The organism is Falsiroseomonas stagni DSM 19981 (assembly GCF_900114315.1).
GTDB classification, from domain to species: Bacteria; Pseudomonadota; Alphaproteobacteria; order Acetobacterales; family Acetobacteraceae; genus Falsiroseomonas; species Falsiroseomonas stagni.
This window is the reverse complement of record NZ_FOSQ01000001.1, coordinates 474,202-583,703: the sequence shown is the minus strand read 5'-3', so window position 1 is coordinate 583,703 and position 109,502 is coordinate 474,202. Positions and strand designations below refer to the sequence as shown.

The window sequence follows — 109,502 nt, the reverse complement described above, 5'->3', positions numbered from 1 at the left end:
CCGTGGTCGGCCAGATCCGCGGCGGCGGCGAATTCGGCACGGCCTGGCACGAGGCCGGGCGCGGCGCGCGCAAGGCGCAGAGCCATGACGACTTCGCCGCCATCGCCGCCGACCTCGTCGCCCGCGGCGTGACGGTGCCCGGCCGCATCGCGGCGGAGGGCGGATCGAATGGCGGGTTGCTGATCGCCAATATGCTGACCCGCTATCCCGAACGCTTCGGGGCGCTGTTCTGCACCATCCCGCTGATCGACATGCGCCGCTACACGAAGCTGCTGGCCGGCGCGTCCTGGATCGCGGAATATGGCGACCCCGACAAGGCGGAGGACTGGGCCTTCATCCGGCACTTCTCCGCCTATCACGCCGCCGAACCCGGCCGGCCCTACCCGCCGATCCTGCTGGCCACCACGCGGCGCGACGACCGCGTCCATCCCGGCCATGCCCGCAAGATGGCCGCCAAGCTCCAGGCGCTGGGCTACGATGCCCGCTTCTACGAACCCGAGGCCGGCGGCCATGGCTATGGCAAGGACAACAGCGAGGTCGCCCGCTTCGCGGCCCTCGGCGCCGCCTTCCTGCGCCGTTCCATCGGCTGGGATGCCTGAAGCCTGAACCCCCCGCGGCTTGACCCCCGGGCCGCCCCGCGCGACGACGACCCACACGCCTGGAGACCACCGAGATGCCCACCCGCGCCCCCGACCGCCTCGCGCCCTTCACCGCGCAGGAAGCGCTGGTCTGCGCCATGGTGCTGATGTCCGCCGCCGATGGCCCGATGTCCGACGCCGAGCTCGCCATGATGACCCGCCTGGTCCAGGGCCTGCCCGCCTTCTCCGACTTCCACAGCACGGAGATCGAGACGGTGACGGAGGTCGTCTCCAACCTCCTCGGCCGTACCGACGGCCTGGACGATGCCCTGACCATGATCCGGGAGGCGCTGCCCATGCGCTTGCGGGAGACCGCCTACCTCCTGGCCTGCGAGGTCTGCGCCGCGGATGGGGAGGCGACGCAGGAGGAGCTGCGCCTGTTGCAGGACCTCCGCATCGGCCTCGACCTCGATCGCCTGATCGCCGGCGCGATCGAGCGGGCCGCCAAGGCGCGCTACCAGGTCATCTGAACACCGGGGGGCGCGAGGCCCCCCACCTCACGCCAGCAGCACGCCATCGCGCGCGACCACGCGCCCATGGCTGACGACAACACGCTGCGGCGGCGTCGCCACCACCGCCTCCTGCACGGTCTCCGCCTCCAGCAGCACGATGTCGGCGCGAGCCCCCACGCCCAACCCGTAATCGGCGAAGCCGCAGCCCTCCGCCGCCCAGTCGCTGACGGTGGCGAAGGCCAGTTCCACTTCGTCGTCGCGGCGGAACTCGTTCTTCAGCCCGATCAGCATCGCGCGCTGCAGCATGTCCGGCATGTTGTAGGGGGTCCAGGTATCGCGGATGCCGTCATTGCCGCCGAAGATGGAAACCCCCGCCGCCCGCGCCTTCTTCACCGAGGGCACGGGCCGCGACGGTGGCGCGGTGGTGGCCAGCCCGATCCCCGCCTCCCCCAGCGCCGCATAGAGCGCATCGGCCCGCGCGACGTCGCCCAGGCAGAAGGCGTGGCTGACGACCACCTTCCCCTGCATCCCCAGCGCCAGCGTGCGCTCGATGATCAGCTCCATCGCGAAGGCGCCGAGTTCGCCGGGTTCATGCAGGTGGATGTCCACCGGCACGCCATGCTTCGCCGCCAGGGCGAAGATCAGGTCGCAATGCCCCTTGGGGTCGCGGTCGATGCCGGAGGGGTCGAGCCCGCCGATGATATCCGCCCCGTTGCGCAGCGCCTGTTCCAGCAGTTCCGCCGTGCCCGGCCGCACCAGCACGCCGGATTGCGGGAAGGCCACCACCTGGATGTCCATGGTGCCGCGCAGCCTGTCGCGCAGCGCCACCAGCGCGTCATTGTGGGCGGTGCCGATCTCCGTATCCACATCCGCGAAGCTGCGGATGCGCGTGGTGCCGCGCTTGAGAAACTCCTTCGCCAGCCGATCCGATTGCCGCGCGGGGTCGAGGCCGAGCTTCTTCCGCTCCGCCCTCTCGCCATCGATGCGGTCGATCAGCCGCGGCCCGACCTCGTTCTTCCACCACCCCATGCCCCAGAGCGATTTGTCGAGGTGGGTGTGCCCCTCGACGAAGGCCGGCAGCGCCAGCCTGCCGCCGCCATCCTCCACCGCCACGCCATCCGGCGCGGCGAGTCCCGGCGCGATGACAGCGATCCTGCCGCCCTCCACGAGGATGTCCGTCGCCGCGCCGCCCATGGGGCGGCAGTTGCGGATCAGCAGGTTCATCATGCCAGCACCCAGCTCCGGAACAGGTCGAGGTCGATATTGCCGCCGCAGAGGATCGTCGCCACGCGCCTGCCGCGCATCCGGTCGCGTTCCTGCATCAGCGCCGCCAGCGGCGCGGCGCCGGCGCCCTCCGCCAGATTGTGGGTGTCCTGCCAATAGGCGCGGATGGCCTCGGCCACTTCCTCGTCGCTCACCGTCACGATGCGCGCCGCGCCCTTGATGATCATCGCCAGCGCCGCGGGGTCCGGCACCCGCGTCGCCATGCCATCGGCCTTCGTAACGGCGGCTTCCGTCGTCACCACCCGCCCCGCCGCCACGCTCCGCGCATAGGCATCGGCGCCGGTGCTCTGGACGCCGATGATCTCCGTGCGGAGGCCCAGCAGGTCCCGCGCCATGATACAGCCGCAGATGCCCGAGCCCAGCCCGATCGGCACATACAGCGCATCCAGCGGGGGCGCCGCGCGAAACAGCTCCAGCGCATAGGTCGCGACCCCGCACACCAGGTCCGGCGCGAAGGAGGGCGCGAATTCCAGCCCCCGCTCGGCGGCCAGCCGCATCGCCTCCTCCCGCGCCGCGTCGAAATCCGCGCCGTGCTCGACAAGGGTCGCCCCCTGCGCGCGCATCGCCGCGTTCTTCTCCGCGCTGTTGCCGCGCGGCACGACGATGGTGACGGGCACGCCGCTGCGCGCCCCCGCATAGGCCAGGGACTGCCCGTGATTGCCCCTGGTGGCGGAGATTACGCCCGGCACGCCAGGCCGGTCCCGCGCCAGTCGTTCCATGTAGACCAGCCCGCCGCGCACCTTGAAGGCGCCGGTCGGCGTGTGGTTCTCGTGCTTCACCCAGACCTCCGCGCCGGTGCGCGCCGCCAGCAGCGGCCAGGCGTATTGCGGCGTCGGCGGGAAGACGCCGTGCACCAGGCGGGCAGCGGCTTCAAGGGCGGGCAGGTCGAACACGCGGTCACTCCGATCGGAAACGAGGCTGCGCCGGTGGCGTTCAGCCGGGGAACCATAGCGGAGGGCGTGACCATGGCCATCACCGTGGACAGCAGCCAGTGGACAGGCCAGGCCAATGACAAGCACCTGGCAGTCCCGGTTGTCTGGGGAGAATTCGCCGACGAGGCCACCCGCGATGCCGCCATCGCCCGGCTGCGCAATGCCGGCACGCAGGACGAGGTCGGCGGGACGGAGGAAGCGCAGCCGGAAGCGCCGGCGGTGAACGACCATCTCGACCCGCCGGACGAGCATCCCGGGGAATCCAACCGCCGCAACCAGCGCCAGCTCGGCGTCGGCACCGCGATGGCGGCGACCTCCATGGCCGCGGCCGGCCTCGTGATCGCCAGCGGCGGCGCCCTGCTGCCCGCCGTCGCCGCGGCCGCGGCCGCCGGCGCCGGCACGGGCGCGGTGGGGGAGGCGGTGGCCAGTGCCATGACCCTGGCCGAGCCGGACGCCCACGCCCCGCCGCCGGATGCCACGGGGCCCGTCATCGGCCTGCGCGCCCCGGACGACACCGCGCGGCACCAGGCGGAGGCAGCGTTGCGCGCGGCGGGCGCACGGCGCGTCTTCGTGCAGGAAGCCGGCTGAAACGCAATCGGCCAGCCCGGCATGCCGGGCTGGCCGAATCGAAGGGCGCAACCGGCCCGCATCCCGATGGCGCAGGCCGTGTGGTGCCTGCCCCGGGCGTGACGGAACCCGGGCCTGCCGGGTTCCGTCCGGTCAATCCTTCACATGGGTCGGAGGTTGGTGGCAGCCGCCTTGCCGCGTTCCATCGCCACTTCGTAGGACACCTTCTGGCCTTCGTTCAGGCCCTGGAGCCCGGCCTTCTGCACGGCGGTGATGTGGACGAACACGTCCTTCCCGCCATCCGACGGGACGATGAAGCCGAAGCCCTTCGTCGCATTGAACCACTTAACGGTGCCGATCGCCATGCGATCCGCGCTCCTTCTGACTAGCAACGCCCTGACGCCGATCGCCCGGGCGGGGGCGCCATGCGGTGGCGGTACCTGGAGTCGCCCGGGGCATGACCCGGGAGGCACGGTGGGGAGCCAGGACGCAATGACAGATGAAGGATGCTCAACCGCCCATCCAGGTGTCAAAGCCCCGGAGCGGCTGGTCACGCCGTTGTCAACTTTGTGTCAGCGCAACGAAAAAGATGGGGCAACGAAAGAAGGCCGGGACAACGAAAAATGGGCGGACCCGCAGGTCCGCCCCCCTTCCAGACGTCCAGAAATCGGACCGCCGGCCCGGCCGGGTTGCCCCGGCCGGATCGGGATCAGAAGTCCATGCCGCCCATGCCGCCCATGTCGCCACCGCCGGCCGGGGCCGACTTCTTCTCGGGGCGCTCGGCGACCATGGCTTCGGTCGTGATCAGCAGGGACGCGACGGAGGCCGCATCCTGCAGCGCCGTGCGCACGACCTTGGTCGGGTCGATGATGCCGGCGGCGACCAGGTCCTTGTACTCGTCCTTCTGGGCGTCGTAGCCGAAGGTGTAGGTGTCGGTGCGCAGCACCTCACCGGCCACCACGGCGCCGTCCTTGCCGGCGTTCGCCGCGATCTGCTTCGCCGGCGCCTGGATCGCCTTGCGGACGATCTCGATGCCGACCTGCTCGTCGTTGTTCAGGCCCTTGACGGAACCCAGGTTCTGGCTGGCGCGCAGCAGCGCGGTGCCACCACCGGGGACGATGCCTTCCTGCACGGCGGCGCGGGTCGCATGCAGCGCGTCGTCGACGCGGTCCTTGCGCTCCTTCACCTCGACCTCGGTCGAGCCGCCGACGCGGATGACGGCAACGCCACCGGCCAGCTTCGCCAGGCGCTCCTGCAGCTTCTCGCGGTCGTAGTCCGAGGTGGTCTCCTCGATCTGCGCCTTGATCTGCTCGCAACGGCCGGTGATCTCGTCCTTGGAACCCGCACCATCGACGATGGTGGTGTTTTCCTTCTCGATCTTCACCAGCTTGGCGCGGCCGAGCATCGCGAGCGTCACGCTCTCGAGCTTGATGCCGAGGTCCTCGCTGATCACCTGGCCACCGGTCAGGATCGCGATGTCTTCCAGCATCGCCTTGCGGCGGTCACCGAAGCCCGGCGCCTTGACGGCGGCGATCTTCAGGCCACCACGCAGCTTGTTGACGACCAGGGTGGCGAGCGCCTCGCCCTCGACGTCCTCGGCCACGATCACGAGCGGACGGCCCGACTGCACCACCGCTTCGAGCAGCGGCAGCATCGGCTGCAGCTGAGACAGCTTCTTCTCGAAGATCAGGATGTAGGGGTTGTCCATCTCCGCGATCATCTTCTCCGCATTCGTGATGAAATACGGGGAGACATAGCCGCGGTCGAACTGCATGCCCTCGACGACGTCGAGTTCGGTCTGGATGGACTTGGCTTCCTCGACGGTGATCACACCCTCGTTGCCGACCTTCTCCATCGCCTGGGCGATCATCTCGCCAATCTCGGACTCGCCGTTGGCGGAGAGGGTGCCGACCTGCGCCACTTCGGCGGAGGTGGTGATCTTCTTCGTCTTGGCTTCCAGCTCGGCGACGACATGCGTCACGGCCTTGTCGATGCCGCGCTTCAGGTCCATCGGGTTCATGCCGGCGGCAACCGCCTTGGCACCCTCGCGGATGATGGCCTGGGCCAGCACCGTCGCGGTGGTCGTGCCGTCACCGGCCGTGTCGTTGGTCTTCGAGGCCACTTCGCGCACCATCTGCGCGCCCATGTTCTCGAACTTGTCGGCCAGCTCGATCTCCTTGGCGACGGTCACGCCGTCCTTGGTGATGCGAGGGGCGCCGAAGCTCTTGTCGATCACGACGTTGCGGCCCTTGGGGCCCAGCGTGACCTTGACCGCGTCGGCGAGGATGTCCACGCCGCGGATCATGCGCTCGCGCGCCGAGGCGCCGAACTTAACGTCTTTTGCTGCCATGATGATAAATCCCGATCAGTCCGTTGAGGAAACCACGCGAAGATGGGGCCTGGAGGCCAGGGCCGGGGCGCGGTGTCGCGCGCCCCCGCCCGCCGTCGTCAGGCCGCCTTCGCGACGGAAGGGGTGTCGAGGATGCCCATGATGTCGGACTCCTTCATGATGAGGAGCTCCTCGCCATCAAGCTTCACCTCGGTGCCCGACCACTTGCCGAACAGGATGCGGTCGCCGGCCTTGACGTCGAGCGCGCGGAGCTCGCCCTTGTCGTTCAGGGTGCCGGAGCCGACGGCGATGACTTCGCCTTCCTGCGGCTTCTCCTTGGCGGTGTCGGGGATGATGATGCCGCCCTTGCTCTTCTCTTCGGCCGTCACGCGGCGGACGAGAACGCGGTCATGCAGTGGACGAAAGCTCATGGAGCTTCTCCTGTCGCTTCCAGTGATTGGCAAGCTCTTCCGGAGAATTCACGGCCAGCGGACCCGTTGTGGCGCCCGCTAGCACTCCCCCCAGAGGAGTGCCAACGATCTAGGGGAGTCCCCGCCCCGCGTCAAGCGTTGTCAGCACTCCCGGAGTGCGAGTGCTAACAGCCTGATCCCAAAGGTTTTTCTGGACATCCCACCTTGCCCGCATGGCATGCTGCAACGCGATGGTCATGCCGGCAGGTCCGAAGACCCTCCGGCCAGGCCCTCGCGATGCACAACAGGCCCGCTTGCCTGGGCCAGAAAGGAGCACGATGGATCTCTCCGGCCTCGAACGCTTCGCCCGCTTCGCCACCCTGCCCGACTGGCGGCTCACCACCGCCGAGATCCTCTATCACATGCCGGACCATCCGGGCGTCCTGCAGACCTTCATCTGGCAGAAGCACGACCTGGCACCGCGCTTCCCGCGGCTCGGCAACTTTCTCGAGTTCTGGCGGCGGGAGATCGACGGGCCGCTGCATTCCGTCCGCGTCGCCTCCGCCGCGCTGACCCGCCCCGCCGAACTCCGCTACGCCAACGGCCAGTTCACCCTCCATTGAGGGCCTATCCCTCCCCCGCACTGGCGGGGGAGGGTGGGGGTGGGGGTCTGCGCAACCCCGCAGGCCTACCCCTCACCCCTCACCCCTCATCCATCACCCGCCCCGCGCGGTGCCGCCGCAGCAGCCACAGGCCGAGCGCGACCGACACCGCCAGCAGGACCGCCGCCAGGCCCAGCTGCCAGGCGCCCTCCACCCGGATGCCCTTGCCCAGCAGGGCGAAGACCACGGTCTGCGGCAGGTAGCCGATGGCCGATCCCAGCAGGAAGGGGCCGAGCCCGATCCCCGCCATCCCCGCCAGCAGGTTCAGCGCCAGGTTGTTGCCCACCGGCAGCAGCCGCAGTGCCAGCGTCGCGCTGAAGGGGCTGGCCAGCAGCGCGTCCCGCAGCGGCCGCAGCCGCTGGCCGAAACGCCCTTCCATCCGCCGTTCCGCCCAGTCCCGCCCCAGCGCCCGCGCCCAGGCATGGGCGGCCGCGCAGCCGATCACCTGCGCCACCAGGGACAGCGCGGTGCCGAGCACGGTGCCGAAGGCGTAGCCGCCCAGGAAGGCCAGGCTCTGCCGCGGCACGCCGATCGCGGTGATGGTGGCGCCGACGGCCACGAAGACCACCTCGCCCCAGATGCCCTCGTCCCGGATGGTGCTGTCCACCCAGGCCGTGCCGGGCACGCCCCCCATCTCCCGCAGCACCGCGCCGCCGGCCAGCAGCCCCCCGGCCAGCAGCAGCAGCTTGATCAGTGACCGCCAGCGGGCGGGGCCTGGTGCCTTGGTCAGGATCGCTCTTCCACCTGGATGTCTTCCACCTGGATGTTCTCCACCTGGGGCCGCTTCCAGCGGCGCTGCAGCCAGATGACGCCGAGCATGTCGGAGATGCTGACGGCGAGCCGGTCCAGCGTCCCGTAGTTGGACTTGCCCCGGATGCGCGGGCGGTGGTTCACCGGCTCGCTCACCACCCGCCCGCCATGGCGCAGCACCAGCGCGGGCAAATAGCGGTGCATGTGGTCGAATCGCGGCAATTGAAGAAACAGCGCGCGGGGGAAGACCTTCAGCCCACAGCCCGTATCCGGCGTCGCATCCCCCAGCAGCCGGGCGCGCACCGCGTTGGCGATGCGGCTCGACACCTTCTTGATGCCGCTGTCCTGCCGCTTCACGCGATGCCCGGCCACCAGGATGTCCGCGCCCTTCGCCGCCTCGGCCCGCGCCCGCGCCCACATCGCGGGGATGTCCGCCGGGTCATTCTGCCCGTCGCCATCGAGGGTCGCGATCCAGGGCGCCCGCGCGGCGGCGACGCCGGAGACGATGCCGGCGGATTGCCCGCAGGCCGTGCGATGGCGCAGCGCGCGCACCGGGAAGCGGCGCGCGGCCTCCGCCAGCCGGTCGCCGGTATCGTCGTCCGACCCGTCATTGACGCAGATGATCTCGTAGCGCGTGCCGGCCAGCGCGCGCGCGATCTCCTCCACCAGCGGCAGGACGTTGGGTCCCTCGTTCCGCATCGGGATGACGACGGCGATGTCGGGCGCATCGTGCGAAGGGAGCGCCGAAACGGCGCCAGTGGGATCGGGGAAGGGCGCCGAAACGGCGCCAGTGGGATCGGAGAAGGGCGCCGAAACGGCGCCAGTGGGATCGGAGAAGGGCGCCGAAACGGCGCCAGTGGGATCGGAGAAGGGCGCCGAAACGGCGCCCCGGGGCCGGTCCGGCCCCGGGGGAAGCGCGGGGGCCATGGTCGGGCGGGGTAGCAGGGGCGATGAAAGCGGGCAAGCGTGGGGGGTGGGTGCTGCGCAGATCGCCCACCGCTTCTATATTGCGCCCATGCCCTTCGATCTCCGCCCCCAGACCCTGCCCGGCGACGGGACCCAAGCCTCCGCCGATGCCCGCGCGGTCGCCTATTGGCTGCTGGCCGTGGCCGGCCTGGTCTGGGCGATGGTGGCGATCGGCGGCGCCACGCGCCTGACCGGCTCGGGCCTCTCCATCATGGAATGGGCGCCGCTGTCGGGCACCCTGCCACCGATGAGCGAGGCGGAGTGGCAGCGCCTCTACGATCTCTACCGCACCATCCCGCAATACGCGCTGCTGAATGCCGGCTTCGGGATGGAGGGCTTCAAGGAGATCTTCTGGCTGGAATGGATCCACCGCTTCTGGGGCCGGCTGATCGGGCTGGCCTATGCGGGCGGGCTGGCCTGGTTCTGGCTGCGCGGCCGCATCCCGGCCGGCTTCAAGCCGCGGCTGTTCGGCCTGCTGGCGCTGGGCGGGCTGCAGGGCGCGGTCGGCTGGTACATGGTCGCCTCGGGGTTCGAGGCGGATCGCACCGCCGTCGCCCCCTATCGCCTCGTGATCCATCTGGGCCTCGCCTTGCTCATCTTCTCCGCCCTCGTCTGGACGGCGCTCGGCCTGCTGCGGCCGGAGGGCACGGCGACCGCGGAGGCGCGGCCGGTGCGGCGGATGCTGAAGGTGGCGGTCTGGTCGCTGGTCGCGGCCATGCTGGCGGGCGGCTTCGTCGCCGGCACGCGGGCCGGCTTCTCCTACAACACCTTCCCGCTGATGGACGGGCAGTGGGTGCCGGATGGCTACCTGCTGCTGGACCCCTGGTGGCGCAACATGACGGCCAACATCCTGGCGGTGCAGTTCAACCATCGCCTGCTGGCGACCATCGCCGCGGTGATGGCGCTGGGCGCCGTCTGGGCGGCGAAGCGCCGCCTGCCGCCCGGCCCCGCGCGCAACGCGGTCTATGCGCTGGGCGCCACCGTCGCGCTGCAATACGCGCTGGGTGTCGCGACGCTGGTGCATGTGGTGCCCGTCTCGCTCGGCACGCTGCACCAGGCGACGGCCGTGCTGGTGCTGGCCGCGGCGCTGGTGGCGCTGCATGGGTTGCGTCCCGCGCCCGCGCGCCCGGCCCCCACACCGTGACGGTGGCCCCGGCGCCATCGACGGAGACGCTGCACGCGCTGTTCACCGCGCTGCCCATGGCCCTCGTCGTCTATGACGCCGACCACCGCCTCGTCCTCAGCAACGACGCCACCTTCGCCTGGCACGGGCTGGATCCCCGCATCGCGCCCCCCGGCACCCCCTTCCCGGAGATCGTGCGCATCCTGGCCTGGGCCGGCGGCTATGGCCCGGGGGATCCGGAGACGCTGGCCCGCGCCGTCCTCTCCGTGGACCGCACCCGCGCCACCTCCCGCCTGCTGCGCATCGGCGGCGACCGTACCGTGCTCCTCGAAAGCCGCCCCCTGTCCTCCGGCGGGTTCTTCACCTGCGCCGCCGATGTCACCACCCTGGTGCGGGCGGAGGCCGAGGCCTCCGGCCGCGCCCGCCAGCTCGAATCCGTTCTCTCCCGCCTGCATGGCGGCGTCGCGCTGTTCGACCAGGACATGCGCCTCGGCCTGTACAACCCGGCCTATGAGGCGTTGATCGGCCTGCCCCCCGCCAGCATCCGCCCCGGCCACACGCAGTGGGAGGTGATCGACCTCCTCGTCAAGCGGGGCGAGATCGCGGCCGATGAGGGTGCCCTCATCAGCGCCCGCATGGAGGGCGACCGCCACCGCGCCGCCACCCGCCAGCGCCAGCGCCCGGGGGGGGAGGTGCTGCGCTTCGAAACCCAGCCCATGCCCGATGGCGGCTGCCTGATCGAGGTGGACGACATCACCGCCCTGAAGCGGGCGGAGGACGATGCCCGCCGCCGCGCCGCCATGCTGGATGGCGTGCTGGCGGCCCTGCCGCACGGCATCTGCGTCTTCGGCCCCGATCGCCGCGTCTCCCTGTTCAACGAGGCGCATGCCCGCATCATGGCGGGCTCCGCCGTACGGCTCGGGGAATCGCTGGAGGAGCTGGTCGCCCGCCGCGTGGCGGAGGGCGAGTTCACGCCGGCCCAGGCCGACAGCGTGCTCGCCCGGCAATTCGCCCGCGACGGCGTCGACAGCCGCCCCGTCCTGCACCAGCGCCCCAACGGCACGGTGATCGAGGCACGCACCGCCCGCCTGCCCGATGGCGGCCACATCTCCGTCATCACCGACGTCACCGCCCTGCAGAAGGCGGAAGGCGAATCGCGCGCCCGCGCCGCGATGCTGGACGGCATCCTCTCCGCCCTGCCGCATGGCGTCTGCGTCTATGGCCCGGACCGCCGGGTGAAGATGCTCAACGCCGCCTATGAGCGGATCATGCAGGGCGCACCCGTCCGGGTCGGTGACCTGATCGACGATCTGGCCGCCAGCCGCGTCGCCGCCGGCGAATTCTCCGCCGAACACGCCGCCCGCACCCTGGCCCGCAAATTCGTCCGCAGTTCGGACGGGTGGGATGAGATGCTGCGCCGCCGGCCCAATGGCACCGTCATCTCCATCCGCGACGCCATGCTGCCCGATGGCGGCCACATCTCCGTCGTCACCGACGTCACCGCCCAGCATCGGGCGGAGGATGAGGCCCGGAGCCACGCCGCGACGCTGGAGGCGATGATGGGCACCATCCGCCACGGCATCATCATGTACGACCGCGACCGCCGCGTGGTCGCGACCAATGCCAAGACCTCCGCCCTGACGGGCATGCCGGCGGAGCTGCTGGTGCCCGGCCGGCTGATGGATGATTTGATCGACGAACAGGTGATGCGCGGCCAGATCACCCCCGACGGCGCCGTGCGCATGAAGGCGATCGACCGGTCGGTCCCGCAGCGCTACAGCCGTGCCCGGCCCGATGGCCGCGTCATCGACATCGCCTCCGACCCCACGCCGGATGGCGGCTACGTCATCACCTATTCCGACGTCACCGATGACCGCCGCATCCGCGTGGAGCTGGAGAAATCCCGCGCCGCCGCCGAAGCGGGATCGCTCGCGAAATCCCGCTTCCTCGCGACGATGAGCCATGAGCTGCGCACGCCGCTCAACGCCGTCATCGGCTTCTCGGGAGCGCTCGTCGGCGAACGCAACCCCGCGCGGATCGAGGATTATTCCCGCGCCATCAACGATGCCGGCCGCCAGCTGCTGCTGCTGATCGACGATATCCTGGATGTCGCGCGCAGCCAGTCCGGGATGCTGCCCATGGCGCGCCTGCCCGTGGCGCTCGCGCCCCTGCTGCAGGGCGCCGCGCAGGCGGTGGCGGACAGCGCGATCCAGGCCGGCCTCTCCCTCGCCGTCTCGGTCCCCAAGGGGTTGCCGGACCTGGTGGGCGATGCCGCGCGGCTGCACCAGGTGCTGATGAACCTGCTGTCCAACGCCGTGAAGTTCACCCCCCAGGGCGGCCGCATCCGCCTTTCCGCCGCGCTGACCGACGGCGGGCTGCAGATCCAGGTCGCCGACACCGGCATCGGCATCGCGAAGGAGGATCGAGACCGCGTCTTCGAACCCTTCACCCAGGTCGATGCCTCCCTCTCCCGCCGCTTCCAGGGCTCCGGCCTCGGCCTCTACCTCGCCCGCACCCTGGCGGAGTCGATGGGCGGCACCTTGTCGCTGGAAGACCCGGCGGAGGATGCGGAAGGCGCGCCCGGCATCGCCGCCGTGCTCCGCTTTCCCGCCGCCTGCCTGGTCGCCCCCGCCCCACCGCCCGACAGCATTTCGGCCTGAGCGAATTCCGGAAGGACACCCCGTGACCAATCCCCTGGCCGTGACCGACGCCCTGTTCTTCACCACCCTCGACCGCGCCGCGGCCGAACGCCTGACCGCCGCCGCCGCTTCCGGCGCGGAGGATGGGGAGCTGTTCCTGGAACACCGGGAGAGCGAGGCCATCACGCTGGAGGACAGCCGCATCCGCAGCGCCTCCTTCGACGCCACGCGCGGCTTCGGCCTGCGGTCCGTGATGGGTGAGGCCGCGGGCTACGCCCATGCCGCGGAGATCACGGAAGCCGCCCTCTCCCGCGCCGCCGACACCGTGAAGGCCGTGGCGCAGGGCCATTCCGGCACGCTCGATGTCGGCCCGCGCGCCACCAACACGCAGCTCTATTCCGACCTCAACCCGCTTTCCGCCATGGGCTTCGCCGCCAAGACGGACCTCCTCCAGCAGGTCGATGCCTATGCCCGCGCCCGCGATCCCCGCGTGAAGCAGGTCATGGCCTCCATCTTCGGCGAATGGCAGGCGGTGCAGATCCTGCGCCCCGATGGCGGCCGCGTCGCCGACCTCCGCCCCCTGGTGCGCTTCAACGTCTCCGTCGTCGTGGAGGCGAATGGCCGGCGGGAGACGGGCAGCACCGGCATCGGCGGCCGCTTCGCCTATGACCGCGTGCTGGACGAGGCCAGCTGGAAGGCCGCGGTGGAGGAGGCGCTCCGCCAGGCCATCCTGAACCTCGACAGCGTGCCCGCACCGGCCGGGGAGATGGAGGTGGTGCTCGGCCCGGGCTGGCCCGGCATCCTGCTGCACGAAGCCATCGGCCATGGGCTGGAAGGCGACTTCAACCGCAAGAAGACCAGCGCCTTCGCGGGCCTGCTCGGGCAGCGGATCGCCTCCCCCGGCGTGACGGTGGTGGATGACGGCACCATCCCCGATCGCCGCGGATCGCTGACGGTGGACGATGAAGGCACGCCATCCGGCCGCACCACCCTGATCGAGGACGGCATCCTGGTCGGCTTCCTGCAGGACCGGCAGAATGCGCGCCTGATGGGCGTGGCCCCCACCGGCAATGGCCGCCGCCAGTCCCACGCCCATATCCCGATGCCGCGCATGACCAACACCGTGATGCTCGGCGGCCAGCACGACCCCGGGGAGGTCATCGCAAGCGTCAAGCGCGGCCTCTACGCCGTGAATTTCGGCGGCGGCCAGGTGGACATCACCTCCGGCAAATTCGTCTTCTCCGCCAGCGAGGCCTACCTGATCGAGGATGGCCGGATCGGCGCGCCGGTGAAGGGCGCGACGCTGATCGGCAACGGGCCGGATGCGCTGACCAAGGTGGCGATGGTCGGCAACGACCTGGCACTCGATCCGGGGATCGGCACCTGCGGGAAGCAGGGACAGGGCGTGCCGGTCGGCGTCGGGCAGCCGACCCTGAAGATGACGGGGCTGACGGTGGGCGGGACCGCGGTCTGACAAGGCGCCAAGGGGGAGCGCCGCTCCCCCTTGCCCCCACGCCAGGGGCGAACCGCCCCTGGACCGTCACCAGTTGAAAAATCCGGCGGTCCAGGGTCGCCTTCGACCCTGGCGAGGGGGGTCCGGGGGGAGCAGCGCTCCCCCCGCTTCCCATGGCCACCGTTAAGCAGGAACATCGCCCCAGCGCGCGGCCACTCCGCCCCGCGCCGGGGAAACACAGATGAAACCGCGCGGCCGCCACTTCTTCGCCAATCCTGGCCCGACCAACATCCCGGACAGCGTCATGCAGGCCGTCGCCCATGCGACGGTCGATTTCAACGGCCCGGACTTCATGGCGGTCTATGAGGGCTGCGTCGCCGGCCTCAAGCGCGTCCTGCGGACGGAGCAGGAGGTGTTCATGTACACCGGCTCCGGCCACGCCGCCTGGGAAGCGACGCTGACCAACCTGCTCTCCCACGGCGACCGCATCCTGGTGATCGAGACCGGCCATTTCTCCGACAGCTGGGGGAAGATGGCCGCCGACCTCGGCATCGTCGTGGACACGCTGCCGGCCGATTGGCGCAAGGGCGTGGACTACGCCGCGCTGCGCGCCGCCCTGCTGGCCGACACGTCCCATGCGCTGAAGGCCATCGGCGCCGTGCACAACGAGACCTCGACGGGCATGACCCTCGACCTCGCCCGCATCCGCGCCCTGCTGGATGAGACGGGACACCCCGCGCTGCTGATGGCGGATACCATCTCCTCCCTCGGCTCGCTCGATTTCCGCATGGATGAATGGGGCGTCGATGCCGCGGTCGGCGGCAGCCAGAAGGGGCTGATGCTGCCCGTCGGCTTCAGCTTCACCGGCGTCTCCGCCAAGGCGATGCGCGCGCACCACGGATCGACCCTGCCGAAGCACTACTTCTCCTGGACCACCATGCTGGGGCGCAAGCACCGCAGCTTCATCGGCACGGTGCCCATCGCCCTGTTCTACGGCCTGCAGGAATCGCTCCGCCTGATCGAGGAAGAGGGCCTCGGCAACGTCCTCGCCCGCCACCACCGCCTGGCGGAAGCGACACGCCGCTGCGTCCGCCACTGGGCCGGCAACAACGGGCCGCAGCTCTACGGCCTGGAACCCAACCGCCTGTCCGATTCCGTGACCTCCATCCTGATGCCCGACGGCCATGATGCGGAGGCACTGCGAAAGCGCGTGGCCACGATGAACGTGGCGCTGGGCGCCGGCCTCGGGCGCCTCAACGGCAAGGTCTTCCGCATCGGGCATCTCGGCGACCTGAACGAGCCGATGCTGCTCGGCACGCTGGCCGCGACGGAAATCGGGCTGCGGCTGGAAGGCGTGCCGCATACGCCGGGCGGGGTGGACGCGGCGATGGGGTACCTGGCGGACACGGCTGGCTGAAGCCGCGCACTGCGCCCTCCCCCGCGCTTGCGGGGGGTTGCGGCGCTGCCGCAACGCCGAAGGCTGGTCGGGGTGGGGGATCGCCAACCCTGCCAGGTCCAGGAATACGCATTCAGGACGACGCAGCCGGGCCGTCCTGATGGGGAAGGCTCCGCCTTCCCCATACCCCATCCGCCAGGAGGCAGAGCCTCCTGGACCATCGTCAATTGCCCCCCGCGTCAGGACGCTAGTCCAGCTTGATCCCCCGCGCCCGGATGATCCCGCCCCACAGCTCCGTCTCCCCCGCCAGCCATCGCCGCAGGCTCTCCGGCCCCTCCGTCCGCACCTCCGCCCCCAGCCCCGCCAGGCGCTCCTTCACCGCCGGCACCGCCAGCGCCTCCGCGAAGGCCCGGTGCAGCCGTGCCACCACCGGCGCCGGCGTGCGCGCTGGCGCCATCAGCGCCTGCCAGATCCCCGCCTCCGCCGCCGGCCAGCCCAGCTCCGCGAAGGTCGGCGTCTCGGGAAGCTCCGCCAGGCGCCGCGGTCCCGTCACCGCGATGGCGCGCAGCCTTCCATCCACCACGAAGGGCAGGGTGGCGGTGGCGCCATTGACGATCAGCTGGCTCTCCCCCGTCGCGGCCGCCTGGATGCCCAGCATCCCCCCGCGATAGAAGACCTCCGTCACCTCCCCACCCCAATGCTGGACGGCGACCAGCGCGGTCAGGTGGTTCAGCGCACCGACGCCGGAATGCGCGAAATTCACCCGCCCCGGATTGGCCTTCACATAGGCCGCGAGTTCCGCCCCGTTCCGCACCGGCATCCCCGGATGCACCGCCATGATGTAGGGCGCGTAGATCAGCATGGTGACGGGATCGAGGTCGGTGGCCGGGTTGTAGGCCAGCCGCGCGAACAGGCTCGGGCTGGTGGTCAGGATGCCCGGATCGGTCAGCAGCACCGTCGTGCCATCCGGCGCGCTCTTCGCCACATGGTCCGCGCCGAGATTCCCCGCGGCACCCCCCCGGTTGTCCACCACCACCCCCTGCCCCAGCAGCCGCTGCAATTCCGGCTGGATGATGCGGGCGATGAGGTCGGAGGTCCCGCCCGGCGGGAATGGCACGACGATGCGCAAGGGCCGGTCGCTGCCCTGCGCCTGCACGCTGCCGGCCGCCAGCACGCCAGGCATCGCCAGCAGCGCGCGGCGATGGATCATCGTGGTCCTCATGCGGGTCCTCCCGTTGGGTTGCTGCGCAGCGCGCGCAGGATGCCGGCGATATGCCCCGTGGCATGGGCGCGGCCGCGATGCCCCCAGACGGTATCGTCGGTCAGATGCGGCACATGGTCGTCGATGACGAAGCCGTCGAAGCCGGCATCGAGCAGTTCCCGCAGCACCGCCACGGAATCGACATGGCCCTCATCGATGAAGGCCTCCGCGAAGCGCGGCAGCGTGCCGTGCACGCTGCGGAGATGCAGGTAGTGGATGCGCCCCGCCCGCGCGAAACGCCGCAGCGCCCGCATCATCGGATCGGCGCCGATCTCCGCGAAGGTGCCGGTGCAGAAGGCGATCCCGTGCATCGGGCTGTCCGCGAAACCCATCGCGCGGGCAAAGGCGTCCTCGGACCGGAAGATGCGCGCCACGCCATCCAGCACGGGCACCGGCGGGTCATCGGGATGCAGCGACAGCTTCACCCCCGCTTCCTCCGCCACCGGCAGCACCGCGGTGATGAAGCGTTCCCAATTCGCCCACATCCGGGCATCGTCGCGCGCGGGCAGGGTGCCGGTCGCGACTCGCTGGCCGAGCGCATCGTCATACCCCGTCACCAGCGCACCGCCCCGCCCATGCGCGGCCTTGGCCGTGCGCCAGACGCCATCGGGAATCCAGTTGTAGCCAAGCACCTTGATCCCGGCCTGGCCCATGGCGCGGATCGTCGCCTGGAAATCCGCGATCTGCTCCTCCGCCCCCGGCAGGCCGAGCATCGCCTTGTCCAGCCAATTGGCGGGCACGCCCTCGATGCATTCCAGCGCCAGGCCATGCGCCTCCACGGCGGACCGAAGCTGGATCAACTCCATCGCCGACCAGCGCCGCCTCGGCGGGCGTGGGCCCGCGGCGGCCCGGAACTGCGTCAGGAGAAAATCCACCCAGGCGGGGCTGTCGAAATCCGGCTTGTTCACCGTGATGCCCGCGCAGCCGATCTGCCGCGCGAAGGCCAGGTCGCCCTGCGTCAATTCCCGGAACTGCCCGGCGACGATGCGCATGGCCGCCCTCCCTTGTGTTGATTGCATCAAACCTGACGGATTTGATAGAATCAAGCATGACCACCGCCGAAGACGCCGTCACCGCCCAGCTCCGTCGCCTGATCGTGGAAGGCGCCCTGCCGCCGGGGGCGAAGCTGACCGTGGCCGCGCTGTCTGCCCGCCTCGGCGTCAGTGCCACGCCGCTCCGCGCCGCGCTCCGGCTGCTGGAGGGTGAGGGGCTGGTGGAGGCCCATGCGCATCGCGGCGCCCGTGTCCGCGTGCTGGCGCCGCAGGACATCCGCAACCTCTACCGTCTGCGGGGCGCCGTGCTGGGGCTGCTGGTGCCCGATGTGGTGCGCCACGTCTCGGACGCCGATCTGGACGTGCTGGAGGCGATCGACGCCCGCTTCCAGATGGCCGCCCGGGCGGGGGACGGTCCCGCGGCGATGGAAGCCAACCAGGCCTTCCACGCGGCCCTGCTGGCCCTGGCACGCAACCCCGATGCCGCTGCCGTCATGGCGCGAAGCTGGGCGCTGGTGGAGGCGCTGCGCTTCCGCCTGGGCTTCGGCCCCGGCCGCCTGGCGCGATCCGTCGAAAGCCACCGCGCCCTGCTGGCCGCGCTACGGGCGCGGGATGCAGCGGCGGCGACCGCGCTGATGGTGGCGTCGTCCGACAACGCGATGGCGGATCTGCTGGAACGCGCCTTGGCGGGGCCGGTGCCACGCGCGAAGGCCGGCTGAAAAGCCTCGACTTCGGCGTTGCGTTCTTGCTATGTTCGCGCGCCGCCGGCGCAGCCATGCCCGCCGCGCGGCATTCCCGCCCCGAACCACCCCGCGAAAACGGTGCTAAACGCGCCTAAGCGGCTTAATCGGCTAAATCGGGTTAGCGACTAAAAAGCCACACTCGCTCAGGCTTCCGCCTCCGCGAAGATGCGCGACGCATCGCCGCGCCAGGCGGTCTCGTACCGTTGCAGCCAGCGCTGCGCCTGGGTCATCCCGCTCGCCGCGATCTCCTCGAGTGGCGCCAGGTAGACTTCCTCGCCCAGGCCCCGCGCCTTCAGCCCGTCCCGTGCGATGGCGATGGCATCCAGCGCCACGTCCCGCAGGCGGCGGCCGCGGATGGTCGCGTCCAGCGCCTGCACCGGCACCGCCATGCGCAGCGCCCGCATCTCCTCCACCGTCCAGCCGCGGATCAGCGCGGCGGCGGCCTTCTGCGCGGCGTCGTCATAGATCAGCCCGGTCCAGAAGGCGGGCTTGGCCTGGAGCATGGCGGGGCTCCCGGCATCGGCGCCGCGCATCTCCAGGAACCGCTTGAGGCGCACATCGGTGAAGACGGTCGTCACATGGTCCGCCCAGTCGCCCATCGTCGCCTGGTGGCCGGCCAGCTTCTCCGCCCGCCCTTCCAGGAAGGCGCGGAAGGACACGCCGGCGGCGTCGATCCACTTGCCGTCGCGCATGATGAAGTACATCGGCACGTCGAGGACGTAGTCCGCGAAGCGCTCGAAGCCGAACCCATCCTCGAAGGCCACGGGCGGGATGCCGGTGCGGTCGGGGTCGGTATCCGTCCAGACCCGGCCCCGCAGCGTGAGAAAACCGGAGGGCTTCCCCTCCCGGAACGGGGAATTGGCGAAGAGCGCGGTGGCCAGGGGCTGAAGCGCGAGGGAGACGCGCAGCTTCTCCACCATGTCGGCCTCGTCGCCGAAATCGAGGTTCACCTGCACCGTGCAGGTGCGCAGCATCATGTCGAGCCCCATGCCGCCGACGCGCGGCATGTAGTTGCGCATGATCGCGTAGCGCCCCTTGGGCATCCAGGGCATCTGCTCCCTCGTCGCCATCGGGTGGAAGCCGAGCGGCGCGAAGCCGAGGCCGAGCGGCCCCGCCACCTCATGCACGTCGCGCAGGTGGTCGAACAGCTCGACGCGGGTGGCGTGCAGATCGGCCATGGGGGCGCCGGACAGCTCGAACTGCCCGCCCGGCTCCAGGCTGACGGAGCCATCGTCGCGTTTCAGTCCGATGATATTCGCGCCGTCCATGATCGGCGCCCAGCCCTTGGCCTGAAGCCCCTCCAGCATCGCCTTGATGCCCCCAGGTTTACTGGAGGGGGGTTCATAGGCGGGGGCCTCAAGTCCGTCCCTGCGGAAGCCGAACTTCTCGTGCTCCGTCCCGATCTTCCACGCGCTGCGCGGCTTGCTGCCGGCGGCGAACCAGGCCGCGAGCTGGCGCGGGTCGGTGATCGGCGTGAGGTCGGCCTCGCCGGGATTCGACATGGTGCTGCGTTCTCTTCCTGGCGCCAGCCCCGGGCGGAGTGCCCGAGACCGTTTAGACCCAGTCCCCGACGATCGCCTGCAGCGCCGCGAGCCCGGCCACGGCCGCGGTCTCGGCCCGGAGGATCCGGGGACCGAGAGCGGCCGGCACTACAAAGGGCCGCCGGCGCAGGTCGTCAAGCTCCGCCGCCTCGAACCCCCCTTCCGGCCCGACCAGCAGGGCGATGGGCCGGCCGGCCGGAAGGGCGCGAAGGGGCTGCGCCAGGCTCCTTTCCATGGCCACCACGAGCGGCGCGCCGTCCCAGGAATCCAGCACCCGGTGCAGGGGAAGCGCGTCCCGGACGTCCGGCACCGACAGCCGCTCGCACTGCTCGGCGGCACCGCGGGCGACGGCGCCGAGTCGCTCCGCCTTCGTCCGTTCCGCGATGGTCCGCCGCGTCACCACCGGCTGGATGAGGGTCGCGCCGAGCTCCGTCGCCTTCTCCACCACCCAGTCCATGGGGTCCCGCTTCAGCACCGCCAGCAGCAGCCGGACCTCGGGCTCCTCGCCCGGCGCCCGGCAGCGCGGGCCGAGGGCGAAGCGGCCGCGGTCCTTGCGGATGGCCTCGATCCGCGCCTCGAACTCGCCATCCCGGGCATTGAACACCCGCACGGCGTCGCCCGGGCTGCGGCGCAGCACGGTGCCGATGTGGTGCGCCTGGCCGGGCGCGGCATCGACCTCGTTTCCCTCGGCCAGCGGGGCATCCAGGTACAGGCGTGGGATGGACATGCGGGGCCTCCGCGGACAGGTATAGGCGCATGACGGGATACACCGACATCCGGGCCACCGGCTGGGTCGCGAGGCTGCCGGAATCCTGGCGCCCCTACGCCCTGCTCGGCCGCTTCGACCGCCCGATCGGCGCCTGGCTGCTGCTGCTGCCGGGCTTCTGGGCCTTCGCCCTCGCCGCGCCGGGGTGGGCGGAGGGGCTGCGCCTGGCGGTCCTGTTCACCCTAGGCGCCTTCGCCATGCGCGCGGCGGGCTGCGTGGTGAACGACCTCTGGGACCGGGACCTGGACCGGCAGGTGGAGCGCACGCGCGGCCGCCCGCTGGCGGCGGGGACCGTGACGCCGTTCCAGGCGCTGCTGTTCCTGGCCGGGCTCTGCACCATGGGGCTGCTGGTGCTGCTGCAACTGCCCTGGGCGGCGATCCTGTTCGGGGCGTGTTCCCTGCTGCCCATCGCCCTCTACCCGCTGGCCAAGCGCGTGACGGATTGGCCGCAGGCGGTCCTGGGCCTCGTCTTCTCCTGGGCCGCGCCCACGGGCTATGCGGCGGCGACGGGCCTGCTGGACGGGCCGGCGCTCGCGCTCTGGGCGGCGGGCTTCTTCTGGATCCTGGGCTACGACACGATCTACGCGCATCAGGACCGGGAGGATGACGCCACCGTCGGCATCCGCAGCACCGCGCTGAAGTTCCGGGAGACGACGCGCCCCTTCCTCGCCGCCTGCTACGGCGCGACGCTGGCGCTGCTGGTGCTGGCCGGGTGGCTCGCGGGGCTGTCCTGGTTGTTCCTGCCGGCGCTGCTGCTGCCGGCGGCGCTGCTGGCGCGGCAGGTGCTGACGCTCGACATCCACGACCCCGCCCATTGCCTGGTGCTGTTCAAGTCGAACCGGGAAGTGGGCTTCGCCATCGCGCTGGCCTTCCTGGCCGGGCGCCTGTGATGGACGCCGAAGCCTTCATCCGCGCCCACACCGCCATAGCCCGCCCGCCTTTGGTGCCGGAAGTGGCGCTGCACCTCGCGACCGAAATCACGCCGATCTGGCAGGCCAGCGAGGAATGGCTGCGCCAGACCGGGATCGAGCCCCCCTTCTGGGCCTTCGCCTGGCCCGGCGGCCAGGCCCTCGCCCGCCTCGTGCTGGATGGGCCGCAGGCCGTCGCCGGCCGCCGCGTGCTGGATTTCGCCGCGGGATGCGGCATCGCCGCCATCGCCGCCGTCCAGGCGGGCGCCGCGGTGGTGGAGGCGGCGGAGATCGATCCCCTCGCCATCGCCGCCTGCCGCGTGAACGCCGCGCTGAACGGCGTGGCACTGGTGCTGCCCAGGGATGACGTCGTCGGCGCCGCCTGCCGCTGGGACATCATCCTGGCCGGCGATGTCTGCTACGAGGCGCCGATGACCGCCCATATCCTGCCCTGGCTGCGCGCCATGGCGGCTTCGGGGGCGGAGGTCTGGCTGGCCGATCCCGGCCGCGCCTACCTGCCGCGGGATGGGCTTTCACCCCTTGGCAGTTTCCGCGTGCCAACCTCGCTCGAACTGGAAGACCGGACGGAGCGCATCGTCACCATCGCCCGATTGCTGCCTTCCTGAAGCCTCTTTCGCCGACAAGGCTACGACCATGCGCTCGCTCCTCATCCTGCTGCTCCTCGCCGCCCCCGCCGCGGCCCAGACCAAGGCCGATTACGACGCCCAGGGCCGCCAGATCGGCCGGGCGGAAACGCGCGGCGATACCGAACGTCGTTACGACGCGCAGGGCCGCAGCGTCGGCCGCAGCGAAACCCGCGGCGATACAACGCGCGACTACGACGCCCAGGGCCGGTCGGTCGGCCGCAGCGAAACCCGCGGCGACACGACCCGCCATTACGATGCGCAGGGCCGCACCGTCGGCCGCAGCGAACAGCGCGGCGACACCATCCGCCACTACGATGCGCAGGGGCGCAGCACCGGGCGGTCGGAGACCTCCGGCGGCGTCACGCGCCACTACGATGCGCAGGGCCGGCAGGTGGGCCGCACGGAGCAGCGGCGCTGACGCCTATCGCGTCGCCTGCTCGAGGAAACGCAGGAGTGCGGCCAGGTCCTCCGCATTGCCGACCGTCTGCACCGGCATCTTCGTGCCGGGCGTCACCTCATCCGGCCCGCGGGTGAAGAGGTCCGCCACCGTCTCCCGCGTCCAGGTGATGTCGCCGCGCGCCAGGCGCTCTGAGTAGTCGTAGCCGGCGACGCTGCCCATGCGCCGGCCGAACAACCCGTGCAGATGCGGCCCCGCCATGTTGCCGCCCTCCGGCGTCAGGGCATGGCAGGCGCTGCAGGCGCGGAAGACGCGCGCGCCATGCGGATCGAGCCCCGCCACCGGCGCGGCCTCCACCTCCCCCCCCAGGGGGCCGATCGGCCTTCCGGTGGCGACGTCCCAGCGCCGCACGCGCCGATCCGCGCCGCCGGTCCAGAGGGTCCGTCCATCGGGGGCGAAGGCCACGGACCAGACCGGCAGGCCGGGGCCTTCCAGCGTGTGTCGCAACCGGCCCGCGGCCACATCCCACAGCGCCACGCTGCCGCCGATGGACCCGGCCGCCAGCACGGCGCCGTCGGCGGCGGCGGCCAGCGCCACGATCGGCCTCGTGCCCGACTGCAACTCCCGCATCCCGCCATCCGGCGTCACGATGCGTACCACGCCATCCGCGCCGCCCGCCGCCAGCGCGCCGCCCGGCAGCAGGGCCAGGGTGTTCTGCGGCAGGCCGAATTCGGCCAGCGTCCGCGGGGGCTCGCCCTCCGGCCAGGCGCGAATCGTGCCGTCCGCGCCCGCCGTCACCACCACGCCATCGGCGCCGAACACTACCGCGTTCACATTGCCCTGGTGCCCTTGCAGCACCCGCGACGGCGCGCCGCCAAGGTCCCAGACCCGAGCGGTGCCATCCCAGGCGGCGGAGGCGAGACGCGGTCCCGATGCGGCCAGGGACACGACCGGCCCCTCATGCCCCTCCAGCACCCGCAGCGGCTGCGCGCCGGGCCGGGGCGGCCAGAGCGCGATGCGCCCATCCTCCCCGCTGCTGGCCATCATGCCGCCGGGCAGCGCGGCCAGGGCGTTCACGGCCCCCGCATGCCAGCGCACCACCGCCCGCGCCCGGCCGCTGGCGGCGTCCCACAGGATCATCGACTGGTCGAAGCCGGCCGAGGCCAGGGCGCCATCCGCCGCCACCGCCAGGGCCCTCACCGGGCCGCCATGCACCGCTTCCTGCGCCGCGGCGGGGCGGAGGGGGAGCAGCAGGGAGAGGAGGATCAGGGTCGCGCGCATGGTCGAGAATTTGCCCAGCCTCGCCCCCGCCGCAACCACCGCCGTGGCGATTCCGCGCTTGCGTCGCCCCGCCGGGTAAATTAATTGAGAGCAACCCTTCGTCCATGAAGGCTGGCGAGCGCCGGGAGCTCGGCCGGGCCGTGACGCCGGGACACATCGGCGCGTGGCCTTAACCCTCTAGTCCAGGACAGGAACGAAACCCATGGCGACCACCGACATGCGCGCGACCGCGCAGAACACCGAACGCATGACGCTGATGATCGGCATCGGTGCCGCCATCCTCGGCTACGTGATGCCGGCGGTGGTATTCAAGGGCACGGGCAACGCGGTGCATGACCTCTCGATGATCGAGAAGCTGCCCGTCCTCTCCGCCCTCACCCTCGCGGCGCTGGTGGCGGCCATCGCGACGCGCTTCGTGCCGCAGTGGCAGCGCTGGGCGGAACAGGCGACCGTCGTCGCCATCCTGATGATCGTCGCGCCGGCGATCTGGGGCTTCGTGGCGGCCATCGACGTCTTCTCCGGCCTGCGCCCGATGATCGTGGAGATGGCCGGCACCCGCAATGTGCGCATCGACCCGGGCGCGGGCTATGTCCCCATGCTGATCGGCGCGGCGCTGATGGCGTTCTCCCTCCATATCCGCGGCAAGGCCAACGCCAAGGACTGACAGGCGGCCCGCATCCGCCCTACCCTGCCATCCTCGATGAGGGGATGGCAGGCATGGCCGGTTCGCAGGAAGTCTTCTGGGCGCGGTTGACCGCCGCCGAGATCCAGTCGCGGGCCACGCCCGCGACCATCGTCCTGATCCCCGTCGCCTCCATCGAACAGCATGGCCCGCATCTGGCCGTGGGCGTCGACACCGTGCTGGCCACCGCCGTGGCGGAACGTACGGCGCGACGGCTGGTGGATTCGGGCACGCAAGCCCTGGTCACCCCCACCATCTGGAGCGGCCTGGCCGAGCACCACATGGCCTTCGGCGGCACGATGACGCTCGACCTCGCGACCTTCATGGCGCTGGTCGGCGGCATCGCCCGCAGCGTCGCGCGGCACGGCTTCCGGCGCATCGCGCTGGTCAATGGCCATGGCGGCAATACCGAGGCGATCGCAAGCTCGGCGATCGAGCTGACGCGGAATCTCGGCGTGCCTGTCGTGGGCCTGACCTACTGGCTGGCGAATGCGGACACCTTCGGGGCCATCCTCGAATCGCAGCCCAACGTCATGCATGCCTGCGAGGCCGAGACCTCCATGATGATGGCGCTGGCGCCGGATTGCGTGCGGGCGGACCGGATCACGGAGGCCGTGCCGCGGAAATTCGCGCCCCCCGCGCCCCCCGGCTTCAAGCGCAGCCGCGGCTTCGACCAGATGACGGATACGGGCGTGATCGGCGACCCGCGAAGCGCCAGCGCGGCGAAGGGAGAGCGGCTGCTGGACGCCGCCGCCGCCCGCCTGGCGGAGGAATTCGCCAGGCCCGAACTCTGGGCCTGAGGCCGGCCGGCGGGCGGCGGCCGACTCCGGCCCGGAAAGGCGCCGCCCGGCCGACCCGCTCCACCCTGGCGCAGCCTGCTACAGCACCAGATCGGACGCGGACAGCCGCCCCGCCGCCAGCCCCGCCAGCAGCAGCCCGTCCCCACTGCCGAGGTCGATCCACAAGCCATCCGACAGGCTGGCCGCGCTGCTGATCAGCGAGGATGCGCTGCGCTGGAACCCGACCAGCACCAGCAGGTCAGTGCCCGGGGTGAAATCCTCGATCCGGTCCATCCCGTCGCCCCGGCGCAGCACGAAGGTATCGGCGCCCGCGCCACCGACCAGCGTATCGGCGCCGCCGCGCCCTTCCAGCACGTCGTCCCCGCCGCGGCCTTCCAGGCGGTTCGCGCCCGCATGGCCCGTCATCAGGTTGCGCAGCGCATTGCCGATCCCGGTGGTACCGGCCTCCAGCACCAGCGCCTCCACATGGTCGGGCAGGGTGATGGAGCCGGTGATGGCGGCCACGATCGTGTCGTTGCCCTGGCCCGCTTCCTCGGTCACCAGGTCGCCGGCGTCATCGATCCGGTAGCGGTCGTCGCCGATGCCGCCCCGCATCGTATCCGCCCCCGCGCCGCCATCCAGCACGTCACCCCCGCCACGCCCGTCCAGCAGATCCCGCCCGCCGCCGCCGGAGAGCTGGTTGATGGCCTCGTTGCCCAGCAGCGTATCCGCGCCCACGCCACCGACGGCATTCTCGATCAGGGACCCGGTGTTGCCCTGGTAGAGGAGCGCGTTGAAGACATTGCCTCGCGCCTGCGTCACCAACCCTTCCCGGACATCCAGCACCGCGAGCTGGGCTGCGGAGAGCACGCTCCAGCTGCCCGGCGCCAGGTCGGCCGCCACGCCATTCGCATAGGCCGAGAGATCGTAGGTATCGATCCCGCCACCGTCCCAGATCGTCAGGAAGACCCGGTTCGCCGTGCCGCCGGCGCCACCGCCGGGCGCGCCCTGGCCGACGCCGTCGATCACCGTCTCCCCGGTCTCCGGGTTCCAGAAGTAGCGGGTATTGCCGCTGCGCATCGTGTAGTCGGCGCCGTACATCGCCTGCAGGGCCGCGATGTCCAGCATCATCCAGCCCTGCGGATAGTCGAAGGTGCCGTTGGTGTAGCCGGTGCTGGTCGTCAGCCCGCCATGGGACCGGTAGGACATGACGGTGAATTCCAGCATGTCGAATTCGGCGGCCAGGGCGCCGAAGCCGTTCCAGCTTTCATGCGGATGCTTCAGGCCGAGCGAATGGCCGAGTTCATGCACAGCGACCAGGAAGGCGTAGTTGCCGAGTTGCGGCGTCTCGAAGGCGCTGCGCGATCCGAACCAGACATCCCCGCCCTCCCGCCCATTCGGGTAGTAGGCCCAGGCGGTGGAGGGGGCGGAGGAACGGGCGATGCGGATATCGGCGGCCCAATCGGTCGCGTTTTCGACGATGGACAGGTTGGTGAAGCCCGTGACCCAGGGGCCGGGGCTGCCCGGGCCGCCGGCGGCGTCGCCCAGCAGGATCTTGCGGACGGCGTCGCGCATGGTGGCGCTGACCGGCGCATAGCCGCGGATCGGTTCGTTGCTGCCGTAGAAGCTCTCGTAATCCGTGGGACTGTCGGTGAAGGCGAAGCTGACAGGATCACCATCGCCCCAGGCGAAGCCGCTCAGCACGCCATCCACGGCGATATTGCCCGACGTCGTCAGGTGCAACCGCGGCGCGGTCGGCAGTGGCGAATCCGCAGCGAGCCGCACGGCGACGGAGGGTCCGTCGTCGGCGGCCCCGTTGTGGGGCCAGCATAGCCAGCACATGGCCATGTTCCGGATTGGCCGGCGCATCGACACGCCGTGATCGTCCGGGCCGCTTTTGCGGCAGGACTTCACACGCGCGCCCGCCCTCCGCTTGTTGCGGGGCTGGTCACGGGGCCCGCGCCGGCAGGCCCTGTGTCCCCTTTATCGCCGCTGCGGGTGAAGTCTTGGTGAACGACGCGCTCTCGTCATGGGATGGTGCACGCCCGGTGATACCAGCGGGTGTTTTCAGCGACTCCGGGGACAGTCGTTTTCCCTGCCCAGGACACCCATCCCCCCCGTTGTGCGATGCCGCCTTCCGCGCTACCCGAGGCACCGCGACGGGATGGGGCGTCGCCAAGCGGTAAGGCAGCGGTTTTTGGTACCGCCATTCCCAGGTTCGAATCCTGGCGCCCCAACCATCGCGGCTGGCATCCTCCGCGATCCGGCCGCCGCGACGTCATCATTGACCGCGATGCGACGGATCCGCGCAGTGCCCGTGGTCGAAATCGGACAATGTCTCGATGATGCGGCATTGGCCGACGACGCCGCCGGCGCAATTCGCCGCCATCCGGTCCAGTTCCGCCCGCAGCGCCGCGAGGCGTCGCAGACGGGCATCGATCTCCCGGATCTGCCCGATGGCCAGGGAATGCGCCTTGCCGCAATCGGCATCGGGGTGGTCGGCCAGTTCCAGCAGCGCGCGGATTGCCTCGCTCTCGAACCCCAGTTCGCGGGCATGACGGATGAAGCCGAGGCGACGGAGATGGCCCTCCCCGTAGACGCGGTGGCCGCCCTCTGTCCGCGCGGGCGGCGGCAGCCAGCCTTCCTGCTCATACCACCGGATCGTCGTGGGCTTGACCCCGGTGGCGCGCGCCAGGTCGCCGATCGAATAGGCCGCGCTCATCCACCCTCCGCCTCCCGCTTCCCGACGAAGGCTGCCACTGCCCTCGTGCCCGCATGGTGGCCCGGCCCGGTCGCATCCGCCATCGGCTGGATCGCGCCGGGTGGGCCACGGGCCCGAAAAGAGGGCTTGAACCTCCAGTCGCTGGAGGTCCCATAACCACGACCGGAATCACCGGGCGGGAATCATGGGCACAGCAACGAGAGTGACCTGGCGGGTGGAGGGCATGGATTGCGCCGCCTGCGTGGCCAAGGTGACGCGGGCGGTGGAGCGCCTGCCGGGTGTCTCGGCGGTCGAGGTCAACCTGATGGCCGAACGCCTCTCGCTGGACCTCGACGCCGGCGGGCGGACGGAGGCTGTGGAGACGCAGATCGCGGCACTCGGCTACGGCGTGAGTCTGGTCGATGGGGCGCCACCAGCCGCTGCCCCGCCATTGGCCGCAGACGGGCATAGCCACCCGCGTGACACCCAGGATGCGCCGCGCATGCGGCCCTGGTGGGCAACCGGCAAGGCGACGCTGACCTGGCTGCTCGGCGCGCTGGTGATCGGCGCCTATGCGGCGTCACTGGTGCTGCCGGACAGCCTGACCTACCCGCTGTTCCTGGCCGCCACGGCGGTGGCCGTGGTGCCCTTCGGCCGGCGCGCCATCGCGCTGGCCCGCGCCGGCAGCCCCTTCAGCATCGAGACGCTGATGTGCACCGCCGCCATCGGCGCGGCCGTGATCGGCGCCGCGGAGGAAGCGGCTGTCGTCGTGCTGCTCTTTGCTGTGGGCGAACTGCTGGAGAGCGTGGCCGCCGGCCGCGCCCGCGCGGGAATCCAGGCGCTGGCGCAACTGATGCCGCGCGTGGCGCTGCGCCTCCGCCCCGATGGCGGTACGGACGAGGTGGCGCCGGAGTGGCTCTGCATCGGCGACCTGGTGCTGGTACGGCCGGGCGACCGCGTGCCCTGCGATGGCATGATCGAGGAAGGCACCACCGCGCTGGATGAAAGCCCCGTGACCGGGGAGAGCGTGCCGGTCGCGCGCGGCCGGGGCGATGCGGTGATGGCCGGCGCGATCAACGGCGATGGCGCCATCCGCCTGCGTGTCACGCGGACCGCCGCCGACAACACCATCGCCCGCATCATCCGCCTGGTGGAGGAAGCGACAGCGTCCCGTGCGCCGACGCAGCGCTTCATCGAGCGGTTTTCCCGGTGGTGGACGCCGGGCGCGATGATCGTCGCCCTGCTCGTGATCGTGATCCCGCCCTTCGCGCTGGGCTGGGACTGGGCCACCAGCCTCTATCGCGGGCTTGCCGTGCTGCTGATCGCCTGCCCCTGCGCCCTGGTGATCTCCGTGCCGGCGGCCATGGCCTCCGGCCTCTCGGCCGGGGCGCGGCGAGGGCTGCTGGTGAAGGGGGGCGCCGCGCTGGAACGGATCGGCACTGCGCGGACCGTGGCCTTCGACAAGACCGGCACGCTGAGCGAAGGCCGCCCGCGCGTGACGGCGGTGCTGCCCGCGCCGGGCCGATCGGTGGATGAGGTGCTGGCCCTTGCGGCGGGCGCGGAACAGGGTTCGGCCCATCCCCTCGCCAAGGCGATCCTCGCGGCGGCCGCCGAGCGGGGCCTGTCGCCGCCCCCGGGCCGGGGGCAGTCGGCGCTTCCCGGCAAGGCCGTGGTCGCGACCGTCGCCGGGCGGCGCATCAGTGTCGGCAGCCCCCGCCATGCGGCGGAGGCCGGTGCCGTGCTGGGAGACCTGGCCACCGACCTGACGCGGCTGGAGGCCGAGGGCAGGACGGTCGCGGTGGTGCTGATCGACAACGCGCTGCTGGGCCTGGTCGCGCTGCGCGATGAACCAAGGGCCGATGCGCAAGACGGCGTGGCGGCGCTGGCGGCACTCGGCCTGCGATCGGTGATGCTGACCGGCGACAATGCGCGCACCGGCGCAGCCATCGCCGCCTCGATCGGCCTGGAGGCGCGGGCGGAACTGCTGCCGGACGACAAGCTGCGGGAGATCGGGCGCCTGATGCAGGATGGCGCGGTGGTGATGGTGGGCGATGGCATCAACGATGCGCCGGCGCTGGCTGCCGCCACGGTGGGTATCGCCATGGGCGGCGGGACCGATGTGGCGCTGGAGACGGCGGATGCCGCCGTGCTGAAGGACCGCGTGACGGGCGTGGCCGAACTGGTGTCCCTGTCGCGGGCGACCATGGCGAACGTGCATCAGAACGTCGCCGTCGCCATCGGCCTCAAGGCCGTGTTCCTGGCCACCACGCTGGCCGGCATCACGGGGCTGTGGCCGGCGATCCTGGCCGATACGGGGGCAACGGTGCTGGTGACGCTGAACGCGCTGCGCCTGCTGCGCTGGGTGCCGCGATAAGCGCCTCTACTGGCTGGCCCAGACGATGCGATGCATCCAGGCCAGTTCCGACAGGTCGAAGCTGTAGTTGGGGTGGGCCGGGTTCAGGCTGGCCAGTTCGACGCGCCGGGCGGATTGCCGCAGCAACTGCTTGGCCATCACCTCCCCCGCCCGGGTGCGCACCACCACGCGATCGCCGCGGCGGACAGGCGCGCCGGGGGAGACGATGACGACGTCGCCATCCCGGAAGACGGGCTCCATGCTCTCCCCGCTGATCTCGAGGGCATAGGCATTGGGGTCCGGGACATCGGGGACCGAGATCTCGTCCCAGCCGCCGCCGACGGGGTAGCCGCCATCGTCGAAATAGCCCTCCCCCCCCGCCTGGGCCAGGCCGATCAGCGGAATGCGCCGTGCGCTGATGGTGCGGTTGCGCGGCAGGGCGGGCGCACCGGTGACGAGGGAGGCGAAGGCCTCCATCCCCGTTCCCGTGGCGTGCAGGACCTTGGCGACGCTCTCGGTGGAGGGCCAGCGCGCCCTTCCATCGGCGCCGGTGCGCTTGGACGGGTTGAAGGCGGTCGCGTCCAGCCCCGCGCGGCGCGCCAGGCCGGAGGCCGAGAGACCATGCTCGGCCGCCAGGGCGTCGATCGCCCGCCAGATATCCTCGTGCCGCATCGCAGCCGGCCCCTCATGCGAATCGAGGCCCGGATATGGGGACTCGACCTGGGCATCACATCCTAGGTTTCGAGTCGCGAATCAATAGGAACAACATCCTTGCAACCGTGAGTGGAACAGTCTAAGAGGGCTTTGTTCCTGTTTTGTTCGGGAACGGACGAGGAAGGACCCCTTGAGATGGCTTTCATCACCAGCCGCGCCCCTGTCCTGGCCAGCATGAGCCGAGCGGAACCCTTCACCTGCGCCGAGGATGCCTGGTTCTGGACCATGGCGGCGCTGACCGCCCGGCGCGACGGCGCCAGGCTGGGCGCCGGCCGCGGCACGGTGGTGCGGCCTTGCGAACCCGATGACGTCGTGAAGGTGCTGGACCGCCTCTATCGCCAGCGGCGGATCGACCTCGCCCATGCGCGCATCCTGCGCATCTGGGGCGAACGCGGCGACCAGCCGAGCGCCCGCATCCCGCAGGAGGCCGGCGACCTTCGCCTGTGGCGGGAAGCGATGGACCGCCTGGACTACCCCCTGCGCGCCAAGGGGATCGTCGCCGGGCCGGCGCGGGGAATGGACATCGGGCCGGCGCGGGAAATGGACAGCGGGCCGGCGCGCGGCGTGACGCTGCCGGAGGAACCTGCGACGCGTAGCGGAGCGGAGATCCTGCCCTTCCCGTGTGGGCGCCGATGAAGGCCCGCCTGGCGCATCGGCGGGCGCTGGCGGCCGATCCCACCGGGCAGGGCGTCTGGATCGCCTTCGGCGGCGTGGCGGACCAGCCCTGGCTGCGGCTGCTGCGCCCGGGGTTCCGCCACTGCTTCGCCGCACTGTCGGATGAGGCCGGCTGGACGGTGCTGGAACCGCTGTCGGGCCGCCTGGTGGTGGCCAGGCTGCCGGTAGCGGCGGGCTTCGACCTGCCGGGCTTCTACCGGCGGGCGGGGCTGCGCGTGCTGGGCCCCTTCGTGCCCGGTGAACCCGCGGCCAGCATCGGGCCTGTGCTGGCCCCCTTCACCTGCGTGTCGCTCTGCCGGGCGCTGCTGGGGCCCGGCGCGCCCTTCGCCATCACGCCCTTCGGACTGTTCCGCGCGCTGGGTGGGCAGATGGCGGAAACGGCACCGCGCAGAATCTTTGGCGAAATAGGAAATAATTCTTGACACAGCCCTGAAGGGCCGCTACACAGGCCAGGCCACGGGGCGAGTTGCGCCCGATGGCACCTCCCTCCGGTCCCTGCCTCGGGCCCGTCCGGTTCGCCGGGCGGGCCCATTTCTTTGGCGGGCGGCCCGGACCCTTTCACCGATCAAGCCGAAGGAAGCGCGCATGGGTGGCCTGATCAGGGCGCCGAAGCCGGCGGCGCCCGCCGTCGATTCCAGTGCGGCCAACGCCCAGGCGCAGGCCGATGCCAATGCCGCCGCCGCGGCGAACGCCGACAGCGCGGCACGCGAAGCCCGCCAGAAGGCGCTGGAGCGCGCGCGGCGGGGCCTGGCGGGCACGATCACGACCTCCGCGCGGGGCGTGCTGGACCCGGCGCCGGCCTTCGCCGTGCGCAAGAGCCTGCTGGGCGAGTGAGGGCGATGATGACACCCGAGGACATCCTGGCCCGCCACGCCCGCGCCTCCGCCCGCCGCCGGCCGCTGGAGGGGCAGTGGCAGGATTGCTACGACGTGGCGCTGCCCGCGCCCAACGCCGCGCCGCTGTTCGACGCGACCGCAGCCGATGCGGCGGAACAGCTGGCGGCCTCCCTCCTCGCGGAGCTGGTGCCGCCGTGGTCGCGCTGGTTCGGCCTGGCGCCGGCCCGCAAGGTGGCCGACAGCGCCGCGGCGCAGGACGTCGCGAAGACGCTGGAGGAAGCGGCGGAAACGCTGCAGGGGCACCTCGACCGCTCCAACTTCGCGCTGGAGATCCACCAGGCCTTCCTCGACCTGGTCGTGACCGGCACCGGCCTGCTGCTGGTGGAGGAAGCGCCGGTGGGGGAGGCTTCCGCGCTGCGATTCTCCGCCGTGCCGATGCGCGACGCGGTGCTGGAGGAGGGCGTGTCCGGCCGGCTCGATACCGTGTTCCGGTCGCTGCGCCTGACGGCAGCCGAGATCAAGGCGCGCTGGCCCGCGGCGGTGATCGCCGAGCGTCGCCGGAGCGAGGACGAGCCGGCGCCGAAGCTGCGGGTGGTTGAAGCCGCTTGGCCGGACGCCCGGGCCGGCCACCGCCTGGCGGTGGTGGCGGAGGAGGAGGACGGCACGTCCCGCCTGCTGGCCGAGGGCCGCTTCGCGGAGAGTCCCTTCATCGCCTTCCGCTGGCTGAAGGTGCCGGGCGAGGTCTATGGCCGCGGTCCCGTGGCCAAGGCCCTGCCCGACATCCGCACCGCCAACAAGGTGGTGGAGCTGGTGCTGAAGAACGCCTCCATCGCCGCCACCGGCATCTGGCAGGCGGAAGACGATGGCGTGCTGAACCCCGCCACGGTGCGGCTGGTGCCGGGCGCCATCATCCCGAAGGCGCCGGGTTCATCGGGCCTCACGCCGCTCGCTGCGCCCGGGAATTTCGATGTCTCCCAGCTCGTGCTGAACGACCTGCGGACCCGCATCCGCGGCGCGCTGCTGGCCGACCGGATCGGGCAGGCGGAGAAGCCCGGCATGACGGCGACGGAGGTGCTGGAACGCAGCGCGCAGAGCGCGCGGCTGCTCGGCGCCACCTATGGCCGCCTGCAGGCGGAGCTGCTGACGCCGCTGGTGGCGCGCTGCCTGGCCGTGCTGCGGCGGCGGGGCGAGATCCCCGCGCTGCTGCCTGATGGGCGGGAAGCGCGGCTGACCTACGCCTCGCCGCTCGCCCGCGTGCAGGCCCGCGCGGATGCGGCGGACACGCTGCTGTTCCTGCAGGCCGCGGCGGCGCTGGGGCCGGAGGCGCGCGCCACGCTCGATGCCCCTGCGGCCGCGCGCTGGCTGGCCCGAACACTGGGCGCGCCGCCGGAAATCCTGCGGCCCGCCGATGCGACCCCCGCCCAACCCCAGACCCAGGAGTGAGCCCCGGCATGCCCGAGGATCTTCTCGAGACCGCCCTGAAGCCGGACACGGCCGCGGGCCGCACGACCCGACCGGCCGAAATCCCGGAGAAGTTCTGGGACGAGGCCGCCGGCGCGCTGCGCGTCGACGCCCTGCTGAAATCCTACCTGGAACTGGAACGCCGCATGTCCCAGCGCCAGGGCCCGCCGGGCGATGACGCGCCGGAGGAGGAGCGGCTGCGCTGGCGCCGGCTGCTCGGCATTCCCGACAGCCCGGATGGCTACGAGATCACGCCGCTGAACGAGGTGGTATCGCCCGACCCGGTGGTGAACGCGAAGCTGCACGAGGCCGGCTTCACGCCGCGCCAGGTGCAGCTGGTCTATGACCTGGCGGCCGAACGCCTGCTGCCGCTGATCGCGGAAGCGGCCGCGGATTTCGAGGCCGCGCGACAGGTGGAGAAGCTGCAGGCGCATTTCGGCGGGGAGGAACGCTTCCGCCGCATCGCCGCCCAGCTGTCCAGCTGGGGCCGCGCCAACCTGCCGGAAGCGGTCTTCACGGCGCTGTCCAGCACGGCGGAGGGCGTGGTCGCGCTGCATCGCATGATGGAAGGCAAGGAACCGGCCCTTGCGCGCGATGCGCAGGCGGAATCGACGCCGGATGAGGGGGAACTGCGCCGGATGATGCGCGACCCCCGCTACTGGCGGACGCGGGAGCCCGATTTCGTGAAGCGCGTGACGGACGGGTTCCGGCGCCTCGTCGGCGAATAGCCGACGGGTACACCGGCCTCGTCGGCGAATAGCCGACGGGGTGTGTCGCCTACGCGGCGCGTGACAACCCGCTGAGATCCGGCCAGGCGCCCGCTGCGCATCGCAGCGCGTGGCGCCGGCCGGCGTCGCCGCGCCCCTCCCCGGGCGCGGCGCCGGCGGGGCGGATGGCGCGGGCCCAAGGGGTCCCCATCCGCCCCGCCCCCCCCTTCCCGCAAGCAACCCGCGTGAGCGGGCCTGCGGAGCCATGCCGTGGCGCCGGCCCCAGGGGCAAACCCCCCGGGGGCAACCGGTGGCGCGGCGCCTTCCCTGCACCCCATCACGAAGGAGGGCCACGATGCCCGCCAGCACCCAGATCGACGCCGTCTTCGCCGTCCAGTTCCAGGCCGAGGTGAAGGAGGCCTATCAGCGCCAGGGCAGCAAGCTGCGCCCCCTGGTGCGGTCCAAGTCCGGCGTCACCGGATCCAGCACCTTCTTCCCGAAGGTCGGCAAGGGCACCGCCGCGGCGAAGACGCGCAACGGCGCCGTCCCGGTGATGAACCTGGAGCATGCGCAGGTCGAATGCGTGCTCCAGGACTACTATGCCGGCGACTGGATCGACCGGCTGGATGAGCTGAAGACGAACATCGACGAACGCACCGTCGTCGCCAATGCGGGCGCCTATGCGCTGGGCCGCAAGACGGATGAGCTCATCATCGCGGCGCTCGATGCCGGTACGCGGGAAGCGATCGGCACCGCCGCCGGCACGACCGACAGCGACGGCCTGACCAAGGCGAAGGTGCTGCTGGCGTTCGAGATGATGGGCGCCGCGGATGTGCCGGATGATGGTGGCCGCGTCGCCGTCGTCGGCTGGAAGCAGTGGAGCCAGCTGCTGGCGATCGAGGAATTCGCCTCCTCCCAGTATGTCGGCGACGATGCGCTGCCCTGGAAGGGCAGCCAGGCGAAGCGCTGGCTCGGCGCGCTGTGGATGCCGCATTCCGGCCTGACCAAGTCCGGCGCGCTGCGCTACTGCTACTTCTTCCACCGCACCGCCATCGGCCACGCCGCGGCGGCGGAAGTGCAGACCGACGTCACCTGGCACGGCGACCGCGCCGCGCATTTCGTCGCCAACATGATGAGCCAGGGCGCCGTGCTGGTCGATGACATGGGCGTCGTGCGCATGCGCGCGGCGGAATAAGGCGCAAGGGTCAGCCTGTCGCCACCACCCAGGGCGGTCCCCGTGACGGGGGCCGCCCAACCTCCCGCGAACGGACATGACAACCATGGCACTCACCGCGCTCGCGCTGTGCTCGCGCGCCCTGCTGCGCCTGGGCGCGCAGCCCGTCGCCTCGCTCGATGAGGGGACGGCGGAGGCGGAGGTGGCGGCGAATCTCTACGCGCCGGTGCGCGACGCGCTGCTCTCCGCCCATCCCTGGTCCTTCGCCACCGGCCAGGCTTCCCTGCCCCGGCTGGCCGCAGTGCCGCAGGCGGACATGGCGCATGCCTTCCAGCTGCCGCCGGGCTTTCTCCGCGCGCTGTCCGCCGGCAGCGGCGGGCGCGGGCGCGGCACGCCCTACCGTCTGCACGAGGACCGGCTGCACGCCGATGCGGAGCAGGTCGTGCTGACCTACATCTTCCGTGCCGATGAAAGCGCCTTCCCGCCCTTCTTCGCCCAGGCGCTGGTGGCGCGGCTGGCCGCGGAATTCTGCCTGCCGCTGACGGAGTCCGCATCGCGGGCGGAGATGCTGTTCCGCCTGGCGGAGACGGAGTTGCGCGCCGCGCGGCAGATCGACAGCCAGCAGGACACGCCGCGGGCGATCGAGGATTTCCCGCTGGTCTCGGTGCGGGGCTGATCGCATGACCATCGCCACGCGACGCACCAAATCCTCCTTCACCGCCGGGGAACTCGCGCCCAACCTGTTCGGCCGCGCCGATCTGCGGGCCTTCGAGAATGGCGCGCGCCGGCTGCGCAATGTCGTCATCCAGCCCACGGGCGGCGTCGCGCGGCGGCCGGGCCTGCTGCATGTGGCGTCCCTGCCCGGGCCGGCCCGCCTCATTCCCTTCGAGTTCAACACGGAGCAGACCTACCTGCTGGTGCTGACCGAGGGGCAGCTGCATGTCTTCCTGGGCGATGCCGCGGTAGCGAGCCTGCCGGCGCCCTGGTCCACCGGCATGCAGGGCCAGGTCGCTTTCACGCAGAGCGCCGACACGCTGCTGCTGTTCCACCCCGATGTCGCGCCGCAGCGCCTGACGCGGAGCAGCCATACCAGCTGGACGCTGACACCTTTCGTCTTCGATGCCGTGCCCGTCTTCAACTTCCGTCCCGATGTCACGCTGGCGGCCTCCGCCACCACCGGCACCGTGACGCTGACGGCCTCCGCCGACGTCTTCTCCAGCGGCCATGTCACCGCGCCATTCCGCATCGCGGGCCAGACAGTCGCCATCACCGCGGTGGCGAATGCACGGTCGGCGACAGGGATCGTCAACGGCACGCTGCCCGGCACCGCGCCGACCACGGATTGGGCGGAGCCCGCCTTCAGCGGCGTCCGCGGCTATCCCGTCTCCGCCTGCTTCCACCAGGATCGCCTGGTACTGGGCGGGTCGCGGGATCTGCCGAACCGGCTTTGGCTTTCGCGCACCGGCGACATCGGCAATTTCGACAACGGCACCGGCCTCGACGACCAGGCGATCGAATTCGCGCTGGTGTCGGACCAGGTGAATGCGATCCGCGCCGTCTTCTCCGGCCGCCACCTGCAGGTCTTCACCTCCGGTGCCGAGTGGATGGTGACGGGCGATCCGCTGACGCCGTCCTCCATCCAGCTGCATCGCCAGACGCGCGTCGGCAGCCTGGTGGACCGGCAGGTGCCGCCGGTGGATGTGGATGGCGCCACGCTGTTCGTCGCGCGGTCCGGCCAGGCAGTGCATGAATTCGCCTATACCGACGTCGCCGACGTGTACCAGGCGAATGACCTGGCGCTGGTGGCGCGGCACCTGATCCAGCAGCCCGTCTCCATGGCCTATGACCAGACCATGCGGCTGCTGCATGTGGTGATGGCCGATGGGTCGATCGCGACGCTGACGCTCTATCGCGCGGAACAGGTGACGGCCTGGACGCGGCTCGACACCGCAGGCCGCTTCAAGGCGGTGGCGGAGACCGAGGGCCGCGTCTTCGCGGTGGTGGAAAGGAATGGCTGGCATCGGCTGGAACGCTTCGACACGGCGCTCGGCCTCGATGCCGCGCTGTCCGGCACCAGCGCCACGGAACAGGATGTGTGGTCAGGGCTCGGCCACCTCGACGGATCGGTGGTCAGCGTCATGGCGGATGGGGCACCGCGCGGGGCCATGACCGTCGCCGGCGGCGCGGTCACGCTGGACCCGCCGGCGCGCGCCGTGCAGGTCGGCCTGACGTTCCGCCATGTGGTGGAACCGCTGCCGACGGGCCTGTCCGGTGCCGGTGGCGCCGCTTCCGCACCGCTCCGCCTGGTCTCCGCCACCTTCCGGGTGATGGAGACGCCGGCGCTGGAGGTCGACCTCGGCCGCGGCGTGCAGCCCGTGCCGTTCCGGCGGCTGGACACGGCGCTGCTGGATGCCGCGCCCGCGCCCTTCACCGGCGACATCACGCTGCGCGCCCTCGGCTGGCGGCGGGATGCGATGGCGCCGCTGTGGCGGGTGGAGGGTGAGACACCGCTGCCGCTGACCCTGCTTTCCGTCACCACCGACATGAGGATGACCGACTGATGGCGCAACTCGCCCCCATCGCGACCGCCCTCGGCGCGGGCGCCTCGCTGTATTCCACGGTGCGCCAGGCCCAGACGCAGTCCAGCAACGCCAGGGCCCAGGCCGCCGCCGCGCAGCAGCAGGAAGCCGCGCGGCAGCAGCAGCTGGCCGCGCAGCAGGCGGCGGAAACGCGGGCGCGCGAAGCACGGCTGGCAGGCACCACGGCCGCCGCCCGCGCGCGGCTCGCGGCCAGCGGCGTGTCACCGGATGAGGGCTCTGCCGCCGCGCTGACGGCGGGGCTGGAACGCGATGCCGCCGCGGCGCAATCGGACAGCGACCAGGTCTTCGCCGCCCGGCTTTCCGCCGGGCGGCGCAGCCTGCTGAACAATGACGGTTCGCTGACCACCTGGCTGCGCGCCGGCAGCAGCTTCGGCAATTCGCTGCGCAACCTGCTGGATTGATCACCCGTCGCCGCGCGCCCGTCGCGCGGCCCTTCCCTGCCCCCCATTCCTGGAGCCCACGATGGCCGAGCACATCCGCATCGGCGACGTCGCGCCGCGCGTGCAATACGTGGGCGATGGCGCGCGCAGCGACTTCACCTTTCCCTTCCCCATCTTCCTGGCGGAGGAGTTGGAAGTCCGCGTCGACGGCATCGTCCTTGGCAGCGGCTTCACTGTCTCCGGCGCCGGACAATCCGCTGGCGGTACCGTCACGCTGCCATCGCCACCCGGCATCGGCAGCACGGTCACGCTGCGCCGCCGCGTCAAGGTCGAGCGCACGTCCGACTTCCAGGACAATGGCGTGCTCCGTGCGCGCACGCTGAATGATGAGCTGGACCGCGTCGTGGCCGCCCTTCAGGAACAGCGGGAGGAGCTCTCCTCCACCCTGCGGCGGGACCCCGCCGATCTCGGCGGCGACATGACGCTTCCCATGCGGACCGCGCGCGCCAACCGGCTGCTCGGCTTCGACAGCGTGGGCGACATCGTGGTGGTGCCGCGTGATTCCGCCCTGCTGACGGCGCCCTTCCCCGGCGCCGTGCCCCATACGGTGGAGGACAAGCTGGCGGAGACGCTGAGCGCGCGCGACTTCGGTGCGACCGGCGATGGCGTCACGGATGACGGCCCCGCGCTGCAGGCGGCAATGAACGCCGCCGCCGCTTCCGGCAAGGTGCTGACGATCGGCGAGGGTTCCTTCCGCACGCTGCAGCCGCTGACGCTGCCTGGCGCCGCGGCGGGCCTGACCATGCTCGGGCGGATCATCTACGCCGGCCCTGGCGGGCAGACGGCGTTGACCATCGGCAATGGTGGCAGCACGCGCAACGCCAACAAGCACCACATCGGCATTTCCGTGATGCGCGCCACCACCAGCGACTGGCTGGATGAGGGCGATATCGGCGTGGTGATGATCAACCACGATGCATCGCTGATCGAGGTGCGGGAGATCACGGGCTTCACCATCGGCCTGCGTACGCTGGGCGATGAGCGGGGGTTCGAGGATACGACGCTGATCCTCAATCGCTTCGTGAACAACAAGATCGGCCTGGACATCCACACGCTGACCGCCGCGGCGTGGAACACCTCCATCCGCTACTATGGTGGGCACTTCGCCGTGGGTTCCACCGTGCATACCGACAAGGACCGCTTCGGCATCCGCCTGTCGGCCGCGCCGGGTGCCTATGTCGCGCATAACCGCCATCTGTTCGACGGCCCGAATTTCGAGCTGAATTCGCGCGAGATCGCGGCGACGGGCATCCCCTTCCTGTGCGAGGTGAACAGCCGCGCCATCGTCGCGCGCGGCATCCGCATGGAAGGCTGCGACCCGATCGTGGCGCGCCATACCGCCGGCGCGCAGGACCACATGTACGAGGTGGCGTGGGCAAGCCAGGGCTACGCGATCGAGATCGAGCACACCGCGACCGCGACGCGGCTTGGCGGCGTGGTGAAGGCGCTGCACCAGGCACTGCCGAACCGGGAGGCGACGCGGGAGGTGGCCGCCGTCCCGTCGCTGCGGGCCGCCGCCATCCGCTGGAACGCGACGGAGACAGGGTTCGAAAGGCTCGCCTGCCTGTCCACCAATGTCGCCGGCGGCCCGACCTCGCTGCCGCAATTCGCCTTTCCCGCGCTCGATTCCTACACGCTGACCAACCGCGGCGTGGTGCTCACGGGCGGGCGCGGCCTGGGCTTCGTGGTGGATACGTCACGCTGCAAGGACTTCGCCCTGACGGTGGATGCGGATTCGCCGCGCCTGATCGTCATGGCCTTCGACAGCAGCTGGAACCTGCTGACGGAGGCCGCCGGCACGATGGTGATGGCATCGGGCCAGTCGATGACCTGGAACGCCACCGCGCGCTGGTGGCAGGGGTCGGCCGACATGGACGATGCGGGGCTGACGCGGCTGCAGGCCATTCGCCTGGCGCCGCAGGTGGCCACCGCCATCATCGGCGTCGCCCGCATCACGGCCGACTACGAACTGCGCGCCATGCGCCTGCATTGCGATCCGCGCCACGCGCCGCCACTGCTGTTCGGGCTGCCGGATCTGCGCATCGGCGTGCGGGAGTTGATCGCGGAGCAGGCCTGGGATCCGGCCTCCATCGCCGCCGGCGCCAGCGTGCAGACCAGCGTCACCGTCGCCGGCGCCAGGCCCGGGGATTTCGTGCAGGCATCCTTCTCCCTCGCCACCTCCGGCTGCGTCTTCCTGGCGCAGATCGGGGCGCAGGACACGGTGACGGTCACGGTCTGGAACCGGTCAGGCGCGGCGGTGGACCTCAACCCGGGCACGGTACGCGTGCGGGTGGTGAAGGCATGAGGAAGCCCTCCACCTCGCCCCGCAAGACGCCGGGCGTGCCGCGCGCGAAGCTGGCCGCTGTGATCGAGCGCGTCGCGGAGGAATACGCGCATTTCGTCAGCGACCCGCCGCTGGAGGAGGTGCCGCCGGATTCCAAGACCTTCGCGGCCCGGCAATCCGCCGCCCGCGCGGCACTCGCCCATATCAGCGAACTCGCCGCCCTGGCGGCGGAGGATGGAGAGGCAGCGGAGGAGACGGTGGAGGACATCCTCGCCAAGGCGCGCGCCACCATCGCGCAGGAAGGCGAGGCCGATCCGCCGCCGGCAGGCGAGGAGGAGGAGGGTTGAGCCAACGCCCCGCCGACCTCGTCGAATTCGCCTGGATCTGGAACCAGGCCAATGGCCTTGGCACCCCGCCCCTGCACCGGCGCGTCCTGCGCTGGCTGCAGGCACGGGATGCGGCCGGGGACCGACGACTGCTGCTGATGGCCTTCCGCGGCTTCGGCAAATCCACGCTGGTCGGCCTCTACTGCGCCTGGCGGCTCTATTGCGCACCGCAGACGCGGATCCTCGTGGTGGCGGCGGACCACGCGCTGGCGACGAAGATGGTGGCGAATGTGCGCCGCATCCTGGGCCGCCACCCCCTGTGCTCCGCGCTGCTGCCCGGGCATGGGGAGGGGTCCTGGGCATCCGACCGCTTCACGGTGGCGCGCGATGGCGTGCTGCGCGATGCCTCCATGATGGCGGCGGGCATCGGCGGCAACATCACCGGGGCGCGCGCCGACCTGATCATCGGCGACGATGTCGAGGTCGCCGGCAATTGCGACACGCCCGCCAAGCGGGAGGAATTGCGGGAGAGGCTGACGGAAGCGGAATTCGTCCTGGTCCCCGGCGGCACCATCCTGTTCGTCGGCACGCCGCATGCGGAGGACAGCCTCTACGCGGAAGGGGCGGACGCCTTCCTCTCGGGCTACCGGCGGCTCGTGCTGCCGCTGCTGGACGCCGCTGGGCGCAGCGCCTGGCCGGAACGCTTCCCGGATGAGGCCGTGGCGGCGCTGCGCGACCGCGTCGGCCCGCTGGCCTTCCGCCGGCAGATGCTGCTGGAGCCGGTGCCGATGGGGGCCGCGCGGCTCGATCCCGCCGCGATGTCGCGCTACGGCGCGGAGATCGAGTACCGGGAGGCCAATGGGCGCGGCCTGCTGTCCCTGATGGGCACGCGGCTCGTCTCCGGCGGCGGCTGGTGGGACCCGGCCTATGGGCGCCCCGGCAGCGGCGATGCCAGCGTGCTGGCCGCCACCTTCAGCGACGCGGAAGGCCGCCACTACCTCCACCGCGTCGCCTACCTGCTGCATGACCCGGAGGCGGAGGAGGACGCCGCCACCCAGCAATGCCGCGCCGTCGCGGCGCTGGCGCGGGACCTGATGCTGCCGGTGGTGCGGGTGGAGACCAATGGCCTCGGCCGCTTCCTGCCCGGGCTGCTGCGGCGGGAGATGTCGCGGATCGGCGCCGTCTGCACGGTGACGGAAGCCGTCAGCCGCCGCGCCAAGTCGGAGCGCATCCTGGCGGCGCTGGACCCGGTGCTGGCGGCGCGGCGCCTGTCCGCGCATGACAGCGTGCTGCGCGGCCGCTTCGTGCGGGAGATGGCGGAATGGCGCCCGGATACGCCGGGGCTGCACGATGACGCGCTGGATGCCGTCGCGGGCTGCCTGCTGGCGGAGCCGGTGCGGCTGCCCTTCGCCCCGCCGGCGCCGCGGACAGCCCTGCCCTGGCGGGGCTTCTGATCCTCACGCCCGCTTGCGGGCGATCTCCGTCGCATGCCGGTCGAGGCCGGCTTCCGTCGCCTCGAACCGCCCATCCGGGCGGGCGCGGGCCAGGCCCATGCCGGCCAGCCGTTGCAGGCAGGGGCCGTCCTTCAGCCCGTCAGGGCGCCCATGCGGCCGCACCAGCGTCAGCCGGTGCAGCGCCGATCGGCAGCAGGTCTCCAGGTAAGGCTCGTTCCACATCGGTCCGCGCGGCGCATCCCCCGGCGCCGCGCGGCCCTTCCGCGCGGCCACCCCAGGGTGGTTCCGCCGCCGCTTCCCTTCAAGGAGTGCCCCCATGATCCCCGAGATCCCGCCCCAGCTGCTGGCCGCCGCCGCCGACGCGCCGCTGGCCTTGCTGATGCTCTGGATGGTCCATCTGCTGCGCCGGGACCTGACGGCGCGCCCGGAACCGCCGCAGGCCGCGCCCGCGCCTTCCGCCCGCGATGACCTGGTCGAGTTCAAGCTGGAGGTCGCGCGCACCTATGTCCCGCTTTCCCTGATCCGCGACCTCGATTCACGGCTGTCCCTCCACCTCGTCCGCATCGAGGAGAAGCTGGACGAGGTGAGCCGCGCCGCCACCGCCGCCGCCGCCATCTCCGGCCAGGTGGTGACGCAGCGCAAGGTCGGCTTCGCCGCCCGCGCCGAGGGGGAGACCCGGGCATGAGCGCATCGCTTGATCGCGCGGCGACGCCCGCGGGCCTCACGGTGCTGGCGCTGACACTCTGGGGCGAAGCCGCCGGCCGGCCGGTGCGGGGGCTGGAGGGTATTGCCGCAGTGGTGATGAACCGCCTGCGCCTCGCCAGCCTGCCCGACGGGCCGAAGCACCTCGGCACCGGTGTCGACGCCATCTGCCGCGCGCCGTTCCAGTTCGCCTGCTGGCACCCCCGCCATCCCCGGCGGGGCGCCATGGTGGACCCCGCGACGCGGAACGACCCCGCCTTCGCCATCTGCCAACGCATCGCCGGCAGGGCCCTGTCCGGCACCCTGCCCGACCCAACCCGGGGTGCCACCCACTACCATGCCGCCGATACCCTGCCGCGCTGGGCGGTCGGCCAGGTGCCGGTGGCGGAAGCGGGCGGGCTTGTCTTCTATCGGCTGCTCGGCTGATACGCTGCACCCCGAAGCAGGGGCAGGCGCATGGAAGACCGCATCTACACGATGGTGAGGGAAGCCGATTGGCGCGCGGCGGAGGCCGCCGGCGCCTATGGCGGCAGCGCACATGACCAGCGCGACGGCTTCCTCCACTTCTCCACCGCCGCGCAGCTCCGCGCCAGCGCCGCGAAGCACCGGGCGGGCGTGGCGGATCTCTGGCTGGTCGAAGCCGATGCGGCGCGCCTCGGCGACGCCTTGAAGTGGGAGCCGGCCTCCGGCGGCAGCCGGCCCGGGCTGTTCCCCCATCTCTACGCGGCGCTGCCGCTATCCGCCGTGCTTTCCGTCACGCGGCTGCCGCTGGGCGCGGACGGGATGCATCACTTTCCCGCGACCATCCCCTGAGGCATCCGGGGCCGGATCAGCCGCAGCGCGATGTCGCGATCCGGCAGGACACGCCGGCGGCCAGGCGGCCGGAGCAGTCCCGCAGCGCCGCGAATTCGGCCGAGGTCTCATCCTGCCCGGACCCCGTGCCGTAATGGTGGATCGTGAAGGTCCGGGGGTCGGAGGTGATGACCAGGCCGTTGGCCCGGATCCCGAAGGCGACGGCCAGGCAGCGGTCAGCCGTTTCCGCCAGCAGGCGGCAGGGGTTGTTGTTGTTGCGCCGGAAGCATTCCGTTTCCGCGCCCCGATGCGCCGCCATGCGTTCCTGCGGCATGGAAACCGACAGGCCGCGGCCGGGCAGCGGCGCGGCATAGGCGACGATGCTGCGCGATGCGGCCGGCGCCGTGCGCTGCGGCATCGCGTTGGGCACGCCGACTGCCAGGCCCGCGCCCGCGGCGGCGCCGGCCATCACGCCTGCCGCGCCGGGGCCCGTGCTCCCGCGGCCCGTGGCTTCCGGCGTGCCGCGCTGGTTCTGCCGCGACAGATGGCGCTCACCGGCTGCGCAGCGCACCAGGCACGCCTGCACCGGTTGCGGGTTCATCGCCCGGTCAGGCATGCGGGCATCGCACTGGCGGCGGCACGACATGCTGTCCACGGGCTTGTTCGCCTGGCTGGACTGCGCCAGGGCCTGCAGCGGCATCCACGCCGCCGCAATAATCAGCAGAAACACGGAGAGCCGGGCCAGGCCGACTCGTTCCGAAGTAACCATCCCTGGATCGCCTCGAAGAAACCGCGGGCGCGCTTGCCATCTTGTATACACGCCGCTGACGCGAGGGTAGCCCGCTGGCGCGATTCCGACCAGCCCTTCGATGACGATACGGTCCGGTGCCGGCCCGGCTCAATCCGCCTTCGCGCCACTGCGCTGCACCGCATCCGCCCAGCGCCTGCGCTCAGCCGCCAGGAACATGTCGAGGCTTCGATCACCCAGCGCGACGGGCGCCGCGCTGCGGGCCCTCATCAGCGCCTTGTAGCTGTCGGAGGCCGTGACCTCCGCCACCGCCGCCGCCAGGCGCGCGACAACCGGCGCAGGTGTCGCGACGGGCGCGAACAACCCGAACCAGTTCGGCGCATCCAGGCTTGGAAACCCGGCCTCCACCAGGCTCGGCACCTCCGGCAGCTCCGCCGCCCGGCCCCGGGTCGCGATGCCGACGATCCGCGCCTGGCCGCCCTGGTGCAACGGCAGCGCCGTGGTCAGCGCGTCGAACAGCATCGCCACCTGCCCGCCCGCGAGGTCCGCCAGGGCCGGCGGGCTGCCGCGATACGGCACATGCACCATCCGCAGCCCCGCATCGGCGGCGAAGAGTTCCGCCGTCAGATGGGTCAGCGACCCGCTGCCGGATGAGGCGAAGGGCAGTTCCCCCGGCTTGGCGCGCGCGGCCTCCAGCAGCGCGGGCAGCGTCGGCTGCGGCAGCGCGCGCGGGCTGACCAGCAGGACATTGGCCTGCGCGCCCAGCAGGCCGAGGCAGGTGAAGTCGCTGTCCGGATCATAGTTCAGCCGGCTGTAGAGCGGCTTGGCGATGCCCATCACCGCCGGCCCCACCGCCAGCAGCGTGTAGCCATCGGGCGCCGCCTTCGCGACGGCTTCGGACCCCACATTCCCGCCGGCCCCCGCCCGATTCTCCACGACGACAGGCTGGCCCAGCACGCGTGCCATCGCCTCCGCCGCCGCACGGGCCAGGATGTCCGTGATGCCGCCGGGCGCGAAGGGCACGACCACGCGCAGCGGCCGGCTGGGGAAGGGATTGCCCTGCGCCAGCGCCGGCGCGGCCAGGCCAGCGGCGATGCCCGAGAGCATCAGGCGCCGTGCGATCAGGGTCATGGGCGATCTCCGCGCAGGGAAGATTCCAGCATCCTCCGGAGGCGGCGACGCAGCAATGCGAATTGCCGCCCTTTGCCCAACTTGCCGGCACAGCATCGCGGCGATGCGCGCCACGGCATGTTCTTCGCGCCATCTGCCCGTCTTGCGCGCAGCATCGTCCAGGCCGAAGCTCCTGTCCTGCCAATCGCGAAAGCCATCGCCGCATGACCAGGCCGCGCCTCCTCGCCCCCCGGCTGTTCCTGGCAACGCTGCTCGCCGCCGCCATCCCGGCCGTGGCGCCACGCGCGCAAAGCCTGACGCTCGCGCTGGCTTCCACCCCGACCGCGGTGGACCCGCATTTCCACAATCTGGTGCCGAACAACGCCATCGCCGCCCATGTCTTCGACAAGCTGGTGCACCAGGATGAACGGCAGCAGTTGATCCCGGGCCTCGCGGAATCCTGGCGCCCCCTCTCCGACACCGTCTGGGAATTCCGCCTGCGCGCGGGCGTGACCTTCCATGATGGCGCGCCGCTGGAGGCCGAGGACGTTGCCGCCAGCCTGCGGCGCGTGCCCGCCGTGCCGAACAGCCCCGGCCCCTTCACGCAATTCACCCGCGGCATCGCATCGGTGGAGGTGGTGGATGCCCGCACGCTGCGCATCACCACGCGCGGCCCGCAGCCGCTGCTGCCGACCGATCTCTCCGTCATCAACATCATCCCGCGCCGGCTGGAAGCCGCGACCACGGCCGATTTCCGCGCCGGCACCGCCATGGTCGGCACCGGCCCCTTCCGCTTCGAGAGTTTCTCGCCTGGCGACCGCGTGGTGCTGACGCGCAACGATGGCTACTGGGGTGGTGCCGCCCATTGGCAGCGCGTCACGCTGCGCATCATCCCGAATGACAGCGCCCGCGCCGCCGCGCTGCTGGCGGGCGATGTCGATGCGGTGGACGCCGTGCCCATCACGCAGTTGGAAGCGCTGAAGCGCCGGCCGGACCTGCGCCTGTTCCGCGCCACCTCCAACCGCGTGATGTTTCTGTCGTTCGACACCTTCCGGGAGACAACGCCCCACGCGACGCAGCGCGGCGGCGCGGCCATGCCGAACCCGCTGCGCGACCCGCGCGTGCGCGCCGCCATCTCCCGCGCCATCAACCGCCCCGCCATCGTGGACCGGCTGATGGAGGGCGAGGCGATCGCCGCCGGCGGATTGCTCGCCGATGGCTTCTTCGGCGCCAGCCCGCGCCTCACGCCCGAAGCCTTCGACCTCGACGGCGCACGCCGCCTGCTGCGGGAAGCGGGCCTTCCCAACGGCTTCGCGCTGACCATCCATGGCCCGAACGACCGCTTCCCGAATGACGAGAAGATCCTGCAGGCAGTCGCCCAGATGCTGCAGCGCGCCGGGATCGAGACGCGGGCGGAGGCGCTGCCCTTCAACACCATCCTCTCCCAGGGCGGGCCGCCCAACCACGCCTATTCCACCATGCTGCTGGGCTGGGGCAGCAATACCGGGGAGGCATCGTCGCCGCTCCGCGCGCTGCTGGCCACCATGGACCGCGACCGCGGCATGGGTGTGGGCAATCGCGGCCGCTATTCCAACCCGGCGCTCGATGCCGTGATCCAGCAGGCGCTGTCCACCGTGGACGACGCCGCGCGCAGCGCCTTGCTGCAACAGGCCAGCGAGATGGCAATGGCCGATCACGCGCTGGTGCCGATCCTCTACCAGGTGAACATCTGGGCGACGCGCGGCGGCATCGCCTATACGCCGCGCGCGGATGAGTGGACCCTGGCCCGCTTCTTCACCCCCGCGAACTGACGGAATCACCGAGATGACCGAGGCCTGGCGCCTGTCCGCCACCGAACTCGCCGCGCGCTACCGCGCCGGCACGCTGCGGCCGAGCGAGGCGCTGGCCTCCGTGCTCGCCCGCATCGCGCAGGCGAACCCGACGATCAACGCCATCGCGACGCTGGACGAAGCGGGCGCGAAGCAGATGGCCGCCGCCGCCGATGCGCGCTTCTCCGCCGGCACGCCGCTCAGTGCGCTGGATGGCGTGCCCGTCTCCATCAAGGACAACATCACCCAGGCGGGGCTGCGCTGCGCCTGGGGCAGCGAACTCTACCTGGACTACGTGCCCGAACACGATGAGACGCCGGTCGCCCGCCTGCGCGCGGCAGGTGCCGTGCTGATCGGCAAGACCAACGTCTCCGAATTCACGCTCGGCCGCGGCAACATCGACACCAAGGCCTTCGGCGTCACACGCAACCCCTACAACCCGGCCTTGACCTCCGGCGCCTCCACCGGCGGTGGCGCGGCTGGCGTCGCTTCCGGCTTCGGGCCCGTGACGCTCGGCACCGATGGCGGCGGGTCCATCCGTCGCCCCGCCTGCCACAACGGCCTGGTGGGGCTGAAGCCCTCCACCGGCCGAGTCGCGCGCCGCAACGGCCTGCCCATCATCCTCGACGATGCGGAGGTGATCGGCCCCATCGCGCGGACGGTTGACGATCTGGCGGCGACGCTGGCGCTGATCCAGGGCCCGCTGGATGAGGACCGCCTCTCCATCGGCGTGCCCGGCCCGCATGAGGAACCGCCGCCGCCGAAGAACCTCCGCATCCTCTACATCCCGCAATTCGGCGACTGGAAGGTGGATGCGCCCGTCGCCGAAAGCTGCGCGGAAGCGGCGCGGAACCTGGCCGCCCTCGGCCACCGCGTCACCACCGGCCGGCTTCCCGTGGACCTCGCCCTGTTCGAGAAGCATTGGCCGACCTTCACGCAGGGCGGCCTCGCCTGGGTGCTGCGCGGCCAGGATTGGCGCGGCCACATCGGCGCGATCTATGAGGAGATGGCCGATCGCGGCGCCACCCTGACCGCCGCCGACTACATCGACGGCCTGAATGCCTTCCGGGAGGTGCAGGCGCAATTCGCGGTAGCCTTCCGGGACTGGGACGTGCTGGTGACGCCGACCGCCGGCGCACTGCCCTGGCCGGCCGACCAGTTCGGCCCGCCCCACAACCGCGCCTTCACCGGCATCGTCAACGCCGGCGGGTTGCCGGGGATGAACGTGCCCTGCGCACCCTCCGCCGACGGCCTGCCCATCGGCTTCCAGCTCATCGGGCCCTATGGCGCGGACTGGGCGCTGGTGGCGCTGGCACGGCAGTATGAGGCCGCGCATCCCTGGGCGGATCGCTGGCCACCTCTGTAAGGCCGAGGCTCCGCCTCGGGCTCCGCCGGGGGGCGTGGCGCCCCCCGGACCCCGCCTCTAGCCCGTGATGCCGATCTGCCAGGGCGCGAATTCGTGCTTGCCGACACCGAGCTCCTCGCTCTTCGTCTTCTCGCCGGAGGCGATGCGCAGCATCAGGTCGAGGATGCGCTCCCCCATCTCCTCCATGCTCGCCGTGCCGTCCAGGATCTCCCCGCAATTGATGTCCATGTCCTCCTCCAGCCGGCGGAACATGGGCGTGTTGGTGGCAAGCTTGACGCTGGGCACGGGCTTCGCGCCGTACATGGACCCGCGCCCGGTGGTGAAGGCGATCATGTTGGCGCCGCCCGCGACCTGGCCGGTGGCGGAGACCGGGTCGAAGCCCGGCGTGTCCATGAAGACGAAGCCCCTGGTCTTCACCGGCTCCGCATAGCGCAGCACATCCATCAACGGCCCCGTGCCGCCCTTCATCGACGCGCCCAGCGACTTCTCGAAGATGTTGGCCAGGCCGCCGGTCTGGTTGCCCGGGCTGACCGTGCCGTTGATCTGCGTGTCGCGGCCCGGCGTATAGACATCCTTCCACCAGCGGATGCGCTCGATCAGCTTCTCGCCGACCTCCTGGCTGACCGCGCGCCGCGTCAGCGTGTGCTCCACGCCATAGATCTCCGGCGTCTCCGACAGGATCGCGGTGCCGCCATGGCGCACCAGCAGATCCATCGCATTGCCGAGCGCGGGGTTGGCGGTAATGGACGAAAAGCCGTCGGAGCCGCCGCATTGCAGCCCGACCGTCAGATGCTCCGCGGACACCGTGCTGCGGGTCGCCTTGTTAGCCTCCGGCAGCATCTCGCGCACCGCGGCGATGCCGGCATCGATGCTCTTCCGCGTGCCACCGATCTCCTGCATCACCAGCGTCTTCAGCAGCGGCCCCGGCGTCAGGCCCTGCTCGGCCAGCAGGCCCGCGATCTGGTTGCGCTCGCAGCCGAGCCCGATGACGACGACGCCCGCGACATTGGGGTGGCGCATGTAGCCGCCCAGCGTCCGGCGCAGCAGCTGCATCGGCTCCCCGGACAATTCCATGCCGCAGCCCGTGGAATGGGTGAAGGCGGCGACGCCATCCACATTCGGCCATTCCGCCAGCCGCTCCTCCGTGAACCAGTCCGCCACCGCATGGCTGACGGTCGCGGAACAATTCACGGAGGAGACGATGGCGATGTAGTTGCGCGTGCCGACGCGACCATCGGGCCGAACGATGCCCGCGAAAGTCTTGCGCTGGTCCACGGGCACCATCTCGACAGGCCGGTAGTCCCGGCCGATGGCGTAGTCCCGGTCGAACTCCCGGAACTCGATATTGTGGTTGTGCAGCATGGTGCCGGCGGGGATGTCATCCGCCGCGAAGCCGATGGTGACCTGGTACTTCAGCACCGGGTCGCCCTTCCGCAGGTGCTGGGTCGCGATCTTGTAGCCCGCCGGCACCTTGTCCCGCGTCACCAGATTCTCGCCGGGGATGGAGGTGCCGGGTTCGCATTCCGTGCGGGCGACGACGACATTGTCATCGGGATGAAGGCGGATGACGGGGCCGTTCAGGCGCTTGGCGTGAAGGTCGATCATGGGTTCCTCGGGGGTGCCCGGCCGTGCTGCCGTTCCCCCCATATCGCCACAACCCGGCCCGGATGTCAGCGCCCGGGCGCCCCCTCATTCCGCCGGCATCAGGGCGGGGTAGCGGCGGGGGGACCGCGCCACGGCCAGGATCACCAGCCGCACCAGGAACATCGCCACCCCCGCCAGCCAGACCAGCGAGGCCGCGATGGCCAGCGCCGGCGCCTGGTGCTCGATCGAGAGGTAGATGCCGGCGGGGAACAGGAAGGCGCTGCTGGTGGACAGCGCGAACTGCGTCAGCGCGGGCATGTGGCTGGCGTGCAGTTGCGGATAGGCGCGGAAGGTCAGGCCCATCAGCGCCAGTGAGGTCCAGCCCAGCAGGTTGAGATGCGCATGCACCGGCGCCAGGTGGAAATCATGCTGGACGCCCATCAGGACGCCAAGGCAGACGCCGACCAGCAGGCAGGTGGCGGCGGCAATGAGGAAGAACAGCGGAAGCCGGGGCATGAGGCGTGCTCCTTGAACGAGAGCGCGCCTTCTAGTCCAGCCCCGCCATCCCTTCATGTCGCCGGCTGTTTCATCCGTGTCGCCGCTGTTTCACCCAAGCATTTGCCCGCCATCGACGATGATGGTCTGCCCCGTCACCCAGCGCGCCGCGTCGCTCGCCAGGAACAGCGCGACCTCCGCCACCTCCTCCGGCGTGCCGAGCCGGCCGAAGGGGATGGAGCCGAGGATGCGGTTGTAGAGGTCCGGATCGCTGGTCCGCCGCTGTTCCCAGGACCCGCCCGGGAATTCGATGGACCCCGGCGCCACCGCATTCACCCGCACCCCATCCGGCGCGAAGGCGGCCGCCTGGCTCTGCGTGTAGTTCACCAGCAGCGCCTTCACTGCCGCATAGGCCGGTGTGCGCAGCGAAGGCCGGAAGCCGGAGATGGAGGTGACATTCACGATGCTGCCCCGCGACTGCTTCAGGAACGGCGTCGCCGCCCGGCTGGCCCGCACCGTCGCCATCACATCCACATTGAGGCCCTTCGCCCAATCCTCCTCCGTGTCGCGGGACCCGAAGCCGCTGGCATTGTTCACCAGCACGTCGATCCCGCCCAGCGCGGCCGCCGCTTCCTCCACCCAGCCCGTGACCTCCGCCAGCACGCCGAGATCCGCCGAGGCCGCATGCGCCGTCACGCCGAGGGCCGCGATCTCCGCCCGCGTCGCCTCCAGCGCCGCCGCCCCGCGCGCGCAGACCGACACCGCCGCGCCCGCCTTCGCGAAGCCGATCGCGATGGATCGCCCGATCCCCTTGCTGCCGCCCGCCACCAGCACCCGCTTGCCCGCGAAACCCGTCATCACGCCTCTCCCATCCCGGTCCCGCGCAGGAGAGGACGCCGCCCCGGTCTTGGCAAGCCGCGCCGGCGCGGGCAGAGGTAGCCGATCGGGGGAAGGAACGTGGTGATGACGTTGACGGAAGCCTTGCTTGCCGAACTCGCACGGCGCGGCACGCGGCGCATCTGGGGCGTGCCCGGCGGCGGCTCCTCGCTCGACATCATCGAGGCCGCGCCCCGCTTCGGCATCGACTTCATCCTCGCCCGCCAGGAAGCCAATGCCGCCATCGCCGCCATGGCGGATGCGGAGTTGACCGGCGCGCCCGGCGTGGTGCTGACCACCAAGGGCCCGGGAGTCGGCAATGCGGTGAACGGCCTGGCCTGCGCCACGCTGGAACGCGCGCCGCTGCTGCTGCTGGCCGATGGCTTCACCCCGAAGCAGAGAAGCTGGGTCACGCACCAGTATTTCGACCAGCGGGCCATGACCGCGGGCGTCACCAAGGGCTATGCCCGCGCGGATGCGGAGGCCCCCATGGCCGGCATCATCGCGCTGCTGGACGAGGCGGAAGCCGCGCCCCGCGGCGCCGTCCACCTGGACCTGACGGGAGAGGCCGTGCGCCGCCCCGCGCAGCCCGTGGAACCCGTCCAGTCCATGGCGCCGCACCATCAGCCCGAAGGCGATGCCGCGGCCCTGCTGGCCGCCGCCCGGCGCCCCGTGCTGCTGGTGGGCGTGGAGGCCGCCAACGCCACCGACGCCGCCGCCCTGCGCAGGCTGGCGGAGACGCTCGGTTGCCCCGTCCTGGTCACCTACAAGGCCAAGGGCGTGCTGCCCGACGCGCACCCCCTCTACGCCGGCATCTTCACAGGCGGCACGCTGGAAGCCCCCTGCGTCGGCCAGGCGGACCTGCTCATCCAGGTGGGCCTCGATCCGGTGGAGCTGATCCTCCAGCCCTGGCGCTACAGCGCGCCGATCCTCGACATCGCGCTGCGCCCGCATCCCGTGCGCTACGCCACGCCGACGGCCGCGCTGCACGGGCCGCTCGCGGACAGCATGGCGCTGCTGGCGCCACGCGCCTCCACCTGGACCGCCGCCGACATCGCGGCGCTGCGCGACACCGCCCTGGCCGCGCTGGAATGGCAGGGCACCGGCGGCGTCTCGCCCCCCGATATCGTGCGCATCGCGCAGCGGGAGGCACGCGCCGCCGGCGCCACGCCGCGCGTCTCCGTCGATGCCGGCGCGCATATGTTCTCCGCCACGGCCTTCTGGCAGTGCGAGGCACCGCGCGACCTGCTGATCTCGAACGGCCTGGCCTCCATGGGCTTCGCGCTGCCGGCCGGCATCGCCGCGGCGGTGCATGACCCCGCGCGCGGCGCCATCGCCTTCACCGGCGATGGCGGGCTGATGATGTGCATGGGGGAGCTCGCGACCGCCGCGCAGCTCGGCGTGAAGCTCGTCACCATCGTGTTCAACGACAGCGCCCTGTCGCTGATCGACATCAAGCAGCAGCAGCGCCAGCTGCCCCAATCCGGCGTGCGCTTCACGCGGACGGATTTCGCGGCCGTGGCGGAAGGCTTCGGCGTGAAGGGCCTGCGCGCCGAGGATCCCGCGCAATACGCCGCCGCGCTGCGCCAGGGCTTTGCCCATGACGGCCCCGTGCTGATCGACGTCACCGTCAACCCCGCCGGGTATCCCGCGCAGCTCCAGGCGATGCGGGGCTGAGATGGCGCTCTCGGCGCTCCGACTCGGCAATGCCTGGGCCCGCATAGCGGGGCTGATGGATGAGGCCGCGGAGACCTTCGTCCGCACCTCCTTCTCCTCCGTCGTGCGCGACAACTGGGACATGGCCGTCGGGCTGATGGACAGCGGGGGGCGGCAATTCGCGCAATCCTCGCGCTCCGTCCCCAGCTTCGTCGGCACCATGCCGCGCACGCTCTCCGCCATGCTGGCCCGCATCCCGCGCACGCGGCTGCAACAAGGCGATGTGCTGATCAGCAATGACGGCTATCTCGGCACCGGCCACCTGAACGACATCACCATGGTGAAGCCGGTCTTTGCCCGCGGCCACATCATCGCCTGGATCGGCAGCACCTTCCACGCCACCGATATCGGCGGCGCCCCCTCCGTGGAGGCGCGTGACGCCTGGGAGGAAGGCCTCACCATCCCCGTCGCCCGCATCCTGAAGGGCGGCGTGGAGAACGAGGACGTCATCGCCTTCCTGGAGGCCAATCTGCGAATGCCCGGCGAGGTGCTGGGCGACATCCGCGCGCAGTTCGCGATGTATGACCAGGCCGAGCCCCGCCTGCTGCGCATCCTCGCCGAGGAAGGCATTTCGTCCGTCGACGAATTGGCGGCCGAGATCTTCGGGCGGTCGGAGCGCGCGATGCGCGACGCGATCGCCGCCGTGCCGGATGGGGAGGTGACGGACGAAGTCACCTCTGACGGCTTCGAGCATCCCGTCACCATACGGCTGCGCCTCGCCATCAAGGGCGATCAACTGGCCTTGGATTTCACCGGCACCGGCGCGCAGATTCCCCGCCCCGTGAACTCCCCGCTGAACTTCACCCGCGCCTATTCCAACTACGCCGTGAAATGCGCCTTCGACCCGCTGACGCCGAACAATGATGGCAGTTTTCGGCCGATCACCCTGATCGCGCCCGAAGGCAGCATCGTGAACCCGCGCCACCCGGCGCCGGTCTGGGGCCGGCACCTGACCGGCCACTACCTGCCCATGCTGGTGCTGGCGGCGCTGGCGAAGATGATTCCGGATCGTGTAGTCGCGGAATGCGGCAGCCCGCTTTGGAACGTCTACTTCACCGGCGAACAGCACGATGGCCGCCGCTATGTCCGGATGTTCTTCATGAATGGCGGGCATGGCGCGGCGGCGTCGCATGATGGCGCCTCCTGCCTCTCCTTCCCCTCCAACGTCGCGACGCAGCCGGTGGAGCAGTTCGAGAATGCGGTGCCGATGCTGGTGACGGAGAAGTCGCTGATCCCGGGCAGCGGCGGCGATGGTCGCACCCGCGGCGGCCTCGGCCAGCGGCTCGGCTTCCGCGTGATTGGGGAGAAGCCGGTGACCGCCACCTATCGCCACGAACGCGTGCAGCACCCGCCCCGCGGGCTCCTCGGTGGCGAAGCGGGCCGCGCCGGCCGCGATCTTCTGAACGGCACACAGGTCGCCGCCAAGGCGCGCATCACGCTCCAGCCCGGCGATACCCTCACCTTCGAGACTCCCGGCGGCGGCGGCTTCGGCCCTCCCGGCGAACGCAGCGCGGAAGCCCGCGCGGCGGACCAGGCGGAAGGCTACCTGGCATGACGCCCTGGCAGATCGGCGTCGATATCGGCGGCACCTTTACCGATTTCGTGCTGCTGGACAGCCGCGACGGACGGCTCTTCAACGGCAAGCTCCTCACCACGCCACACGCGCCGGAACAGGCGGTGCTGGAGGGTATCCGCCAGCTCATGGCCACCCATGGCGTCGCCCCGGATCAGGTCAGCCACGTCATCCACGGCACCACCCTCGTCGCCAATGCGCTGATCGAGCGCCGTGGCGTCCCCACGGGATTCCTCACCACCGAGGGGTTCCGCGACATCCCGGAAATCGGCACCGAGCTCCGCCACGACACCTACGACCTCTTCATGCGCCGCCCCGAACCGCTGGTGCCGCGGCGCCTGCGGCTCGGCGTGCCGGAACGGCTGCGCGCCGATGGCGCAGTCGTCACGCCACTGGATGAGGACGCGGCCCGCGCCGCGATCCGCGCGCTGCGCGATGGCGGCGCGCAGGCGCTGGCCATCTGCCTGCTGCATGCCTTCCTCAACCCCGTCCATGAACGCCGCCTGGCGGAGTTGGCGCGGGAGGAAGCGCCGGGACTGACGCTGTGCCTGTCCTCGGACCTCGTGCCGGAAATCGGCGAATACGAGCGCGGCACCACGACCATCTGCAACGCCTATGTCCAGCCCGTCTTCGAACGCTACGTGGCAAGGCTGCGCGGCGGCCTCCGCGACGCCGGCCTCACCGGCCCGCTGTTCCTGATGCTGTCGGATGGCGGCACGGTGCGCGACGACGTCGCGGCGAAGCACCCCATCCGCCTCGTGCAATCCGGCCCTGCCGGCGGCGTGCAGGCGACGCGCATCGTGGGCCAGGCCGCCGGCGCGCCCGATGTCCTCTGCTTCGACATGGGCGGCACCACCGCCAAGGCAGCGCTGATCGACCAGGGCGAGCCGCAGCGCAGCCTCGATTTCGAAGTTTCTCGCGTCGATCGCTTCCGCAAGGGCAGCGGGTTTCCGTTGAAGGTGCCGGTGGTCGAGATGATCGAGATCGGTGCCGGCGGCGGCTCCATCGCGCGTGTCGATCGCCTTGGCCTCATCAAGGTCGGCCCCGACAGCGCCAGCAGCGATCCCGGCCCCGCCTGCTACGGCCTCGGCGGCACGCTCCCCACGGTGACGGATTCCGACCTGCTGCTCGGCTACCTGGCGCCGGACAGCTTCCTCGGCGGCGACATGGCGCTGGATGTGGCGGCGGCGGAACGCGCGCTGCTCGACCACATCGGCACGCCGCTCGGCCTGTCCGCGGTGGAGGCCGCCTGGGCGGTGCATGAGACGGTGAACGGCACCATGGCCCAGGCCGCTGCGATCCACGCACTGGAAAAGGCGCGCCGGATCGAGGATTACGCCATGGTGCCGATCGGCGGCGCCGGCCCCGTCCATGCCTGCGCCATCGCGATGAAGCTCGGCCTGGCGAAGCTGGTCTCGCCGCCCGGCGCCGGCGTCGCCTCGGCCTTCGGCTTCCTCGCCGCGCCCATCGCCTTCGCGCATCTGCGCGCCATGGTCGCGCCGCTGGCCACGCTCGACATGGACGCGCTGCGCCTGATGATCGGCGCGATGGAAGCAGAGGGCCGGGCGATGGTCGCAGAAGCCGGCGTGGCGGACAGCGATGTCGGCATCCGCATCCTCGCCGCCCTGCGCTATGCCGGCCAGGGCTACCAGGTGGAAGCGGCCATCGGCGCCGACGCCATCGCACAGGGTGACCGCGACGCCATCCGCACCGCCTTCGAAGCGGAATACCGCCACCTCTACGGCCGGGTCGAAGCCGGGCTGCCCGTCGAAACCGTCGGCTGGCGCGTCATCGTCAGCGGCCCGACGCCGTCGCTGCGCCTGGCCCCCGCTGGCCAGCGCGCCGGCACCGCCCGCAAGGGCACGCGCCGCGCCTGGTTCGGCACCGGCTTCGTCGAGGCCGCGGTGATCGACCGCACCGCGCTCCGCCCCGGCGATACCGTCACCGGCCCCGCTTTGGTGGAGGAGCGGGAAAGCACGCTGGTCCTTCCCCCCGGCGCCGCCGCCACCTGCGACGCCGGGCTCAACCTCGTGGTAGCCTTCAGCTGACGATGGCGCGCCATTCCGGATGGGCGTCGGTGGTGCCGCGCACCACCGCCTCATAGGCCGCCTGGAGACGCTGCGTCATCCCGCCGGGCTTGCCATCGCCCACGGGCAGCCGGTCCACCGAGGTCACCGCCACCAGCTCCTGCCCCGTGCCACACAGGAACACTTCGTCGGCGACATAGAGCTCCGTGCGATCGACCTCCCGCTCCTCCACGGGGATGCCAAGCTCGCGGGCCAGGATGATGACGGTGTCGCGGGTGACGCTTTCCAGGATGTCGCTCGTCCGCCCCGGTGTCACCAGCACGCCGTCCCGCACCAGGAACAGGCAGGCCGCCGCGGCCTCGGATACCTTGCCCCGCGCCGTCAGCAGCAGCGCGCTGTCATAGCCATCCGCCTTCGCCTGCAAGGTCGCCAGCCGGCTGGCGTGATAGTTGGCGGAGGCCTTGACCCGCGGCGGCATGGCATTGTCGGCGATCCGGGTCCAGGAGGAGACGCAGGCCGCCAACCCGCTCGCGAATTTCTTGCTGCGTTCGCGCGGCAGCGCGGCGGCGATCCAGCCGACGGGACCCGTCGTCGCCATCATCCCCATCGTCTCGATCTGCACCTGCACGCGCAGATAGGCATCTTCATCCGGCGCGTTCAGGCGGATCACCTCCAGCACCGCCGCGCGCAGCGTCTCGCTGGTGGGTGGATTGTCGAAGCGCATCACCTTCATGCCCTGCTGCAACCGCGCCAGGTGCTCATCCAGCCGGAACACGCTGAAGCCGCCGGTGACGGGATGGCGATAGGCGCGCAGCCCCTCGAACACCGCCACGCCGAAGGCGACGCCGAGTGCGAGCGGATGGATGCGCGCATCGTTGAAGGGCATCGCCACGCCGTTATGGATGATGGTGTGGGCCTGCCACATCGCGCCGTCTCCCGCTCCTGGTCGCCGCAAGTGTGGGCGGCTGCTACACTGCCGGCAAGCCATCGAGGGAGACGCACCGCATGACCCCCCTGCCCCTGCCGCCCGGCATCCGCAGCCGCATGGTCCCGGGCGTGAACGGGCTCACGATGCATGTGCTGGAAGCCGGGGAGGCAGGACGCCCCTGCCTGCTGCTGCTGCACGGCTTTCCCGAACTCGCCTTCTCCTGGCGCCATGTGATGCCGAGGCTGGCGGAAGCGGGCTACCACGTCGTGGCGCCGGACCAGCGCGGCTATGGCCGCACCACCGGCTGGACCGCCGAATACGACGCGCCGCTCGCCCCCTTCCACATGCTGAATTTCGTCCGGGATGCCCTGGCGCTGCTGGAGGCGATGGGCATCGCCCGCACCCGTGCCGTGATCGGCCATGATTTCGGATCGCCCGTCGCCGCCTGGTGCGCGCTGGTGCGCCCCGACATTTTCTCCAGAGTCGCCCTGATGTCGTCCCCTTTCGCGGGGCCGCCGGCGCGCAACCCCGCGCCGCAGGAGGATGTCCACACAGCGATGGCCGCGCTGACGCCGCCCCGCAAGCACTACCAATGGTACTATGCGACGCGTCCCGCCGCGTCCGACATGAACCACGCGCCGCAGGGGCTGCTCGCCTTCCTGCGCGCCTATTACCACCACAAATCCGCCGAATGGCCCGGCAACAAGCCCTATCCGCTGAAGGGCTGGACGGCGACGGAGCTGGCGCAGATGCCGGACTACTACATCATGCCCCTGCACGCGACGATGCCGGAGGCAGTCGATCCCTTCATGCCGTCACCGGCCGAGATCGCCGCCAATACCTGGCTGCCTGACAGCGATCTTGCCGTCTATGCCGCCGAATACGCGCGCACCGGCTTCCAGGGCGGGCTGCAATCCTATCGCTGCAACACCGGCGGCGCGAATGCCGCCGAACTCACCCTGTTCAGCGGCCGGCGGATCGAGGTGCCGGCCCTCTTCATCAGCGGCGCCAGCGACTGGGGCACCTACCAGTTCCCCGGCGCCTTCACCCGCATGCAGGACACCGCCTGCGCCGATTTCCGCGGCGCCCATCTGGTGCCCGGCGCCGGACACTGGGTGCAGCAGGAACAGCCGGCGATCACCGCCTCCCTGCTGCTGGACTTCCTTCAGTCATAGACGCCATCGGGCAGTGGTGGCGTGCCATGGGTGTGGAAGGACCTGATGGTCTGCAACCCCCAAGCCTGGCCCTTCTTCCGCTCCGTCTCCGTCCAGGTGATGGTCTTCCAGTCCGGCGCCAGCACGAGGCGCGCACCGGCATTCGCGACCTCCACCCGGTTGCCGCCGGGTTCCCAAACATAGAGGAAGAAGGTCTGCTGCACCGCGTGCTTGTGCGGCCCCGTCTCGATGAAGACGCCGTTCTCCAGGAACACGTCGGCGGCCTGGAGGATGGCCTCCCGGCTGTCCAGCGCGAAGGTCACATGGTGGAAGCGGCCATGCACGCCATGCGCTTCCTTGGTGAAGGCGAAGTCGTAGGATTTGTTGGTGGCGGTCAGCCACATTCCCGCTTCCTCGCCGCTATCCAACTCGATGCGTTCGGTGCAGCGGAGGCCGAGATTGCTCTCGAAGAACTCCCGGCATGCGCGGACATCGACAGCCAGGCAGTTGAAGTGATCGAGCCGCCGCACATTGACGCCACGCGCGGGAAAGCGCTGCGCCTGGTTCTTCAGCGCGGGACGCAACGCCACCGGCGCCTCATACCATTCGGTCTCGTAGTAGATCTCGAACACATGCCCATCCGGGTCGCGGAAGCGCCAGCCCGTGCCGTGCCCGAACTCGCCCTCATGCGCTGTGACCTCATGCCCCGCCGCGCGCAGCGCCGCCACGCGCCGCGCCAGCGCCTGCGGGCTGCGCGTGCGGAAGGCGGCATGGCCGAGGCCCGAGGTATGGCTCGCCGTCAGTTGCAGCGAATAGCGTTCGTAATCGTCCCAGCCGCGGAGGTAGACGCTGTCGCCCCGCCGCCCGGCCTCCGTCATGCCCATGACCTCGACGAAGAAGCGCAGGCTCTCCTCCGGCTTCGGCGTCAGCATCTCGACATGGCCGAGATGGGCGATGTCCCAGATCGGCTCCGGCGTTTCCATGGCAGCATGTCCCCGCGATTCGCGGGCACACCCTACCCTCAGCGCATCCGCTCGAAGAAGCCGCTTTCCTCATCGAGGCGCGCATGTTCCCGCGCCCGGAAATCGTAGCGGGAGACGATGCCGACCACGCGCCCATCGTCGCAGACCGGCAGATGCCGGAAACCCCCGTCATCGAGGACGCGCAGCGCCTCCATGGCCCCGTGATGCGGCGGCAGCGTCGTCGGGTTCGCCGTCATCACCTGCGCCAGGGTCGTGGCCCTGGCGTCCAGCGCCTCCGCCAGGCAGCGCAGCGCGTCCCGGCCGGTGAAGATGCCCGCCAGCCGGTCGCCCTCCACCACCAGCACCGCGCCGACGCGGCGCGCACGCATCGCCGCGCAGGCTTCCGCCACGCTCGTCCCCGGCGGCAGCGCCAGCGGCCGCTGGTCCTTCACCAGATCACCCATCGTGCGGTCACGCATCGCAAGGCCTCCTCCCTGGTTCGGCGGCAGCCTGCACGCCCGCGGGTACAGCCGCCTTGATCCACAGCAACGCGGGGCCGCCGCGCCGTTGGCATCGCTCGCTTCCCGATCGGCGAACGGCCTTGCGCCGCCCAGCCCGCGCCCGCAAGCTTGCTGGGATACAGCAGGGACATCGGGCCATGACCAGCATCTCCCGCCGCGCGCTCCTCGGCACGCTGGGCGCCGCCGGCCTGGCGGGCGCCGCCACCGCGCAGCCGGCCTTTCCGGTGCGCCCGATCCGCGTCGTGATCCCCTTCGGCCCGGGCGGCGGCACGGACAATCTGGTCCGCATCCTGGAACCCTACGTCACCCGCGCCCTCGGCCAGCAATTGGTGATCGAGAACCGTCCCGGCGCCGCCAGCGTCGTCGGCACGGAGATCGCGGCGCGGGCGGAGCCGGATGGCTACACGCTTGTCGCGCTCGACAGCACCTTCGTGATCAATCCCGGCCTGCTGCCCAGCCTGCCCTACGACCCCGCACGCGATTTCGCGCCCGTCACCATCCTGGCCTATGCCCCCGTAGTGCTGCTGGCGCATCCCTCCGTCCCCGCCACGACGCTGCCGCAGCTGATCGCGCTGGCGAAGGCGCGGCCCGGCACCCTCGCCTATGCCTCCGGCGGCAATGGCGCGCCGACGCATCTGGTGGGAGAGATGCTGAAGGCCGAGGCCGGGATCGACCTGACGCACCTGCCCTATCGCGGCACCGGCCCGGCGATGAACGACATCATCGCGGGCCATGTGCCGCTCGGCGTCAACGGGCTCAGCGCTTCCGCCGCGCATATCGCCAGTGGCCGGGTGCGTGCGCTGGCCGTCACCGGCGACACCCGCGCCGATGCCTTCCCCGATGTCCCCACCTTCAAGGAACTCGGCCTGCCCGGTGTCGATCTCTACACGCATTGGGGCGTGCTGACGCGCGCCGGCACGCCTCAGCCCGTGATCGATCGCCTCGCCACCGCCTTCAACGAGGCCGTGCTGCGCCCCGACCTCAAGCAGCGCCTCAATGACCTCGGCTTCGTGCCCGCCGGCGCCGGTGCCGCGCGCTATGCCGAGACCATCGCGCGGGAGACGGCGCGCTTCACCGCCGTGATCCGCGCCGCCAATATCCGGCCCGACTGACCAGGAACCTGCCCTCATGATCGAGCCGACTCTGTCGCGCTTCACCAGCAGCGACGGCATCAGCCTCGCCTATCGGGTCGATGACTTCACCGATCCCTGGCGCGACCAGGGCATCCCCGTGCTGATGCTGCACGCCGCCATGGGCCGCTACCGCCGCTGGTATGCCTGGACGCCGATCATCGCGCGCCAGCACGCGACCATCAGCATGGAGTTGCGCGGGCACGGATCGTCGGAAATCCCTGGCCCCGACACACCCTTCAGCCTGGAACGGCTGGTACAGGATGCGCGCGAATTGCTGGACCTGCTGGCGGTGCCGCGCGTGCATGTCGTGGGCCTCTCCGCCGGCGGCTATGTCGGCCAGCGCCTGGCCATGGAAAGCCCGGAGCGTGTCGCCACCCTCAGCCTCTTCGCCTCCACCCCGGGCCTGAAGGGCACCCAGGCCGCCACCTGGCCGGAGCGCATCGGCAAGGTGGGCATCGAGGCCTTCGTCCGTGCCACCGCCAGCGACCGCTTCGGCCCCGACGCCGACCCCGCCCTGGTGGACTGGTTCTGCCGCCAGGTCGGCGCGAATGATCCCGCCTGGATCGGCCGCTTCGTCACGCACATGTCCTCCCGCGACTGGACCGACGACCTGCCCCGCATCGGCTGCCCGACCCTGATCGTCGCCCCGGGCCATGAGCCGATCGGCGAGAACAACACCTATGAGGTCATGGCGAAGGCGATCCCGAACGCAGAACTCGTCGAGTATGACGGCATGCCCCACAACATCGGCGATGCCGCACCGGAACGTTGTGCGCGGGAGGTGCTGCGCTTCCTGGCCGCGCAGGGATGACCATCCTCGTCGTCGGTGCCGGCGCGGTCGGCGGCTACATCGCCGCGCACCTGGCGCGCGCGGGGGAGGCCGTGGCGGTGCTGGAGCCCTGGGCCCCGAACTGCGACGCGATCCGTGCCCAGGGTCTGGCGGTGGAGGAACCCTCCGGCCATTTCCGCATCGACCTGCCGATGATCGGCAGCCCTGCGGAGGTCGCATCGGTTGCGCCGAGCCTGGTCATCCTCTGCACCAAGCTGGCGGATTCGCCGGCGATGGTGGCGGCGCTGGAGGGCCAGCACGCCGCGCCCTACCTCGTCACGCTCAACGCGCTGGCGGATCTCGACCTGGCGGCGCGGATCGGCGCGGATCGCGTGATGGGCTGCATCGTCACGGGTCTATTCGCGAACCTGGTCGCGCCCGGCCGCCTGCACCGCTACCGCCGCCGCCATGATGGCGGCCCGGCCAGCTTCCGCATCGGCGAAGTCACCGGCCCCGCCACGCCGCGCATCGCGGCGATGGTGCAGCGCCTCGCCCAGGTGGACACGGCGGAGGCGGTGGATGACCTGCCCGCCGCGCGCTGGACCAAGCTGGTCTTCAACGCCATGACCTCCCCGCTCTGCGCCCTTCGCCGCACCAACCTGCACGCGCTGTTCACGGAGGCCCCGATGCGGGCGGAGATGCAGGCGGTGGCGCTGGAAGTCGTGGCCGTGGCGGACGCGGCCAGCATTGCGCTGGACACGATCTGCGGCATCCCTGGCGCCACCTGGATTGCGGCCGGCCGCGGCGATGCGGCCGCCGCCTCGGCGGTGGATGCCGGGCTGCTGGCCTACGGGAAGAAGGTCGATCCCGCCGCCACCAGCGGCATGGCGCAGGATCTGGCGCGCGGCCGACGCACCGAGGTGACGCTGATCAACGGCGCGGTGGTCGAACAGGCACACAGGCACGGGCTTGCCGCGCCGGTCAACCAGGGCGTCATCGAACGGCTGGAAGCGCTTACGGGCTGAGCCCCGCACTGCGCACGATGCGGCCGAAGCGCTCCACATCGTCGCGGATGCGCGTGCCGAATGCCTCCGGCGTGCTGCCGACCGGCGTGATGCCGAGTTCGCTGAAGCGCGCCAGCACATCCGGCGCGCGCAGCGCCTGCACCACGGCGGCATTGGTGCGCGCGATCACCTCATCCGGCGTGCCCCTGGGCGCCACCAGCCCCCACCAGGTGCCGATCTCGTAGCCCGCCAGCCCGGCTTCCGCGACGGTGGGGATGGCCGGGTAGATCGGGTTGCGCGCGGGGTCCGTCACCGCCAGCGCCTTCAACCGCCCCGCATCCACCAGCGCCTTCACGGCGGAGAGCGACATGAAGCCGAGGTCCACATGCCCCGCCGCCAGGTCGGTCAGCGCGGGCGTGTCGCCGGCATAGGGCACGTGTTCCATGCGCGTGCCCGTCATCTCCTGGAACAGCACGGCCGCCAGATGCGGCGGCGCGCCGGCGCCGGAGGAGGCGAAGTTGTAGCGCCCCGGCGCCGCCCGCAGCAGGGCAATGAGGGAGGGGACATCGGTCGCCGGCAGATCGGGGCGCGTCACCAGCATGAAGCTCGATGCCGCGACGCGGCTGATGGGGCGGAAATCCGCGGCGATGTCGTAGGTGAGGTTGCGCATCAGCGCCGGCGCCAGCGTGTGCGCGCCCGCCGCCATGAACAGCGTGTAGCCATCCGCCAGCGCCCGCGCCGCCTGCCCCGCGCCCAGCGTGCCCGCCGCGCCGCCCCTGTTCTCGATCACCAGCGGCTGGCCCAGCACCGCCCGCATCGGCTCCGCCACCGATCGCGCGACGATGTCGTTCGCACCCCCCGCGGGATAGGCGACGATCATCGTGATGGGCCGGCGCGGCCAGCGATCCTGCGCGGAAGCCAGGGACGGCATGGCCAGCGCGGCCAGGGCCAGGGTGCGGCGGCGGATCATGGCTCAGGCCCTCTCGGCGGTGGCGTGGAAACTCGTGGCGGCGTCCAGCACCTGCGGCGCATCCGGCTGCACCTCCATCGCGATGATGGAGGAGGCGAGGCAGAGGTAGTAGCCCGCTGTGATGTTCACATCCGTGATCTGCCGGGGCGAGAACGCCGCCTGCATCCGCGCGAAGATCGCGGCCGGCACGCCCTTCAGCGCGGCATAGGCGAAGACATAGGCGGAGAGCGCGCTCTCCGCCTCCTCCAGCCCGTCCGGCACCTGGCCATCACGCAGCGCCTGCAACTGCGCCTCGCTCAGCCCCGCCTTGAGGCCGAGCGGCGCGTGGTGATGCCAGGCATAGGCGACGCCGCGGCCGGTGATGAGGATCACCAGCTCCTTCTGCTTCTCCGTCAGGTCGGTGCCGTAGCGGCAATAGCTGCCGAGATCGACGATCGCCGAAAGCCCCGCCGGCGCATGGGCGAAGGACTTCATGACGTTGGAGACGATGCCCCTCGTGCGGAGGAATTCTTCATAGGCCGCGGCGAGTTCGGGGGATTGCGCGGGATCGGCATCCGGCAGTCGCATGGCGTTGCTCCTCAAGCGGGATAACCGAATCGGTCGCGGTGGAACTGAAGGATGTCAGCGACGCAGCGGTCGGGCATCATGTCCGCGATGTTGTGCGGCATGTGTTCATATTCCGCCATGCGCACATCGGGGATGCGATCGCGCATGAGGTCATAGACATTCGCCTCCCCCACCGTCTCCCCACCCGGGAAGATCACCAGCGTGGGGCAGGCGATGCGGTGCAGCTCGCCGCTCCAATCCTGCGTCGTGTTGTAGCCGATGAAGCGGGCGAGGAAGCCAGCATCATTCTCCGCCGTCTGCTTCAGGAACCATTCGACCAGGCCAGGGTCACTCGTCGCCAGGTCGAAGCGCATGGCGATGGTCTTCGTCAGGAAGGGTGTCAGCCCCTCCTCCGCGATCCGCGTCAGCCAGCCGCGCGCGCTGGGGCTGAGGCCCGGCGTCGATCCCACCAGCGCCAGGCTCCGCACCTTCTCCGGATATTGCAGCGCCAGATTCTGCGCGACATAGCCGCCGGCCGAATTGCCCGTGACATGCGCGACATCGAGGCCGAGCAGCGTCATCAGCTCCGTCACATCGGCCACCAGCCGGGCCATGTCGAAAGGCTTGTCGGCAGCAGGAACGGAGGAGGCGCCATGCCCGCGCAGGTCCATCCGCACCAGCCGGAAATGCCGCGCCAGGCCCGGCGCCCAGGAATAGAAGCGCTGCGAATTGCCCATGGCGGAGTGCAGCAGCAGCATCACGGGCGGCTTGCGCCAGGGATCGGTGAAATCGTCGATGTAGTAGGCGATGCGTTCGCCGTCGCTGGTGGTGAAGTGGGCGCGTTCCGTCATCTCAATAGGCCGATCGCCCGCCATCGGCGGGAATGGTGGCACCCGTGATCATCCGCGCGGCGTCGCTGGCCAGGAACACCGCCGTCGCCGCGATATGCTCGGGATCGCCGATCCAGAAGGGATATTCCTTCATGCGGTTCACGGGGTCCTGCGGATCGCGCCCCGGCACCGCCGCTTCTTCCAGCGTGCCGAAGGTGCGGATGACGCGTTCCGTCATCACGCGGCCCGATGCGATGCAGTTCACCCGCACGCCTTGCTTCGCGTAATGCCCCGCCAGCGCGCGTGTCAGCGACAGGATCGCGCCCTTGGCGGCGCTGTAGCAATGCGCGGGGTTGGCGCCCCGCAGCGCGGCGCCGGAGGACATGTTGATCACCGCGCCGCCGCCGGCGGCGATGATGTGCGGGATGGCATGGCGGCAGCACAGGAAGGTGCCGCGCAGATCGAGGTTGATCGTGCGGTCGAAGGCCTCCAGCGGCACTTCCGTCACCGGCCCGTCCGCGGGGTCCGTGCCACCGGCGGTGTTGTACAGGAAATCGATCCGCCCGAAGCGCGCCACCGCCGCCGCCACCCCGGCCGCGACGCTATCGTCGCTCGTCACATCCATCGTCACGGCCAGCGCCTGGCCGCCGGCCTCGGTCACGGACCGCGCCGCCGCCTCCGCGCGGTCCGCCATCACATCCGCGACCACCACCGCCGCCCCCGCCTGCGCGAAGGCCCGCGCGGCCGCGCTGCCGATCCCGCCGCCACCGCCGGAGATGAAGGCAACCTTCCCCGCCAGCATCACGCGATCCCCGCCTTCACACGATCCCGATATTCCTGCTGCACCTGTTCCAGCGTGCGGAACTCCGCGCCCATCTTCGTGACGCCGTCGATCAACTTCTCCAGCATCATCATCCGATGCCCGCGGCCGATGACGTAGGGGTGGAAGGTGAAGACCAGCATCCCCCATTCATTCGTGCGGGTCATGTATTCGAAATCCGCCAGCCAATTCTCCAGCACCGCATTCGCATTCGCCAGCCCCGGCATCACCGCGCCGCCGACGCGGAAGAATTCGAAATGCGGGTGGTCGTCCAGCGACCAGGAGATCGGGATCTCCACCAGATCCGTCACCTCCCCGAATTGCAGCGGTGCGTCCGCGACGCAGACATCGCCGCGCCGCGCGAAATAGGGCTGGCAGTCATGCCCCATCATGCTGCTGTCGTACTGGCAGCCATGCTCGCGGATCAGGTCGATGGTGCGGTCACTGAGGTCCCAGGAGGGCGAGCGATAGCCCACCGGCCCCTTGCCCTGCAGCTGCTTGATCGCCTCCACCGCCAGCGCGAATTCATCGGCCTCCTTCGTCGCCTCCAGCGCGGCGGGCGGCACATGGCTCCAGCCATGATGGCCGATCTCATGTCCTTCGCGCAGGATGCGCTCGCAGGCCTGCGGATAGGTCTTGATGACGACACCCGGCACATACCAGCTCGCCTTGATACCGCGGCTGCCCAGCAGGTCCAGGATCCGCCCCGCGCCCACCACGCCGAATTCGCCGCGCGATACCGGCGTCGGCGTCGTCATGCCGCGGGATGCGAAGCCCGACCAGGTGTCGAAATCGAAGGAGAGGCAGGCAATGTGGCGCGGCATGGAGGACTCCCGCGCGCGCGGCGGGGTCTTCGCGCCGCACGCATGACGTGACTATCGTGGGCAGCATGAACGCCGCTCCCCCCCGCCGCAAGGCGTTGCCCCCGCAACACGGCGGCCTTGCCTGATGGGCATCCCCGCCTGGGTCGCGGCGCTGTCGGCAACGCTGCTGATGCAGACCGTCGCCTCCTTCCTCACGCAATCGCTGCCGGTCGTCGCGCCGCTGATCACCGCCAGCGCGGGGCTGGCGCCGGAGGCGATCGGCAATCTCGCTGCGCTGGTGGCACTCGGCACCGTACTGTTCCTGCTGCTGGGCGGGCCCTTCCTGGCGCGCTTCGGCCCGGTGCGCACCTTGCAGGCCGGCGCTGCGATGTCGGCGATCGCCATGCTGGTGGCAGCCACGGGATCGGCACCGGCGCTGGTGCTGGCCTCCCTGCTGCTCGGCATCGGCTACGGACCTTCGCCACCCGCGGGCAGCCGCATCCTGGCGGCGACGGCGCCGCCCGGCCACCGCACGCTGATCTTCTCCGTCAAGCAGGCAGGCGCACCGCTGGGTGGCGCGCTGGCGGGCCTCGCTACCGCGCCGCTCGCCGCGCATTTCGGCTGGGTGACGGCGCTGCTGGCGACCATCGCCGTCGCGCTGCTGGCCGCCGCCATTATCCAGCCGCTGGAACGCACGCTCGATGTCGAACGCGATCCGACCCAGCGCATCACGCTGCTCACGCTGTTCCGCCGTTCCACCTGGCTGGCGCCGATCGCCGCACTCGGCCTGCATCGCGCCCTGCCGCCGCTGACCGTGCTGGCGATGAGCTTCGCGACGCTGCAGGGCTGCCTCTTCACCTTCACCGTCACCTGGCTGACGCTGGACCACGGCATCGGCCTGGTGCAGGCGGGCACGGCCTTCGCCTGCATGCAGGGCGCGGGTGTGGTGGCGCGCATCCTGCTGGGCTGGCTGGCAGACCGCACGGGCCAGCCCTCCCTGAACCTGCTGGTACAGGCGGGTGTGGCCTGTGCCGCCGGCATCGCCTTCGCGCTGATGCCGGGCGATGCCGCGCCCTGGCTGATCTACACGCTGTCGGGCCTGGCGGGCTTCGTGGCGGCGAGTTGGAACGGCATCTACATGTCGGAAGTCGCGCGCCTGGTGCAGCCCGCGCAGGTCGCTGCCGCGACATCCGGCTCCACGCTCTTCACCTTCCTCGGCTATCTCGCCGCCCCCGTCTTCTTCGCGCTGATGGTGTCGCTGACGGGAAGCTGGACGCTGGCCTTCCTGGTCGCGGCGGGGCAGCTCGGCGTGGTGGGGCTGGGGGCGGCGCTGCTGTTGCGGCGCGCCATCCGCCGCGGGTAGAGCTTCGCGGCACACGGGAGAAACGGCGATGACGCTCTGGGTCCGCTACGCGCGCAACGGGATGGAAGGCTTCGGCACGCTGGAGGGCGATGCCATCCAGCCCCACACCGGCGACCTCTTCGCCACCGCCGCGCCCGAAGGCGCGCCCTTCCCGCTGGCGGAGGCGACGCTGCTGCCCCCAATCCGCCCCACGATCTTCATCGGCCTCTGGAACAATTTCGCCGAGGCCGCGACGAAGCAGGGGCTTTCCCACCCCGAATCGCCGCTGTTCTTCCTGAAGTCGCCCCGCAGCATCGTCGGCCCCGACGCCACCATCGCGCCGCCACCCGGCTACACCGGCCGCGTCATCTATGAAGGCGAACTCGGCCTGGTGATCGGCAAGCGCGTCTCCAACGCGACGGAGGAGGAAGCCGCCGCCGCCATCTTCGGCCTGACCTGCGTGAATGACGTGACGGCGCTGGATACGCTGACGGCCGATCCGTCCTTCCCGCAATGGGCGCGCGCCAAGGGTGCCGACAGCTTCGGCCCGGTCGGCCCCGCCATCGCCACGGGGCTCGACTGGTCAGCGCTGCGCGTGAAGGTTTCCCTGAATGGCCGCGTGCGCCAGGACTATCCGACGTCGGACATGATCCTCCCGCCGGCGCGCATCGTCTCCCTGCTGTCACGGGACATCACGCTGGAACCCGGCGACCTGATCGCCTGCGGCACGAGCGTCGGCGCGCTGCCGATGCGCCCCGGCATGACCGTCGAGGTCACGATCGAGGGCATCGGCACGCTGCGCAACCTGTTCGGCGGCTGACAAGCCTCCCGGTCCAGGGTCCGGTTGGACCCTGGCGAGGGGGTGCAGGGGGAGCAGCGCTCCCCCTGCAATCACCCGAACAGGTTCCCGCCCGCCTTCACCGCCGCAGCCACCTTGGCGACGTAGTTGCCCTGGAAGCGCGCGCCATCCAGCTCCACCGCGGAAGGCTGCCGGCTGCCATCGCCATCCGTGATGGTGGAGGCGCCATAGGGGCTGCCGCCCTTCACCTCGCCCACGCCCATCTGCCCCTGGAAGGCATAGGGCAGGCCCACGATGATCAGGCCGAGATGCATCAGCGTCGGCAGGAAGGTCAGGATCGTGCTCTCCTGCCCGCCATGCTGCGTGGCGGAGGAGGTGAACACCGACCCCACCTTCCCGTTCAGCGCGCCCTTGGCCCAGAGACCGCCGGTCTGGTCGATGAAGTTCCGCATCTGGGACGTGACGCTGCCATAGCGCGTGCCGCTGCCGAAGATGATGGCGTCATAGTTCGGCAGGTCGTCCACCGTCGCCACCGGCGCGGCCTGGTCCATCTTGTAGTAGGATTTCCGCGCGACATCCTCCGGCACCAGTTCCGGCACGCGCTTGATGTCCACCTCGGCGCCGGCGGCGCGGGCACCTTCGGCCACGGCCTGCGCCATGGTCTCGATGTGGCCATAGGCGGAATAGTAGAGCACGAGCACACGGGTCATCGGGCAGCTCCCATTGGGTTGCGGTCGGGAGCTCTAACGTTCCAGCGTGGCAATCGGCCATCAGCCGATGGTGATGATGATCAGAAGCCCGGCGGATGATCCGCCGGGCCTACCCGTTCAATAGCAGCCTGCCACCCGCGCCCTGGCCCGCACCAGCGCCAGCACCGTGTCGCAAATCGGCACCGGCACCTCCACCAGCGCCGCCAGTTCCACCACGGCGCCGAGCAGCGCATCGATCTCCATCGGCCGGCCCCGTTCCAGATCCTGCAGCATGGAGGTCTTGTGAGCGCCCACTTCCGCGCCGCCGGCGATGCGCTTGTCCACGTCGATCGCGAAGCGCACGCCGAGCTTCTCCGCCACCGCCTGGCCTTCCAGCATCATCGCCCGCGCCACGCCGCGCTGGCCGGGATCGCCGATCAGCACGTCCAGCGTCACGCCCGTCAGCGCGCTGATCGGGTTGAAGGCCATGTTGCCCCAGAGCTTGACCCAGAGCTCGTCCCGGATCTTGGGGCGCACCGGCGCCTTCAGCCCGGCCGCGATCAGCGCCTCGCTCAGCGCGCTGACGCGCGGGCTGCGGCTGCCGTCGGGTTCGCCGAGGGTGAAGCGGTCGCCATAGGTGTGCTCGATGACCCCGGGTTCCGGCACCTCGGCCGCCGGATAGACGATGGCGCCGATGGCCCGCGACGGCGCCAGCAAGTCACTGACGACGCCGCCGGGATCGACGCTCTCCACCCGCCGCCCCTCATGCGGGCCCGCGAGCTTATGGAAATACCACCAGGGAATGCCATTCACCGCGGAGACGATGGCCGTCTCCGGCCCCAGCAGCGGCTGCATCTGCCTGGCCGCCCCCGGCAGCGAATGGGCCTTGAGCGTGACGACGACATAGTCCTGCACGCCCGCTTCCTCGGCGGTCGCGACGGCGCGGACGGGCACGGTGATCTCCGTGCCCTCGCTCCGCAGCACCAGGCCCTTCTGCTGCATGGCGGCCAGATGCGGGCCACGGGCAATCACCGTGACCTCGTGATCCCCGCGGGCGGCGAGCTTCGCCGCCATCAGCCCGCCGATCGCGCCGGCGCCAAACACACAGATTTTCATGGTTTGCGCCACCGATTCAGCTCTCCGGGGCATTCGCCCCTCCGACCATCGGGGGCGTTCACAGCGAAAGCCCCAGCTTCTCCGCCAGCCCGATGCGCATCAGCTTGCCCGTCGCCCCCTTCGGGATTTCCGGCAGGAACACGACCTTCCGCGGCACCTTGAAATCGGCCAGGTGCTTCGATGCGAAGTCGCGCAGCTCCCGCTCCGTCAGTTCCATGCCGTCCCGCAGCACCACCGCCGCGCCCACTTCCTCGCCCAGCTTGGCGTGGGGGATCGCGAAGGTCAGCGCCTGCGCCACCGCCGGGTGGTCGGAGAGGATGCCATCCACCTCCAGCGGGGAGACCTTCTCCCCACCCCGGTTGATCAGTTCCTTCAACCGCCCCGTGAGCATGAGGAACCCGTCCTCATCGAACATCCCCTGGTCCCCGGTCCGGAACCAGCCATTGGTGAAGGCTTTAGCGTTGGCTTCCGGGTTCGCCTCATAGCCCTTGGTCACGTTCGGCCCGCGGATCACGACTTCCCCGATGCCCCCCTTGGCCATGATCGATCCGTCATCATCCATGATCGCCACCTCCGGCCCGGCCGGCAGCCCGACCAGCCCCGGCTTGCGCGGGCCCGCCAGCGGGTTGGAGCACATCTGGTGGCTCGCCTCCGTCATGCCGTAGCTCTCCACCAGCGGCACGCCGAACACGTCTTCCAGTTGCTTCATCACCGGCCCGGGGAGGGAGGCGGAGGAGGATCGGATGAAGCGCAGCGGCGCGCGCTTGATGATCTCCGCGTTGCGCTCGGCCCGCGTCAGGATCGTCTGGTGCATGGTCGGCACGGCCGTGTACCAACTCGGCCGTTCCTCATCCATCCAGCGGAAGAACTTCAGCGCGTCGAAGCCCGGCGTGCAGCACACGGAAGCCCCCGCACCCAGGGATGACAGCACCGCCGCGATCAGCCCATGGATGTGAAACAGCGGCATGATGTTGAGGCAGGCATCCGCCGGCGTCAGCGCCAGCGTCGCGCCGATGTGCCGGGCGGAGGCGCAGATATTGCCCTGCGTCAGCGGCACGATCTTCGGCCGCGCCGTGGTGCCGGAGGTATGCAGCACCAGCGCGACGTCATCCTCTCCCGCCATCCCCGGGGACGCCGCGCTGCCCGAGGGCCCGCCCTCCAGCGTGAAGGCGCCCGCGCCGCCCGCCGCATCCGGCACCAGCTCGATCACCGGCACGCCGAGCTTCGCGGCCGCACCCCGCGCCGGCGTCTCGTTCCCCTTCAGGACGATCAGCGCCTTCGCCTTCAGATCGTCGATGTAGAATTCGAATTCCTCGCCCCGGTAGCTCGGGTTGAGCGGCGCGGTGGTGGCGCCGGCGGCCACGGACACGAAGGCGGTCGCCATTTCCGGCCCGTTCGGCAGCACCATCGCCACCCGGTCGCCGCGCCCGATGCCGCGCGCGTTCAGCGCGGCCACCGTTGCCGCCGCCAGGGCCCGCAGCCCGTCATAGGTCAGGGCGGCCCGCCCCTCCGTCGCGCGGATGGCGGCGGCGTTCCCCTTCCCCTGTTGCAGCAGTTCCACAGTGGTGCGGTAGGCGACCATCTTGAAGTCTCCCCTGTCTTGGCGCCGAGTATGCCGGGCAGGCTTCCCGCGCGGAAGGGAGCCCGAACTGGCCCCGCCCCCTGCCGCGGTGCTAGGCACGGGATGTGACGATCCGCCGATGGATGCTCCCGGCCTGCCTCCTCGCCACGCTGGCTGCCCCGGCCCTGGCGCAGCCTTCCGCGCGCGATGTGCGGGATGCCGAACGCACCGCCACCGAACGCCGCCGCGCTGCCGAAGCCGCCACCGAACGCGCCCGCGCCCTGGCGGAGGAGGAGATCCGCCTGGCGGAGCGCCGGGTGGAAGCCGCCGCCCGCGCCCAGGCCGCCGAAGCCCTGGTGGAGGAAGCGCGCCAGCAGCTGATCGCCGCCCGGCGCGACGGCCAGGCCGCTTCCGCGGAAATGTCCCGCCGCGCCGCCGCGCTGCGTCCCCTGCTGCCCGTCATGCTCCGCCTCTCCCTCTGGCCGGCGGAGACGGTGCTGGCCGTGCCGGGGGAGCCGGATGACGCCCTGCGGGGCGCGCTGGTCCTGCGCGGCCTGGTCCGGCGGCTGGAGGAGGAGGCCGCCGCGCTGCGCCTGGCCGAGCAGGCCGCCCAGGAGGCAGAGCGCCGGGCGGCGCGGGAGGCCGAGTCGCTCGCCACCGCCGAGGCCGCGGCGCGGGAGGCCGAGGCCGTCCTGGAACAGGAGCTGGCCGAGGCCCGCCGCCGCCGCGGCGCGGCGGAGGAGGCCGAGGAACGCGCCGCCACCCGGGCCGCCGAAGCCGCCGCCCGCGCCGGCGACCTGGCCGATGTCCTGGCGCGCCTGGAACGCGAAAGACAGCGGCGGGAGGCCGAGGAACGCGCCAACGCCGCCGCCCGGGCCGCGGAGGCCGCCCGCCGCGCCGCGGAGGAAGCCCGCGAACGCCGCCTGGCGGAGGCCGCGCGCGCCCGTGCCGCGGAACGCGCCGCCGAGGAAGCCCGGGCGGAAGCCCGCAACCGCACCGCCAACCGCGCAGCCCCGCGGGAGGAACCGCCCCCGCGCCAGGCCGCCGCCCCCGTGGTCCCGACCGGTGGCCGCGCCGTGCCCGTGGCCGGGCGGGTGGCGACGCAATGGGGCGAAGCCGTTGCCGGCGGCCCGCATCGGGGCATCACCTATGCGGCGGCCGGGGGCGCCCGGGTGGTGTCCCCCTGCAACGGTCGCGCCGTCTTCGCCGCCCCATTCCGATCCTTCGGGCTTCTGTTGATTGTGGATTGCGGTGCAGGATACCATTTTGTTCTGGCCGGGCTCGATCGGCTTGACGCCTCCGCCGGGCAGCGGCTTCTGGCGGGGGAGCCGATCGGTGTGCTCGGCGGGGCTGGCGCGGCGGGCGGTTCCCTCTATGTGGAGCTTCGGCGCAACGGGCAGCCGGTGGATCCGCGGCCCTGGTTCGCGGCGCGGGGGTAACCCCGGGGTCATAACCCCGGGTCATATTGGTCAGGTCGCGGGCCTTCCGGCCCGGGACCCAAGGATGCGGGTGGTCGCATGAGCGACGTGTCTGGACAGCAGGATGATCGGCGCACCCCCAAGGTCGCGCGGATTCCGAATCTCGGCGCCTCTCCTGCCGGGCCAAGCGTGATGGCCGCCCCACCCGCCTCGAGGCGCCGTCGCCTCGGCACCTTCGGCGCCGTCACCGCGGCCTTCCTGGCCGGCGCCGTCATCGGCCCGGTCATCGCCCTGCCCACCATCCAGGCCTGGGCGCAGGATGGCGGACGGGCGGAGACCTATCGCCTGCTCAACCTGTTCGGCGATGTCTTCGAACGCATCCGCGCCGAATATGTGGAGCCCGTCACCGACCGCGACGTGATCGAGAACGCGATCAACGGCATGCTGCAGGGCCTGGACCCGCACAGCAGCTACATGAACCCGCGCAGCTTCCGCGACATGCAGGTGCAGACGCGCGGCGAATTCGGCGGCCTCGGCATCGAAGTCACGCAGGAGGGGGGGTACGTCAAGGTCATCTCCCCGATCGACGACACCCCCGCCGCCCGTGCCGGCGTGAAGCCCGGCGACCTCATCACCCACCTCAACGGCCAGTCCACCCAGGGCCTGACCTTGCAGGAAGCGGTGGAGCAGATGCGCGGCGAACGCGGCACCGCCATCCGCCTGACCATCCGGCGCGAAGGCGAGTCGCGCCCGGTCGAACTCTCCCTGACGCGCGACGTCATCCGCCCGCAGGTCGCCCGCTTCCGGATGGAAGGCAACGACATCGCCTATGTCCGCCTCTCCTCCTTCAATGAGCAGACGGAAGGCGCGCTGCGCCGCGCCATGACGTCCATGCGCAACCAGGCCGGCACCAACCTGAAGGGCGTCATCCTCGACCTCCGCAACAACCCCGGCGGCCTGCTCGACCAGGCCGTGCAGGTGGCGGATGACTTCCTGGACCAGGGGGAGATCGTCTCCACCCGCGCCCGCCGCGCGGAAGACGCGCAGCGCTGGAACGCCCGCCCCGGCGACATCGCCCAGGGCCTGCCGATGGTCGTGCTGGTCAATGCCGGCTCCGCCAGCGCCTCCGAAATCGTTGCCGGCGCGCTGCAGGATCATCGTCGCGCAATCGTGATGGGCGTGAAGTCCTTCGGCAAGGGCAGCGTCCAGACCGTGATGCCCATCCCCGGCCAGGGCGCCATCCGCCTGACGACGGCGCGCTACTACACGCCCTCAGGCCGCTCCATCCAGGCGACGGGGATCGAGCCGGATATCGAGGTGCTGGCCGCCCGCGTGGACCCCAACGCGCCGGCGCGGGACCGCGAAGCCGACCTGCGTCGCGCGCTGCGCAACGACGGCGAACGCGCCGCCGCCGCGCCGCAGCCCGCGCCGCCCCCCCTGCCGCCGCTGAACCTGCCGGCCGGCGTGCTGGACCGGGTCGTGCGCGCCCCGGCCGAAGGCGCCCCTGCCTTCGACCCGACCAAGCCCGAGACCGACCACCAGCTGCAACAGGCGGCCCAGCTGCTGCGCGCCATCGCCGCCGCCCCCGCCCAGCCGCAGCGCCGCGTCCAGCGCTGAATCCACCGATGCCTGGCGGCCGATGAGGGTGACAAGCCGCCAGGCGCTGGCCGGATTCTGGGCCGGGCTCCTCCTCATCCTCGGCGCCGGCGCCATCACCCTGCAATGGCTGGGCCCGCCGGCCCCGGCCACGGCCGGCGTCGCGGATCCCGCCAGCCCGCCGGATGCCCCCGCCACGGCCACCGCCGCCGGCACTGCCCCGCAAGCCACGCCACAGGCCACGGCGGCAGCGCCCGCGCCGCCCGCAGCGGCACCATCGGCATCCGCGTCGCCCGCGGCAGCGGCGCCCGTGCCGCCCGCCACGGGATCCGCCACCCCGGTGGCAGCGCCGGAACCGCCGCCGCTCTCCACCGCCACCGCCCGCCGCGCCGCGGCCGACCCCGCCATCCCGCCGCCCGACCCGCTGCTGCAGGAAGCCTCCCGCCACGGCGCGCCCATCCCGAAGCTCGGCCCGGACGGCCGCACCGCCATCCGCACCTATGCCCGCCCCTTCGACCGGGAGGATCGCCGCCCCCGCATCGGCCTGATCGTCGGCAACATGGGCGCCTTCGCCCAGCATTCGGAGGAAGCGATCCGCCGCCTGCCCGGCGCCGTCACCCTCGCCTTCAGCCCCTACGCCACCCGCCCCGAACCCCTGCTGGAACGCGCCCGCGCCCGGGGGATGGAGGTGCTGACCGCCCTGCCGCTGGAACCCGCGGGCTATGGGCGGGATGCCGATCCCGGCGACCGCGCCCTGCTGACCACCCTGCCGGTCGGCGAGAATATCGAACGCCTGGAATGGGCCCTGTCCCGCACCCCCGCCCAGGTCGGCGCCATCGGCGCGCTGTCGCGCATGCGGGGCGAACGCTTCGCCCAGAATGCGGAATTGCTGGCGCAGATGCAGCAGGTGCTCACCGCGCGCGGGCTGCTCTACATCGATCCCCGCCCAGGCGCGCCCCAGCCCGCCCGCGCCATCGGCCGCACCGTCGATGTCCTGCTGGACGAACCCTCCGAGACCCGGGGCGAGATCGAACGCCGCCTGGCCGAGCTGGAAGCCCTGGCCCGCGCCAGCACGCCCAGCTCCGCCCTCGGCCTGGTCGGCAACCCCACCCCCGCTGCCGTCGCCGCCATCCTGTCCTGGGCCAGCGGGCTGGAGGAACGCGGCGCGGTCCTCGCCCCCGTCACCACCATGCTCCGCCGCCCCGCCGAACAGGCCGCGACACCAGCCGCCGCGACTCGGTGACGATCCGGGGGCGCGGCGCTACAAGCGGGCCATGAGCCCCCTCCCCTACCGCCCCAATGTCGGCGCCGTCCTGTTCAACCAGGCGGGCCTGGTCCTCATCGCCCGCCGGGCGGACATGCCCAATGCCGAAGGCCATGCCGGCGGCTGGCAACTGCCCCAGGGCGGGGTGGATGAGGGGGAGGACCTTCGCGTCGCCGTCCTGCGCGAACTGGCGGAGGAGATCGGCACGAACAAGGCCGAGATCATCGCCGAACACCCGGAATGGCTGACCTACGACTTCCCGCCGGAACTCCAGCGGATGCGCATGGCGCAGAGATACCGCGGGCAGCGGCAGCGCTGGTTCGCGCTGCGCTTCACGGGGGTGGACGGCGACATCAAGCTCGATGCGGACCCGCACCCGGAATTCGATGCCTGGCGCTGGGCGAGGATCGAGGAACTGCCGGGGCTGGCGGTCAGCTTCAAGCGGGGGATCTATGAGGAGCTGGTGCGGGCATTCGGGCCGCTCGCCCGGTGATTGATGGGGAAGGCGCTGCCTTCCCCATACCCCATCAGCCAGGGGGGAGACCCCCCCTGGACCATCATCAATATCCCCGCGGTCCAGGGTCCCGCTGGACCCTGGCATGGGGGGTACGGGGGGAACGGCGTTCCCCCCGGGCCACTACTCCGCCGTCGCCCCGCTGATCTCCACCAACTGCTTCCACCGATCCTCCTCGGCCCGCCAGAACTCCAGGAACGCCGCCGGCGTCGCATCCGTGACGACCTGGAAGCCCAGCGGCGCCAGGCGCTCTCCGAAATCCGGCGCCCGCGCCACCTGCACGATGGACGCGTGCACCCTCTCCAGCACCGGCGCCGGCAGGCCGGGGGGCGAGACGACGGCATACCACGCCTGGGCATCGATCCCCTGGCCCGGCAGCACCTCATCCATCCCCGGCACATTCTCCAGCCCCGGCACGAAGGTCACGCGGCTGGCGGAGCCCACGGCCAGCGGCCGCACCCGGCCTTCCCGCACATGCGGCATCAGCGCCGGCATCACGTCGAACATCATGTCGATATTGCCGGCGACCAGGTCCTGGATGGCCGGCCCGCCGCCGCGATAGGGCACATGGGTGATGTCCACATTGGCCGCCCGCTTCACCCGTTCGATGAAGAGATGGCTGGTGGTCCCGGTGCCGGAGGACCCCATGGAAACGCGGCCCGGATTGGCGCGGGCGAAGGCGATCAGCTCCGCGAAGCTCCGCCAGGGGCGCTGCGCATTCACCACCATCAGGATGGTGCCGGTGGACACGCGCGTGACGGGGCCGAGGTCCCTCAGCGGGTCGATCGGCATGCGGTTGCCATAGAGGAACTTGTTCGCCGCCAGCGTATTCGCCGCCGCCAGCATCAGCGTGTGGCCGTCGGCCGGCGACTGCGCGACATGCTGGCTGCCGATATTGCCGCCGGCGCCGGCACGGTTCTCCACCACGAAGGGCTGGCCCAGCAGCGCCTGCAACCGCTCCGCCAGCATCCGCGCGGTGATGTCAAGCGCACCGCCGGCGGCGATCGGCACCACGATGCGCGTCGGGCGGTTCGGCCAGGGCGCCTGTGCCAGCGCGGGTGTCGCCAGCAGGGCAAGCGGGGTCATCAGGGCAGAGCGGCGGGTCAACATGGTCCAAGGTCTCCCGGTTTCGGATGGAAGATGGCAAGCGGTGGCCGTTTCGTCATCGTCCTTCGCGGCCCCCGCCCCGGGCGTGACGATTCACCTATCCCGCGGGCTGGCCCAGAAAGGCGCGGGCGAGGGCCCGCCACATCTGCTTGCGGTTCAGTTCCCAATCATAGGGCAGGCCGCGATGCACATCCCCGGCCGCCAGCGCCACCGCCTGTTCCCGGTGCAGCCAGGACCAGCGGTCGCTGATGCCCCAGGTCAGCAGGGACCGCGCACCGCCCTCGAACGCCGCGGAGGCGAAGGCATGGACGCGCTGCGCCACGGCGAAGTCGCGGGCGGGGAAGTCGCCGACCGGCGGGCGAAGCTCCCGCACATCCAGCTCCGTGATCAGCACCTGAAGATCGAGCGCCCGGATCTGCCGCACGAAATCCCGGAACTGGTCCGGCCGGAAGGCATTGCGGAGCTGGAGATGCGCCTGGATGCCCACCGCATCCAGCGGCACGTTCCGCGCGCGCAGCCCGCGCAGCAGCCGCAGCAGCCGCTGGCGCTTCTCCTCGGATGACGGCGTGTCGTCCTCCACCCCGTAATCGTTCAGCGTGATGCGCAGCAGCGGGTCCCTCTCCCGCGCCGCGCGCAGCGCGATGGCGATGTAGTCGGGGCCGAGCGCCCGCAGCCAGGGCGTGTCGCGGAGGTCGGTGGTGTTCCCCGGCGGCTCCGGCACGTCCGATCCCGGCGGGTTGGCGATGGGTTCGTTCACCACGTCCCAGTCCCGGATGCGGGCGCGGGTGTGGGACAGGACGCGGTCGAAATGCGCGTCCATCACGGCGCGGGCGCGGCGCGGGCCCTCCCCGATCGCAGCCACGGCCCAGGGCGGCAGGTCCTGGTGCCAGACCAGCGCATGGCCGCGCACGGTCTTGCGGAAATGGGCCGCCCAGGCGAGCAGCGCATCGAGCGACCCGGTCTCGAACCGCCCTTCCTCCGGCTGCAGCGCCGCGAATTTCCCCTCATATTCCGGCACCAGCACGCTGGCTTCCTGCGCAACCAGGGCCGCGAATTCAGGCTCCTCCGCGATCAGCTTCGCGGTGACGGCGCAGCCATAGGTCAGGCCACGGCTGGCCGCGATTTCCCCGAGCGGCCGGTCCGGCGCGCTTTGCGGGCTGAAGGGCTGCCCGGCGGCGGCCTGCGCCAGGAAGGGCGAGAGCAGGAAGGGCGCCGCCGCGCGGCGGGTCAGGCGCAAGGTCAGGCCGCCATGGCGGGCGACCGCGCGTCATTCGCCGCCGCTTCCTTCGCCAGCGCCTGGCGGAACCGGTCGCGCCGCCATTCCAGCAGCTTCCAGGCGCCCCGCGCCGCGACGGCGGAAAGCCGCCCGCGCGGTTCCAGCCCGATCGACTTGAAGACCATGCCCATGCCCCGCTCGATATGGCGGAAGCGATAATAGCCCATCGCGCGGCTCATATAGCCGGCAATGCAACGGTCATGGCTGTAGGGCGTGTCCTCGGTCTCGTTCCCGCAATGGAAGGCGAAGGCGAGCTCGTCATCCTCGCTCTCCCCGATCCGCCCCGTCGCGACCTTCAGCCGCTGGAGGAAGGACAGGTTCTCCCGCGCCAGGTACCGCTTCATGTGGTCGTAGAAGAGCTTGAAGTGCCGGTATTCATCCGCCGCGATCAGGCGGCAGATCTCCTTCAGCACCGGCTCCTCGGTCGCCTCGCCGAGCGCGGTGTAGTAGCTGCTGGTCCCGGTCTCCACCATGCAGCGGGCGATCAGCTCCCCGGTCCGCGATCCGCGGATGGAGGCATCGGCCTTCACGTCGATCTGGTAGCCCGCGCGGTAACGGGCGAAGGCGGCTTCGAAATCCCAGCCCGGATCGGCCAGCATCCCCCAGCGGCCGAGCGTGTCGCCGTGCTGCGTCTCCTCCACCCCCCAATGCTCGGCAGCCGCCTGGAAGGCGGGATCATCGCCGAAGACGCGGGCGAGGTAGGTGACGTAGTCGGCCGCGTTCCGCTCCACCATCGCCGCCGCCTTGATGAGCGGCACGACCCCCGGATCGAGCTTCGTCCGGTCGAAGCGGTCCCAGCCGACCTGATCGATATGCCAGTGCTTCATCGCCGGAAGGCCATCCCCTTGCTGGCGTCATGCGCCTGCCCGCCAATGTTCGGCGGCGGCGGCACGGATTCAAGCCGCCTTGAAACACGAAGGGCCGCGCCGCATGACGCGGCGCGGCCCTGTCGGGACACGATGTGGAATTCAGGCCGCTTCGGCGACGGAAACGGCGACCCGCGCGGCCAGCAGCTTCGCCATCACGGCGTCGCGGCGTTCCGGCGTCTCGCTGCCGGAAGCGGCATAGGCGGCCTCGGCCTCCTTCAGCCGCGCCTCGGCGCCGGCCTTGGACAGCTGCGCCACCGGCGTCGCCTCATCCGCCAGCACCGTGCAGCGATCCGGCGTCACTTCGGCGAAGCCGCCGGCGACATAGAGGCGTTCGGTGATCTGCCCGCCCTCGGTCACGGCGATCACGCCGCCGCGGAGCGTGACGATCATCGGCGCGTGGCCGGGCAGGACGCCCATCTCGCCCTCGGCGGCGGGCAGCACGGCCATCTCCACCGCGCGGCTCAGCAGCAGCTTCTCCGGGGAGACGAGTTCGAGCTGGAAGGTGGCCATCGGGTGATCCCGTTCTCAGTCATGAAGCCCGCCCGAGGCATGGGCGGGCATGGCGCCCGGCCCATCAGGGCCGGGCGGTCAGTCTCAGGCCGCGGCCTTGAGCGTCTCGGCCTTCTTCACGGCCTCCTCGATGGTCCCCACCATGTAGAAGGCGGCTTCCGGGAGGTGGTCGTATTCGCCCTTGCAGATCGCCGCGAAGCTGCGGACCGTGTCCTCCAGCTTCACGAAGACGCCGGGGGTGCCGGTGAAGACTTCCGCGACGTGGAAGGGCTGGGAGAGGAAGCGCTGGATCTTGCGCGCGCGCGCCACGATCAGCTTGTCCTCTTCCGAGAGCTCGTCCATGCCCAGGATGGCGATGATGTCCTGCAGGGACTTGTAGGTCTGCAGGATCTTCTGCACTTCGCGGGCCGTGTTGTAGTGCTCCTCGCCCACGATCCGCGGATCCATCGCGCGGCTCGTGGAGTCCAGCGGGTCCACCGCCGGGAAGATCGCCATTTCGGCGATGGAGCGGGAGAGCACCGTCGTCGCGTCAAGGTGCGCGAAGGACGTCGCCGGCGCCGGGTCGGTCAGGTCGTCCGCCGGCACGTAGATCGCCTGCACGGAGGTGATCGACCCCTTCTTCGTGGAGGTGATGCGTTCCTGCAGCGCGCCCATGTCGGTGGCCAGCGTCGGCTGATAGCCCACGGCGGAGGGGATGCGGCCCAGCAGCGCGGACACTTCCGCGCCCGCCTGCGTGAAGCGGAAGATGTTGTCGATGAAGAACAGCACGTCCTGGCCCTGCTCGTCGCGGAAGTATTCCGCGACCGAGAGGCCGGAGAGCGCGACGCGCGCGCGGGCACCCGGCGGCTCGTTCATCTGGCCGTACACCAGCGCCACCTTGGAGCCTTCGGTGTTGCCGTCGTTCAGCTTGATGACGCCGGCATCACACATCTCGTGATACAGGTCGTTGCCCTCGCGGGTCCGCTCACCGACGCCGGCGAAGACGGACACGCCGCCATGCGCCTTGGCGATGTTGTTGATGAGTTCCTGGATGGTGACCGTCTTGCCCACGCCGGCGCCGCCGAACAGGCCGATCTTGCCGCCCTTCAGGTAGGGGGCCAGCAGGTCAACCACCTTGATGCCCGTCACCAGGATCTCCGCGCTCGTCGCCTGGTCCTCGAAGGACGGCGCCTCGCGGTGGATGGTATAGGTCTTCTCATGCGGCACCGGGCCACGCTCGTCGATCGGCTCACCGATGACGTTCATGATGCGGCCCAGCGTGCCCGTGCCCACCGGCACGGAGATGCCCGCGCCCGTGTCCACGACTTCGGCGCCGCGGACCAGACCATCGGTCGTGTCCATGGCGATGGTGCGCACCGTGCGCTCACCCAGGTGCTGCGCCACTTCCAGGACCAGCGTGCGGTCGTCGATCTTGACGTGCAGCGAGTTCAGGATGGAGGGCAACTCGGCGGGGAACTGGACGTCCACCACGGCGCCGAGAACCTGCGAAACCTTGCCGACATTGTTCTTCATGGCTTTGCTCCTCAGACCGCCTCGGCACCGGAGATGATCTCGATCAGCTCCCTGGTGATGTTGGCCTGTCGCGTGCGGTTGTAGTTGAGCGTGAGCTTGTTGATCATCTCGCCCGCATTGCGGGTCGCGTTGTCCATCGCCGTCATCTGGCTGCCGAAGAAGCCCGCCGCGTTCTCGAGGATCGCGCGGTACATCTGGATCGCCAGGTTCTGCGGCAGCAGCGTCGCGAGGATCTCCTCCTCGCTCGGCTCGTATTCATACAGGGCCTGCGGGCCGGTGGGCGCCGCGGTCGCGGACGTCGCCGGCAGCATGGCCGGGATCATCTGCTGCGCGGACGGCACCTGGCTGATGACGCTGCGGAAGCGGTTGTAGACCAGCGTGCAGACGTCGAACTCGCCCGCCTCCAGCATCTCCGTCACGCGGGTCGCGACGGCCTGCGCATCGCCGAAATCGACGCGCTTCTTGCCCTGGAAGCTGATCTCGCCAACGATCCGGCTGCCGAATTCGCGCTTCAGGAAGGTCGCGCCCTTGCGGCCGACGGACAGCACCTTCACCGTCTTGCCCTCCGCCTCCAGCTCCCGGATCTTCGTCCGGGCGAAGCGGCTGACATTGGTGTTGAAGGCGCCGGCCAGGCCGCGGTCACCCGTGACCACGACCAGCAGGTGAACCTTGTCGCTGCCGGTGCCGACCAGCATCTTCGGCGCGTCCGGGCTGCCCGCCACGGAAGCGCCGAGGGACGCCAGCATGCGCTCCATGCGCTCGGCATAGGGGCGCGCGGCCTCGGCCGCCAACTGGGCGCGGCGGAGCTTCGCCGCCGCGACCATCTTCATCGCCTGGGTGATCTTCCGCGTGCTCTTCACCGAGGTGATCCGAGCACGCAGCGCCTTGAGGCTGGCCATCCGCCGCTATCCCTTTTCGCCTAGCCTCAGCTGAAGGACTTGGCGAAGCCGTCGAGGAAGGCGGTCAGCTTGCCCTCGACATCCTTCTTGATCTCGCGGTCGTTGCGGATCGAGGCGACGATCTCCGGCGCGCGCGCCTTGATCTCGGACAGGAACTGCCGCTCGAACTCGCCGACCTTGTTCAGGGGCAGGCTGTCCAGGTAGCCGCGCGTGCCGGCGAACAGGCTCAGCACCTGCTCCTCCACCGGAACCGGCTTGTACTGCGGCTGCTTCAGCAGTTCCGTCAGGCGCGCGCCGCGCGCCAGCAGGGCCTGCGTCGTGCTGTCGAGGTCGGAGGCGAACTGCGCGAAGGCCGCCATCTCGCGGTACTGCGCCAGCTCCAGCTTGATCTTGCCGGCCACCTGCTTCATCGACTTGACCTGCGCGGCGGAGCCGACGCGGGACACCGAGAGGCCGACATTCACGGCGGGGCGGATGCCCTTGAAGAACAGTTCCGTCTCCAGGAAGATCTGCCCGTCCGTGATCGAGATCACGTTGGTCGGGATGTAGGCGGAAACGTCGCCGGCCTGCGTCTCGATGACCGGCAGGGCTGTCAGCGACCCCTTGCCGAAATCGTCGTTCATCTTGGCGGCCCGCTCCAGCAGACGGCTGTGCAGGTAGAACACGTCGCCCGGATAGGCTTCGCGGCCCGGCGGACGGCGCAGCAGCAGCGACATCTGGCGATAGGCGACGGCCTGCTTGGACAGGTCGTCATAGAAGATGACCGCGTGCATCGCGTTGTCGCGGAAGTATTCGCCGAGCGTGCAGCCCGTGTAGGGCGCCAGGAACTGCATCGGCGCCGGGTCGGAGGCGGTGGCGGCGACGACGATCGAGTACTCGAGCGCGCCGTTCTCCTCCAGCGTCTTCACAAGCTGCGCGACGGTGGAACGCTTCTGGCCGATGGCGACGTAGATGCAGAACAGCTTCTTGCTGTCGTCATCACCCGCGGCGGCGTTGGCCACCTTCTGGTTGATGATGGTGTCCAGGATCACGGCGGTCTTGCCGGTCTGGCGGTCACCGATGATCAGCTCGCGCTGGCCACGGCCGATCGGGATCAGGGCGTCGATCGCCTTGATGCCGGTCTGCATCGGCTCATGCACCGACTTGCGCGGGATGATGCCCGGCGCCTTCACCTCGACGCGCATGCGCGTCTCGGCCACGATCGGGCCCTTGCCGTCGATCGGGTTGCCGAGCGCGTCCACGACGCGGCCGAGGAAGCCCTTGCCGACGCCGACGTCCACGATCTCACCGGTACGGGAGACGGTGTCGCCTTCCTTCACGCCCTTGTCGTCACCGAAGATGACGACGCCGACATTGTCGGTCTCGAGGTTCAGGGCCATGCCCTTGATGCCGGCGCCGGGGAATTCCACCAGCTCGCCAGCCATCACGTTCTGCAGCCCGAAGACGCGCGCGATGCCGTCACCGACGGTCAGCACGGTGCCGACTTCGGCGACATTGGCTTCAGCGTCGAAGCCGGAGATCTGAGCCTTCAGGATCTCCGAAATCTCGGCAGGACGGATCTCCATGTTAAGCGGCCCCCTTCATGGCGTACTGCAGGCGCTGCAGCTTGGACTTGAGAGAATTGTCATAGAGGCGAGAGCCGATGCGGATGACGAGGCCACCAAGCAGGGTGGCATCGACGCTTTCGCGCAGCTGCACGCCGGAATAGCCGGCTTCCGTCAGCCGCGCGGTGATCTGCGCACGCTGGGTATCCGACAGCGGATGGGCGGTCGCGACCTCGGCAATCTGCTGGCCGCGGCGCGCCGCGAGCAGCGCGCCGAAGCTGGCCGCCACTTCCGGCAGCTTGGACAGCCGCCGGTTGATGATGAGGACGCCGAGCAGGTTCCGCACTTCCGTGCCGATGCCCGCGCGTTCCAGCACCGCGAAGGCGGCGCGCTTCTGTTCCGCCGCGTCATAGCGCGGATCGGCGACGAAGGAGCGGAAGCCCGCATCGTCGCGCCACAGCGCGAAGAGCGTCTCCAGGTCCTTCGCGATGCGGTCGGCCGCGCCAGGCTCACCCTGGCGCAGATCGTCCACGATGCCGAACAGCGCGAGCGCATAGCGCTCCGACAGCCCGGTGGGGTTCGGGGCCTTGGTGGAGGCCGAGTCTGCGTTGATCGCTGCGGAGGCCAAGGTGGTCCCGGTCCTGTCTCTGGGCAGAGCGTCTGCGAAGCGCGCTTCTCTCGGGGTAAGCGTTTGCTAACCCCCGTTCCACGGCGGGCGCGCCTTAGCATGCGTATTGCGGTGCGGCAACACATCCCGTTCACAGAAGATGCCGGTTCACAGCCGGGGCGGCCCCGTCCAGTGTCCCGGGAATGCCCGTCCCCCGCCCCTTTCCGCCCCGTCCCTTCCATGGCTGGAGGGTTGTCCAGGCCGCCTTCGTGCTGGCGATTTTCGCCTGGGGCATCGGCTTCTACGGGGTCGGCCTCTACATCCAGACCCTCTCGGCCAGCCGGGCCTGGCCCGTCGCCTGGCTCTCCGCCGCGGTAACATTCCATTTTCTCGTCTCAGCCGGGTTGGTGGCCCTGCTGCCGGACTGGCATCGCCGCTTCGGTATCGCGGCCGTCACCCGCGCCGGCGCCCTGGCTTCCGCGCTCGGCCTGCTCGGCTGGGGCTGGGCGCCCCACCCCTGGCTGCTGGCGCCGGCCGCGGCGCTGACCGGGGTGGGATGGGCCTTGTGCAGCGGGGCGGCGATCAATGCCATGCTGATGCCCTGGTTCGACCGGCGGCGGCCGGCGGCGCTGGCCATGGCCTATAACGGCGCCAGCATCGGCGGCATCGCCATGACGCCCTTCTGGGCCTGGCTGATCGCGGGCTGGGGATTCGGCGCCGCTACCGCGGTCGTCGCCGCGTTGCTGCTGGCCGTGGTCTGGCCGCTGGCGGGCCTGGTACTCGGCCGCAGCCCGGCCGAGTTCGGCCAGCATGCGGATGGGGAGGCCGCCGCGCGCCCGCCCCCCGCGGTGGCGCCTGCCGCGGCGCGGGACCGGGCGGCGCTGTTGCGCGATGCCCGTTTCATCGGGCTTTCCGCCGCCTTCGCCATCGGGTTGTTCGCGCAGATGGGGCTGGTGACGCATCTGGTCTCGCTCCTCGCACCAGTCCTGGGTGTCCAGGGGGCGGGCTTCGCTGTCTCCCTCGTCACGGTCTTTGCCTTGCTGGGCCGCACCGTCACGGGCTGGCTGCTGCCCCAGGGCGAGAAGCGCCGCCTGGCCGCCGCGGCCACTTTCGTGACCCAGGTGGCGGGGTCGCTGGCCCTGCTGCTGGGGGGCGACCAGGCCTGGCTGCTGCTGCTGGGCTGTGCCTTGTTCGGCATCGGTGTCGGCAATCTGTTGTCGCTGCCGCCGCTCATCGTCCAGGCGGAGTTCCCGCCGGCCGAGGTCGGGCGGGTGGTGGCGCTGATGCAGGCGATCAACCAGGCGCTCTACGCGCTGGCACCCCTGGGTTTCGGCCTGATGCGGGATGTCGGGTCCACCGCCGCGGCGATCGGCCTGGCCCTCGCCTTGCAGGTCCTGGCCGGCATCCTGGTCCTCCGCCGTCCCGCCCCCTGACGACGGTCCAGGCCCGTCTCGGGCCTGGCGGATGGGGTGCGGGGCAGGCGGCGCCTTCCCCGAAACCGCCCGCGCGCCCTACCCTGCCCGGTACTGTTCGTCCGAGACCTGTTCCAGCCAGGTCACCGGCGCCCCGTCCTGTTTCTCCTGCACCGCAATATGGCTCATCGCCGTGGTCGCGGTCGCGCCGTGCCAGTGCTTCTCCCCGGGCGGGAACCACACCACGTCCCCGGGCCGGATCACCTCGACCGGCCCGCCTTCCCGCTGCGCCCAGCCGCAGCCCGAGGTGACGATGATCGTCTGGCCGAGGGGGTGGGTATGCCAGGCGGTGCGGGCGCCGGGTTCGAAGGTCACCAGCGCGCCGGCGGCGCGGGCGGGTTCCGGGGGGCTGAACAGCGGGTCGATGCGGACGGTGCCGGTGAAGTACTCGGCCGGCCCCCTGGTGGAGGGCGTGGCGCCCGCGCGCGTGATGTCCATGGCCGTGTTTCCTGGTGGCGAGGCCGGCAGATGGCCCTGCCCGCGCCGCGCCGCCAGCCAGGCTGACCCGCATGCCGCGTGAAGCCCGGCTTCACGATGCGCGATTATCCTGGAATGCCCGTGTTGTTCCGTCTATGTTCTTGCCGCCACCGACCCCGCTGCGTCCGCAGCACCGCGAAAACGGTGCTAAACGCGCCTAAACGGCATAATCGGCATAAACGGGTTAGTGGCTAAAAAGCCACAGTCACCCTCAGGCCTGCTTCCGGTCGATGAGCCCCTTCCGGATCTTCCGGCCACGCCGGATCCGGTCCTCGATGAATTCCGCCTGGCCCCAGCGCACGGCGCGGCCCAGCGCCTGGGCGTCCTCCGTGAAGCGGGCCAGCATTTCCAGCAGCGCTTCCCGGTTGTTGAGGAAGACGTCGCGCCACATGGTCGGGTCGCTGGCGGCGATCCGGGTGAAGTCCCGGAAGCCGGAGGCCGCGAATTTCAGCACCGCCTCCTTCGTCTCCTCCGCCAAATCGTCGGCGGTGGAGACGATGGTGAAGGCCAGCAGGTGCGGCAGGTGGCTGACGATGGCCACCACCTTGTCATGGGTGGCGGGGTCCAGCGTCTCGATCATGGCGCCGCAGCGGCGCCAGAATTCCCGCACCTTCTCCACCGCCGCCGGGTCGCTGCCGGGCATGGGGGTGACGATGGTGTAGCGGCCGTCGAACAACTCGGCGAAGCCGGCATCGGGGCCGGAATACTCGGTGCCCGCCATGGGGTGCGCCGGCACCAGATGGCAGCCCGGCGGCATCAGCGGGCCCAGGTCGCGGATCACGCTCATCTTGGTGCTGCCGACATCGGTGACGATGGCGCCGGGCTTCAGGTGGGGCGCGACGGTGGCCATCACCTCGGCATAGGCGCCGACGGGCACGCAGAAGATGACGCAGTCGGCGCCTTCGACCGCCTTCGCCGCGTCCTCCTCGACGATGTCGGCGATGCCGAGTTCGCGCACGCGCGCCAGCGTCGCCGGCGTCTTGGCATGGGCCACGACGGTCCGCGCCAGCCCGCCGCGCTGCTTCGCGATGCGCGCGATGGAGGATCCGATCAGGCCGACGCCCAGCAGGCAGACGCGGTCGAAGAGGGGCTCAGCCCCAGGGGAGTCAACCACGGGTGAAGTCGGTCAGGGCGTCGATCACCATCTGGCATTCCTCGGCATTGCCGATGGTGATGCGCAGGCATTGGGGCAGGCCGTAGCCGCCCATGGCGCGCACGATCAGCCCGCGCGCGCGGAAATGCGCATCGGCGGCCTTGGCGCGCGCGGCATCGCCGAAATCGACGAGAAGAAAATTGCCCTCGCTCGGCCAGACCTTGAGGCCGAGGCCTTCCGCCGCCGCGGCCATCTTGCCGCGCCATTCCGTGTTGTGGGCGATGGACTTCTCGATCCAGCCGGGCTCCGCCAGCGCCGCGATGCCGGCGGCCATGGCGGCGGCGTTCACGTTGAAGGGCCCGCGCACGCGGCCGAGGATGTCGACGATCGCCGCCGGCGCATAGGCCCAGCCGAGGCGCATGCCGCCCAGGCCGAAGATCTTGCTGAAGGTGCGCGTCATCACCGTGTTGGGCGTGGAATCCACCAGCTTCTGGCCGGGATCGTAGTCCGGCCGCGTGACGTATTCGGCATAGGCGCTGTCCAGCACCAGCAGCACGTCCTGGCGCAGTTCCCGCCGCAGCCGCTCGACCTCGCTCTGGGCCAGGATGCTGCCGGTCGGGTTGTTGGGGTTGGCGAGGAACATGAGGCGCGTGCGCGGCCCGACAGCGGCCAGCAGGCCGTCCACATCGGCGGTGAGGTTCTTCTCCGGCACCTTGATGACCTGGCAGCCCGCCCAGCGGCCGGTGATCTCGTACATCATGAAGCCATGGGCGGACATGATGAGCTCCGTGCCCTCCCCGCCATAGGCCAGGATCAGCATGGCCAGCAGCTCGTCCGACCCGTTGCCGCAGACGATGCGGGCGGGGTCGAGCCCGAAGCGCGCGCCGATCGCCTCCCGCAGCGCCGCGGCGCCGCCATCGGGGTAGCGATGCGCCTCCCGCGCGCCGGCCGCGATCGCCTCGATGGCCGCGGGCGGGGGACCGAAGGCGCCTTCGTTGGAGGAGAGCTTGATGATGCGGTTGACGCCCGGGACCTTGGACTCGCCGCCGACATAGGGCTCGACCGAGAGGATGGACGGGCGCGGCATGACGGTCATGGCAGGGGTCCCTGGAAGAAGGCGCTGTCGGGGGCGTGATCCATAGACGCGCGCGTCCCCCACGCCAAGGACCGGCCAGCCCCTAAGCCCCCACGGGCTGCACGCCCCGGTTGCCGTCCGCCGCCGAGACCCCTATTCCTGCGTCGGAAACGCCCCGAGACCGATGACCGAGGCCCTGGCCCCCCTTCCCCAGCTCGAACACCAGCGCGCCGTCTTCGCCGATGGCCTGGCGCTGGACAGCGGCGCCGTCATCAAGCCGCTGGCGGTGGCCTACCGCACCTATGGCAAGCTCAACGCGCTGCGGACCAACGCCGTGCTGATCTGCCACGCCCTGACGGGCGACCAGTATGTGGCGGAAACCCAGCCTGTGACGGGCAAGCCCGGCTGGTGGGACACGCTGGTCGGCCCCGGCAAGCCGGTGGACACCAACCGCTTCTTCGTGATCTGCGCCAATGTGCTGGGCGGCTGCATGGGCTCCTCCGGCCCGGCGGAGGAGATGACGGATGCGGAAGGCCAGCCCATGGGCCGGCCCTGGGGGATCGACTTCCCCTCCATCACCATCCGCGACATGGTCCGCGCCCAGAAGCGCCTGGTGGATCACCTCGGCATCGATCGCCTGCTGGCGGTGGTCGGCGGGTCCATGGGCGGCATGCAGGTGCTGGAATGGGCCGCGACCTACCCCGACATGGTGGTAGCCGCCGCCCCCATCGCGACCGCCAGCTACCATTCCGCCCAGAACATCGCCTTCCATGAGGTCGGCCGCGCCGCCATCCATGGCGACCCCGACTGGAAGGGCGGGCGCTACTGGGAGGATGGGCGCATCCCGGCCAAGGGCCTCTCCGTCGCCCGCATGGTCGCGCACATCACCTACCTCTCGGAAGCGGCGCTGGGCCGGAAGTTCGGACGGCGGCTGCGCGGCGCCTCCGCCCTGACCTTCCTGGAAGACGTGTTCGAGGTGGAAAGCTACCTCCGCCACCAGGGCAGCACCTTCGTCCGCCGCTTCGACGCCAACAGCTACCTCACCATCACCCGCGCCATGGACTATTTCGACCTGGCCACGGAACATGGCGGGGAAGTCGCGAACGCCTTCCGCGGCACCCGCACCCGCTTCCTGGTGGCCAGCTTCAGCAGCGACTGGCTGTTCCCGACCGAGGAAAGCCGCGCTTTGGTCCGCGCGCTGAACGCGGCCGCGGCCAATGTCTCCTTCGTCGAGATCGCGACCGACAAGGGCCACGACGCCTTCCTGCTGGACGAGCCGGTCTTCCACCGGGCACTGGGCGGGTTCCTCAAGGGCGCCGCCGAACGGGTGGGCGTGTAGCGTCGGCGTATAGCGCCGGCGATGCGAGGAGGGCGCTGCCCTCCCCGCGCCCCTCCCGCCAGGGCCGAACCGGCCCTGGACCGTCATCAGCCGAAGCGCAGATTATCCGGGCGCAGATCCATGAAGTAGAAGGTGTAGGGCCGCCACTGCACGCGGCTGCGCATCGCGTAGAACTCGGCGGGCTGATAGAGCACCGTGCCCGGCGCCTCCTGCTCCCACGCCTCCAGCATGCGCTGGAACAGCACCTTCCGCGCCGCCGGGTCCGTCTCCGCCTCCAGCGCGCGGCCAGCGGCGTTGAAAGCCTCCGTGCTGCGGAAGGCGCCGTTCACCTGGAACCAGCTGGCCGGGCCCCAGGAAATCCACAGCGAGCCCAGCGGATCGGGCAGGCGGGTGGAGTTGGAGTTGTTGCCGATCTGCTGGCCCGCGCCCCGCATCTGCGCGAAATTCTCCACCACCTGGAGCTTCGCGTTGATGCCGACGTCCTTCCACATCTCCACCGCCACCTGCGCGGCCTTCAGCGCATTGGTGTAGTAGTTCGGCATGGTGCGGTAGACGATCTCCTCGCCCCGATACCCCCCCTCCCGCAGCAGGCGCCGGGCCGCCGCCTGGTCGAAGCGCAGCGACCGGCCTTCCAGGAACATCGGGCCATACTCGGGAAAATTGTGGCTGGGCGGCACCACCGCGGCGCCATCCCACAGCGTGTCCACCAGCAGCTTGCGATCCAGCGCGAGGCCCAGCGCCTGGCGCACCCGCCGGTCCCCCATGCCCGCGCCGCGTTCGTCGAAGGTCAGCACATGGACATTGGCCAGCACCACGCTGCGGACGGTGACGCCCGCGGTGCGCCGCAGCTGCCCCACCTGGTCGGGCGGCACATTGGTGATGAGGTCCACGCCGCCGGATTGCAGCGCCGCGACCCGCGCGGCGAGCTCCGGGATCTGCCGGAACACCACGCCCCGCGCCGTCGGCCGGCCCATGAAATACTCGTCGAAGGCATCCAGGATGATGCGCTGGTCCGTCTGCAACTCACGCACCTTGAAGGGGCCGGTGCCGATGGGCGCGCGGCTGAAGCCGTCGAAGCCCCGCTCCTCATAGGCGCGGCGATTGACGATCCAGCCGCACCAGCTGGCGAGCCGCTGTTCCAGCAGCACGTCCGGCACGCGCGTGGTGAAGCGCACGACATGCGGGCCCAGCGCCTCCACCCCCGCCAGCGTCGCGAAATAGGACCGCGCCTCCGGCATCAGCGCATCCGGGCCGAACATGCGGCGTGAGGTGAAGGTGTAGACCACATCCTCCGCCGTCAGCCGATCGCCATTGTGGAACAGCACGTCGTCCCGCAGGCGAAGCGTCAGCTGGTGCGGCCCGTTGCGTTCCCAGGACAGCGCGAGATGCGGCTGCAGCGCGGACCCGCCGCCATCCGGCGTGCCGAGGAAGTCCCGCCGGATCAGCGTGTCGAAGATGGAGTAGGTGACGCGCGTGCCGACATTGGAGAGTTCGCGCGCGGGCTCCAGCGTCGGCGGCAATTCCGCCACGCCGATGGTCAGCAGCGGCCGCGGATCATTGCCCTGCGCGAGGGCCAGGCGCGGCGTGGCGGCGAGGGCAGGCAGGGAGAGAACAGCGCGGCGGGACAGGTCCATGGCGGGGGCTCCTCGGTTCGCCCCTGTGTGCCAGCGCCGCGTGATGCGCCGACGACGCTTTGGCGTCCGGTCCGTGACAGCCGCCTTCGCCGAAACGTCACCCCCGCGTCCCGCCCCTGTCACGGCCCTGCCGCATCATGCGCGGGCTTGAGGGGATAGGGGTCGAATGGGCGCGCTTCGCTTGGTGCATGTGTCGGACACCCATCTCTCGCCCACTCATGGCTATTTCGCGGACAACTGGGCCGTTTTCCATGAAGCGATGCAGGCCGATCCGCCGGACCTCATCGTCCATGGCGGCGATGTCGCCTTCAACGGGCCGGCGGCGCCGGCGGACCTCGCCTTCGGCGCGGCCGCGTTGCGGGCACTGGGGCCGCGCTGCCTCGCCATCCCCGGCAATCACGACATCGGGGAGGCACCCTCCTTCTCGCGCCTCGCCCAGCCCGTCAACGATGCGCGGATGCAGGCTTGGCGCGACCATGTCGGGCCGCAATGGTGGAGCGAGGATGTGGCGGGCTGGCGGCTCATCGGCCTTGATACCGCGCTGATGGGCAGCGAATTGCCGGGGGAAGCGGCGCAGGAGGCCTTCCTGTCGGAGGCGCTGGCCGCGCGCGGCGGGCAGGCCGCCATGGTCTTCGTCCACATGCCGCCCTTCGATGCCGATCCGGCGGACCAGGGCTTCAGCACCAGCGTCATCCCGCCGGCGCCGCGCGCCCGCTTCCTGGATGCCTGCGTGGCGGGGGGCGTGAAGGTCATCGCCTGCGGGCACCTGCATGTCTATCGCCGCCTCCGGCATCGCGGCATGGACATCGTCTGGGCACCGCCGACCGCGATGGTGGATGTGCGGCGCAGCCAGCAGCGGCGCCGGCGCTTCCCGCGCCCCGGCTACGTCGAATGGCTTCTGGAACCCGGCCGGGCCGTGCATCGCCTGGTGGAGCCGCCGCGGATGTTCGTCATCGATGTCAGCGGCTGGACCGCGACCAGCGGCGGCACCACCACCACCCTGCCGCCCCGCGCCTGAAGGGCTGGCAGGCTTCTTGCCTGTCTTCGGCCACCCAGCCGGAGATCCAGCCCATGCCGATCACCCGCCGTGCCCTTGGCCTTGCCGCCGCCAGCCTGGTCGCCGCCCCCGCCACCCTTCGCGCCCAGGCCCTGCCGCGCGTGAAATACCAGGTGGACTGGGCCTTCCAGGGCCCGAACGCCTTCATGCTCTACGGGCGGGAGAAGGGATTCTTCCGCGACGCCGGCATCGACCTGCAGATCGACCGCGGCTTCGGATCGGGCCGCGTGCCCATCGATGTGGCGGGTGGCGCCTATGAAATCGCCCAGGCGGACATAAACCCCGTCATCAAGTTCATCGCGGAGAACCCGAATGCCGGCCTGGTCGTGGTCGGCGTCTTCGGCGACCGCAGCCTGCTCTGCGCCACGGTGCGGGAGGAAGGGCCGATCCGCGCGCCGAAGGATTTCGAGGGTCGGACCCTGGCCGCGCCCGACAGCGACGCCGGCCGCCAGATCTTCCCCGCCTTCGCCCGCGCCGCCGGCTTCGATGCATCCAAGGTCAACTGGCTGACGGTGCGCCCGGAACTGCGGGAGCCGATGCTGGTGCAGCGCCGGGCCGATGGCATCACCGGCGCCGCCACCAGCACGGGCATGTCTCTGAAGGCGCTCGGCATGGATTGGCCGCAGCAGCGCATCCTCTGGTACCGGGACTACGGCCTGCCGCTGTACGGCACCTGCTGGCTGACCACGCGCGACTATGCGCGGCGCAACCCGGAACTGGTCCGCGCCGTCGTCGCCGGCGGCATCCGGTCGCTGCGGGAAGCGCATCGCGATCCCGCCGGCTGCATCGCCGCGCTGAAGGCGGCGGAGCCGCTGACCGATGTCGCGATCGAGGCGGAGCGCCAGCAGGTCTCGCTGCGGGAGCAGATCGTCTCCGACCATGTGATGGCGAACGGCCTGTCCTCCGTGGTGCCTTCCCGCTTCCAGCTGGGGCTCACGGCGGTGGAGGAAGCCTATGGCATGGCGCCGAAGCTGAAGCCGGAGGATGTCTACACCGACGCCTTCCTGCCGCCGGCCGCCGATCGCCGCCTGGTGGTGACGAGCTGAGAGCTTGTGAATTAATGCCCGAAAGCGCCGGAATCCGAGAAAAAAGACCAATGATTTCAACGGGCATTAATGCTCAAGCTCGATTCTTTCACAGGCTCTGACGCCAGGCCAGCCGAGGAACCCCACGATGAACGACACCATCCCGATCCTGGATTTCGAGCCCTTCCTGCACGGCTCCGGCGCCGATCGCGCGCATGTCGCCAAGGCCATCGGCCAGGCCTTCGAACGCTACGGCTTCGTCCAGCTGGTCGGCCATGGCGTGCCGCAGGAGGCGCTCCAGGGCGCCTTCGCGGCGGCCGAGGCCTTCTTCGACCGGCCAGAGGACTGGAAGCGCCAGGTCCAGGATCGCCGGAACAACCGCGGCTATGTGCCGATGTTCGACTCCGCGCTGCCCGGCCAGAAGCCGGGCGGGCACGAGGCCTTCAGCATCGGCCATTTCACGCGGCCCGAGGACCCGGCGCTGCGCGACCTGCCCTTCCATGCGGAGACGCCCTGGCCCGACATGCCCGGCTTCCGCGAACGCGTGCAGGCCTGCTACCGCGCCATGTATGACGCCGGCCAGCAGGTGCTGACCGCGGTGGCCATCCACCTCGGCGTGGCGGAGGATTTCTTCGCGGATGCCGCGCGCGAGAGCTATTCCAACATGCGCGTGGTCCACTATCCGCCGGCGGAAGCCATCGCCGACCGAACCGATATCGGCGTCCGCGCCCATGCCGATGAAGGCCTGATCACCATGCTGGTGCAGGACATGAATGGCGGGCTCGCGGTGCAGGGCCCGTCCGGCGACTGGCTGCCGGTGGTGCCGAACCGGGAGGCGATGGTGGTGAATGCCGGCAAGCTGCTGCGCCGCTGGACCAATGGCCGCTACCAGGCGGCGCTGCACCAGGTGGTCAACCGGTCGGGGCGCGAACGCTATTCGATCCCGCTCTTCGTCCACCCGTCCTACCACACCCGCATCGACCCGATGACGCTGGTTGGAGAGGCACCGGCCAGCGAGGAATTCGCGCCCATCGTGGCCGGGGAACAGGTCTACCGGAACTTCATGGCCCGCCGCCTGTCCTGGCAGGAAGCGACGTCCTGACCCCGCTGCTGGACGTGCCCGCGCGGGAAAGCTAGACCGCGCGGGACGCCTGCAACGGATGGGAATGCCCGTGCCCGACGCCGCCGAGGTGCGCTTCGTCGCCAAGAACATGCGCCTCGACCTCCGCCTGATCGCGGAGATGATCCAGCCCGGCGCCCGAGTGCTGGACATCGGCTGCGGCGATGGTGCGCTGATCGAACACCTCACGCGCCTGAAGGGCGCCGACGCCCGGGGCATCGAGATCGACATGGCGGAGGCGACGGAAGCGGTCGCGGCCGGCCTGCCCGTGATCCACGGTGACGCCGATGCCGACCTCGCCTTCTACCCCGATGGCGCCTTCGACTATGTGGTGCTCTCCCGCACCCTGCAGGCGGTGGAGCGGCCGAAGGAGGTGCTGCACCAGATGCTGCGCATCGGCGCGCGGGCCATCGTCTCCTTCCCCAATTTCGGCCATTGGCAGCTGCGGGTGAAGCTGCTGCTGGAAGGCCGGATGCCGGATACCGAGACCTGGAACCATCCCTGGTACGAGACGCCGAACATCCACCCCTGCACCATCCGGGACTTCTTCGCCCTCTGCGCGATGGAAGGCTATGTCGTGGAGAAGTGGCTGGCCGTGGACGACAAGGGCCTGAGTTCGCCCTGGAAACGCTCGCCCTGGCTGGCGAACCTGTTCGGCGAACAGGCGCTGTTCCTGCTGCGGCGGGGCTGACAAATCCCCGCGCCGGCGGGGCCGGGACGCCCCGTCAGTGCAGGGTCGACCCCGGGGGAGCGCCCCGGCCAGGCAGCAGCGACGCCGCCATGGCCGCGTATCGCGCCGCGGCATCGGCGCCCAGGCGTCGGCATTCCGCCTCGACATAGGCCAGCATCAACATGATGGCAGCCTGATCGGTCTTGTCGCCATCGGAGGGGGCAGGCAGCGGGGTCTGCATGGTGTTGGTCCTGGGGGGCCCAAGCGCGGCCGATGCCAAGCGTATTGCATACCGATCACGTCTACGTGAAGGCCAAATCGCTTTGCTCCATTTTCCACCAAGGGTTGCGCACCCGCGCGCCGCTACAGCCGCGCCGGGGGCGCCGGGATGGCGCTGGCGGCAGGGAAGAGCCGCGCGGCGGCGGCGGCGGCCCGCTCCACCTGCTTGGCCATCACCGCCGCCCGCATCGCCGCCAGCGCAGCCGGGTCCGGGCAGACGAATGCCGGCTCCACGCGCTTCAGCCAGCGCGCCGCGCCATAGCGACGCTCCCGGAACATCGCGGGTGTCATGTGCAGCCCGGCCTCCCCGATGTAGCGCCCCAGGACCACGACGCTGTTGAGGGCATTGCGCCCCAGCACGCAGGTGGCGACCCGCCTGGCATTGTCCTGGGAGGAGGAATGCACGGGCAGTCCCGCCGCCTGGCAGGCGCCGATGATCGCCGCCGTGGACCTGGCCGCGTAGTCCTGCCCCAGCACCGCGGCATGGAAGGGCTCCAGCAGGGGCTGCATCGCCTGCCAGTGCCGGCGCGTCAGCCCGAAGGCCCAGTTCATCGCCATGGGCACCAAATCGGCTTGGCGGGCGCGCTGCACCGCCAGGGGGGCCACATGGTCGCCCACGCAACTCACATAGCCGATCGCCTCCTCCGCCAGCGCCATGGCGGACAGATGCGCCAGGTTGCGCAGGTAGTCGGGATGCAGGAGGAGATCGTCCTCGAAGAACCAGGCGATGGGCTCGGCCAGGTCCTCGAAGACCACGCGCTCCGCGCGCAGCACGTTCTCCGCAACGCCGATATTGTCCCCGGCCGGCACGACCTCCCCCCAGGGCACCAGGGCGCGGAACAGGGCGGTGCTTTCGGCGATGGCGGCGGGGTCGCCGCGCCAGGCGCCGCTGTAGCGGTTGCGCGCCCCATCCTGGAACAGGAACACCCGGTGCTGCCGGAGGGAGGCACCGCGCTGGGCGAGCAGTGATTCCAGGACCGGCTTCAGGTAGTGCGGCCGGTCGAAGGCCAGGATGGCGATGGGGGGCGGCAAGGGTGGCTCGGCGCTGGGGAGGCGTTCATGCCACATCCCGGCGACCCGGCCGCAAAAAATCCCCGACGGTCACCCGCCGGGGCTCAGTTCAGGGAGGAAACGTCCAGGAACGTCCGTGCGGCACGTCGAGGCGCCTCGGGACAGGAGGGATGCTAGGGCCATGCCGCCGGGGGCGCCTTGATGTGAATCAAACCGGATTGCGCGGGCGGATCGCGATGCCTGTTTGCTCTCCGCCGCCCGGCGCGCGAGGATGGGGGCGTGCCGCCGGGCCCCGGCCGGGCGGCATGCAGGGAAGCCGATGGCGCCGCAGGCGCCGCGACAACAGGGTGGGAGAGCCGCATGGCACGTGTAGCATTGGTGACGGGTGGGCAGCGTGGCATTGGCGCCGCGATCAGCGAGGCGCTGCAGGCCGCCGGCCGCAAGGTCGTCGCCTCCTACGCCGGCAACGACGCGGCCGCACAGGCCTTCACCGAGCGCACCGGCATCCCCTGCTACAAGTTCGATGTCGGCGACTACGACGCCTGCGTCGCCGCCGTGCAGAAGATCGAGGCCGAGGTCGGTCCCGTCGAGGTCCTGGTGAACAACGCCGGCATCACGCGCGACGCGATGATGCGCAAGCTGACGCGCCAGATGTGGGACGACGTCATCGATACGAACCTCGGCAGCTGCTACAACATGTGCAAGGCCGTGTGGGACGGGATGAGCAGCCGGAAGTTCGGCCGCATCGTCAATATCGGCTCCGTCAACGGCCAGGCCGGGCAGCTCGGCCAGGTGAACTACGCCGCCGCCAAGTCCGGCATCCACGGCTTCACCAAGGCGCTGGCCCAGGAAGGCGCGCGCAACCAGGTCACGGTGAACGCGGTAGCGCCCGGCTATGTGGACACGGAGATGGTGCGCGCCGTCCCCGCCGACGTGCTGGAGAAGATCATCGCGCGCATCCCGCGCGGGCGCCTCGGCACCGCGCAGGACATCGCGCGCGGCGTCGCCTTCCTGACGGCGGACGAGGCCGACTTCATCACCGGCTCCACGCTGTCCATCAACGGCGGCCAGCACATGTATTGAGAGCTTGTGAATTAATGCCCGAAAGCGCCGGAATCCGAGGAAAAAGACCAATGATTTCAACGGACATTAATGCTCAAGCTCGATTCTTTCACAGGCTCTGAGTCGCGCAGGGGGGAGCCGCGCAGGCGGTTCCCCTTCTGACGGAGACCAGCGATGACCCATGCCATCCTGGCCTTCGACGGCACGGATTCCGACGCCCCCGCCCGCCGCGCCGCGGCGCGGGACGATCATGTGGCCTTCATCACGGCGGAGGCCGCGGCGGGCCGCCTGCTGCTCGGCCTGCCCCTGCATGACGAGGCCGGGCGCAGCCTCGGTTCCCTGATGATGATCGCCGGCGACGACGCCGCCCGCGATGCCTATCTGGCCGCCGAGCCCTTCGCCCGCCGCGGGGTCTGGCAGCGCGTCGAAACGCACCCCTTCCGCATCGCGCCCCTGCCCTACCAGGGCTGGCCGGATGGTCCGCCGCAGGGCCGCACCCACACCGTCATCATCGCCTGGGACGGCACCGATGCCGGCGCGCTGGACCGCCGGATGGCGCATCGCCAGGGCCATTTCGACCGGGTTCGCCCCATGGCAGCCGACGGCACGCTGCTGTTCGGCGGCGCGATCCTGGCCGCCGATGGCACCACGATGCGCGGCTCCATCGCCGTGACCCGCCACACCAGCCACGACACCGCACGCGCCTGGATGGCGCCCGATCCCTACGTCACCGGCGATGTCTGGCGCGACATCGCCCTCCATGCCACCAGCTTCCGTGCCCTGCCCTACGCGGCCCTGCCCCATGCCTAGGCTGCTGGAATACGGGGAGGCCGCGCCGGAGGCGCAGGCGGTCTTCGATGAGATCAAGGCCGCGCGGGGCATCGAGGACGTCAATAATTTCTGGAAGGCGCTGGCTGTCGATCCGCCGCTGCTGCGCCGCACCTGGGACAGCCTGCGCGCCGTGATGGCGCCGGGCGCGATCGACCCGGTGGTGAAGGAGATGCTCTACCTCGCCGTCTCCATGACCAGCGGCTGCGCCTATTGCACCGCCAGCCACACCGCGGCCGCGCGCGCCAAGGGGATGACGGAGGCGCAGTACGGCGAGCTGCTGGCCGTCGTCGGCATGGCGGCGGAGACGAACCGCCTGGCGGAGGCGCTGCGCGTGCCGGTGGACCCGCAATTCGACTGAGGGCGCTACGTCTTCCGCCGGGGCTTCCGCTTCGGCGCATCCGGCACCGCGGCGCGCGCCACCGCCGCGATCCAGGCCTTCTGGCCCTGCGTCATCGCCTTCGTCGCATGGCCCAACCACCAGCCGGCGGCGCGGCTCGCGGCACTCATCATCACGCTGCGCGGGGTGCCCTTCATGCAGACGCCAACGCGGCGCGCCACCCCCCGGTTCGCGCGGCGCGACGCGCGGCGTAGAAGCGGCGCATGTCCCCCGCCACCATCGCCGGCTGCGGCGCGCTCGCGCTCTGGGCCTTCCTCGCTTTGCTCTCCCGCATGGCGGCGGGCATCCCGCCGCTGCAGATCACGGCCATGGGCTTCGCCGTCGGCGGCGTGGTGGGGCTTGCCGTCGTCGCGGCCACGGGCCGGCTGGCGGCGCTGCGGCAGCCCCCGCTGGCCTGGCTGCATGGCGTCGGCGGGCTGTTCGGCTACCACGCGCTCTACTTCATCGCCCTGGCGCTGGCGCCGGCGGTGGAGGCGAACCTCATCAACTATCTCTGGCCGCTGCTGATCGTGCTGCTTTCCGCGCCGCTGCGCGGGCTCACGCTCGGCCCCGCGCGGCTCACGGGCGTGGGCCTCGGCTTCGCGGGCTGCGCCATCCTGGTCGGCACCGGCGCCAGCTTCCCGCCGGAGGCGCTGCCCGGCTTCCTCGCCGCCCTCGGCTGCGCCATCACCTGGGCGGTCTATTCCGTCACCGCGGGCACCAGGCCCCTGGCCGGCGTGCCGACGGAAGCGGTGGCCGGCTTCTGCCTGGCGACCGCCGCCTGCGCCCTCCTGGCGCATCTGGCGTTCGAGACCACGGTGGTGCCCGACACACGGCAATGGATCGCCGTGCTGCTGCTCGGCCTCGGCCCGGTGGGCGCGGCCTTCTTCCTGTGGGATGTCGGCATGAAGCGCGGCGATCCGCGCCTGCTGGGCACGCTGGCCTATGCCGTCCCGGTCGCCTCGACCGTCCTGCTCATCCTGGCGGGGGAGGGGACGCTGTCATTCCGCGTCCTGCTCGCCACCCTCATGGTGGCGGGGGGAGGCTTCGTCGCCGCGAGGGCCCGGTAGCCCGGATCAGGCCGCCAAGGCCCGCTTGCCGCGCGCCGGCTTCGCCAGGCAGGCGCTGACCATCGCCGCCAGTTGGCCCGCCGCGGCCTCATCCATCCGCAGCATCAGGCGTTCGCCCGCGCCCGTGACCAGGTCGATGCTGAAACCCTCGGCGCCCATGCCCACGGCCACCGGTTCACAGAGCGTCCCGCACACGCCCACCGCTTCCTGCTTCGCCACCGCAACCTCCTGTCCGTTCCCGGTTCCACCCGGCTATTCCGGGCGGCACGGCTCATCCGTGCAGGGACAATGGAGGCCGCCAGCGCAACAACTCTGTTAACCGCCGGGGGGCGCTAACTCTTCACGACACTGTCCGGGAAGCCGGGCGTCAGCCGGGCTTCCGCAGCAGCGCGCGCACCACTTCCGCGGGGCCCTGGTGGCGCGGGCCCTCATCCAGCCGGACGGTGCCTTCCAGCAGTTCCAGCACCTCCAGCCCGCCGAACAGATCCTCGACGATCGCGCGGGACCAGAGCAGGTCCGCCATCTTCGGCCCGCCGCTGCGGCGGCCCTGCTGGGCGGGGGTGAAGCATTCCAGCGCCAGCATCCCGCCGGGGGCGAGCGCCCGCACCACACCAGCCGCCGCCGCGGCGCGGTCCGCGGGCGGCAGGTGCAGGTAGATCCAGGCCACCAAATCGAAGCCGGCCTCGGGGTAGTCCCAGGCGCTGGCATCGGTGGTGACGCATTCCATCGCCACGCCCCGCCTTGCCGCCAGCGCGGCCGCCTTGGCCGATCCCACCGGCGACCAGTCCAGCGACGTCACGGCCAGCCCCTGCGCCGCCAGCCAGGCGCCGTTCCGCCCCTCCCCATCGCCCAGCGCCAGCGCCCGCATCCCCGGCCGCAGCCGGGGGGCGAGGCTTTCCAGGTAGAAGTTCGGCGCCTCCCCGAACTGGAAGCCGCCGCCGGCGTATCGTTCGTCCCAGGCGAGGCTGGTGCTCATGCCGCCGGCGGTGCCGTCCGCGCCATGGCGGGGTGGGCGGAGACCTCCGCAAACCAGGCGGCGAGCCTGGGATGCGCCTCCCGCCAGGGCTCATGCCCGAAGCGGAAATCGAGGTAGCCGAGCGCGCAGGCGGCGGCGACGGCGCCGACATCGCCAAGCCCGGCCGGCGGTTCGGCTTCCAGCGCCGCCAGGCCGCGTTCCACCACCGCCTTCTGCCGCGCGAGGAACGCCGCGCGGGCGTCATCCCGCGGGTGGGCGGATTGCCCGCGCCGCGCCACGGCGGCATCCATGATGCCATCCGCAAGGGCGTGGCGGATCTGCACCGCCAGACGCGCCGGGCTGCCGGTGGGCGGGAACAGCGCGGGCGCATCGCCCAGCGTGTCCAGGTATTCGCAGATCACCGGGCTGTCATAGACGGCCCGCCCATCCTCCAGCACCAGGGCCGGGATCTTCGAGAGGGGGTTGTCGCGGAGCAGGTGGGCGGGAGAGGCGTGGGGGTCCGTCGCCACCGTCTCGATCCGCCCGTCGATGCCGCGCAGGATGGCGCAGGCCAGCACCTTGCGGACGAAGGGGCTGGCGGGCGCGTAGTGCAGCTTCATGGCGTGTTCCTCACCGGAAGTGGTTCTTGGCTTCCCGCCTTGCGGTGAACTCCGCCAGGTCGCGGGCGCGGAAATAGGGGTTTCCGGAGAGTTCCTGGGCCAGCGTCGTGGGCACGGTGGGGCGCCCGGCGGCGCGCAGCGCCGCGGCGGCCTCGGCCTCCGCCCGCAGCGCCTTGTTCTCCGGCTCGATCGTCAAGGCGAAGCGGGCATTGGTTTCGGTGTATTCATGGCCGCAGCAGAAGCGCGTGTTCGGCGGCAGTTTCGCGAGACGCTTGAAGGATTTGTACAGCGCCTCCATCCCCCCGGCTTCCAGCGGGCGACCGCAGCCCAGCGCGAAGACGATGTCCCCGCACAGAAGGAAATGGTCGGCGGCGAAGTGGAAGGCGATGTGGCCGGTGGTGTGGCCCGGCAGGTGCATCACCGTCGCGCGGGCGGCGCCGAAGACCACCTCATCGCCCTCGCCCACCGCCTGATCCAGCTTCGGCAGGCGGTGCACATCCGGCGCGCCGCCGATGACCTTCGCCGCGGGGAAGCGCGCGCGCAGTTCCTCGACCCCGTTGATGTGGTCGCCGTGATGGTGGGTGAGGAAGATGGCATCCAGCGTGCCGCCGGCGGCTTCCACCGCCGCGATCGCCGGCCCGGCCTCCCCGGGGTCGCAGATTCCGATGGCGCCCGTGGGCCCATCCTTGAGCAGCCAGAGGTAGTTGTCCTCGAGGCAGGGGACCGCCTCAACCTTGACCGACATGGCAATCCGGCTCCCGGTCCTGTGCCCCCGTCCAAACCGGGGGCTTCATCCCCTATATCCCCGGCATGACGATCGAGGTCCATGCCCTGGAGGCGTTCTACGCCTCCGCCGGTGGCGAAGCGGCGGCGCGGCTGGTGCGTGCGCGCCTGGCGTCGCTGTGGCCATCGCTGCCCGGCATGACCGTGCTCGGCATCGGCCACGCCGCGCCCTATCTCGGCCTCTGGCAGGCGGAGGCGCGGGCCTGCCTGGCGCTGACCACCGCGCATGTCGCGCATGGCCACCCGCCCGCCGCCTGGCCGCCCAACCTGCCCGGTGCCTGGCCGGGTGCCGCCCGCCCCTCCGCCACGCTGGTCGCGGAGGAGGAGGCCCTGCCCTTCGCCGATGCGAGCATCGACCGCATCCTGCTGGTGCATGGGCTGGAGGCGGCGGAGAATGCCCGGCGCCTGCTGCGGGAAGCCTGGCGGGTGCTGCGCGACGACGGGCGGCTGATCATCGTGGTGCCGAACCGGCTCGGCCTCTGGGCGCAGCTGGAACGCACGCCCTTCGGCCATGGCCAGCCCTACTCCAGCGGGCAGCTGACGCGGCTGCTGGGCCGCCACCTGTTCCGGGTGGAGGCGCGGGACGCCGCGCTGTTCCTGCCGCCCTACGGGCTGCGCCTGCTGCGCGCCACCGCACCGGCGATGGAGCGGGTGGGACGCGCCATCTGCCCGCGCATCGCCGGCGTCGCGATCGTGGAGGCGGAGAAGGACCTCTTCTCCGCCATGCCCGCGGGCGCGGTCGCGTTCCGCCGCCGCCGGGTGATGATGCCGGCCGCTGCCTGATGGCGACGGGACGATTCGCGTGCAGGTTGCGAAGATCACCGGAATTGGCGCCCGGCAACGGGTTGTTCATTCCAGCATGTCATCCCTGTCATACCGCGCCACCGCTGATGAGGACCGGCGCGACGGGGATGATGCTGCATGTCCATGACGATCGACCCGGGCACCGAGACCTCGGAAGCCGCCATCCGCGCGGCCCTGCGGGCGGAGCTCGATCCCGCGCTCTCGGCTCTCCACAGCTTCGTGGACCGGCGCATCGCTGAATTGTCGGCGGAGTTGCATGCCAGCGTGGAGATCGCCGACATGGGCGAGTCGCGCATGAGCAGCGAACTCGCCCGCATCCAGGAACAGATCTCGCAGCTGATCGCCGTGCCGGCGGCCGCCACGCGCAACAGCGGGCTGGAACTGGAAGCCGTGGTGCAGGCGACGGAAGCCGCCGCCAATACGATCATGGAAGCGGCCGAGGCGATCCAGGACTGGGTCGCGGGCGGCGGGCAGGACGCCACCGCGGTCGCCGCCATCGCGGCACGCGTGAATTCGATCTTCGAAGCCTGCAGCTTCCAGGACGTGACCGGCCAGCGGATCCGCCGCGCCATCCAGCATCTGCAGCAGGTCGAGAACATGCTGGAGACGATGGTGCCGGACGGCGCCAAGTCCGAGACCACGAGGCCGTCGGTCCAGGTCGCGACCGCCATCCGCACGGTGGAAAAGCCCAGCGGCGGCGACCTGGGCCAGGACGACATCGACGCGCTGCTGAACATGTGACGCCGCGCGGCCGGGACCGCGCGCGGCCCAGGCTGCCGGCGGAAACGGGCCGCCGGACCGGACCGGCTACAGGATGAAGTCGGCCGCCGTCAGCACGGTATCGACCGCGAAGCTCAGGCTGAGTCCCGTCCCCCCGGAGGTGGTCACCACCACATAGGGGTAGGGATAGCCCGGCGGTGAACTGCCCATCAGCGCCTGCACGGCAGCGAAATCCGCATAGCCGAAGGCCGTCAGGTCGATCAGGTCCTCCCCCTGCGTGAAGTCCTTGATGCTGTCCTGGCCGTGGCCGGGGGCGAAGACGAAGACATCCGCCCCGCTGCCGCCGAAATAGACCTGTGCCGTCGCGCCATCGATGAAGCGATCCGCGCTTTCCGTGCCGACGAAATCCTCGAATCCCCGGATGACGTTGGTGCCGACACCGCCGAGGGAGAGCGTGCCCGCCGCCACATCCACGGTGGCGCCGAAGCCGCCATAGACGGCGGAGAGGTCGAGGCTGTCATGATCGGCACCGCCCTCGAAGCGGTTGCCGTCGAACTCCAGCGTGTGGGTCGCGCCGTCGAAGAAGGTGGCGACCTGCACGATGTCCCGGCCATCGCCGGTCAGGACGGTATTGTCCCGGATGATGATGGTGGCCGCGCCGCGCGCGCCGGCCGCACCGTCCTGCCCGGCGACGCCGGGATGGGTGGTGGTGGTCGTGTCCCCGGCAACAACGACGCCATCCGCGCCGATATCCGTGCTGCCGGCGCCGCCCGCGCCACCCGCCCCGCCGGTGGCCGAGCCTTCCAGCCGGACCAGGGTCTCCACCACATCGGGCGTGGCGATGGTGGCGCCGGTGATCTCCGCCCGCGCATCGCCGCCCGCGCCGCCGGCACCGCCATCGCCACCGATGTCGCGCCCTTCCTCGATGGCGGTCGTGGCGCTGCCCGCCGCCGGCTGCTGCGTGACGCTGCTGCGGTTGGTGCCGGCAGCGCCGCCCGCCCCGCCCGCGCCCCCGGCGCCGCCGACGGCATGGGCGACGAGGGTCCAGTCCACATCCGGCGCGCCACCGCCCTTCACGCCCAGCAGCCGCGCCGTGGCATCCCCGCCGCGGCCGCCCGCGCCGCCGGCGCCACCCTCGCCGCCATCCGGCGCACCGGCGAGATCGGCGTCGAAGGCGCCATCGCCTCCCGCCCCGCCGGTACCGCCCGCCCCGCCATCGCCGCCCAGCGCCCGCACCGTCAGCGCCTGCTGCATCGCCGCAGTATGGTCACCCGCATAATCCGTCAGCAGCGCCGTCGCCCGGCCCCCCGCGCCGCCCGCGCCGCCGGCCCCGCCCGCGCCACCCTGCCCCGCCGCATGGGCCACGCCATCCACCACCGCGCCGCCGGCGCCGAGGATGTCCACATCCTCCTCGAACGCCGAGGCGCCGCCCGCGCCACCGGCACCGCCGCTGCCGCCGTCGCCACCCTCGGCGACGATGGTGAGGGAGGCCTGGTCCTGCGCCATCCCCGCCACGCCCAGCCGCGCGCCGGCATCATCCGCCGTCGCCGTCGCCTCCCCGCCCGCGCCACCCGCCTGGCCGGTCGCGCCATCGACGCCGTCGGCGGTGGTGCGGGTGTCGCGTGGTGCGCCGGGGACCAGCGAATCCTGGCCCGCCGCGCCGCCCTGGCCCGCGCCCCCGGCCGCGCCATCCCCGCCGGCGACGGTGCCGCTGCGCTGCACGCTGTCCGCCGCCGTGCCGCCGGTGACGAGGTCCGCCGCGCCGTAGAGAAGGAGGGAGAGGGAGTCGCCCGCGCCGCCCGGCGCCGTGGCGTCGGCCCCCGCCTGGCTGCGATCCTCCGTGATCGTCACCGGCACGGCCGCCGCGGCGTAGAGGAAGTCGGCCGCATCCAGGCTGGCGAGCGTGGTCTGCCGCAGCGTCACCGTCACGCCACCGGCCAGGTCGAAGCGCACCTGGCTGCCGGCCTGGCGCGCGCTGGCCATGGCGCCCGCATAGTCCATGATGCCGAAGGCGCTGAGGTCCAGCCGGTCCGCGCCCCGGCCGAAATCATACACCAGGGTCGTGCCGGCCTCCGGCCCGATGGCGAAGACATCGTCGCCCGTGCCGCCCGTCAGCCGGTCCCGGCCGCCGCCGCCCGAGACCGTGTCGTCGCCGGCGCCGCCATTGATGAGGTCATTGCCGATGCCGCCATGCAGGACGTCATTCCCGCCGCGGCCGACCATGCGCAGCGGGCCGGCGGCGCTCGAAGCCTCCACCACCAGGCGGCCGGCGCCGGAGGCGATGGTGATGAGGGGGGCGACCGTGAAGGCGGCCACCGCCGCAGGGCCGAAGGTGACGGTGGCGGTGCCGGCGGTATGCACCATCAGGCGATCGAATCCCGCCAGGCCCTGGAAGGCGCTGTCGCCGAGCGTGACGTCGCCCGCGACGCGCAGGCGGAGCGTGTCGAACCCGGCGCCCGCATCCTGCGCCAGGCCGGCGGCAAGCAGGTTGGTGGGATCGCGCACGAGGAAGGTGTCGCCACCGGCGGTGCCGGACTGCACCAGCGGGCCGCCTGACAACGGCCGGATGAGAAACTGCGCCATGGTGCCCGATTCCGTCCCGGATGTTTCCGACCCAGCATCGGTTCCGCGGCGGGCAGGCGTCCAGGGGCCGCGAAACACCACGCAATGAAAGGGGCCGCGCCCTGCCGGACGCGGCCCCTGCCCCGGTCAGGCGATCAGCGGATCAGACGCGCCCGACGCACGTCGCGCCGTCAGGCGCGCTCGACCAACACCACGCCGTCAGGCGCGCTCGACCAACACCACGCCGTCAGGCGCGCTCGACC

The 109,502-nt window shown here is 71.0% G+C and carries 109 protein-coding genes and 1 tRNA gene (1 of these 110 running past the window's edge); 58 read left to right on the top strand and 52 right to left on the bottom strand.

The window, feature by feature from the left end; genetic code table 11:
- Both BM041_RS02810 and BM041_RS02805 read left to right on the top strand, forming a co-directional pair.
- On the top strand, positions 1–599 hold the final stretch of the coding sequence (locus BM041_RS02810; RefSeq protein WP_092955151.1) for a prolyl oligopeptidase family serine peptidase. It extends 1,453 nt beyond the left edge of the window; 599 of the gene's 2,052 nt are visible here — the last part of the coding sequence; its start codon lies beyond the left edge, outside the window; its stop codon occupies positions 597–599.
- Between the two features lie 74 nt (positions 600–673).
- Positions 674–1,108, top strand: a complete 435-nt coding sequence (locus BM041_RS02805; protein WP_092955148.1) for a tellurite resistance TerB family protein — start codon at positions 674–676, stop codon at positions 1,106–1,108.
- A gap of 27 nt (positions 1,109–1,135) precedes the next feature.
- On the opposite strand, the gene BM041_RS02800 is transcribed toward BM041_RS02805, so the two are convergent.
- Positions 1,136–2,317, bottom strand: a complete 1,182-nt coding sequence (locus BM041_RS02800) for an amidohydrolase family protein (RefSeq protein WP_092955145.1) — start codon at positions 2,315–2,317, stop codon at positions 1,136–1,138.
- Positions 2,314–3,267 (bottom strand): threonine dehydratase, encoded by a 954-nt coding sequence (locus BM041_RS02795; RefSeq protein ID WP_092955142.1) that lies wholly within the window; start codon positions 3,265–3,267, stop codon positions 2,314–2,316. Before BM041_RS02795 ends, BM041_RS02800 begins: the two co-directional genes overlap by 4 nt.
- Before the next feature lie 72 nt (positions 3,268–3,339).
- Between BM041_RS02795 and BM041_RS02790 the strand changes: the two genes are divergently transcribed.
- Positions 3,340–3,894, top strand: coding sequence for a hypothetical protein (locus tag BM041_RS02790; RefSeq protein WP_092955139.1), 555 nt, complete (start codon positions 3,340–3,342; stop codon positions 3,892–3,894).
- A 140-nt stretch (positions 3,895–4,034) separates the two neighbouring features.
- Here the strand turns inward: BM041_RS02790 and BM041_RS02785 are convergent, their stop codons facing one another.
- From BM041_RS02785 to groES, 3 genes are all read right to left on the bottom strand, one after another.
- Positions 4,035–4,238 (bottom strand): cold-shock protein, encoded by a 204-nt coding sequence (locus tag BM041_RS02785; RefSeq protein ID WP_092955136.1) that lies wholly within the window; start codon positions 4,236–4,238, stop codon positions 4,035–4,037.
- A gap of 344 nt (positions 4,239–4,582) precedes the next feature.
- Complete coding sequence (gene groL, locus BM041_RS02780) at positions 4,583–6,223, bottom strand: chaperonin GroEL (RefSeq protein ID WP_092955134.1); 1,641 nt, start codon at positions 6,221–6,223, stop codon at positions 4,583–4,585.
- A 98-nt stretch (positions 6,224–6,321) separates the two neighbouring features.
- Positions 6,322–6,633: a co-chaperone GroES gene (groES, locus tag BM041_RS02775; RefSeq protein ID WP_092955131.1), complete on the bottom strand. Its 312-nt coding sequence runs from the start codon at positions 6,631–6,633 to the stop codon at positions 6,322–6,324.
- A 317-nt stretch (positions 6,634–6,950) separates the two neighbouring features.
- On the opposite strand from groES, the gene BM041_RS02770 reads away from it, so the two are divergent.
- The gene (locus tag BM041_RS02770; RefSeq protein ID WP_092955128.1) at positions 6,951–7,235 is read left to right on the top strand and encodes an usg protein; all 285 of its coding nucleotides are present in this window, start codon (positions 6,951–6,953) and stop codon (positions 7,233–7,235) included.
- A gap of 79 nt (positions 7,236–7,314) precedes the next feature.
- Here BM041_RS02770 and BM041_RS02765 read toward each other — a convergent pair whose 3' ends face one another.
- Both BM041_RS02765 and BM041_RS02760 read right to left on the bottom strand, forming a co-directional pair.
- Positions 7,315–7,908 (bottom strand): TVP38/TMEM64 family protein, encoded by a 594-nt coding sequence (locus BM041_RS02765; protein WP_092955125.1) that lies wholly within the window; start codon positions 7,906–7,908, stop codon positions 7,315–7,317.
- 92 nt (positions 7,909–8,000) lie between these two features.
- Positions 8,001–8,741 (bottom strand): glycosyltransferase, encoded by a 741-nt coding sequence (locus BM041_RS02760; RefSeq protein ID WP_281244502.1) that lies wholly within the window; start codon positions 8,739–8,741, stop codon positions 8,001–8,003.
- Positions 8,742–9,039: 298 nt separating this feature from the next.
- Here BM041_RS02760 and BM041_RS02755 point away from each other — a divergent pair, with 298 nt between their 5' ends.
- The 4 genes from BM041_RS02755 to BM041_RS02740 all read left to right on the top strand — a co-directional run bounded on the left by BM041_RS02755 (position 9,040) and on the right by BM041_RS02740 (position 15,622).
- Positions 9,040–10,134, top strand: coding sequence for a COX15/CtaA family protein (locus tag BM041_RS02755; RefSeq protein ID WP_092957390.1), 1,095 nt, complete (start codon positions 9,040–9,042; stop codon positions 10,132–10,134).
- Entirely contained in the window at positions 10,131–12,773 is a 2,643-nt protein-coding gene (locus BM041_RS02750) for a sensor histidine kinase (RefSeq protein ID WP_139225937.1), read from the top strand. The genes BM041_RS02755 and BM041_RS02750 overlap by 4 nt, the downstream gene beginning before the upstream one ends.
- Entirely contained in the window at positions 12,679–14,226 is a 1,548-nt protein-coding gene (gene tldD, locus BM041_RS02745) for a metalloprotease TldD (RefSeq protein WP_092955117.1), read from the top strand. Before BM041_RS02750 ends, tldD begins: the two co-directional genes overlap by 95 nt.
- A gap of 220 nt (positions 14,227–14,446) precedes the next feature.
- The gene (locus BM041_RS02740; RefSeq protein ID WP_092955114.1) at positions 14,447–15,622 is read left to right on the top strand and encodes a pyridoxal-phosphate-dependent aminotransferase family protein; all 1,176 of its coding nucleotides are present in this window, start codon (positions 14,447–14,449) and stop codon (positions 15,620–15,622) included.
- 226 nt (positions 15,623–15,848) lie between these two features.
- On the opposite strand, the gene BM041_RS02735 is transcribed toward BM041_RS02740, so the two are convergent.
- Together BM041_RS02735 and BM041_RS02730 are read right to left on the bottom strand one after the other, a co-directional pair.
- The gene (locus tag BM041_RS02735; RefSeq protein ID WP_092955111.1) at positions 15,849–16,823 is read right to left on the bottom strand and encodes a Bug family tripartite tricarboxylate transporter substrate binding protein; all 975 of its coding nucleotides are present in this window, start codon (positions 16,821–16,823) and stop codon (positions 15,849–15,851) included.
- Entirely contained in the window at positions 16,820–17,854 is a 1,035-nt protein-coding gene (locus tag BM041_RS02730; protein ID WP_175533682.1) for a mannonate dehydratase, read from the bottom strand. Before BM041_RS02730 ends, BM041_RS02735 begins: the two co-directional genes overlap by 4 nt.
- Positions 17,855–17,910: 56 nt before the next feature.
- On the opposite strand from BM041_RS02730, the gene BM041_RS02725 reads away from it, so the two are divergent.
- Positions 17,911–18,573 carry a GntR family transcriptional regulator gene (locus BM041_RS02725; protein WP_092955105.1) on the top strand — a complete coding sequence of 221 codons (663 nt, stop codon included), beginning with the start codon at positions 17,911–17,913 and terminating at the stop codon, positions 18,571–18,573.
- Positions 18,574–18,740: 167 nt separating this feature from the next.
- Here the strand turns inward: BM041_RS02725 and BM041_RS02720 are convergent, their stop codons facing one another.
- Both BM041_RS02720 and BM041_RS02715 read right to left on the bottom strand, forming a co-directional pair.
- Positions 18,741–20,099, bottom strand: a complete 1,359-nt coding sequence (locus BM041_RS02720) for a glutamate--cysteine ligase (RefSeq protein WP_092955102.1) — start codon at positions 20,097–20,099, stop codon at positions 18,741–18,743.
- Between the two features lie 52 nt (positions 20,100–20,151).
- Positions 20,152–20,865 (bottom strand): 16S rRNA (uracil(1498)-N(3))-methyltransferase, encoded by a 714-nt coding sequence (locus BM041_RS02715; RefSeq protein WP_092955099.1) that lies wholly within the window; start codon positions 20,863–20,865, stop codon positions 20,152–20,154.
- Between the two features lie 29 nt (positions 20,866–20,894).
- On the opposite strand from BM041_RS02715, the gene ubiA reads away from it, so the two are divergent.
- From ubiA to BM041_RS02700, 3 genes are read left to right on the top strand one after another with little or no spacing between them, the layout of a single operon-like run.
- Entirely contained in the window at positions 20,895–21,794 is a 900-nt protein-coding gene (ubiA, locus tag BM041_RS02710; protein ID WP_092955096.1) for a 4-hydroxybenzoate octaprenyltransferase, read from the top strand.
- Positions 21,794–22,438, top strand: coding sequence for a class I SAM-dependent methyltransferase (locus tag BM041_RS02705; protein ID WP_092955093.1), 645 nt, complete (start codon positions 21,794–21,796; stop codon positions 22,436–22,438). Before ubiA ends, BM041_RS02705 begins: the two co-directional genes overlap by 1 nt.
- 28 nt (positions 22,439–22,466) lie before the next feature.
- A complete protein-coding gene (locus tag BM041_RS02700; protein ID WP_092955090.1) occupies positions 22,467–22,877 on the top strand; it encodes a hypothetical protein in 411 nt (136 codons plus the stop codon).
- Positions 22,878–22,880: 3 nt separating this feature from the next.
- On the opposite strand, the gene BM041_RS02695 is transcribed toward BM041_RS02700, so the two are convergent.
- Positions 22,881–24,137, bottom strand: coding sequence for a c-type cytochrome (locus BM041_RS02695; protein ID WP_092955087.1), 1,257 nt, complete (start codon positions 24,135–24,137; stop codon positions 22,881–22,883).
- A gap of 202 nt (positions 24,138–24,339) precedes the next feature.
- On the opposite strand from BM041_RS02695, the gene BM041_RS02690 reads away from it, so the two are divergent.
- Both BM041_RS02690 and BM041_RS02685 read left to right on the top strand, forming a co-directional pair.
- A complete protein-coding gene (locus BM041_RS02690; protein ID WP_092955084.1) occupies positions 24,340–24,801 on the top strand; it encodes a hypothetical protein in 462 nt (153 codons plus the stop codon).
- A gap of 53 nt (positions 24,802–24,854) precedes the next feature.
- Complete coding sequence (locus BM041_RS02685) at positions 24,855–25,619, top strand: creatininase family protein (RefSeq protein WP_092955081.1); 765 nt, start codon at positions 24,855–24,857, stop codon at positions 25,617–25,619.
- Positions 25,620–25,697: 78 nt separating this feature from the next.
- Here the strand turns inward: BM041_RS02685 and BM041_RS02680 are convergent, their stop codons facing one another.
- Positions 25,698–27,383, bottom strand: coding sequence for a M10 family metallopeptidase (locus BM041_RS02680; RefSeq protein WP_175533681.1), 1,686 nt, complete (start codon positions 27,381–27,383; stop codon positions 25,698–25,700).
- Between the two features lie 380 nt (positions 27,384–27,763).
- Here BM041_RS02680 and BM041_RS02675 point away from each other — a divergent pair.
- A tRNA-Gln gene (locus BM041_RS02675) sits at positions 27,764–27,838 on the top strand.
- Between the two features lie 41 nt (positions 27,839–27,879).
- Here the strand turns inward: BM041_RS02675 and BM041_RS02670 are convergent.
- The gene (locus BM041_RS02670; protein WP_092955076.1) at positions 27,880–28,320 is read right to left on the bottom strand and encodes a MerR family transcriptional regulator; all 441 of its coding nucleotides are present in this window, start codon (positions 28,318–28,320) and stop codon (positions 27,880–27,882) included.
- A 184-nt stretch (positions 28,321–28,504) separates the two neighbouring features.
- On the opposite strand from BM041_RS02670, the gene BM041_RS02665 reads away from it, so the two are divergent.
- Positions 28,505–30,673, top strand: a complete 2,169-nt coding sequence (locus tag BM041_RS02665) for a heavy metal translocating P-type ATPase (protein WP_245761900.1) — start codon at positions 28,505–28,507, stop codon at positions 30,671–30,673.
- A gap of 6 nt (positions 30,674–30,679) precedes the next feature.
- On the opposite strand, the gene BM041_RS02660 is transcribed toward BM041_RS02665, so the two are convergent.
- Positions 30,680–31,324 carry a S24 family peptidase gene (locus BM041_RS02660; RefSeq protein WP_092955073.1) on the bottom strand — a complete coding sequence of 215 codons (645 nt, stop codon included), beginning with the start codon at positions 31,322–31,324 and terminating at the stop codon, positions 30,680–30,682.
- 177 nt (positions 31,325–31,501) lie between these two features.
- Between BM041_RS02660 and BM041_RS02655 the strand changes: the two genes are divergently transcribed.
- The 12 genes from BM041_RS02655 to terL all read left to right on the top strand — a co-directional run bounded on the left by BM041_RS02655 (position 31,502) and on the right by terL (position 43,323).
- Positions 31,502–32,002 carry a hypothetical protein gene (locus BM041_RS02655; RefSeq protein ID WP_245761899.1) on the top strand — a complete coding sequence of 167 codons (501 nt, stop codon included), beginning with the start codon at positions 31,502–31,504 and terminating at the stop codon, positions 32,000–32,002.
- On the top strand, positions 31,999–32,463 hold the full coding sequence (locus tag BM041_RS02650; protein ID WP_175533680.1) for a hypothetical protein: 465 nt from the start codon (positions 31,999–32,001) through the stop codon (positions 32,461–32,463). Before BM041_RS02655 ends, BM041_RS02650 begins: the two co-directional genes overlap by 4 nt.
- 163 nt (positions 32,464–32,626) lie before the next feature.
- On the top strand, positions 32,627–32,875 hold the full coding sequence (locus BM041_RS02645; protein WP_245761898.1) for a hypothetical protein: 249 nt from the start codon (positions 32,627–32,629) through the stop codon (positions 32,873–32,875).
- Between the two features lie 5 nt (positions 32,876–32,880).
- A complete protein-coding gene (locus BM041_RS02640) occupies positions 32,881–34,320 on the top strand; it encodes a portal protein (RefSeq protein ID WP_139225936.1) in 1,440 nt (479 codons plus the stop codon).
- Between the two features lie 8 nt (positions 34,321–34,328).
- Entirely contained in the window at positions 34,329–35,066 is a 738-nt protein-coding gene (locus BM041_RS02635) for a capsid assembly protein (protein ID WP_092955070.1), read from the top strand.
- A 334-nt stretch (positions 35,067–35,400) separates the two neighbouring features.
- A complete protein-coding gene (locus tag BM041_RS02625) occupies positions 35,401–36,240 on the top strand; it encodes a phage capsid protein (protein WP_092955064.1) in 840 nt (279 codons plus the stop codon).
- Between the two features lie 85 nt (positions 36,241–36,325).
- On the top strand, positions 36,326–36,895 hold the full coding sequence (locus BM041_RS02620) for a hypothetical protein (protein ID WP_092955061.1): 570 nt from the start codon (positions 36,326–36,328) through the stop codon (positions 36,893–36,895).
- A 4-nt stretch (positions 36,896–36,899) separates the two neighbouring features.
- Positions 36,900–38,780 carry a hypothetical protein gene (locus BM041_RS02615; protein WP_092955058.1) on the top strand — a complete coding sequence of 627 codons (1,881 nt, stop codon included), beginning with the start codon at positions 36,900–36,902 and terminating at the stop codon, positions 38,778–38,780.
- Entirely contained in the window at positions 38,780–39,220 is a 441-nt protein-coding gene (locus BM041_RS02610; RefSeq protein WP_092955055.1) for a hypothetical protein, read from the top strand. Before BM041_RS02615 ends, BM041_RS02610 begins: the two co-directional genes overlap by 1 nt.
- Positions 39,221–39,281: 61 nt before the next feature.
- On the top strand, positions 39,282–41,564 hold the full coding sequence (locus BM041_RS02605; protein WP_092955052.1) for a phage tail fiber domain-containing protein: 2,283 nt from the start codon (positions 39,282–39,284) through the stop codon (positions 41,562–41,564).
- Complete coding sequence (locus tag BM041_RS02600; RefSeq protein WP_092955050.1) at positions 41,561–41,890, top strand: hypothetical protein; 330 nt, start codon at positions 41,561–41,563, stop codon at positions 41,888–41,890. Before BM041_RS02605 ends, BM041_RS02600 begins: the two co-directional genes overlap by 4 nt.
- Positions 41,887–43,323, top strand: a complete 1,437-nt coding sequence (gene terL / locus BM041_RS02595; RefSeq protein WP_092955047.1) for a phage terminase large subunit — start codon at positions 41,887–41,889, stop codon at positions 43,321–43,323. The genes BM041_RS02600 and terL overlap by 4 nt, the downstream gene beginning before the upstream one ends.
- A gap of 3 nt (positions 43,324–43,326) precedes the next feature.
- On the opposite strand, the gene BM041_RS02590 is transcribed toward terL, so the two are convergent.
- The gene (locus tag BM041_RS02590) at positions 43,327–43,545 is read right to left on the bottom strand and encodes a hypothetical protein (protein ID WP_092957378.1); all 219 of its coding nucleotides are present in this window, start codon (positions 43,543–43,545) and stop codon (positions 43,327–43,329) included.
- Positions 43,546–43,639: 94 nt separating this feature from the next.
- On the opposite strand from BM041_RS02590, the gene BM041_RS02585 reads away from it, so the two are divergent.
- Genes BM041_RS02585 through BM041_RS02575 form a run of 3 tightly spaced genes read left to right on the top strand, consistent with a single transcriptional unit; the run spans position 43,640 to position 44,838 of the window.
- Positions 43,640–44,008 carry a hypothetical protein gene (locus BM041_RS02585; protein ID WP_092955044.1) on the top strand — a complete coding sequence of 123 codons (369 nt, stop codon included), beginning with the start codon at positions 43,640–43,642 and terminating at the stop codon, positions 44,006–44,008.
- On the top strand, positions 44,005–44,451 hold the full coding sequence (locus BM041_RS02580; protein WP_092955041.1) for a cell wall hydrolase: 447 nt from the start codon (positions 44,005–44,007) through the stop codon (positions 44,449–44,451). The genes BM041_RS02585 and BM041_RS02580 overlap by 4 nt, the downstream gene beginning before the upstream one ends.
- A 30-nt stretch (positions 44,452–44,481) precedes the next feature.
- On the top strand, positions 44,482–44,838 hold the full coding sequence (locus tag BM041_RS02575) for a DUF952 domain-containing protein (protein ID WP_092955038.1): 357 nt from the start codon (positions 44,482–44,484) through the stop codon (positions 44,836–44,838).
- Between the two features lie 16 nt (positions 44,839–44,854).
- Here the strand turns inward: BM041_RS02575 and BM041_RS02570 are convergent, their stop codons facing one another.
- On the bottom strand, positions 44,855–45,517 hold the full coding sequence (locus BM041_RS02570) for a DUF4189 domain-containing protein (RefSeq protein ID WP_175533679.1): 663 nt from the start codon (positions 45,515–45,517) through the stop codon (positions 44,855–44,857).
- A 198-nt stretch (positions 45,518–45,715) separates the two neighbouring features.
- The gene (locus BM041_RS02565; RefSeq protein WP_175533678.1) at positions 45,716–46,696 is read right to left on the bottom strand and encodes a Bug family tripartite tricarboxylate transporter substrate binding protein; all 981 of its coding nucleotides are present in this window, start codon (positions 46,694–46,696) and stop codon (positions 45,716–45,718) included.
- A gap of 203 nt (positions 46,697–46,899) precedes the next feature.
- On the opposite strand from BM041_RS02565, the gene BM041_RS02560 reads away from it, so the two are divergent.
- Both BM041_RS02560 and BM041_RS02555 read left to right on the top strand, forming a co-directional pair.
- Positions 46,900–48,486: an ABC transporter substrate-binding protein gene (locus tag BM041_RS02560; protein WP_092955029.1), complete on the top strand. Its 1,587-nt coding sequence runs from the start codon at positions 46,900–46,902 to the stop codon at positions 48,484–48,486.
- A gap of 13 nt (positions 48,487–48,499) precedes the next feature.
- A complete protein-coding gene (locus BM041_RS02555; RefSeq protein ID WP_092955026.1) occupies positions 48,500–49,870 on the top strand; it encodes an amidase in 1,371 nt (456 codons plus the stop codon).
- Positions 49,871–49,927: 57 nt separating this feature from the next.
- On the opposite strand, the gene BM041_RS02550 is transcribed toward BM041_RS02555, so the two are convergent.
- From BM041_RS02550 to BM041_RS02540, 3 genes are all read right to left on the bottom strand, one after another.
- Positions 49,928–51,475 carry a UxaA family hydrolase gene (locus BM041_RS02550; protein WP_092955024.1) on the bottom strand — a complete coding sequence of 516 codons (1,548 nt, stop codon included), beginning with the start codon at positions 51,473–51,475 and terminating at the stop codon, positions 49,928–49,930.
- Positions 51,476–51,559: 84 nt separating this feature from the next.
- A complete protein-coding gene (locus tag BM041_RS02545; protein ID WP_092955022.1) occupies positions 51,560–51,970 on the bottom strand; it encodes a hypothetical protein in 411 nt (136 codons plus the stop codon).
- Between the two features lie 90 nt (positions 51,971–52,060).
- Positions 52,061–52,807, bottom strand: a complete 747-nt coding sequence (locus tag BM041_RS02540; RefSeq protein ID WP_092955020.1) for an SDR family NAD(P)-dependent oxidoreductase — start codon at positions 52,805–52,807, stop codon at positions 52,061–52,063.
- Positions 52,808–52,912: 105 nt separating this feature from the next.
- Here BM041_RS02540 and BM041_RS02535 point away from each other — a divergent pair, with 105 nt between their 5' ends.
- From BM041_RS02535 to BM041_RS02525, 3 genes are read left to right on the top strand one after another with little or no spacing between them, the layout of a single operon-like run.
- Complete coding sequence (locus BM041_RS02535) at positions 52,913–54,502, top strand: thiamine pyrophosphate-binding protein (RefSeq protein ID WP_092955018.1); 1,590 nt, start codon at positions 52,913–52,915, stop codon at positions 54,500–54,502.
- Between the two features lies 1 nt (position 54,503).
- Positions 54,504–56,096 (top strand): hydantoinase B/oxoprolinase family protein, encoded by a 1,593-nt coding sequence (locus BM041_RS02530; protein WP_092955016.1) that lies wholly within the window; start codon positions 54,504–54,506, stop codon positions 56,094–56,096.
- Positions 56,093–58,162, top strand: coding sequence for a hydantoinase/oxoprolinase family protein (locus BM041_RS02525; RefSeq protein ID WP_092955014.1), 2,070 nt, complete (start codon positions 56,093–56,095; stop codon positions 58,160–58,162). The genes BM041_RS02530 and BM041_RS02525 overlap by 4 nt, the downstream gene beginning before the upstream one ends.
- Here BM041_RS02525 and ilvE read toward each other — a convergent pair.
- On the bottom strand, positions 58,155–59,066 hold the full coding sequence (ilvE, locus tag BM041_RS02520) for a branched-chain-amino-acid transaminase (RefSeq protein WP_092955012.1): 912 nt from the start codon (positions 59,064–59,066) through the stop codon (positions 58,155–58,157). The two genes, BM041_RS02525 and ilvE, sit on opposite strands and share 8 nt — an antisense overlap.
- Positions 59,067–59,146: 80 nt before the next feature.
- Here ilvE and BM041_RS02515 point away from each other — a divergent pair, with 80 nt between their 5' ends.
- Positions 59,147–60,244: an alpha/beta hydrolase gene (locus BM041_RS02515; protein WP_092955010.1), complete on the top strand. Its 1,098-nt coding sequence runs from the start codon at positions 59,147–59,149 to the stop codon at positions 60,242–60,244.
- On the opposite strand, the gene BM041_RS02510 is transcribed toward BM041_RS02515, so the two are convergent.
- Together BM041_RS02510 and BM041_RS02505 are read right to left on the bottom strand one after the other, a co-directional pair.
- The gene (locus BM041_RS02510) at positions 60,235–61,206 is read right to left on the bottom strand and encodes a catechol 2,3-dioxygenase (RefSeq protein WP_092955007.1); all 972 of its coding nucleotides are present in this window, start codon (positions 61,204–61,206) and stop codon (positions 60,235–60,237) included. The two genes, BM041_RS02515 and BM041_RS02510, sit on opposite strands and share 10 nt — an antisense overlap.
- Positions 61,207–61,244: 38 nt before the next feature.
- Positions 61,245–61,664 carry a CBS domain-containing protein gene (locus BM041_RS02505; protein WP_092955004.1) on the bottom strand — a complete coding sequence of 140 codons (420 nt, stop codon included), beginning with the start codon at positions 61,662–61,664 and terminating at the stop codon, positions 61,245–61,247.
- 179 nt (positions 61,665–61,843) lie between these two features.
- On the opposite strand from BM041_RS02505, the gene BM041_RS02500 reads away from it, so the two are divergent.
- From BM041_RS02500 to BM041_RS02490, 3 genes are read left to right on the top strand one after another with little or no spacing between them, the layout of a single operon-like run.
- Entirely contained in the window at positions 61,844–62,818 is a 975-nt protein-coding gene (locus tag BM041_RS02500; protein ID WP_092955001.1) for a Bug family tripartite tricarboxylate transporter substrate binding protein, read from the top strand.
- Between the two features lie 16 nt (positions 62,819–62,834).
- Entirely contained in the window at positions 62,835–63,650 is an 816-nt protein-coding gene (locus tag BM041_RS02495) for an alpha/beta fold hydrolase (protein WP_092954998.1), read from the top strand.
- A complete protein-coding gene (locus BM041_RS02490) occupies positions 63,647–64,633 on the top strand; it encodes a ketopantoate reductase family protein (protein WP_092954994.1) in 987 nt (328 codons plus the stop codon). The genes BM041_RS02495 and BM041_RS02490 overlap by 4 nt, the downstream gene beginning before the upstream one ends.
- Here BM041_RS02490 and BM041_RS02485 read toward each other — a convergent pair.
- From BM041_RS02485 to BM041_RS02465, 5 genes are read right to left on the bottom strand one after another with little or no spacing between them, the layout of a single operon-like run.
- Positions 64,623–65,582: a Bug family tripartite tricarboxylate transporter substrate binding protein gene (locus BM041_RS02485; protein ID WP_092954991.1), complete on the bottom strand. Its 960-nt coding sequence runs from the start codon at positions 65,580–65,582 to the stop codon at positions 64,623–64,625. The two genes, BM041_RS02490 and BM041_RS02485, sit on opposite strands and share 11 nt — an antisense overlap.
- A 3-nt stretch (positions 65,583–65,585) precedes the next feature.
- Positions 65,586–66,149, bottom strand: a complete 564-nt coding sequence (locus tag BM041_RS02480) for a carboxymuconolactone decarboxylase family protein (protein ID WP_092954988.1) — start codon at positions 66,147–66,149, stop codon at positions 65,586–65,588.
- An 11-nt stretch (positions 66,150–66,160) separates the two neighbouring features.
- The gene (locus BM041_RS02475; RefSeq protein ID WP_175533677.1) at positions 66,161–66,979 is read right to left on the bottom strand and encodes an alpha/beta fold hydrolase; all 819 of its coding nucleotides are present in this window, start codon (positions 66,977–66,979) and stop codon (positions 66,161–66,163) included.
- Between the two features lies 1 nt (position 66,980).
- Positions 66,981–67,760 (bottom strand): SDR family NAD(P)-dependent oxidoreductase, encoded by a 780-nt coding sequence (locus BM041_RS02470; protein ID WP_175533676.1) that lies wholly within the window; start codon positions 67,758–67,760, stop codon positions 66,981–66,983.
- The gene (locus BM041_RS02465; RefSeq protein WP_092954982.1) at positions 67,760–68,602 is read right to left on the bottom strand and encodes a polysaccharide deacetylase family protein; all 843 of its coding nucleotides are present in this window, start codon (positions 68,600–68,602) and stop codon (positions 67,760–67,762) included. Before BM041_RS02465 ends, BM041_RS02470 begins: the two co-directional genes overlap by 1 nt.
- Positions 68,603–68,726: 124 nt before the next feature.
- On the opposite strand from BM041_RS02465, the gene BM041_RS02460 reads away from it, so the two are divergent.
- Complete coding sequence (locus BM041_RS02460; RefSeq protein WP_092954979.1) at positions 68,727–69,944, top strand: MFS transporter; 1,218 nt, start codon at positions 68,727–68,729, stop codon at positions 69,942–69,944.
- Positions 69,945–69,972: 28 nt separating this feature from the next.
- The gene (locus BM041_RS02455) at positions 69,973–70,743 is read left to right on the top strand and encodes a fumarylacetoacetate hydrolase family protein (RefSeq protein ID WP_092954976.1); all 771 of its coding nucleotides are present in this window, start codon (positions 69,973–69,975) and stop codon (positions 70,741–70,743) included.
- Positions 70,744–70,814: 71 nt separating this feature from the next.
- Here the strand turns inward: BM041_RS02455 and wrbA are convergent, their stop codons facing one another.
- From wrbA to BM041_RS02440, 3 genes are all read right to left on the bottom strand, one after another.
- The gene (gene wrbA, locus BM041_RS02450; RefSeq protein WP_092954973.1) at positions 70,815–71,432 is read right to left on the bottom strand and encodes an NAD(P)H:quinone oxidoreductase; all 618 of its coding nucleotides are present in this window, start codon (positions 71,430–71,432) and stop codon (positions 70,815–70,817) included.
- 117 nt (positions 71,433–71,549) lie between these two features.
- Positions 71,550–72,527, bottom strand: a complete 978-nt coding sequence (locus BM041_RS02445; protein ID WP_092954970.1) for a 2-dehydropantoate 2-reductase — start codon at positions 72,525–72,527, stop codon at positions 71,550–71,552.
- Between the two features lie 58 nt (positions 72,528–72,585).
- The gene (locus tag BM041_RS02440) at positions 72,586–74,109 is read right to left on the bottom strand and encodes an acyl--CoA ligase (RefSeq protein ID WP_092954967.1); all 1,524 of its coding nucleotides are present in this window, start codon (positions 74,107–74,109) and stop codon (positions 72,586–72,588) included.
- Positions 74,110–74,231: 122 nt separating this feature from the next.
- Here BM041_RS02440 and BM041_RS02435 point away from each other — a divergent pair, with 122 nt between their 5' ends.
- From BM041_RS02435 to BM041_RS02420, 4 genes are all read left to right on the top strand, one after another.
- Positions 74,232–75,527 (top strand): murein hydrolase activator EnvC family protein, encoded by a 1,296-nt coding sequence (locus BM041_RS02435; protein WP_092954963.1) that lies wholly within the window; start codon positions 74,232–74,234, stop codon positions 75,525–75,527.
- A 78-nt stretch (positions 75,528–75,605) separates the two neighbouring features.
- Positions 75,606–77,123 carry a S41 family peptidase gene (locus BM041_RS02430; protein ID WP_245761897.1) on the top strand — a complete coding sequence of 506 codons (1,518 nt, stop codon included), beginning with the start codon at positions 75,606–75,608 and terminating at the stop codon, positions 77,121–77,123.
- 22 nt (positions 77,124–77,145) lie between these two features.
- On the top strand, positions 77,146–78,345 hold the full coding sequence (locus BM041_RS02425) for a divergent polysaccharide deacetylase family protein (RefSeq protein ID WP_092954957.1): 1,200 nt from the start codon (positions 77,146–77,148) through the stop codon (positions 78,343–78,345).
- A 31-nt stretch (positions 78,346–78,376) separates the two neighbouring features.
- The gene (locus BM041_RS02420; RefSeq protein ID WP_092954954.1) at positions 78,377–78,859 is read left to right on the top strand and encodes an RNA pyrophosphohydrolase; all 483 of its coding nucleotides are present in this window, start codon (positions 78,377–78,379) and stop codon (positions 78,857–78,859) included.
- 144 nt (positions 78,860–79,003) lie between these two features.
- Here BM041_RS02420 and BM041_RS02415 read toward each other — a convergent pair whose 3' ends face one another.
- From BM041_RS02415 to atpH, 8 genes are all read right to left on the bottom strand, one after another.
- Entirely contained in the window at positions 79,004–79,966 is a 963-nt protein-coding gene (locus tag BM041_RS02415) for a Bug family tripartite tricarboxylate transporter substrate binding protein (RefSeq protein ID WP_245761896.1), read from the bottom strand.
- Positions 79,967–80,084: 118 nt separating this feature from the next.
- Entirely contained in the window at positions 80,085–81,224 is a 1,140-nt protein-coding gene (locus BM041_RS02410; RefSeq protein WP_245761895.1) for an endo-1,4-beta-xylanase, read from the bottom strand.
- Between the two features lie 2 nt (positions 81,225–81,226).
- On the bottom strand, positions 81,227–82,090 hold the full coding sequence (locus tag BM041_RS02405) for a ferritin-like domain-containing protein (protein WP_092954948.1): 864 nt from the start codon (positions 82,088–82,090) through the stop codon (positions 81,227–81,229).
- Positions 82,091–82,231: 141 nt separating this feature from the next.
- The gene (gene atpC, locus BM041_RS02400) at positions 82,232–82,642 is read right to left on the bottom strand and encodes an ATP synthase F1 subunit epsilon (protein WP_092954945.1); all 411 of its coding nucleotides are present in this window, start codon (positions 82,640–82,642) and stop codon (positions 82,232–82,234) included.
- A gap of 84 nt (positions 82,643–82,726) precedes the next feature.
- Positions 82,727–84,154, bottom strand: coding sequence for a F0F1 ATP synthase subunit beta (gene atpD, locus BM041_RS02395; RefSeq protein WP_092954942.1), 1,428 nt, complete (start codon positions 84,152–84,154; stop codon positions 82,727–82,729).
- Between the two features lie 11 nt (positions 84,155–84,165).
- Positions 84,166–85,053: a F0F1 ATP synthase subunit gamma gene (locus BM041_RS02390; protein ID WP_092954939.1), complete on the bottom strand. Its 888-nt coding sequence runs from the start codon at positions 85,051–85,053 to the stop codon at positions 84,166–84,168.
- 26 nt (positions 85,054–85,079) lie between these two features.
- Positions 85,080–86,618 (bottom strand): F0F1 ATP synthase subunit alpha, encoded by a 1,539-nt coding sequence (gene atpA / locus BM041_RS02385; protein WP_092954936.1) that lies wholly within the window; start codon positions 86,616–86,618, stop codon positions 85,080–85,082.
- A gap of 1 nt (position 86,619) precedes the next feature.
- Entirely contained in the window at positions 86,620–87,225 is a 606-nt protein-coding gene (gene atpH / locus BM041_RS02380) for an ATP synthase F1 subunit delta (RefSeq protein WP_245761894.1), read from the bottom strand.
- A 182-nt stretch (positions 87,226–87,407) separates the two neighbouring features.
- Here atpH and BM041_RS02375 point away from each other — a divergent pair, with 182 nt between their 5' ends.
- A complete protein-coding gene (locus BM041_RS02375) occupies positions 87,408–88,637 on the top strand; it encodes an MFS transporter (RefSeq protein ID WP_092954933.1) in 1,230 nt (409 codons plus the stop codon).
- A 78-nt stretch (positions 88,638–88,715) separates the two neighbouring features.
- Here the strand turns inward: BM041_RS02375 and BM041_RS02370 are convergent, their stop codons facing one another.
- The 3 genes from BM041_RS02370 to hisC all read right to left on the bottom strand — a co-directional run bounded on the left by BM041_RS02370 (position 88,716) and on the right by hisC (position 91,342).
- Positions 88,716–89,114 carry a (R)-mandelonitrile lyase gene (locus tag BM041_RS02370; RefSeq protein WP_092954930.1) on the bottom strand — a complete coding sequence of 133 codons (399 nt, stop codon included), beginning with the start codon at positions 89,112–89,114 and terminating at the stop codon, positions 88,716–88,718.
- 250 nt (positions 89,115–89,364) lie between these two features.
- On the bottom strand, positions 89,365–90,267 hold the full coding sequence (locus BM041_RS02365; protein WP_092954927.1) for a prephenate/arogenate dehydrogenase family protein: 903 nt from the start codon (positions 90,265–90,267) through the stop codon (positions 89,365–89,367).
- The gene (hisC, locus tag BM041_RS02360) at positions 90,260–91,342 is read right to left on the bottom strand and encodes a histidinol-phosphate transaminase (RefSeq protein ID WP_092954924.1); all 1,083 of its coding nucleotides are present in this window, start codon (positions 91,340–91,342) and stop codon (positions 90,260–90,262) included. The genes BM041_RS02365 and hisC overlap by 8 nt, the downstream gene beginning before the upstream one ends.
- Positions 91,343–91,505: 163 nt before the next feature.
- Between hisC and metX the strand changes: the two genes are divergently transcribed.
- A complete protein-coding gene (gene metX, locus BM041_RS02355) occupies positions 91,506–92,660 on the top strand; it encodes a homoserine O-acetyltransferase MetX (RefSeq protein WP_092954921.1) in 1,155 nt (384 codons plus the stop codon).
- Between the two features lie 86 nt (positions 92,661–92,746).
- Here the strand turns inward: metX and BM041_RS02350 are convergent, their stop codons facing one another.
- Positions 92,747–94,294 (bottom strand): ABC transporter substrate-binding protein, encoded by a 1,548-nt coding sequence (locus BM041_RS02350; RefSeq protein ID WP_092954918.1) that lies wholly within the window; start codon positions 94,292–94,294, stop codon positions 92,747–92,749.
- Positions 94,295–94,460: 166 nt separating this feature from the next.
- Between BM041_RS02350 and BM041_RS02345 the strand changes: the two genes are divergently transcribed.
- The 4 genes from BM041_RS02345 to metW all read left to right on the top strand — a co-directional run bounded on the left by BM041_RS02345 (position 94,461) and on the right by metW (position 98,187).
- Positions 94,461–95,312 carry a metallophosphoesterase family protein gene (locus tag BM041_RS02345; protein ID WP_092954915.1) on the top strand — a complete coding sequence of 284 codons (852 nt, stop codon included), beginning with the start codon at positions 94,461–94,463 and terminating at the stop codon, positions 95,310–95,312.
- Between the two features lie 53 nt (positions 95,313–95,365).
- On the top strand, positions 95,366–96,397 hold the full coding sequence (locus tag BM041_RS02340; RefSeq protein ID WP_175533675.1) for an ABC transporter substrate-binding protein: 1,032 nt from the start codon (positions 95,366–95,368) through the stop codon (positions 96,395–96,397).
- Between the two features lie 127 nt (positions 96,398–96,524).
- Positions 96,525–97,478, top strand: a complete 954-nt coding sequence (locus BM041_RS02335; protein ID WP_092954909.1) for an isopenicillin N synthase family dioxygenase — start codon at positions 96,525–96,527, stop codon at positions 97,476–97,478.
- A gap of 109 nt (positions 97,479–97,587) precedes the next feature.
- Positions 97,588–98,187, top strand: a complete 600-nt coding sequence (gene metW / locus BM041_RS02330; protein WP_092957366.1) for a methionine biosynthesis protein MetW — start codon at positions 97,588–97,590, stop codon at positions 98,185–98,187.
- A gap of 34 nt (positions 98,188–98,221) precedes the next feature.
- Here metW and BM041_RS02325 read toward each other — a convergent pair whose 3' ends face one another.
- On the bottom strand, positions 98,222–98,407 hold the full coding sequence (locus tag BM041_RS02325; RefSeq protein WP_092954906.1) for a hypothetical protein: 186 nt from the start codon (positions 98,405–98,407) through the stop codon (positions 98,222–98,224).
- Positions 98,408–98,529: 122 nt separating this feature from the next.
- Positions 98,530–99,477 carry a glycosyltransferase family 2 protein gene (locus tag BM041_RS02320; RefSeq protein ID WP_139225934.1) on the bottom strand — a complete coding sequence of 316 codons (948 nt, stop codon included), beginning with the start codon at positions 99,475–99,477 and terminating at the stop codon, positions 98,530–98,532.
- A gap of 339 nt (positions 99,478–99,816) precedes the next feature.
- On the opposite strand from BM041_RS02320, the gene phbB reads away from it, so the two are divergent.
- The 3 genes from phbB to BM041_RS02305 all read left to right on the top strand — a co-directional run bounded on the left by phbB (position 99,817) and on the right by BM041_RS02305 (position 101,707).
- Positions 99,817–100,539, top strand: a complete 723-nt coding sequence (gene phbB / locus BM041_RS02315) for an acetoacetyl-CoA reductase (protein ID WP_092954900.1) — start codon at positions 99,817–99,819, stop codon at positions 100,537–100,539.
- Positions 100,540–100,692: 153 nt separating this feature from the next.
- Positions 100,693–101,328, top strand: coding sequence for a YciI family protein (locus BM041_RS02310; protein ID WP_092954897.1), 636 nt, complete (start codon positions 100,693–100,695; stop codon positions 101,326–101,328).
- Positions 101,321–101,707 (top strand): carboxymuconolactone decarboxylase family protein, encoded by a 387-nt coding sequence (locus BM041_RS02305; RefSeq protein WP_092954894.1) that lies wholly within the window; start codon positions 101,321–101,323, stop codon positions 101,705–101,707. The genes BM041_RS02310 and BM041_RS02305 overlap by 8 nt, the downstream gene beginning before the upstream one ends.
- Before the next feature lie 5 nt (positions 101,708–101,712).
- Here BM041_RS02305 and BM041_RS30375 read toward each other — a convergent pair whose 3' ends face one another.
- The gene (locus BM041_RS30375) at positions 101,713–101,883 is read right to left on the bottom strand and encodes a hypothetical protein (protein WP_175533674.1); all 171 of its coding nucleotides are present in this window, start codon (positions 101,881–101,883) and stop codon (positions 101,713–101,715) included.
- A 66-nt stretch (positions 101,884–101,949) separates the two neighbouring features.
- Here BM041_RS30375 and yddG point away from each other — a divergent pair, with 66 nt between their 5' ends.
- Complete coding sequence (gene yddG / locus BM041_RS02295) at positions 101,950–102,795, top strand: aromatic amino acid exporter YddG (protein WP_092954888.1); 846 nt, start codon at positions 101,950–101,952, stop codon at positions 102,793–102,795.
- A gap of 6 nt (positions 102,796–102,801) precedes the next feature.
- Here yddG and BM041_RS02290 read toward each other — a convergent pair whose 3' ends face one another.
- The 4 genes from BM041_RS02290 to gloB all read right to left on the bottom strand — a co-directional run bounded on the left by BM041_RS02290 (position 102,802) and on the right by gloB (position 105,115).
- Positions 102,802–103,014 carry a hypothetical protein gene (locus tag BM041_RS02290; protein WP_092954885.1) on the bottom strand — a complete coding sequence of 71 codons (213 nt, stop codon included), beginning with the start codon at positions 103,012–103,014 and terminating at the stop codon, positions 102,802–102,804.
- Positions 103,015–103,162: 148 nt separating this feature from the next.
- Entirely contained in the window at positions 103,163–103,771 is a 609-nt protein-coding gene (locus BM041_RS02285) for a methyltransferase domain-containing protein (protein WP_092954882.1), read from the bottom strand.
- The gene (locus tag BM041_RS02280) at positions 103,768–104,370 is read right to left on the bottom strand and encodes a glutathione S-transferase N-terminal domain-containing protein (protein WP_092954879.1); all 603 of its coding nucleotides are present in this window, start codon (positions 104,368–104,370) and stop codon (positions 103,768–103,770) included. Before BM041_RS02280 ends, BM041_RS02285 begins: the two co-directional genes overlap by 4 nt.
- Positions 104,371–104,380: 10 nt before the next feature.
- Positions 104,381–105,115, bottom strand: a complete 735-nt coding sequence (gene gloB, locus BM041_RS02275; RefSeq protein WP_092954876.1) for a hydroxyacylglutathione hydrolase — start codon at positions 105,113–105,115, stop codon at positions 104,381–104,383.
- Positions 105,116–105,180: 65 nt separating this feature from the next.
- Between gloB and BM041_RS02270 the strand changes: the two genes are divergently transcribed.
- Together BM041_RS02270 and BM041_RS02265 are read left to right on the top strand one after the other, a co-directional pair.
- Positions 105,181–105,936 (top strand): class I SAM-dependent methyltransferase, encoded by a 756-nt coding sequence (locus BM041_RS02270; protein WP_092954873.1) that lies wholly within the window; start codon positions 105,181–105,183, stop codon positions 105,934–105,936.
- A 138-nt stretch (positions 105,937–106,074) separates the two neighbouring features.
- Complete coding sequence (locus tag BM041_RS02265; protein WP_245761893.1) at positions 106,075–106,698, top strand: protein phosphatase CheZ; 624 nt, start codon at positions 106,075–106,077, stop codon at positions 106,696–106,698.
- A 66-nt stretch (positions 106,699–106,764) separates the two neighbouring features.
- Here the strand turns inward: BM041_RS02265 and BM041_RS31730 are convergent, their stop codons facing one another.
- Entirely contained in the window at positions 106,765–109,260 is a 2,496-nt protein-coding gene (locus BM041_RS31730) for a calcium-binding protein (protein WP_092954870.1), read from the bottom strand.
- Positions 109,261–109,502: the final 242 nt, after the last annotated feature.

Excerpts from the sequence above, each read along its gene's own strand:
- BM041_RS02805 (WP_092955148.1), top strand. The coding sequence starts at position 674 with ATGCCCACCCGCGCCCCCGACCGCCTCGCGCCCTTCACCGCGCAGGAA.
- BM041_RS02800 (WP_092955145.1), bottom strand. The coding sequence starts at position 2,317 with ATGATGAACCTGCTGATCCGCAACTGCCGCCCCATGGGCGGCGCGGCG.
- BM041_RS02790 (WP_092955139.1), top strand. The coding sequence starts at position 3,340 with ATGGCCATCACCGTGGACAGCAGCCAGTGGACAGGCCAGGCCAATGAC.
- BM041_RS02785 (WP_092955136.1), bottom strand. The coding sequence starts at position 4,238 with ATGGCGATCGGCACCGTTAAGTGGTTCAATGCGACGAAGGGCTTCGGC.
- groL (WP_092955134.1), bottom strand. The coding sequence starts at position 6,223 with ATGGCAGCAAAAGACGTTAAGTTCGGCGCCTCGGCGCGCGAGCGCATG.
- groES (WP_092955131.1), bottom strand. The coding sequence starts at position 6,633 with ATGAGCTTTCGTCCACTGCATGACCGCGTTCTCGTCCGCCGCGTGACG.
- BM041_RS02770 (WP_092955128.1), top strand. The coding sequence starts at position 6,951 with ATGGATCTCTCCGGCCTCGAACGCTTCGCCCGCTTCGCCACCCTGCCC.
- BM041_RS02765 (WP_092955125.1), bottom strand. The coding sequence starts at position 7,908 with ATGGGGGGCGTGCCCGGCACGGCCTGGGTGGACAGCACCATCCGGGAC.
- BM041_RS02755 (WP_092957390.1), top strand. The coding sequence starts at position 9,040 with ATGCCCTTCGATCTCCGCCCCCAGACCCTGCCCGGCGACGGGACCCAA.
- tldD (WP_092955117.1), top strand. The coding sequence starts at position 12,679 with ATGCGGAAGGCGCGCCCGGCATCGCCGCCGTGCTCCGCTTTCCCGCCG.
- BM041_RS02740 (WP_092955114.1), top strand. The coding sequence starts at position 14,447 with ATGAAACCGCGCGGCCGCCACTTCTTCGCCAATCCTGGCCCGACCAAC.
- BM041_RS02735 (WP_092955111.1), bottom strand. The coding sequence starts at position 16,823 with ATGAGGACCACGATGATCCATCGCCGCGCGCTGCTGGCGATGCCTGGC.
- BM041_RS02730 (WP_175533682.1), bottom strand. The coding sequence starts at position 17,854 with ATGCGCATCGTCGCCGGGCAGTTCCGGGAATTGACGCAGGGCGACCTG.
- BM041_RS02725 (WP_092955105.1), top strand. The coding sequence starts at position 17,911 with ATGACCACCGCCGAAGACGCCGTCACCGCCCAGCTCCGTCGCCTGATC.
- BM041_RS02720 (WP_092955102.1), bottom strand. The coding sequence starts at position 20,099 with ATGTCGAATCCCGGCGAGGCCGACCTCACGCCGATCACCGACCCGCGC.
- BM041_RS02715 (WP_092955099.1), bottom strand. The coding sequence starts at position 20,865 with ATGTCCATCCCACGCCTGTACCTGGATGCCCCGCTGGCCGAGGGAAAC.
- ubiA (WP_092955096.1), top strand. The coding sequence starts at position 20,895 with ATGACGGGATACACCGACATCCGGGCCACCGGCTGGGTCGCGAGGCTG.
- BM041_RS02705 (WP_092955093.1), top strand. The coding sequence starts at position 21,794 with ATGGACGCCGAAGCCTTCATCCGCGCCCACACCGCCATAGCCCGCCCG.
- BM041_RS02700 (WP_092955090.1), top strand. The coding sequence starts at position 22,467 with ATGCGCTCGCTCCTCATCCTGCTGCTCCTCGCCGCCCCCGCCGCGGCC.
- BM041_RS02695 (WP_092955087.1), bottom strand. The coding sequence starts at position 24,137 with ATGCGCGCGACCCTGATCCTCCTCTCCCTGCTGCTCCCCCTCCGCCCC.
- BM041_RS02690 (WP_092955084.1), top strand. The coding sequence starts at position 24,340 with ATGGCGACCACCGACATGCGCGCGACCGCGCAGAACACCGAACGCATG.
- BM041_RS02685 (WP_092955081.1), top strand. The coding sequence starts at position 24,855 with ATGGCCGGTTCGCAGGAAGTCTTCTGGGCGCGGTTGACCGCCGCCGAG.
- BM041_RS02670 (WP_092955076.1), bottom strand. The coding sequence starts at position 28,320 with ATGAGCGCGGCCTATTCGATCGGCGACCTGGCGCGCGCCACCGGGGTC.
- BM041_RS02665 (WP_245761900.1), top strand. The coding sequence starts at position 28,505 with ATGGGCACAGCAACGAGAGTGACCTGGCGGGTGGAGGGCATGGATTGC.
- BM041_RS02660 (WP_092955073.1), bottom strand. The coding sequence starts at position 31,324 with ATGCGGCACGAGGATATCTGGCGGGCGATCGACGCCCTGGCGGCCGAG.
- BM041_RS02655 (WP_245761899.1), top strand. The coding sequence starts at position 31,502 with ATGGCTTTCATCACCAGCCGCGCCCCTGTCCTGGCCAGCATGAGCCGA.
- BM041_RS02650 (WP_175533680.1), top strand. The coding sequence starts at position 31,999 with ATGAAGGCCCGCCTGGCGCATCGGCGGGCGCTGGCGGCCGATCCCACC.
- BM041_RS02645 (WP_245761898.1), top strand. The coding sequence starts at position 32,627 with ATGGGTGGCCTGATCAGGGCGCCGAAGCCGGCGGCGCCCGCCGTCGAT.
- BM041_RS02640 (WP_139225936.1), top strand. The coding sequence starts at position 32,881 with ATGATGACACCCGAGGACATCCTGGCCCGCCACGCCCGCGCCTCCGCC.
- BM041_RS02635 (WP_092955070.1), top strand. The coding sequence starts at position 34,329 with ATGCCCGAGGATCTTCTCGAGACCGCCCTGAAGCCGGACACGGCCGCG.
- BM041_RS02625 (WP_092955064.1), top strand. The coding sequence starts at position 35,401 with ATGCCCGCCAGCACCCAGATCGACGCCGTCTTCGCCGTCCAGTTCCAG.
- BM041_RS02620 (WP_092955061.1), top strand. The coding sequence starts at position 36,326 with ATGGCACTCACCGCGCTCGCGCTGTGCTCGCGCGCCCTGCTGCGCCTG.
- BM041_RS02615 (WP_092955058.1), top strand. The coding sequence starts at position 36,900 with ATGACCATCGCCACGCGACGCACCAAATCCTCCTTCACCGCCGGGGAA.
- BM041_RS02610 (WP_092955055.1), top strand. The coding sequence starts at position 38,780 with ATGGCGCAACTCGCCCCCATCGCGACCGCCCTCGGCGCGGGCGCCTCG.
- BM041_RS02605 (WP_092955052.1), top strand. The coding sequence starts at position 39,282 with ATGGCCGAGCACATCCGCATCGGCGACGTCGCGCCGCGCGTGCAATAC.
- BM041_RS02600 (WP_092955050.1), top strand. The coding sequence starts at position 41,561 with ATGAGGAAGCCCTCCACCTCGCCCCGCAAGACGCCGGGCGTGCCGCGC.
- BM041_RS02590 (WP_092957378.1), bottom strand. The coding sequence starts at position 43,545 with ATGTGGAACGAGCCTTACCTGGAGACCTGCTGCCGATCGGCGCTGCAC.
- BM041_RS02585 (WP_092955044.1), top strand. The coding sequence starts at position 43,640 with ATGATCCCCGAGATCCCGCCCCAGCTGCTGGCCGCCGCCGCCGACGCG.
- BM041_RS02580 (WP_092955041.1), top strand. The coding sequence starts at position 44,005 with ATGAGCGCATCGCTTGATCGCGCGGCGACGCCCGCGGGCCTCACGGTG.
- BM041_RS02575 (WP_092955038.1), top strand. The coding sequence starts at position 44,482 with ATGGAAGACCGCATCTACACGATGGTGAGGGAAGCCGATTGGCGCGCG.
- BM041_RS02570 (WP_175533679.1), bottom strand. The coding sequence starts at position 45,517 with ATGCCGCTGCAGGCCCTGGCGCAGTCCAGCCAGGCGAACAAGCCCGTG.
- BM041_RS02565 (WP_175533678.1), bottom strand. The coding sequence starts at position 46,696 with ATGACCCTGATCGCACGGCGCCTGATGCTCTCGGGCATCGCCGCTGGC.
- BM041_RS02560 (WP_092955029.1), top strand. The coding sequence starts at position 46,900 with ATGACCAGGCCGCGCCTCCTCGCCCCCCGGCTGTTCCTGGCAACGCTG.
- BM041_RS02555 (WP_092955026.1), top strand. The coding sequence starts at position 48,500 with ATGACCGAGGCCTGGCGCCTGTCCGCCACCGAACTCGCCGCGCGCTAC.
- BM041_RS02550 (WP_092955024.1), bottom strand. The coding sequence starts at position 51,475 with ATGATCGACCTTCACGCCAAGCGCCTGAACGGCCCCGTCATCCGCCTT.
- BM041_RS02545 (WP_092955022.1), bottom strand. The coding sequence starts at position 51,970 with ATGCCCCGGCTTCCGCTGTTCTTCCTCATTGCCGCCGCCACCTGCCTG.
- BM041_RS02540 (WP_092955020.1), bottom strand. The coding sequence starts at position 52,807 with ATGACGGGTTTCGCGGGCAAGCGGGTGCTGGTGGCGGGCGGCAGCAAG.
- BM041_RS02535 (WP_092955018.1), top strand. The coding sequence starts at position 52,913 with ATGACGTTGACGGAAGCCTTGCTTGCCGAACTCGCACGGCGCGGCACG.
- BM041_RS02530 (WP_092955016.1), top strand. The coding sequence starts at position 54,504 with ATGGCGCTCTCGGCGCTCCGACTCGGCAATGCCTGGGCCCGCATAGCG.
- BM041_RS02525 (WP_092955014.1), top strand. The coding sequence starts at position 56,093 with ATGACGCCCTGGCAGATCGGCGTCGATATCGGCGGCACCTTTACCGAT.
- ilvE (WP_092955012.1), bottom strand. The coding sequence starts at position 59,066 with ATGTGGCAGGCCCACACCATCATCCATAACGGCGTGGCGATGCCCTTC.
- BM041_RS02515 (WP_092955010.1), top strand. The coding sequence starts at position 59,147 with ATGACCCCCCTGCCCCTGCCGCCCGGCATCCGCAGCCGCATGGTCCCG.
- BM041_RS02510 (WP_092955007.1), bottom strand. The coding sequence starts at position 61,206 with ATGGAAACGCCGGAGCCGATCTGGGACATCGCCCATCTCGGCCATGTC.
- BM041_RS02505 (WP_092955004.1), bottom strand. The coding sequence starts at position 61,664 with ATGCGTGACCGCACGATGGGTGATCTGGTGAAGGACCAGCGGCCGCTG.
- BM041_RS02500 (WP_092955001.1), top strand. The coding sequence starts at position 61,844 with ATGACCAGCATCTCCCGCCGCGCGCTCCTCGGCACGCTGGGCGCCGCC.
- BM041_RS02495 (WP_092954998.1), top strand. The coding sequence starts at position 62,835 with ATGATCGAGCCGACTCTGTCGCGCTTCACCAGCAGCGACGGCATCAGC.
- BM041_RS02490 (WP_092954994.1), top strand. The coding sequence starts at position 63,647 with ATGACCATCCTCGTCGTCGGTGCCGGCGCGGTCGGCGGCTACATCGCC.
- BM041_RS02485 (WP_092954991.1), bottom strand. The coding sequence starts at position 65,582 with ATGATCCGCCGCCGCACCCTGGCCCTGGCCGCGCTGGCCATGCCGTCC.
- BM041_RS02480 (WP_092954988.1), bottom strand. The coding sequence starts at position 66,149 with ATGCGACTGCCGGATGCCGATCCCGCGCAATCCCCCGAACTCGCCGCG.
- BM041_RS02475 (WP_175533677.1), bottom strand. The coding sequence starts at position 66,979 with ATGACGGAACGCGCCCACTTCACCACCAGCGACGGCGAACGCATCGCC.
- BM041_RS02470 (WP_175533676.1), bottom strand. The coding sequence starts at position 67,760 with ATGCTGGCGGGGAAGGTTGCCTTCATCTCCGGCGGTGGCGGCGGGATC.
- BM041_RS02465 (WP_092954982.1), bottom strand. The coding sequence starts at position 68,602 with ATGCCGCGCCACATTGCCTGCCTCTCCTTCGATTTCGACACCTGGTCG.
- BM041_RS02460 (WP_092954979.1), top strand. The coding sequence starts at position 68,727 with ATGGGCATCCCCGCCTGGGTCGCGGCGCTGTCGGCAACGCTGCTGATG.
- BM041_RS02455 (WP_092954976.1), top strand. The coding sequence starts at position 69,973 with ATGACGCTCTGGGTCCGCTACGCGCGCAACGGGATGGAAGGCTTCGGC.
- wrbA (WP_092954973.1), bottom strand. The coding sequence starts at position 71,432 with ATGACCCGTGTGCTCGTGCTCTACTATTCCGCCTATGGCCACATCGAG.
- BM041_RS02445 (WP_092954970.1), bottom strand. The coding sequence starts at position 72,527 with ATGAAAATCTGTGTGTTTGGCGCCGGCGCGATCGGCGGGCTGATGGCG.
- BM041_RS02440 (WP_092954967.1), bottom strand. The coding sequence starts at position 74,109 with ATGGTCGCCTACCGCACCACTGTGGAACTGCTGCAACAGGGGAAGGGG.
- BM041_RS02435 (WP_092954963.1), top strand. The coding sequence starts at position 74,232 with ATGCTCCCGGCCTGCCTCCTCGCCACGCTGGCTGCCCCGGCCCTGGCG.
- BM041_RS02430 (WP_245761897.1), top strand. The coding sequence starts at position 75,606 with ATGAGCGACGTGTCTGGACAGCAGGATGATCGGCGCACCCCCAAGGTC.
- BM041_RS02425 (WP_092954957.1), top strand. The coding sequence starts at position 77,146 with ATGAGGGTGACAAGCCGCCAGGCGCTGGCCGGATTCTGGGCCGGGCTC.
- BM041_RS02420 (WP_092954954.1), top strand. The coding sequence starts at position 78,377 with ATGAGCCCCCTCCCCTACCGCCCCAATGTCGGCGCCGTCCTGTTCAAC.
- BM041_RS02415 (WP_245761896.1), bottom strand. The coding sequence starts at position 79,966 with ATGACCCCGCTTGCCCTGCTGGCGACACCCGCGCTGGCACAGGCGCCC.
- BM041_RS02405 (WP_092954948.1), bottom strand. The coding sequence starts at position 82,090 with ATGAAGCACTGGCATATCGATCAGGTCGGCTGGGACCGCTTCGACCGG.
- atpC (WP_092954945.1), bottom strand. The coding sequence starts at position 82,642 with ATGGCCACCTTCCAGCTCGAACTCGTCTCCCCGGAGAAGCTGCTGCTG.
- atpD (WP_092954942.1), bottom strand. The coding sequence starts at position 84,154 with ATGAAGAACAATGTCGGCAAGGTTTCGCAGGTTCTCGGCGCCGTGGTG.
- BM041_RS02390 (WP_092954939.1), bottom strand. The coding sequence starts at position 85,053 with ATGGCCAGCCTCAAGGCGCTGCGTGCTCGGATCACCTCGGTGAAGAGC.
- atpA (WP_092954936.1), bottom strand. The coding sequence starts at position 86,618 with ATGGAGATCCGTCCTGCCGAGATTTCGGAGATCCTGAAGGCTCAGATC.
- BM041_RS02375 (WP_092954933.1), top strand. The coding sequence starts at position 87,408 with ATGCCCGTCCCCCGCCCCTTTCCGCCCCGTCCCTTCCATGGCTGGAGG.
- BM041_RS02370 (WP_092954930.1), bottom strand. The coding sequence starts at position 89,114 with ATGGACATCACGCGCGCGGGCGCCACGCCCTCCACCAGGGGGCCGGCC.
- hisC (WP_092954924.1), bottom strand. The coding sequence starts at position 91,342 with ATGACCGTCATGCCGCGCCCGTCCATCCTCTCGGTCGAGCCCTATGTC.
- metX (WP_092954921.1), top strand. The coding sequence starts at position 91,506 with ATGACCGAGGCCCTGGCCCCCCTTCCCCAGCTCGAACACCAGCGCGCC.
- BM041_RS02350 (WP_092954918.1), bottom strand. The coding sequence starts at position 94,294 with ATGGACCTGTCCCGCCGCGCTGTTCTCTCCCTGCCTGCCCTCGCCGCC.
- BM041_RS02345 (WP_092954915.1), top strand. The coding sequence starts at position 94,461 with ATGGGCGCGCTTCGCTTGGTGCATGTGTCGGACACCCATCTCTCGCCC.
- BM041_RS02340 (WP_175533675.1), top strand. The coding sequence starts at position 95,366 with ATGCCGATCACCCGCCGTGCCCTTGGCCTTGCCGCCGCCAGCCTGGTC.
- BM041_RS02335 (WP_092954909.1), top strand. The coding sequence starts at position 96,525 with ATGAACGACACCATCCCGATCCTGGATTTCGAGCCCTTCCTGCACGGC.
- metW (WP_092957366.1), top strand. The coding sequence starts at position 97,588 with ATGCGCCTCGACCTCCGCCTGATCGCGGAGATGATCCAGCCCGGCGCC.
- BM041_RS02325 (WP_092954906.1), bottom strand. The coding sequence starts at position 98,407 with ATGCAGACCCCGCTGCCTGCCCCCTCCGATGGCGACAAGACCGATCAG.
- phbB (WP_092954900.1), top strand. The coding sequence starts at position 99,817 with ATGGCACGTGTAGCATTGGTGACGGGTGGGCAGCGTGGCATTGGCGCC.
- BM041_RS02310 (WP_092954897.1), top strand. The coding sequence starts at position 100,693 with ATGACCCATGCCATCCTGGCCTTCGACGGCACGGATTCCGACGCCCCC.
- BM041_RS02305 (WP_092954894.1), top strand. The coding sequence starts at position 101,321 with ATGCCTAGGCTGCTGGAATACGGGGAGGCCGCGCCGGAGGCGCAGGCG.
- BM041_RS30375 (WP_175533674.1), bottom strand. The coding sequence starts at position 101,883 with ATGAAGGGCACCCCGCGCAGCGTGATGATGAGTGCCGCGAGCCGCGCC.
- yddG (WP_092954888.1), top strand. The coding sequence starts at position 101,950 with ATGTCCCCCGCCACCATCGCCGGCTGCGGCGCGCTCGCGCTCTGGGCC.
- BM041_RS02285 (WP_092954882.1), bottom strand. The coding sequence starts at position 103,771 with ATGAGCACCAGCCTCGCCTGGGACGAACGATACGCCGGCGGCGGCTTC.
- BM041_RS02280 (WP_092954879.1), bottom strand. The coding sequence starts at position 104,370 with ATGAAGCTGCACTACGCGCCCGCCAGCCCCTTCGTCCGCAAGGTGCTG.
- gloB (WP_092954876.1), bottom strand. The coding sequence starts at position 105,115 with ATGTCGGTCAAGGTTGAGGCGGTCCCCTGCCTCGAGGACAACTACCTC.
- BM041_RS02270 (WP_092954873.1), top strand. The coding sequence starts at position 105,181 with ATGACGATCGAGGTCCATGCCCTGGAGGCGTTCTACGCCTCCGCCGGT.
- BM041_RS02265 (WP_245761893.1), top strand. The coding sequence starts at position 106,075 with ATGTCCATGACGATCGACCCGGGCACCGAGACCTCGGAAGCCGCCATC.
- BM041_RS31730 (WP_092954870.1), bottom strand. The coding sequence starts at position 109,260 with ATGGCGCAGTTTCTCATCCGGCCGTTGTCAGGCGGCCCGCTGGTGCAG.